Origin of the sequence: Paenibacillus aurantiacus (assembly GCF_042431225.1) — a bacterium.
Classification (GTDB): Bacteria; Bacillota; Bacilli; order Paenibacillales; family Paenibacillaceae; genus Paenibacillus_Z; species Paenibacillus_Z aurantiacus.
In genome coordinates, this window is the sequence record NZ_JBHMDO010000042.1 from 1 (window position 1) to 115,343 (window position 115,343).

Annotated in this window: 95 protein-coding genes, 1 riboswitch and 2 other annotated features (1 of these 98 running past the window's edge); of the genes, 19 read left to right on the forward strand and 76 right to left on the reverse strand. The window is 59.5% G+C overall.

Translation table 11 applies throughout. The features are described from left to right. Nucleotides 1–126: 126 nt before the first annotated feature. From ACFFSY_RS25650 to ACFFSY_RS25710, 13 genes are all read right to left on the reverse strand, one after another. Nucleotides 127–1,053 carry a transporter substrate-binding domain-containing protein gene (locus ACFFSY_RS25650; RefSeq protein ID WP_377499519.1) on the reverse strand — a complete coding sequence of 309 codons (927 nt, stop codon included), beginning with the start codon at nt 1,051–1,053 and terminating at the stop codon, nt 127–129. After that, on the reverse strand, nt 1,050–1,817 hold the full coding sequence (locus ACFFSY_RS25655; RefSeq protein WP_377499521.1) for an amino acid ABC transporter ATP-binding protein: 768 nt from the start codon (nt 1,815–1,817) through the stop codon (nt 1,050–1,052). The genes ACFFSY_RS25650 and ACFFSY_RS25655 overlap by 4 nt, the downstream gene beginning before the upstream one ends. Before the next feature lie 36 nt (nt 1,818–1,853). Beyond that, a complete protein-coding gene (locus ACFFSY_RS25660) occupies nt 1,854–2,513 on the reverse strand; it encodes an amino acid ABC transporter permease (protein ID WP_377499523.1) in 660 nt (219 codons plus the stop codon). Then, nucleotides 2,494–3,159: an amino acid ABC transporter permease gene (locus tag ACFFSY_RS25665; RefSeq protein WP_377499525.1), complete on the reverse strand. Its 666-nt coding sequence runs from the start codon at nt 3,157–3,159 to the stop codon at nt 2,494–2,496. Before ACFFSY_RS25665 ends, ACFFSY_RS25660 begins: the two co-directional genes overlap by 20 nt. Beyond that, nucleotides 3,156–4,400, reverse strand: coding sequence for a threonine synthase (locus ACFFSY_RS25670; RefSeq protein ID WP_377499527.1), 1,245 nt, complete (start codon nt 4,398–4,400; stop codon nt 3,156–3,158). Before ACFFSY_RS25670 ends, ACFFSY_RS25665 begins: the two co-directional genes overlap by 4 nt. Before the next feature lie 214 nt (nt 4,401–4,614). After that, on the reverse strand, nt 4,615–5,070 hold the full coding sequence (locus tag ACFFSY_RS25675) for a NanQ anomerase/TabA/YiaL family protein (protein WP_377499529.1): 456 nt from the start codon (nt 5,068–5,070) through the stop codon (nt 4,615–4,617). A gap of 50 nt (nt 5,071–5,120) precedes the next feature. Continuing rightward, nucleotides 5,121–5,999: an ROK family protein gene (locus ACFFSY_RS25680; RefSeq protein WP_377499531.1), complete on the reverse strand. Its 879-nt coding sequence runs from the start codon at nt 5,997–5,999 to the stop codon at nt 5,121–5,123. 20 nt (nt 6,000–6,019) lie between these two features. Then, nucleotides 6,020–6,760, reverse strand: coding sequence for an N-acetylmannosamine-6-phosphate 2-epimerase (locus tag ACFFSY_RS25685; RefSeq protein WP_377499533.1), 741 nt, complete (start codon nt 6,758–6,760; stop codon nt 6,020–6,022). Nucleotides 6,761–6,764: 4 nt separating this feature from the next. Continuing rightward, complete coding sequence (locus tag ACFFSY_RS25690; protein WP_377499535.1) at nt 6,765–7,604, reverse strand: carbohydrate ABC transporter permease; 840 nt, start codon at nt 7,602–7,604, stop codon at nt 6,765–6,767. 13 nt (nt 7,605–7,617) lie between these two features. Beyond that, nucleotides 7,618–8,493: a carbohydrate ABC transporter permease gene (locus ACFFSY_RS25695; protein WP_377499537.1), complete on the reverse strand. Its 876-nt coding sequence runs from the start codon at nt 8,491–8,493 to the stop codon at nt 7,618–7,620. 246 nt (nt 8,494–8,739) lie between these two features. Beyond that, nucleotides 8,740–10,146 (reverse strand): ABC transporter substrate-binding protein, encoded by a 1,407-nt coding sequence (locus tag ACFFSY_RS25700; protein WP_377499539.1) that lies wholly within the window; start codon nt 10,144–10,146, stop codon nt 8,740–8,742. A 131-nt stretch (nt 10,147–10,277) separates the two neighbouring features. Next, entirely contained in the window at nt 10,278–11,192 is a 915-nt protein-coding gene (locus ACFFSY_RS25705) for a dihydrodipicolinate synthase family protein (RefSeq protein WP_377499542.1), read from the reverse strand. 306 nt (nt 11,193–11,498) lie between these two features. Then, the gene (locus ACFFSY_RS25710; protein ID WP_377499544.1) at nt 11,499–13,697 is read right to left on the reverse strand and encodes an exo-alpha-sialidase; all 2,199 of its coding nucleotides are present in this window, start codon (nt 13,695–13,697) and stop codon (nt 11,499–11,501) included. A gap of 110 nt (nt 13,698–13,807) precedes the next feature. On the opposite strand from ACFFSY_RS25710, the gene ACFFSY_RS25715 reads away from it, so the two are divergent. Then, nucleotides 13,808–14,188, forward strand: a complete 381-nt coding sequence (locus tag ACFFSY_RS25715; protein WP_377499546.1) for a hypothetical protein — start codon at nt 13,808–13,810, stop codon at nt 14,186–14,188. 76 nt (nt 14,189–14,264) lie between these two features. Here ACFFSY_RS25715 and ACFFSY_RS25720 read toward each other — a convergent pair whose 3' ends face one another. The 3 genes from ACFFSY_RS25720 to ACFFSY_RS25730 form a co-directional block, all read right to left on the reverse strand. Further along, nucleotides 14,265–15,152: a carbohydrate ABC transporter permease gene (locus ACFFSY_RS25720; RefSeq protein ID WP_377499548.1), complete on the reverse strand. Its 888-nt coding sequence runs from the start codon at nt 15,150–15,152 to the stop codon at nt 14,265–14,267. A 74-nt stretch (nt 15,153–15,226) separates the two neighbouring features. Further along, a complete protein-coding gene (locus ACFFSY_RS25725; protein ID WP_377499550.1) occupies nt 15,227–16,123 on the reverse strand; it encodes a carbohydrate ABC transporter permease in 897 nt (298 codons plus the stop codon). Nucleotides 16,124–16,301: 178 nt separating this feature from the next. Next, nucleotides 16,302–17,735 carry an extracellular solute-binding protein gene (locus tag ACFFSY_RS25730; RefSeq protein ID WP_377499552.1) on the reverse strand — a complete coding sequence of 478 codons (1,434 nt, stop codon included), beginning with the start codon at nt 17,733–17,735 and terminating at the stop codon, nt 16,302–16,304. Nucleotides 17,736–17,987: 252 nt separating this feature from the next. Between ACFFSY_RS25730 and ACFFSY_RS25735 the strand changes: the two genes are divergently transcribed. Both ACFFSY_RS25735 and ACFFSY_RS25740 read left to right on the forward strand, forming a co-directional pair. Continuing rightward, the gene (locus ACFFSY_RS25735; protein ID WP_377499554.1) at nt 17,988–19,682 is read left to right on the forward strand and encodes a response regulator transcription factor; all 1,695 of its coding nucleotides are present in this window, start codon (nt 17,988–17,990) and stop codon (nt 19,680–19,682) included. Then, on the forward strand, nt 19,679–21,490 hold the full coding sequence (locus tag ACFFSY_RS25740; protein WP_377499556.1) for a cache domain-containing sensor histidine kinase: 1,812 nt from the start codon (nt 19,679–19,681) through the stop codon (nt 21,488–21,490). Before ACFFSY_RS25735 ends, ACFFSY_RS25740 begins: the two co-directional genes overlap by 4 nt. A gap of 205 nt (nt 21,491–21,695) precedes the next feature. Here the strand turns inward: ACFFSY_RS25740 and ACFFSY_RS25745 are convergent, their stop codons facing one another. The 3 genes from ACFFSY_RS25745 to ACFFSY_RS25755 all read right to left on the reverse strand — a co-directional run bounded on the left by ACFFSY_RS25745 (nt 21,696) and on the right by ACFFSY_RS25755 (nt 23,524). Beyond that, nucleotides 21,696–22,334 carry a YdcF family protein gene (locus ACFFSY_RS25745; RefSeq protein WP_377499558.1) on the reverse strand — a complete coding sequence of 213 codons (639 nt, stop codon included), beginning with the start codon at nt 22,332–22,334 and terminating at the stop codon, nt 21,696–21,698. A gap of 136 nt (nt 22,335–22,470) precedes the next feature. Beyond that, nucleotides 22,471–23,163, reverse strand: a complete 693-nt coding sequence (locus ACFFSY_RS25750) for an LrgB family protein (protein WP_377499560.1) — start codon at nt 23,161–23,163, stop codon at nt 22,471–22,473. Further along, on the reverse strand, nt 23,150–23,524 hold the full coding sequence (locus ACFFSY_RS25755) for a CidA/LrgA family protein (protein ID WP_377499562.1): 375 nt from the start codon (nt 23,522–23,524) through the stop codon (nt 23,150–23,152). The genes ACFFSY_RS25750 and ACFFSY_RS25755 overlap by 14 nt, the downstream gene beginning before the upstream one ends. 206 nt (nt 23,525–23,730) lie before the next feature. Between ACFFSY_RS25755 and ACFFSY_RS25760 the strand changes: the two genes are divergently transcribed. Beyond that, nucleotides 23,731–24,099, forward strand: coding sequence for a winged helix-turn-helix transcriptional regulator (locus ACFFSY_RS25760; RefSeq protein WP_377499564.1), 369 nt, complete (start codon nt 23,731–23,733; stop codon nt 24,097–24,099). A 92-nt stretch (nt 24,100–24,191) separates the two neighbouring features. Next, complete coding sequence (locus ACFFSY_RS25765) at nt 24,192–24,728, forward strand: NAD(P)H-dependent oxidoreductase (protein ID WP_377499566.1); 537 nt, start codon at nt 24,192–24,194, stop codon at nt 24,726–24,728. 211 nt (nt 24,729–24,939) lie between these two features. On the opposite strand, the gene ACFFSY_RS25770 is transcribed toward ACFFSY_RS25765, so the two are convergent. The 7 genes from ACFFSY_RS25770 to ACFFSY_RS25800 all read right to left on the reverse strand — a co-directional run bounded on the left by ACFFSY_RS25770 (nt 24,940) and on the right by ACFFSY_RS25800 (nt 44,311). After that, nucleotides 24,940–25,701, reverse strand: coding sequence for an ABC transporter ATP-binding protein (locus ACFFSY_RS25770; RefSeq protein ID WP_377499568.1), 762 nt, complete (start codon nt 25,699–25,701; stop codon nt 24,940–24,942). Between the two features lie 91 nt (nt 25,702–25,792). Further along, nucleotides 25,793–27,637, reverse strand: coding sequence for an arginine--tRNA ligase (gene argS / locus ACFFSY_RS25775; protein ID WP_377499570.1), 1,845 nt, complete (start codon nt 27,635–27,637; stop codon nt 25,793–25,795). A gap of 47 nt (nt 27,638–27,684) precedes the next feature. Beyond that, nucleotides 27,685–27,915, reverse strand: a binding site (T-box leader). Between the two features lie 142 nt (nt 27,916–28,057). Next, complete coding sequence (locus ACFFSY_RS25780; RefSeq protein ID WP_377499572.1) at nt 28,058–29,053, reverse strand: ABC transporter permease; 996 nt, start codon at nt 29,051–29,053, stop codon at nt 28,058–28,060. Continuing rightward, complete coding sequence (locus ACFFSY_RS25785; protein ID WP_377499789.1) at nt 29,050–30,540, reverse strand: sugar ABC transporter ATP-binding protein; 1,491 nt, start codon at nt 30,538–30,540, stop codon at nt 29,050–29,052. The genes ACFFSY_RS25780 and ACFFSY_RS25785 overlap by 4 nt, the downstream gene beginning before the upstream one ends. A gap of 126 nt (nt 30,541–30,666) precedes the next feature. Then, on the reverse strand, nt 30,667–31,800 hold the full coding sequence (locus tag ACFFSY_RS25790; protein ID WP_377499574.1) for a sugar ABC transporter substrate-binding protein: 1,134 nt from the start codon (nt 31,798–31,800) through the stop codon (nt 30,667–30,669). A gap of 351 nt (nt 31,801–32,151) precedes the next feature. Beyond that, nucleotides 32,152–33,036: an ROK family protein gene (locus ACFFSY_RS25795; RefSeq protein WP_377499576.1), complete on the reverse strand. Its 885-nt coding sequence runs from the start codon at nt 33,034–33,036 to the stop codon at nt 32,152–32,154. A gap of 169 nt (nt 33,037–33,205) precedes the next feature. Further along, nucleotides 33,206–44,311, reverse strand: coding sequence for a fibronectin type III domain-containing protein (locus ACFFSY_RS25800; protein ID WP_377499578.1), 11,106 nt, complete (start codon nt 44,309–44,311; stop codon nt 33,206–33,208). A gap of 267 nt (nt 44,312–44,578) precedes the next feature. Here ACFFSY_RS25800 and ACFFSY_RS25805 point away from each other — a divergent pair, with 267 nt between their 5' ends. The 4 genes from ACFFSY_RS25805 (at nt 44,579) to ACFFSY_RS25820 (ending at nt 52,034) form a co-directional block, all read left to right on the forward strand. Further along, a complete protein-coding gene (locus ACFFSY_RS25805) occupies nt 44,579–45,961 on the forward strand; it encodes a cryptochrome/photolyase family protein (protein ID WP_377499580.1) in 1,383 nt (460 codons plus the stop codon). Nucleotides 45,962–46,254: 293 nt separating this feature from the next. After that, complete coding sequence (locus ACFFSY_RS25810; protein ID WP_377499582.1) at nt 46,255–46,989, forward strand: suppressor of fused domain protein; 735 nt, start codon at nt 46,255–46,257, stop codon at nt 46,987–46,989. A 266-nt stretch (nt 46,990–47,255) separates the two neighbouring features. Next, nucleotides 47,256–48,437 carry a serine hydrolase domain-containing protein gene (locus ACFFSY_RS25815; protein ID WP_377499584.1) on the forward strand — a complete coding sequence of 394 codons (1,182 nt, stop codon included), beginning with the start codon at nt 47,256–47,258 and terminating at the stop codon, nt 48,435–48,437. A gap of 666 nt (nt 48,438–49,103) precedes the next feature. Next, nucleotides 49,104–52,034: a hypothetical protein gene (locus ACFFSY_RS25820; protein WP_377499586.1), complete on the forward strand. Its 2,931-nt coding sequence runs from the start codon at nt 49,104–49,106 to the stop codon at nt 52,032–52,034. A 64-nt stretch (nt 52,035–52,098) separates the two neighbouring features. Here the strand turns inward: ACFFSY_RS25820 and ACFFSY_RS25825 are convergent, their stop codons facing one another. Further along, the gene (locus tag ACFFSY_RS25825) at nt 52,099–52,785 is read right to left on the reverse strand and encodes an MBL fold metallo-hydrolase (protein WP_377499588.1); all 687 of its coding nucleotides are present in this window, start codon (nt 52,783–52,785) and stop codon (nt 52,099–52,101) included. Between the two features lie 78 nt (nt 52,786–52,863). Beyond that, entirely contained in the window at nt 52,864–54,366 is a 1,503-nt protein-coding gene (locus tag ACFFSY_RS25830) for a diguanylate cyclase domain-containing protein (protein WP_377499590.1), read from the reverse strand. Nucleotides 54,367–54,433: 67 nt separating this feature from the next. Then, a riboswitch (cyclic di-GMP riboswitch) is annotated at nt 54,434–54,518 on the reverse strand. A 319-nt stretch (nt 54,519–54,837) separates the two neighbouring features. On the opposite strand from ACFFSY_RS25830, the gene ACFFSY_RS25835 reads away from it, so the two are divergent. Then, nucleotides 54,838–55,749: a helix-turn-helix domain-containing protein gene (locus tag ACFFSY_RS25835; RefSeq protein ID WP_377499592.1), complete on the forward strand. Its 912-nt coding sequence runs from the start codon at nt 54,838–54,840 to the stop codon at nt 55,747–55,749. Nucleotides 55,750–55,825: 76 nt separating this feature from the next. On the opposite strand, the gene ACFFSY_RS25840 is transcribed toward ACFFSY_RS25835, so the two are convergent. The 18 genes from ACFFSY_RS25840 to ACFFSY_RS25925 all read right to left on the reverse strand — a co-directional run bounded on the left by ACFFSY_RS25840 (nt 55,826) and on the right by ACFFSY_RS25925 (nt 72,261). Next, the gene (locus tag ACFFSY_RS25840; RefSeq protein WP_377499791.1) at nt 55,826–57,460 is read right to left on the reverse strand and encodes a DUF4091 domain-containing protein; all 1,635 of its coding nucleotides are present in this window, start codon (nt 57,458–57,460) and stop codon (nt 55,826–55,828) included. A gap of 327 nt (nt 57,461–57,787) precedes the next feature. Further along, nucleotides 57,788–58,186 carry a hypothetical protein gene (locus tag ACFFSY_RS25845; protein ID WP_377499594.1) on the reverse strand — a complete coding sequence of 133 codons (399 nt, stop codon included), beginning with the start codon at nt 58,184–58,186 and terminating at the stop codon, nt 57,788–57,790. A 42-nt stretch (nt 58,187–58,228) separates the two neighbouring features. Beyond that, on the reverse strand, nt 58,229–58,783 hold the full coding sequence (locus tag ACFFSY_RS25850; protein ID WP_377499596.1) for a hypothetical protein: 555 nt from the start codon (nt 58,781–58,783) through the stop codon (nt 58,229–58,231). Nucleotides 58,784–58,793: 10 nt separating this feature from the next. Next, nucleotides 58,794–59,792: an SMI1/KNR4 family protein gene (locus tag ACFFSY_RS25855; protein ID WP_377499598.1), complete on the reverse strand. Its 999-nt coding sequence runs from the start codon at nt 59,790–59,792 to the stop codon at nt 58,794–58,796. A 295-nt stretch (nt 59,793–60,087) separates the two neighbouring features. Continuing rightward, nucleotides 60,088–61,002 carry a DMT family transporter gene (locus ACFFSY_RS25860; protein WP_377499600.1) on the reverse strand — a complete coding sequence of 305 codons (915 nt, stop codon included), beginning with the start codon at nt 61,000–61,002 and terminating at the stop codon, nt 60,088–60,090. A 55-nt stretch (nt 61,003–61,057) separates the two neighbouring features. Beyond that, the gene (locus ACFFSY_RS25865) at nt 61,058–61,495 is read right to left on the reverse strand and encodes a MerR family transcriptional regulator (protein WP_377499602.1); all 438 of its coding nucleotides are present in this window, start codon (nt 61,493–61,495) and stop codon (nt 61,058–61,060) included. A gap of 165 nt (nt 61,496–61,660) precedes the next feature. Continuing rightward, nucleotides 61,661–62,998: an LLM class flavin-dependent oxidoreductase gene (locus ACFFSY_RS25870; RefSeq protein WP_377499604.1), complete on the reverse strand. Its 1,338-nt coding sequence runs from the start codon at nt 62,996–62,998 to the stop codon at nt 61,661–61,663. Further along, complete coding sequence (locus tag ACFFSY_RS25875) at nt 62,995–63,597, reverse strand: DinB family protein (RefSeq protein ID WP_377499606.1); 603 nt, start codon at nt 63,595–63,597, stop codon at nt 62,995–62,997. The genes ACFFSY_RS25870 and ACFFSY_RS25875 overlap by 4 nt, the downstream gene beginning before the upstream one ends. A 14-nt stretch (nt 63,598–63,611) precedes the next feature. Continuing rightward, entirely contained in the window at nt 63,612–64,805 is a 1,194-nt protein-coding gene (gene solA, locus ACFFSY_RS25880; RefSeq protein ID WP_377499608.1) for an N-methyl-L-tryptophan oxidase, read from the reverse strand. Next, the gene (locus ACFFSY_RS25885) at nt 64,802–65,989 is read right to left on the reverse strand and encodes an amidohydrolase (protein ID WP_377499610.1); all 1,188 of its coding nucleotides are present in this window, start codon (nt 65,987–65,989) and stop codon (nt 64,802–64,804) included. Before ACFFSY_RS25885 ends, solA begins: the two co-directional genes overlap by 4 nt. Before the next feature lie 17 nt (nt 65,990–66,006). Next, complete coding sequence (locus ACFFSY_RS25890; protein WP_377499612.1) at nt 66,007–67,017, reverse strand: LLM class flavin-dependent oxidoreductase; 1,011 nt, start codon at nt 67,015–67,017, stop codon at nt 66,007–66,009. An 11-nt stretch (nt 67,018–67,028) separates the two neighbouring features. Further along, entirely contained in the window at nt 67,029–67,781 is a 753-nt protein-coding gene (locus tag ACFFSY_RS25895; RefSeq protein WP_377499614.1) for an amino acid ABC transporter ATP-binding protein, read from the reverse strand. Further along, on the reverse strand, nt 67,778–68,488 hold the full coding sequence (locus ACFFSY_RS25900) for an amino acid ABC transporter permease (protein ID WP_377499616.1): 711 nt from the start codon (nt 68,486–68,488) through the stop codon (nt 67,778–67,780). Before ACFFSY_RS25900 ends, ACFFSY_RS25895 begins: the two co-directional genes overlap by 4 nt. Further along, nucleotides 68,478–69,272, reverse strand: a complete 795-nt coding sequence (locus ACFFSY_RS25905; RefSeq protein WP_377499618.1) for an amino acid ABC transporter permease — start codon at nt 69,270–69,272, stop codon at nt 68,478–68,480. Before ACFFSY_RS25905 ends, ACFFSY_RS25900 begins: the two co-directional genes overlap by 11 nt. Before the next feature lie 36 nt (nt 69,273–69,308). Beyond that, nucleotides 69,309–70,178 (reverse strand): transporter substrate-binding domain-containing protein, encoded by an 870-nt coding sequence (locus ACFFSY_RS25910; RefSeq protein WP_377499620.1) that lies wholly within the window; start codon nt 70,176–70,178, stop codon nt 69,309–69,311. 150 nt (nt 70,179–70,328) lie between these two features. Next, a complete protein-coding gene (locus tag ACFFSY_RS25915) occupies nt 70,329–70,868 on the reverse strand; it encodes a GNAT family N-acetyltransferase (protein WP_377499622.1) in 540 nt (179 codons plus the stop codon). Nucleotides 70,869–70,931: 63 nt separating this feature from the next. Next, nucleotides 70,932–71,372, reverse strand: a complete 441-nt coding sequence (locus ACFFSY_RS25920; RefSeq protein WP_377499624.1) for a hypothetical protein — start codon at nt 71,370–71,372, stop codon at nt 70,932–70,934. 10 nt (nt 71,373–71,382) lie between these two features. After that, nucleotides 71,383–72,261, reverse strand: coding sequence for a LysR family transcriptional regulator (locus ACFFSY_RS25925; RefSeq protein WP_377499626.1), 879 nt, complete (start codon nt 72,259–72,261; stop codon nt 71,383–71,385). A 134-nt stretch (nt 72,262–72,395) separates the two neighbouring features. On the opposite strand from ACFFSY_RS25925, the gene ACFFSY_RS25930 reads away from it, so the two are divergent. Next, nucleotides 72,396–72,926, forward strand: a complete 531-nt coding sequence (locus ACFFSY_RS25930) for a GNAT family N-acetyltransferase (RefSeq protein ID WP_377499628.1) — start codon at nt 72,396–72,398, stop codon at nt 72,924–72,926. Between the two features lie 99 nt (nt 72,927–73,025). Here the strand turns inward: ACFFSY_RS25930 and ACFFSY_RS25935 are convergent, their stop codons facing one another. The 8 genes from ACFFSY_RS25935 to ACFFSY_RS25970 all read right to left on the reverse strand — a co-directional run bounded on the left by ACFFSY_RS25935 (nt 73,026) and on the right by ACFFSY_RS25970 (nt 80,834). Continuing rightward, on the reverse strand, nt 73,026–74,024 hold the full coding sequence (locus tag ACFFSY_RS25935; protein ID WP_377499630.1) for a DUF3231 family protein: 999 nt from the start codon (nt 74,022–74,024) through the stop codon (nt 73,026–73,028). Nucleotides 74,025–74,088: 64 nt separating this feature from the next. Beyond that, a complete protein-coding gene (locus ACFFSY_RS25940; protein ID WP_377499793.1) occupies nt 74,089–75,090 on the reverse strand; it encodes a Gfo/Idh/MocA family protein in 1,002 nt (333 codons plus the stop codon). Between the two features lie 124 nt (nt 75,091–75,214). After that, entirely contained in the window at nt 75,215–76,111 is an 897-nt protein-coding gene (locus ACFFSY_RS25945; RefSeq protein WP_377499632.1) for a DMT family transporter, read from the reverse strand. 3 nt (nt 76,112–76,114) lie between these two features. After that, on the reverse strand, nt 76,115–76,963 hold the full coding sequence (locus ACFFSY_RS25950) for an NAD-dependent epimerase/dehydratase family protein (RefSeq protein ID WP_377499634.1): 849 nt from the start codon (nt 76,961–76,963) through the stop codon (nt 76,115–76,117). A 32-nt stretch (nt 76,964–76,995) separates the two neighbouring features. Continuing rightward, nucleotides 76,996–77,934: an aldo/keto reductase family protein gene (locus ACFFSY_RS25955; protein WP_377499636.1), complete on the reverse strand. Its 939-nt coding sequence runs from the start codon at nt 77,932–77,934 to the stop codon at nt 76,996–76,998. Nucleotides 77,935–78,250: 316 nt separating this feature from the next. Next, on the reverse strand, nt 78,251–79,174 hold the full coding sequence (locus ACFFSY_RS25960; RefSeq protein WP_377499638.1) for an aldo/keto reductase: 924 nt from the start codon (nt 79,172–79,174) through the stop codon (nt 78,251–78,253). A 242-nt stretch (nt 79,175–79,416) separates the two neighbouring features. Next, the gene (locus ACFFSY_RS25965) at nt 79,417–79,932 is read right to left on the reverse strand and encodes a CBO0543 family protein (protein ID WP_377499640.1); all 516 of its coding nucleotides are present in this window, start codon (nt 79,930–79,932) and stop codon (nt 79,417–79,419) included. Between the two features lie 143 nt (nt 79,933–80,075). Continuing rightward, nucleotides 80,076–80,834, reverse strand: coding sequence for an SDR family oxidoreductase (locus ACFFSY_RS25970; RefSeq protein WP_377499642.1), 759 nt, complete (start codon nt 80,832–80,834; stop codon nt 80,076–80,078). A gap of 220 nt (nt 80,835–81,054) precedes the next feature. Here ACFFSY_RS25970 and ACFFSY_RS25975 point away from each other — a divergent pair, with 220 nt between their 5' ends. Beyond that, the gene (locus ACFFSY_RS25975; protein ID WP_377499644.1) at nt 81,055–81,657 is read left to right on the forward strand and encodes a TetR/AcrR family transcriptional regulator; all 603 of its coding nucleotides are present in this window, start codon (nt 81,055–81,057) and stop codon (nt 81,655–81,657) included. 143 nt (nt 81,658–81,800) lie between these two features. On the opposite strand, the gene ACFFSY_RS25980 is transcribed toward ACFFSY_RS25975, so the two are convergent. Both ACFFSY_RS25980 and ACFFSY_RS25985 read right to left on the reverse strand, forming a co-directional pair. Continuing rightward, nucleotides 81,801–82,058: a hypothetical protein gene (locus ACFFSY_RS25980; RefSeq protein ID WP_377499646.1), complete on the reverse strand. Its 258-nt coding sequence runs from the start codon at nt 82,056–82,058 to the stop codon at nt 81,801–81,803. A gap of 35 nt (nt 82,059–82,093) precedes the next feature. Then, a complete protein-coding gene (locus ACFFSY_RS25985) occupies nt 82,094–83,989 on the reverse strand; it encodes a Calx-beta domain-containing protein (protein ID WP_377499648.1) in 1,896 nt (631 codons plus the stop codon). 764 nt (nt 83,990–84,753) lie between these two features. On the opposite strand from ACFFSY_RS25985, the gene ACFFSY_RS25990 reads away from it, so the two are divergent. Further along, nucleotides 84,754–85,032 carry a hypothetical protein gene (locus ACFFSY_RS25990; protein WP_377499650.1) on the forward strand — a complete coding sequence of 93 codons (279 nt, stop codon included), beginning with the start codon at nt 84,754–84,756 and terminating at the stop codon, nt 85,030–85,032. Between the two features lie 389 nt (nt 85,033–85,421). Here ACFFSY_RS25990 and ACFFSY_RS25995 read toward each other — a convergent pair whose 3' ends face one another. From ACFFSY_RS25995 to ACFFSY_RS26040, 10 genes are all read right to left on the reverse strand, one after another. Next, on the reverse strand, nt 85,422–86,105 hold the full coding sequence (locus ACFFSY_RS25995; protein ID WP_377499652.1) for a DUF5071 domain-containing protein: 684 nt from the start codon (nt 86,103–86,105) through the stop codon (nt 85,422–85,424). A gap of 21 nt (nt 86,106–86,126) precedes the next feature. Next, complete coding sequence (locus tag ACFFSY_RS26000) at nt 86,127–86,768, reverse strand: ThuA domain-containing protein (protein ID WP_377499654.1); 642 nt, start codon at nt 86,766–86,768, stop codon at nt 86,127–86,129. Between the two features lie 19 nt (nt 86,769–86,787). Beyond that, on the reverse strand, nt 86,788–87,516 hold the full coding sequence (locus tag ACFFSY_RS26005; RefSeq protein ID WP_377499656.1) for an SDR family oxidoreductase: 729 nt from the start codon (nt 87,514–87,516) through the stop codon (nt 86,788–86,790). A 47-nt stretch (nt 87,517–87,563) separates the two neighbouring features. Next, on the reverse strand, nt 87,564–88,406 hold the full coding sequence (locus tag ACFFSY_RS26010) for an NAD-dependent epimerase/dehydratase family protein (protein ID WP_377499658.1): 843 nt from the start codon (nt 88,404–88,406) through the stop codon (nt 87,564–87,566). Further along, complete coding sequence (locus ACFFSY_RS26015; RefSeq protein ID WP_377499660.1) at nt 88,403–89,461, reverse strand: mannonate dehydratase; 1,059 nt, start codon at nt 89,459–89,461, stop codon at nt 88,403–88,405. The genes ACFFSY_RS26010 and ACFFSY_RS26015 overlap by 4 nt, the downstream gene beginning before the upstream one ends. Further along, nucleotides 89,458–91,704 carry a discoidin domain-containing protein gene (locus ACFFSY_RS26020; RefSeq protein WP_377499662.1) on the reverse strand — a complete coding sequence of 749 codons (2,247 nt, stop codon included), beginning with the start codon at nt 91,702–91,704 and terminating at the stop codon, nt 89,458–89,460. Before ACFFSY_RS26020 ends, ACFFSY_RS26015 begins: the two co-directional genes overlap by 4 nt. Then, a complete protein-coding gene (locus tag ACFFSY_RS26025; protein WP_377499663.1) occupies nt 91,682–92,530 on the reverse strand; it encodes an alpha/beta hydrolase in 849 nt (282 codons plus the stop codon). Before ACFFSY_RS26025 ends, ACFFSY_RS26020 begins: the two co-directional genes overlap by 23 nt. A gap of 758 nt (nt 92,531–93,288) precedes the next feature. Then, entirely contained in the window at nt 93,289–94,164 is an 876-nt protein-coding gene (locus tag ACFFSY_RS26030) for a carbohydrate ABC transporter permease (protein WP_377499665.1), read from the reverse strand. 13 nt (nt 94,165–94,177) lie between these two features. Continuing rightward, a complete protein-coding gene (locus ACFFSY_RS26035) occupies nt 94,178–95,134 on the reverse strand; it encodes an ABC transporter permease (RefSeq protein ID WP_377499795.1) in 957 nt (318 codons plus the stop codon). A gap of 32 nt (nt 95,135–95,166) precedes the next feature. Then, nucleotides 95,167–96,813, reverse strand: a complete 1,647-nt coding sequence (locus ACFFSY_RS26040) for a type 2 periplasmic-binding domain-containing protein (RefSeq protein ID WP_377499667.1) — start codon at nt 96,811–96,813, stop codon at nt 95,167–95,169. Nucleotides 96,814–97,329: 516 nt separating this feature from the next. Between ACFFSY_RS26040 and ACFFSY_RS26045 the strand changes: the two genes are divergently transcribed. After that, nucleotides 97,330–97,476: a hypothetical protein gene (locus tag ACFFSY_RS26045; protein ID WP_377499669.1), complete on the forward strand. Its 147-nt coding sequence runs from the start codon at nt 97,330–97,332 to the stop codon at nt 97,474–97,476. Between the two features lie 150 nt (nt 97,477–97,626). Here ACFFSY_RS26045 and ACFFSY_RS26050 read toward each other — a convergent pair whose 3' ends face one another. Then, nucleotides 97,627–98,691, reverse strand: a complete 1,065-nt coding sequence (locus ACFFSY_RS26050) for a LacI family DNA-binding transcriptional regulator (RefSeq protein WP_377499671.1) — start codon at nt 98,689–98,691, stop codon at nt 97,627–97,629. 518 nt (nt 98,692–99,209) lie between these two features. Here ACFFSY_RS26050 and ACFFSY_RS26055 point away from each other — a divergent pair. Beyond that, a complete protein-coding gene (locus tag ACFFSY_RS26055; protein ID WP_377499673.1) occupies nt 99,210–101,033 on the forward strand; it encodes a galactose-binding domain-containing protein in 1,824 nt (607 codons plus the stop codon). Nucleotides 101,034–101,115: 82 nt separating this feature from the next. Here ACFFSY_RS26055 and ACFFSY_RS26060 read toward each other — a convergent pair whose 3' ends face one another. Further along, nucleotides 101,116–101,709, reverse strand: coding sequence for a TetR/AcrR family transcriptional regulator (locus tag ACFFSY_RS26060; RefSeq protein WP_377499675.1), 594 nt, complete (start codon nt 101,707–101,709; stop codon nt 101,116–101,118). 203 nt (nt 101,710–101,912) lie between these two features. Between ACFFSY_RS26060 and ACFFSY_RS26065 the strand changes: the two genes are divergently transcribed. Next, the gene (locus ACFFSY_RS26065) at nt 101,913–102,674 is read left to right on the forward strand and encodes an MBL fold metallo-hydrolase (protein WP_377499677.1); all 762 of its coding nucleotides are present in this window, start codon (nt 101,913–101,915) and stop codon (nt 102,672–102,674) included. Nucleotides 102,675–102,685: 11 nt separating this feature from the next. Here the strand turns inward: ACFFSY_RS26065 and ACFFSY_RS26070 are convergent, their stop codons facing one another. The 3 genes from ACFFSY_RS26070 to ACFFSY_RS26080 form a co-directional block, all read right to left on the reverse strand. Further along, a complete protein-coding gene (locus tag ACFFSY_RS26070; protein ID WP_377499679.1) occupies nt 102,686–103,258 on the reverse strand; it encodes a hypothetical protein in 573 nt (190 codons plus the stop codon). Next, nucleotides 103,252–103,893, reverse strand: coding sequence for an HAD-IA family hydrolase (locus ACFFSY_RS26075; protein WP_377499797.1), 642 nt, complete (start codon nt 103,891–103,893; stop codon nt 103,252–103,254). Before ACFFSY_RS26075 ends, ACFFSY_RS26070 begins: the two co-directional genes overlap by 7 nt. A 448-nt stretch (nt 103,894–104,341) precedes the next feature. Continuing rightward, entirely contained in the window at nt 104,342–104,983 is a 642-nt protein-coding gene (locus ACFFSY_RS26080; RefSeq protein WP_377499681.1) for a collagen-like protein, read from the reverse strand. A gap of 254 nt (nt 104,984–105,237) precedes the next feature. On the opposite strand from ACFFSY_RS26080, the gene ACFFSY_RS26085 reads away from it, so the two are divergent. Further along, entirely contained in the window at nt 105,238–106,272 is a 1,035-nt protein-coding gene (locus ACFFSY_RS26085; protein ID WP_377499683.1) for a YheC/YheD family endospore coat-associated protein, read from the forward strand. 226 nt (nt 106,273–106,498) lie between these two features. Then, the gene (locus tag ACFFSY_RS26090; protein ID WP_377499685.1) at nt 106,499–106,960 is read left to right on the forward strand and encodes an SRPBCC family protein; all 462 of its coding nucleotides are present in this window, start codon (nt 106,499–106,501) and stop codon (nt 106,958–106,960) included. 47 nt (nt 106,961–107,007) lie between these two features. Here the strand turns inward: ACFFSY_RS26090 and ACFFSY_RS26095 are convergent, their stop codons facing one another. Next, nucleotides 107,008–108,234 (reverse strand): MFS transporter, encoded by a 1,227-nt coding sequence (locus tag ACFFSY_RS26095; protein WP_377499799.1) that lies wholly within the window; start codon nt 108,232–108,234, stop codon nt 107,008–107,010. Between the two features lie 73 nt (nt 108,235–108,307). Then, nucleotides 108,308–108,570: a binding site (T-box leader), on the reverse strand. Between the two features lie 181 nt (nt 108,571–108,751). Between ACFFSY_RS26095 and ACFFSY_RS26100 the strand changes: the two genes are divergently transcribed. Continuing rightward, entirely contained in the window at nt 108,752–109,279 is a 528-nt protein-coding gene (locus ACFFSY_RS26100) for a GNAT family N-acetyltransferase (protein WP_377499687.1), read from the forward strand. A gap of 677 nt (nt 109,280–109,956) precedes the next feature. On the opposite strand, the gene ACFFSY_RS26105 is transcribed toward ACFFSY_RS26100, so the two are convergent. The 4 genes in view from ACFFSY_RS26105 to ACFFSY_RS26120 are tightly spaced (at most 44 nt apart) and all read right to left on the reverse strand, a layout consistent with a single transcriptional unit that may run on beyond the window. Further along, the gene (locus tag ACFFSY_RS26105; protein WP_377499689.1) at nt 109,957–111,243 is read right to left on the reverse strand and encodes a glycoside hydrolase 5 family protein; all 1,287 of its coding nucleotides are present in this window, start codon (nt 111,241–111,243) and stop codon (nt 109,957–109,959) included. A gap of 15 nt (nt 111,244–111,258) precedes the next feature. Continuing rightward, entirely contained in the window at nt 111,259–113,994 is a 2,736-nt protein-coding gene (locus ACFFSY_RS26110) for a glycoside hydrolase family 2 protein (protein WP_377499691.1), read from the reverse strand. Nucleotides 113,995–114,038: 44 nt separating this feature from the next. Beyond that, nucleotides 114,039–114,869 (reverse strand): carbohydrate ABC transporter permease, encoded by an 831-nt coding sequence (locus ACFFSY_RS26115; protein ID WP_377499693.1) that lies wholly within the window; start codon nt 114,867–114,869, stop codon nt 114,039–114,041. A gap of 2 nt (nt 114,870–114,871) precedes the next feature. Further along, nucleotides 114,872–115,343, reverse strand: the 3' portion of a protein-coding gene (locus ACFFSY_RS26120; RefSeq protein WP_377499695.1) for a carbohydrate ABC transporter permease. 416 nt of this gene lie beyond the right edge of the window; the window shows 472 of its 888 coding nt (coding positions 417–888); the start codon falls outside the window, past its right edge; the stop codon is at nt 114,872–114,874.

Below are 115,343 nucleotides of genomic sequence, written 5' to 3' on the forward strand. Positions count from 1 at the left end.
ATCTCTTAAGTGCTGCTTAATTCTTTTTTTCAAAGTGTCCTTGACTAAGGGTCCAGATTATCTTGCGAGTTACGCCCCTTACCTTTTAATGAAGACTTGCCGCATTGTCCGCTTCCTAGTGCCGCTCTACTCCAGCGTGCCGCCTTCCACGATAACGTCATACGGATCAACGTCCGGACCGAGCTCCGGCTTGACGTATTTGTCGTAGAGTCCCAGCAGGAACTTCTCCTTTGCCAGCAGCTCCAGCTCCTGATTGACCCAGTCTCGCAGCTCCGTGTTTCCTTTCTTCACGGCCGGCGCGATCGGCGCTTCCTTCTCCAGCTTCTCGGGAATGACCGTAAAGCCCGGGTTTTTCTTCGCCCATGCGAACAGGATGAAATTATCCTGCGCATAACCGTCGCCGCGCCCGTCCGCAAGCGCCTGCAGCGATTCCGTGTTTTTCTCGTATTTGACCAATTCGACGTCCGGGTAGTTCTCGGTCAAGTAAAGGTCGGCCGTCGTGCCTTTGGTCACGATGATTTTCTTCCCTTTCAAATCCGCCAGAGACTTGATGCCGCTCTTGTCGCTCACGATAACTTGAGTCGCTACCTTCAAATTCGGATTCGTGAAATCGACCGCCTGCTTCCGCTCCTCCGTCACCGTCATGTTGGCTACGATCAGATCCACCTTGTCGCTCTGCAGATACGGAATGCGGCTCGCCGGCTCCACGGTGACGAATTCGATCTTCGACTCGTCGCCCAGCAGATCCTTCGCGAAGCGTTTGGCCAGTTCGTTATCCAATCCGACGAAATCGCCTTTCTCGTCCACGTATCCGAACGGCGGCTTGTCGCTGAATACCCCGACGATCAGCTTCCCGCGTTCCTTGATTTTTTGGATCGCGCCGCCTTCCGCAGATGCCTTGCCCGCCGGCTCCGCGTTCTTCGTCTCCGCGTTATCCGTCTGCGCGGCAGCTCCCTTCGTTTCCTCGGCCGGCTGGTTGGCGTTATTCCCGCAACCAATCAGTAAACCCATGAATATAGTAAGAATTAGTGCTAAAAAAAACGGTTTTCTCATTGTATTCTCCTCCTTTGCCTATCGCCGATATCCCAAAATTGCCGCAAAAACCGCCGCGCCCGCTCCGTCTTCGGCTCTTCGAAGAACGAATGCGGCTCTCCGATCTCGCCTATTTGTCCTTCATCCATAAACACGATTCGGTCTGCCGCCGCCTTCGCGAACCCGATCTCGTGCGTCACGATGACCATCGTCATGCCCTGATCCGCCAGATCGAGCATGACCTCCAGCACTTCCTTCACCATCTCGGGATCCAGCGCGGCGGTCACCTCGTCGAACAGCATCACCTCGGGATTCATGCACAGCGCCCGCACGATCGCGATCCGCTGCTGCTGGCCGCCGGATAGTTGCCGCGGATAGGCGTCTTTCTTCTCCTCAAGCCCGACCCGGCCGAGCAGCCGCAGCGCCTGTGCCTCCGCCTCTGCTTTCGCGCGTTTTTGCGCTTTGACCGGTCCCAGCAGAATGTTCTCCAACACGGTCATGTGCGGGAACAAGTGATAGTGTTGGAACACCATCCCGACCCGCTGCCGGATCTGCCGCCAATCCGTCCCGCGGGCGCTCAACGCTTCGCCGCCGAACCGGATCGTTCCGCTCTCCGTCTCTTCCAAGCCGTTCATGCACCGCAGCAAGGTGCTCTTGCCGCAGCCGCTCGGCCCCAGAATCACGATGACCTCGCCTCTCTGTATGCGCAGGTCGATCTCCCGGAGAACGGGCTGGCCGCCGAACGACTTGCCGACTCGCTGCAGTTCCAGTATCGTTTCTTCCATGCGAATCTCCTCTCCGCCCAATCCGCCGGCCGTCGGCTAAGCTGCGTCCCATCGGCGCTCGAGCCGACGCGACACCGCAGATAACGGATAGCAGATCAGGAAATACAACAGGAACAACGTGCCATAAATGACGACCGACTCGCCCGTCCGTTCGATGATCTGCTGACCGCTCTTGATCATCTCCACGACGCCGATCATGACCGTCAGCGAGGTCGTCTTGATAATCCGCGTATAGACATTGATCGAAGGCGGGATCATCCGGCGCATCGCCTGCGGAATCAAGACGTGCACATACAGGTCCGCGGTGCCGAGCCCGATCGCCTTGCCCGCCTCCCGCTGCCCGCTCGGCAGCGATTGCAGCGCGCCTCTGGCCACCTCGCCGATCTCCGTTATTCCCCACAGCGACAAGACGAACACCGCGCACGGCACGCTCGGCAGATCGATGCCGAAGAAGATCGGCAGCCCGAAGAAAAAGAAGAACAGCCAGACGAGAATCGGGATCGAACGGAATAGCTCCAAATAGACGCGCGTCAGCACGCGCAGCACTAATCGGCGGGATGAACGCAAGATCCCGAACGGTATGCCGGCCACCGTGGAGATGACAATGCTGTAAGCGGCAATAAGGAGCGTCTGGAGCAGCCCCTTCCCAAGCTGCGGCAGCGCGCCGAGCAGCACGTCAAGTCCCGAACTGTCCATGCCGGTACCTCCTCTCGAGCGCGCTCAGAAGGGCGGAGAGCGGCAGAAACATGACCAGATAGATCCCGGTCATGACCGCGAGCATCTCGTACGTTTTGTAATACAACGCGATGTAGTTCGTGGTGGTGTACATGATTTCGGGGACCGACACGGCCGAGACGACCGTCGTCTCCTTCAGCAGGAACACGAAGGTCGCGAACAAAGCCGGCGTGCCGATGCGCATCGCCTGCGGCAGCACGATCTCCCGCAGCAGCTGCATCCGGGACAAGCCGAGCGCGAGCCCGGATTCGAGCTGACTCTTGGGGACGGCTTCCATCCCGGCGCGGAACACCTCCGTCATGTAGCCGCCCCCCAGGAACGTCATCGCCAATATGGCCGTCGTCATCCCGGATAACCGGATGCCGAGCGACGGCAGCGCGAAGTACAGGAAGAACAGCTGAATCAGCAGCGGCGTATTGCGGGCGAGCTCCACGTACAGCCGCACCAGGAACGCGAATCCTCTTAGCCTGAAAAAGAGAATGGCCGCATTCACCGATGCCACCAGCATCGAGGCGAGGATGGCAATGCCCGCGATCTTGAACGTCACGAGCGTCGCCTTCAGGAACTCCGGCAGCACGCGAAGCACGAATTCGGTATCGAAGGTCATCTCGCTTCCCCGCCTTCGCTTGCTCGCGGGCCGGCGGGCATTACGCCGCCAGGCGGCAAGATGGGCGGATCGGCCCGTACAGTGTCCGGGTATTTGATCCCCATCCCCGTATTGAGCGCGATGACCGTCTCCTCCTCCTTGATCCAGCCGCTCGCCCTTAATCGGCGCGCCGCCGCGAATACGGCGGCGCCTTCCGGGCAGACGAACGCGCCCTCCAGCGCGGCGACCTGGCGCTGCTCCGCGAGCAGCTCCTCGTCCCCGACCGCGACCGCGCAGCCCCCGGTGGCGTATACGGCCTCCAGGACTAGGAAGTCGCCGAGCGCTTTGGGCACGTTAATGCCGAAGGCGACGGTCGCCGACTCGCTCCAGAATGCCGACTCGGCGCGCCCTTCCTCCCAAGCCTTCACGATCGGCGCACAGCCCGACGCTTGAACGGCCACCAGTCGCGGGAGCTTGCCTTCAATCCAGCCGAGTTCCTTCAGCTCCAACAGCGCCTTGTAAATGCCGATCAGCCCGACGCCGCCCCCCGTCGGGTACAGAATGACGTCCGGCAGCCGCCACCCCAGCTGCTCGGCGATCTCGAGCCCCATCGTCTTCTTGCCTTCGATCCGATAGGGCTCCTTGAGCGTGGACGCGTCGTAGAGGCCTTCATCCCGCACCGCTTGGGCGACGATCTTGCCGGCATCGCTGATCAGGCCGTCCACGAGCGCAAGCCGGGCGCCCGAGATCGCGACTTCGGCGCGGGTGATGACCGGGGAGTCGATCGGCATGACGACCGCCGCTTCGATGCCGGCCCTCGCCGCGTACAGCGCCCAAGCCGCGCCTGCGTTGCCGTTGGTCGGCATCGCGAGCGAGCGCACGCCGAGCTCCTTCGCCTTCGAGATGCCGACGGCCGCGCCCCTGGCCTTGAACGAACCGGTCGGCACCAGCCCTTCATCCTTCATGTACAGCTTCGGAATGCCCATACCCGCCCCAGCGCGCGGCATCGGCAGCAGCGGGGTCATCCCTTCGCCGAGGGAGACGACGTTCGCCTCATGTTCGACCGGGAGCAGCTCGCGGTAACGCCACAAGCTGTTGTCGCGACCGGCCAGATCGGACTTGCTCCAGGCGCTGCGCAGCGCCTGGAGATTATAGCGAACCAGAAGCGGTGAACCGCACGCGCACAGCTGATGCCGTTCCCGGTGCGAATAGGACGCCGCGCATTTGGGGCATTCCAGATGCGATACATAGCTGAACAACATGGATGTTGGTCACCTCTTTCGTAAGATAGCGAATCGGACCGCCGCGGCGGCAATCCATAATTATTGGCTAAAACAACCAATATCACCCATACTAAATTATACTATTCCTGTATGTCAACTATGATTAAAGGCCGGAATTCAGGTCCATTTCACGATTTACTAGAAAAAAATACGAGAGCGCCTTCCATGGGAAGACGCTCTCGCAGAGTTTCCTTTAGTTATCGATTCTTAGCTTTACTACCGCCTTCCTGAGCGCGCCGCCTTCCCCGAGTCCCGGACGATGAAGATCCCAGGGATAGAACGCCGCGAACATGCCCGGCGACAGCTGCAGCATCACCTCGTCCGATGCGGGCGCGGCCAACAGGTAATCCGTCTCCTCGTCATAAGGCTTCACTAAGGGAATCGGCTCGCGCCGCGGCGACCAGCCGATCGTCTCCTCCCCCTCCAACAACAGGTGGACGTCAATATAACGCTCGTGCGCCTCCGCCGGCAGTCCGTCCGCTAATTTGCCCGTCGCTTTCATCACCGTCGCATACAGGCGATCGCCGTCGATGACGGTTTTGCCTTCCGGCCAATCATCCGCAGCGAGCGACTTCAGTGCCGCCAGCGCCTCTTCGATCCCGGCGTACTCGGTTCGTCCGCTCGCATCCGCCAACCATCCTAACATCATGCTGCCCGCCTCTCTTTCCTTTTCAAATCGCGAGAACCTTGAACGGCTGCCTACCCCGCAAACAGCGACGCAGCCCCCAACATACCCGCCTTATTGCCGAGCTCCGCCCGCAGGATACGCACGCCCTGGAAGCTGTCCATGATCAGCTCACGGGTTCGCCGCTCCACCATGCGCACGAGCTGCTCCTGCTCCATGACGCCGCCCCCGACGATGATCGCCGGCGGGTTGAAAATATGAACGAGCGACGCCAGCCCCGCCGCCGTCTCGGATACCCAAGCTTGCAGGACCGCCCCCATCCGTTCGTCCCCTTGGTTCACCCGATTGAAGAACGTCCTGCCGTCCGCGCACTGCGGGTCGATGCTGGCCGCGATGCGTACGAGCGCCGACGTCGAGGCGTAGGCTTCATAGAACGCCGCCGTCCCGGCATCGCCGCTCTCCCCGAGCCCGTGCGTGAACATATGGCCGAACTCGGCCGCGACGCCATCCGCGCCTCGATACAGCTGGCCGCTTAGCACGATCGCGCCGCCGATGCCCGTGCCGAAGGTGAGACAGAGAAAATCCCGATACCCGCGCGCCGCGCCGAAGCTGGCTTCGCCGAGGGCGGCCGCGTTCACGTCGTTCTCGACCCGGACGGGCTTGCCGAAGCGTGCCTCCAGCTCGTCTTTGATCCGCGTGCCCGCGTAGTTCGGAATGTTGCCGTTGGCGTACACAATCGTGCCCGAGGCCGCGTCCACCTGTCCCGCCGTGCTGATCGCGATCGCGTCATATTCCCCATACTCCGCTAAATTCGCGATGAGCCGCTCCATCAGATGCGGCCCGCCCTGCTTCGCCTCGGTGGCGTACTCCCGGTACTGCTCGACCTGTCCGTCCCGGTCGCACACTCCCATTTTCGTCGAGGTTCCCCCAATGTCCGCCGCCAGCACCTTCACGGCTCTCCCCCCTTATCGGTTCAGTCAAAAGCGCGGGTCGCGCGTACGAACCGCCGCGTAATCTCGAGCGGCCGCGTAATCGCCGACCCGACGACCGCCGCATGGACGCCGGCGCCGAATAGCGCCTTGAGCTCCTCCGGCGTCGAGATGCCGCCCTCGGCGATGACCGGCACGCGCACCGTCTTCACTAGTCGCTCCGCCATCTCAAGGTCGGGCAGCGCGCGTCCGCGGGTTGCCGCCGTATAGCCGCTGAGCGTCGTCGCCACGCAGTCGAAGCCGAGCTCGGCCGCGCGCGCCGCCTCCTCGAAGGTCGCGCAGTCCGCCATGAACAATTGCTCGCCGAACGCGCGGCGCAGCGCCGGGAACGCCTGCTCGATCGTCGTGCCGTCCGGCCGGATGCGATCGGTCGCGTCGAGGGCGATCACGTCCACGCCTTCTTGGAACAGCGCCTCGACCTCCTTGGCCGTCGGCGTAATGAACACGTCCGACCCGTCGTATACCTGCTTGATGATGCCGATGATCGGAAGGGTTACTTCTCGCTTGATTTCGCGGATGTCAGCCACGCTGTTCGCCCGGATGCCCGCCGCGCCGCCAAGCGCGGCCGCCCTTGCCATCCGGCCCATAATGAACGGGCTGTGCAGCGGCTCCTCCGGCAGCGCCTGACAGGAGACGATCAGCCTCCCGCTTAATGCCTCGAACAGTGTTGCGCCGTTAAATCGTCCCATGGACTGCTCTTCCTCCTTCGCGTTGGTTGTTGTCATTCAGTCATTCCTTGACCGCCCCTGCCGTCATCCCGTGCGTGAAATACCGCTGGAACAGCAGGAAAATGAGCAGCATCGGGATGGCCGCGACGGTCGCGCCCGCCATTTTGTACGCATAGTTCGGATTCAGATCCTGCATGAGCGTCGCGGTGCCGACCATGAGCGTCTTCATGTTCTTCTCCTGTCCGACGACCATCTGCCACAGGTAATCGTTCCACACTTGCACGAAGTTCAGGATAAACAGCGCCCCGATGCCGGGCTTTATGATCGGGAGCATGATTTGCGCGAATGTCCGCCACTCGCCCGCCCCGTCGATGCGCGAAGCTTCCCGCAGCGCGTCCGGCGTCGCGTCGAAGAACCCTTTCAACAGGAATACGCCGAACGCCGTCGCCACATTCGGCCAGATCATTCCGCCGAGCTCGTTCACCATCCCGAAATCCTGAATGATCCGGAACAGCGGCACGATCATGATTTCCTTCGGAATCATCAGGCTCGAGATGAAGATGACGAAAATGACATTGCGTCCCTTGAACGTCAGCTTCGAGAACGCGTAAGCGGCCATCGCACCCACGATAATGACGAGCACCGTGCTGACGCCCGAGACGAACAAGCTGTTGAACGTCCAGCGCAGCGCCGGCTGATTGCGAAACACGTCGATGTAGTTATCAAAGGTGATGGATGCTGGAAACCAGTCCGGCGGCATCTTCACCACGTCGGCGCTGTTCTTCAGCGAGCTCGTGATCAGCCAGTACAGCGGGAATAAGTTCAAGACGGCGAAGAACGCGACGAGAGCGTTCGATACGAGATCGTACGGCTCCCGCTTCTTGCTGATCGATTTCGGCATGCGTACCTCCTCCTTACGTCTGTTTGAGCATGCTTCTGAGCTGAGGTACGGATAGCAGCAGCGTGATCAGGAACATGATGACGCCGACAGCCGAAGCGGTGCCGAGCTGGTTGAATTTGAACGCGTTATTGTACAGGTAGTACATGAGCGTGACGGAGCCGTTGTTCGGCCCGCCGCCGGTTAGCAGCTGGATGACGACGAAAATTTTCAGCACGGCGATAATATTGATGATCGTGATGTACACCGTCGACGGCTGCACGGACGGAATGAGAATGTGGCGGATCGTCTGCCACCGGCTCGCTCCGTCCACCTCGGCCGCCTCGAACAGATCCTTCGGCACGCCGATCATCGCCGCGATGTACAGAATGATCGCCTGTCCGACGTTGGTCGCGAACGTGACGAAAATAATGACCGGCATGACCGTCTTGCTGCCGCCGAGCAAATTCACCTGCCCTGCTCCCGCTTCACGCGCCAAGTACGAGATGAGGCCGCTGGCCGGATTTAGGAGAAAGCTCCATACCATGCTCATGACGACCATCGACACCATGACCGGAATATAATAGCTGCCCCGGATGAACGAGACGTATTTGGCATTCTTGTCGAAGACGGCGGAGGCCGCGAACAACGAGAAGCCGACCGTCAGGAGGACGATGCAGACGACGAAGACGACGGTGTTCAGCAGCGCCTTGAAGAAGACCGGATCGCTGAACAACGCGGCGTAATTGTCCAGCCCGACGAACCGCTCGTCCTGATAATTGATTTGATACAAGCTAAGCCGAATGCCCTCGACGATCGGATAGACGAGGAAAAGCAGGAAGATCGCCATTTGCGGCAGAATGAACAGGTAACCGGTGAAGTTCGCTTGAAGCGCTTGTTTGCGTAATCGCATGTTGTCTTCCTTTCCCGGGGAGGACGGATGCCAGCGGCAATGAAATGCGTTGGCGTCAGCGGCTCCCCGCGTAGGATGGGGATGGCTAGATGTAGAGTTGAACCCGTGTACAACGAGCGGCAGGATCGGTTGCATCCTTCGTACCGCTCGCGCGATTGATGGGAGACGGAATGCGCACTTACCCCGCAGGCCATCCGCTAGCGTTCGGCTGCATGCAACCTGCAGCAAACCCGCTCTCCAATCGTGCTACTTGCTGCCGAAAATAACCGAGCTCGCCTTGTTCGTCTCGATCACTTTATTGCCCGCCGCCTGATAGTCCTTGATCGCCTGCTCCGGCGTCTTCGCCCCGGTGTACAGCGCCTGCAGCTCCGGATAGAGCACCTCGCGCAGCTGGCTGTAGCCCGGCACGTTGCCGGTAAAGTTGAACAAGTATTTCGCATTGGCATCATAGGCAACGAACAGCGGGTTCTCGCCCTTGAACGCCTCGGCGACCGAGCTGCGGACCGGAATGCCGTTCTTCGACGACTTCGTAAGCTCCGGATCGGTGGAGAAGAACTTGACGAAATCTTTCGCGACCTCGATCCGCTTCTCGTCCTTCGTCTGGAACACGCTCGCGCCGACGACGTACGTGAACGTCAGCGGATCGCCGCTCTCCGACGGGATGTTCGCCAGGCGCGCATCGAACTTCGGCGCCTTGCCGCTCGCCATGTCCGCCTTGGCATTCGCGTACAGCACCGGGTTCGTGAAGCTGATCGCCAGCTGCTGGTTCTGGAACATGCCGTTCGCGTCGTTCGACGAGACGGATTCCGGCCCCGGGTTCGTGTAGCCCGCGTCCTTGATCGACTTCAGCCACGCCGCCGCTTTCGCGCCGCTTGCGTCGTCCAGCGCGATGTTGCCCGCCTCGTCGAAGAACTTGCTGCCGAACATGCGCAAGTACGCGAGATTCCACGTATCGCCCTGGTTGTTCACCGCGTAGAGCGCCATCGGGTAAGCGCCGGCATAAGGCGTCTTCGGCAGCTTCTCTTTCAGCGTCTTCAGAATGCGCTCGTAGTCCGCCAGCGTCCACGTCTTGATCTCATTCTCGCCGCCAACGTCGCTCGCAAGGCCCGCCGCGCGGAACATGTCCGCGTTGTAGACGAGCGTGCCCGGATTGTTCTGGAACGGGTAGAAGTAAATATCGTCGCCGAACGTGACCGAGCTCCAGTAGTTGTCCGCGATGTCCTGCTTCGCGGCGTCGTCCACGATGTCCGTCAGCGGCACGAGCGCGCCGCGATGGACGTAGTCGCCCATGGCGAAGACGCTCTCGAAGAAGACGTCCGGCGGCGTCCCGCCGCTCAAGTTCACGTTCAGCAGCTGATCCCGCTGGTCGCCCGCGATGACCTCGACGTTCACCTTCGCGTCGTACTTGTCGTACTGCGCCGCGAACTTCTCCGCCGCATGCTTGAAGAAGCTGTCGTAATCGGCCCCCTCCTCCGACGCGTCGAGCACGCCCTTCCACTGCGGCGTCAGCCATACCTTGATCTCGACCTTCTCCTTACCGTCCGATGCTCCTCCGCCGTTGTCAGCAGCGGTGTTCGAGTCTCCTCCGTTCGAGCACCCCGCCAGCAATACCGTGAGTGCGGCCGCAACCGCGAGAATCCGTGTGCGCTTCATGTTCGTGTCCCCCTGGTCTGAAGTTCGATTGGTTGTGCACGCCTACTAAATGCCGGTCAATCGCCGCTCGGCCATGCCTGCTGGCGGTCGATGCGGGGAATGGCCCGGCACATCGATGCGATCGCGGCCAGTTAGGCTTCGCGATACCGAAGCGCAAGCGCATCGATCGCGGCGGCGATGCCGTCAATCCGCTCCGCGTCCGCCGGCGAGACATCTTCGAGCGGGGCCCGCACGCCGCCGATATTCACGCCACGGCGGCGAAGCACCTCCTTGATGGCCGCATACATCGAGCCGTCCTGCGAGCAGAGCGCGACAATGATGTCGTTAATTTCGCTCTGCAGCTTGCCCGCCTCTTCGAAGCGACCCTCGCGCACGAACTTGTCGGCTGCAAGGAACAGCTCCGGCATCGCCGCGTACGTGCCTCCGATCCCGGCGGCCGCGCCCATGATCCGGCCCGCGACGAACTGTTCGTCGGGACCGTTGAAGACGACGACCCGATCGCCGCCCGCCGATTTGAAGCGTTCGATGTCGAGCGCCGGCATGGAGGAATTTTTGACCCCGATGACTTTCGGATTGGCGAGCAGCTGCCGGAAGACGCCCGGCGTCAGCGTGTAGCCCGTGGTCTGCGGGATGTTATAAATGATGAAAGGCAGCTCGGTCGCCTCCATGATCGCCGTCCAGTACCCGATGACGGCCGAGTCCGGCAGCTTGAAATAAATCGGCGGAATCGCCGAAAGCGCGTCGTATCCAAGCTCCTCCGCATGCCGGGCCAGCTCGATGCTGTCTCTGGTCGAGGGTGCACCGACATGGGCGATGAGCGTCATTTTCCCTTTGAGATGGCGGGCTGCATAAGCGAGCGCCTGCTTGCGCTCCTCCAGGCTGTGGTAGATGCATTCGCCGGAGCTGCCTCCGACATAGACGCCCTGCACGCCCTTCGCATACAAGTAATCGGCCAGCGCAGCCGTGCGCGATTCCGAAATGTTCCCCTGATCGTCGTAACAGGCGTAGAACGCCGGAATGATGCCGTGAAATTTGGTCAAGTCCATGATGTAACCTCCGTTAGTGGGGTTGATGAAACAGTTGCTTGTTTTCGATAGATGAACATAAATGTCGGTTGCCGAAATGTTAAGTACTCGAAACGGTCGGATGGCCGGATCGCCGGATGGCCAGTATTGAGTGCGCCGAACGATTGGATGGCCGGATGCCCTATACTTATTGCGCCGAATAACCGGATGAGCGGTTGCCGTCATACAAGGGACGGCGAGCACGTCTTCCGTTCCACCATGCGCGAAACTAAGGACGCCTCGCTCTCCCCTTGCTCGATTAAACGTCTTGTTCGGTATGACCTCGCCTTACGGCGATTCGATCCACGCTTTGTTCAGACGGGCCAGCGCGATTTTGCTCGCGGCCGGTTTTTCGTAGAAGACGAATATCGTCTTGTCCGGGGCGACCGCGATATCGGAATACCCGTTATTCCCCGCGTAAATTTCCTTCGACCGATACCAGGTGGCACCGTCGTCGCTGCTCATCCGAATCGTCATGTTCGTGCGAGACGATACATGTGCGGGATTCGTGAACAGGATCGTGCTCGCATCGTAGCGCTGCAGGCTGGCCGCGACGATCGGATCGATAAGCGTCGTGTCGGAATACGGCGTCGACCACGCTCCGGTCGGACCGCTTGCGACCGAGACCGCCCGGTAGTCGCTGCCCGGATTGCGCATGTTCGCCATGAGCCGGCCGTCCGACAGCTCCACCATCATGTTCTCGTGGATTCTCGTATACCCGCTCGGGTTCGGCACGAGCGATCCGGCTTGCCACGTCGCGCCGCCGTCCGTGCTGTAGATCGTCGCCACCGTGCTGTTCGTCCAGTTGCTCGTCGTCAGGTAGATAGGCACGACCAGCGTTCCATTGGTCATTTGGAAGCCGTGCCCCGGCCCCATGCCCGCGCCGGATAGCCCGGCGAAGTAATAGGGACTGGCGGTATTTTTGTACGCGTTCAGCACGGAGGTGATGTCTCTCGCCGCGCCCCAAGTCAGCCCGTTATCCGTGCTCGTGCGAATGAAATATTGGCAATTGCCCCATACCCAACGCCCCCACAGCAGATGAACGGTATTGCCCGTATTCTCGGCGAGCAGCATCGGATTCATCTCCGCGTTGCCAAGCGATTTGCCGGGCGACAGGATGACCTGCTCGGAGAAGGTGACGCCGCCGTCGGTGCTGCGCTTCAAGACGAGATCCGTTGGCGTCTGGTCCCCGCCCGATCTGGCTTCCGCCACGGCCAGAATGGTGCCATTCGCCGTGGAGACGATGCTCGGAATCCGATACTGCGCATAGCCTTTGCCGTCGCTCGTATCGAAGAGGATCGTCTCCTCGAACATCGCGCTCAGCATGTTGATTTGGCTCGCATTCAGCGACGCCGGATACACCGCGACGTACGCCATGCTGCCGGTGTAGTACCATTGGCCGCCGCCGTTGTCGGCATTGCGCCCGATCCACAGCCCATTCAGCCCTTGAGCGGCGGCGAAGAACGCCGTCGAGGATGAGGATGCGCGCTGCTGTCCGTCGACGTAGATTTTCGTGCCGGACGCGTCGACGTTCAAGATGGCGGTGTGCCAGTTGTTATCGTTCATTTTGCCGGAGGCGCTCAGCTGCGTCGCGTAGTTGCCGTTCGTCCGATTCTCGAAGTACACGGTGCCGTTATTCATCGTCAGCGACACGTTGGTCGAAGGCGCCGACGTGTTCGAAGCGCTCAGGAACGTCTGCGCTTGACCGGTGCTCGGCGACTTGAATTTGACGACGATCGCGCCTTGCGTGAGAGCGGAGACGGAGGCGAGGTCAGCCGTCCGGTCGATGTATTCCGTCGTGCCGTCGAAGGCGCGATTCACCGAGGCGGACAGCGCCGCTTGAGGCAGCAAGCCGGCGGATTCCATCGCTTCGGCCTGCGACCAGGCGCGGTTGTAGACGTCCACGTACGCCAGATCGCCGGCGTAGTACCACTGACCGCCGCCATTGTCGGCATTGCGACCGGCCCACATCCCATTGAGACTCGTCACGTTCGCGAAGAATGCCGTAGACGATGTACTGCCCTTCAGCAAGCCGTCGACGTAGATGCGCGTGCCGGTAACGTCCACGGACAGCACTGCCGTATGCCACGCGCCGTCGTTGAACGTGCCTGCCGCGCTAAGCTGCGTCGCGTATACGCCGTTCTCGCGATTCTCGAAATACACTGTGCCGCCGTTCATCGTCAGCGACAGGTTGCTCGACGGATCGGCGGTGTGCGAGGCGCTGAAGAACGTCTTCGCCGCCGCCGTGCTCGTCGTCTTGAAGCGGACGACGATGGAGCCTTGCGTAAGCGGAGCGACCGCGGCGATATCCGCCGATTTGTCCACATAGTCGCTCGTGCCGTTGAAGGAACGGTTCAACGTATACTGGAGCACCCGGCCATCTGTCGGCGCGGCTTCCGATACGTAGGGCGTAAGCGATAATCCCGCGACGAATACGGTGAAACAAACGATCCAGCGAGCGGCATGCGTGAGTCTGCCAAACTTCATCCCAACATCTCTCCCTTACTCATCGTTTGATTGCTCGGACGTGCGCGAATACGAATACTCACCTCCTTTCGCCGCGGGTAAGGGAGGATGTGGGGAGGGTCGCGGCGGACTTGACGGATTTTAGCGCGCTGGAAGTCACTATTGCGGGCTGGCACTCCGCTTTCGCGGACGTTAGCACGCTGGAAGTCACTATTGCGGGCTGGCACTCCGCTTTCGCGGACGTTAGCGCGCTGGGAGTCACTATTGCGAGCTGGCACTCCGCTTTCGCGGACGTTAGCGCGCTGGGAGTCACTATTGCGGGCGGACTCGCCGCTATCGCGGACGTTAGCGCGCTTGGAGTCACTATCGCGGGCTGGCACTCCGCTTTCGCGGACGTTAGCGCGCTGGGAGTCACTATTGCGAGCTGGCACTCCGCTTTCGCGGACGTTAGCGCGCTGGGAGTCACTATTGCGGGCTTGCCGGCCACACTATCTCCAATAGTCAGTCCTTAGCCTACTATTGCGCGCCATTCCACCTCGGCCACCGGCAATAGTCGGCCACAGCCCACCGCGCGCCGCCTTACCGCCGCTACCCTTTGACCGCCCCCATCGTGATGCCCTGCGTGAATGCCTTCTGGAATAGCAGGAAGATCAGGATCATCGGCAGCGAAGCGAGCGCCGCGCCCGCCATCAGCACGCCGTATGGCGTCGTGTACTCGCCCTGCAAGGTCGCCAGCCCCAGCGGCAGCGTCATCATCGACGTCGACCGCGTAATGATCAGCTGGCTGAAGTAGTCGTTCCACGCGTTGATGAACGTGAAAATGGCGAGCGCCCCGAGCGCCGGCTTCAGCAGCGGCATAATGATGCCGTAGAACAGCCGCAGCTCCGAGCAGCCGTCGATCTTGGCCGCCTCGATCAGCTCGCCCGGAATCGTCTGCGCGAACTGCTTCATCAGAAACACCCCGAACGGCCAGCCGAGCGCCGGCAAAATCAGACCTTGATACGTATCGATCCAGCCGAAATCGGCCAACATCGTGAACAGCGGCACCAAGATGACCTGCTTGGGCAGCGCCATCGCCGAGACGAACAGAATAAAGATGAGTTTGCGTCCCGGGAACTGCTTCTTCGCCAGCACGTACCCCGCCATCGAGGCGGTGAGACAGACGCCAACCATCTCGCTGGTGGCCACGAAGAAGCTGTTGAAACCCCATTTCCACACCGGGTTGTTGAACAGCACCCGGAAATTATCCAGCGTCGGCTCGAGCGGAATCCACTCCGGCGGAATGGCGACCGCGACGTTCTGTACCTTGAAGGCGCCGGTAACGATCCAGTAGAACGGGAAGATGAACAGCAGCGCGCTGATGACGAGCAGTACATTGGCCGCGATTTTGCCGAAGCCAAGTTGACTTCGTTTTCGCCGCTCGGCCGCTGCTCCTTCCCGTTCCCCGCCATGCCGGACTTCCATTAATGCACTCATTGTGATGTCCCTCCTGACTTGCTGTCTGCTGCGCACGCGAGCGCGAACTTATCGCTTTAGCCGAATATCTGGAATCAATACTCCACGTCGCTGCCCAAATATTTGAACTGAATAACCGAGATGATGCCGATCACGATCGCCAGCACGACGCCCATCGCCGACGCGAGGCCGAAGCTGCCGAGCATGAACGCCTGCTCGTAGACGCCATACATGACCGTCGAGGTCGCGTACATCGGACCGCCGGAGGTAAGCAACTGGATGATCGCGAACACCTGGAACGTATTGATCGTCGTGATGACGATGATGTACAGGTTGGTGGGCATGAGCATCGGCCAGATGATTTTGCGGAAAATCTGCCCCGCGCTCGCCCGGTCGATCTGCGCCGCTTCGATGTACGAGGCCGGAATATTGCCCAGCGACGCGACGTACAGGATGATCGGCTGTCCGACCGAGGTCGTAATGAGCACGAGGATGATTGCCAGCAGCGCCGTGCGCGTATCCCCCAGCCAGCCGATCGGCTCCGCCCCGAACAAGCTCGTGATGTAGTTGAGAATGCCGTAATTCGGATGGTAGATGGACGCCCACACGACGGTGATGCTGACGACCGAGGAGACGGCCGGCAAGTAGAACACGCCCCGGAAAAACGACCGCTGCATCTCCGACTTCTTGTAGATCGTCATCGCCACGAAGATCGAGAACAGCACGACGGCGGGGACCGCGACGAGCACGATCAGCATCGTGTTCCACATCGATTTGGCGAACACGTCGTCATGCAGCAGGACGTTGAAATTGCGCAGGCCGACGAACTCGAAATCCCGCAGCGTGTAGTCGAAAAAGCTGATGTAGATGCCCTTGAGCATCGGGAACGCGACGAACAACAGGAAGAACCCCAGCGCCGGCAGCAAGAACAAATAACTCGTCAGCCATTCGCGCCAAATATACCGTTTTCGCCTGAGAACCGCTCCAGCCACGAAATTCCACCCCTTTTTGCGTATGACAAAGAGCAGCCCACCGCTTGGCGCGCTGCCCTATGCCTTGCTTATGATGTTTGATGAGCGCCGCTTGGGAAGCGAAGGGCGCTCGGCGGCTGGCGGGTAGCCAACCGCCGCGCCTTAGCTCGCCGCGGCAAGCCGGCTTCGCTTCCGCGTCTTACTTGGCGACGGATGCCTTCGCCTTGGCGATCGCGGCATTCGCCTTCTCGGCGAAGCCGTCCAGCGCTTCTTTGCCGGTCGCTTGACCGAGAATGGCGCGCTGCAATTCCGGGAACCAGAACGTGCGAATCTCCGCGTAGCCGTCCGCGATCGTCGGCGGATCGGTGATGAACTGGCGGGCCAGCTCGGAGTAGGCGTACTCCGGATCGTCGTATAAGCCGGTGATGGAGTTCCGGACGGACAAGCCGCCGGTCTGAATCAGGCTTTTCTTGCCCCACTCCGGATCGTTCGCGATGAAGTCGATCAACTTCTTAGAGGCCGCGATTTTGGCCTCGTCGTCGTTATTGAAGATGGCCATGCCGCCCAAGTACGGCTCCAGCTTCGGCTTCGAACCGTCGAGCGTCGGGAACGGCAGCAGCACGTCCTCGAACTGAGCTTTCTTCAGCGGCGCGTTCTGCGCGCGCAGCACTGCGGAATAGTTGATGCTGAAGGCGAGCTTGCCCTGGAGGAACAGGTCGTTCACGTCGCCAGCGGCAAGCGAGGCGGCGCCGCTTACGATGAGCTTCTCCTTCGACGCTTGCGCAAGCCAGTCCAGCGCCGCGGCCGCGTTGTCCGTGTTGATCGCGACCGCGCTGTTGTCCTCGTTCAGGAACCGGGAGACGCCGAGGTTCGCCAGATAGGCGCGCGTGCCTTGGTCGCCGGCTTGGCTCTTGGCGTAGAAGCCGGATGGAATGACGTCCGGCGCCTTGTCCTTCACCGCCTGGAGCGCCTTCTTGTATTCGTCGAACGTCCACGTGCGGTCCGGCCGATCAAGCGGCAGCAGATCCAGCGCGCCGATCTTCTCGAACACGGTTTTGTTAACGGCCATCATGAACGGCGCGGTGTTGATCGGATACATGTACGTCTTGCCGCCGACCATCGATTGCTTCCAGAACGCCTCCGCGATGTCGCCGCGCACTTCATCCGTCACCATGTCGTCCAGCGACGCCAGCAAATCCTTCTTCGCCCAGTCGATAATTCGGCCTGGCGCGTCATAGATAACGTCTGGCGCGGAGTTCGTCGCGATGGCGACGTTCAGCTTCTGCGGACCGCCGTCGAAGGTGATCATCTCCAGGTTGACCTTGATGTCGGGATATTTCGCGTTGAACGCCTCGATCAGCTGTTTCTCGTACTTGCCCACTTCGCCGTCCACCGGTTGGTAGGTCGGGAAATTCCACCACGTAATCTCCACCGGCTTCGCCTGCTCGGGCTCCGGCTTGCTCGCCTCGCCTGCCGTGTTAGCCGCATTGCCCGCCTTGTTGTTGCCTGCGGCGTTATCCTGCCCACCGGCGCCGTTGTTCGTGCCGCCATTGTTCGAACTGCAAGCCGCCATGACCATCGTCATGAGCGAGATGGCGATGAAAGACGCGATTCTTCTCTTTCTTGCTGCCACTGCTGATCCCCCCAGCGATTCATATGTCGAAATGATTGGCCATCTCATCTCTTGTACCTAATCTTAGATCAAAGTCGCCCTCCGATGAATCCCCGTCCTTTTACTTTGAAGGTCCATTTTTGACCTGTTGCCGATCTGAGGCGAAAAATAGCGATTGATCTACCATGATGGCAGATTGTCTCCGGTATAATAGTCGTAATAGACAGCGCTTCCGCTTCGGGAGCGCCAATCATTCAACTGGGGGCGCGCACCATGTACACACTGATGATTGTCGAAGACGAGCCGCTCATCCGCGAAGGCTTGAAGCATTACTTCCCATGGAGCGAGCTTGGCGTGACGCACATAATAGAGGCGGAGGACGGCGCGCAGGGCGAACGGCTCGCGCTGCGCGAGACGCCGGACCTCGTCATTACCGACATCCGCATGCCCGAGATGGACGGACTGACGATGATCGAACGGCTGCGGCCGCAGCTGCCTTCGGCGGTGTTCGTCATTTTGACGGGCTACAACGATTTCGAATATGCCCAAAAAGCGATCCGGCTCGGCAATATTCAGGCTTACCTGCTCAAGCCGCTTGAATACGAAGACAGCCTCGCCACCGTGAAGGCCGCCCTCGCCAAACTGCATCAGCGCCAAACGGAGGAGCTTCTAATTAAGGGAGCGGAACTGCTCCGGCTGGAACGGCGGCGCGCGCAGGAAAGTCTGGTCGTGAAGCGGCTGCTTGAGGAGCCCGGCTTCGATCCGACTCCGGCGCTGCTATCCATTGGTCTCCCCGACCCGGCAGACGGTCGTAGCCGACGGTATGCGACTCTTGTGGCGACCGCGCCGCCGCCGAGCGGCACATTGCCCTCACCTGATGACGAATGGACAGCCGCCGCCGAACGGTTCATCGCCGACCATGCCAACCGGCTGCTCGGTACGGCGGAAGGCGTTCAGTTCCTCGCTTACATCCGCGGGGGCAAGCTGTTCGTCCTGGCGTTATTCGATACGGAAGCCGAGACAGCCAACCTCGGCCGCCAGGATGCGAAGCATCCTAACTCCCCGAACCTTGCGTTCGCGGATGCGGCAGCGGCGCTAGCCTCGCTTAACCGCGTTCGCGCCGAAGCGGTCTACATCGCCGCAAGCGGCCTCGTCGCAACGACGGCGGAGCTTCTCCAATCGTTCGCGCAAACGGAGCTTGCGCTCTACAGGCGCTACTGGCAGCCTGACGTTTATCTGTTCCGCGCGACTTCGGCGGTTGCGCCGCCTTCGCCCGAGACGCAACCGACGCCGCTTGCTCCGCGGGACAAGGAGCTGCTGCAGGCGCATCTGCGCCAAGGAGACGCAGCAGCCGCGCGCGAGCTCCTCATGGGACTGGCGGAAGCCTCCAGGCAGCTGCCGGACAATACGTCGCCGGACCGCTGGCTTGCTTCGCTCCAAGAGTTGGTCAGCCTGACGCTTCGTCATGCCCACCAGCACGGCATCGCCGTAGAGCAGTTCGCCAGCGGCAAAATGCTGACGCTTGCGTTCGCGGACGATTTCGCCACAGCCAGGGATATGTTCGCCTGGCTCGCCGACTGGACGGACCGGCTGATCGCGGCGAACCCATCCGGGCCCGAAGCGCAAGCCGTCGGCGCGGACGCGCGCGTGTTCGCGCAGATCGAGCAGTTCGTCCGGCAGCATATCGACCGGGAGATCACGCTCCAGATGGTGGCCGACCGCTTCTTCTATAATCCGTCGTACCTCAGCCGCCTGTTCAAGACGAAGCTGAACAAGAATTACCTCGTCTTCGTCGCCGAGATCCGCATCCGTTACGCGCAGGAATGCCTCAAGGACCCGAACTTGTTCATTACCGACGTGTGCGCAATGTGCGGGTACAAGAGCTACAAGCATTTCGTGAAGACGTTCCGCGGTATTGCCGGCATGACGCCGACCGACTATCGGAAACAGCTGGGGATCGGGTCATGAGGGGGCTGCTCCAGCTGCTGCTCCGCCCGTTTCGGTTCAAGCGTGTCAACCGGCAAATTTTCGTGCTGACGATCGTCGTCATTACGCTCCCGCTTGCGCTCATGTCCGGCGTTATCTATCTGTTCACGCTGCAGGCGGTCAAGAGCGAGTACCAGAATAGCGCGACGCTCATTCTCAACAACCTCTCGTTCAACATCGACCAATATTTGCAGAGCATCGAGAAAGGCACGCTGACCGCCCAATTGGACAACCGGCTGCAAGACTCGCTCGAGAGCTGGCTGCTCCATCCGGAGGTCGACGTCAGCCAAAGTCTGCAGTACGGCGAAGTCATCGAGCAGTTCGTCAGCACGATCGAGATGACGATCAAGAACGTCGACAGCGTGCAAATTTATTCCGCCGGCCGGGTGTTCTACTCCGCCAACTTCGATCGCTCCAGCTACGAGGAGACGAATTTCACGAACGAAACCTGGTACAAGCAGACGCTCGCGGCCAAGGGGAGAATCGTCATTTTCGGCACGCATACGCCGTTCCGCCGCACCGCGGAAGATGAACGCCAACAGGTCATCTCCATCGCGCGCGTCATTAACAAGACCGGCACGAAGCAGCCGCTAGGCGTCATGCTCGTCGATATCCGGCTCGACTCCTTGCAGGAGATTCTCGCGCTGTCGGAGAACCGCAATCACAATTTCCTTATCGTAGACAACAAGGGCAGCTACGTGTATGCGTCGGGAACGGATAAGACGGGGGGAAGATACGCTGCGGACGCCACGATACTCGCGCAGGTGAAGGGAAGCGAGACCGGTAGCTTCTACGCGCCCTTCGGCGGCGAGCGTTCCTTCTTCAATTTCGTCACGTCGCCGTATTCCGGCTGGAGGGTTATTCAATACATCGAGGAGCGCGAGATGACCAAGGACGCGGAGCGGCTGCGGCTGATCCTGCTCGTCTTCGCGTTCTGCTCGCTCGGCGTCGCGCTGCTGTTCCTGTTCCTGCTGTCGGTGCGGGTGACCAAGCCGATCATCCTGCTCAGCCGTCAAGTCCGGGCAGTCGGCCTCGGCAATCTGGACGTCCAGCTGAAGACCGATCGCACGGACGAATTCGGCGTATTGTACAACGGCGTCCGCAAAATGACCGAGGACCTCAAGGCGCATATCGAGCGTTCGTCCATGACCTTGGCGCAGCAGCGGATGGCCCAGTACGGCGCGCTCAAAAGCCAGATCAACCCGCATTTTCTCGCCAATGCGCTCGAATCGATCCAGATGAAAGCGGTCATCGCCGGCCAGCGGGATATCGGCGAGATGGTCGGGCTGCTCGGCCGGCTGTTCCGCAGCCATATCCAGACCGGCAAGGAGGTCGTGCCGCTGAACGAGGAGCTGGCCACCATCCGGCTGTACATCAAGGTGCAGCAGATGCGTTTCGGCGACAAGCTCCGGTACGAGGAGGAGCTCGCCCCCGGGACGGAGCAGACGCCGGTGCTGCATTTTGCGCTGCAGCCGATCATCGAGAACGCGATCGTGCACGGATTGGAGCGACGCCGCGGCAGCGGACAGCTGACGGTATCGACTGAGGTCGAAGGCACGCTCATGCGCATCGTCGTCCGCGACGACGGAGCCGGGATGGACGAAGAGCGGCTGGCGGCGATTCGCAGCCGGCTGGCGGCCCCGTCCGATACGCTCGACATGGATCATATCGGGATCAAAAACGTGCATGACCGAATTCGCTACTATTTCGGAGAGCGGTACGGACTGGACATCTACAGCGCCCCCGGGGAAGGGACGCGCGTCGTCATTCGGGTGCCCGCGGGCGCGTAAGGGGGACCGCTGCATACCGTCGATCGTCCAACGTCTACCGTCAAAAACATCAGCAACAGGTTCCTCCTCTCGGAAAAAAACGAAAAACGCGCGTGCCGTTAAATCGGTACGCGCGTTTCTTATTTGGCGTTGTGAGGTCGCCGCACCTGGACAGTTGTTCCCATTAGTCTCGTTCACGCGCCGGAACAACCGCCTCGCTCCGATTTCATAGCCCGTCTCCCAGCGCTCGCCTAACCGGAAGCGTGATCCAGTAGCCGGTATAGTAGAACGTTTCGCGCAGCAGGAAGGGCAGCTTGCTCTTCGTCGTTCGGTAAGCCGACGTTTGCGTTGGCGAGGCGTACGCCTCTTCCATGCCCGCATGCTTGGCCATGACCATCGCGCGCTTCATATGCAGCGGATCGCTGACGATCGTCCACACGCGCACCCCTTCCTGAACGCCGATCTCGTACGCGTAGGACATATTTTGCTCCGTAATGGTCGACTTGGTCTCGATACGGATCGCCGACGAAGGGACTCCTTGCCCAATCGCGTAGCTGCGCGCCACTTCGGATTCCGCCTGATTGCCCGCATCCGCCCGACCGCCGGTCAAGATCAGCAGCTTCGCATAGCCTTCCTTGTACAGACGGACCGCATGGTTGACCCGCTCCCTGAGCACCGGTGACGGCTCGTCGCCCCACGCGGCAGCGCCAAGCACGACTGCCGCATCCGAACGGACCATTTGATTCTTTTCCCCATACGTCCAAATTGCGAATGCCGCATAGGTGGAGAAGCCGAGCAAGGCGACTACTGCGGCGATCACAAGCCGAAGCGACCATCTGAGCAGACGATTGTAAGGTTTCATCATATTCTTAATCTCCTTGCAAAGTCATGTACGGTCCGTCATAGCTGCATGTTCGTCGCACTCGTCTCGAAACGCGCGCCATCATCGGCTCCAGCCTGCCATTGCCCCTGCTCCCCCCTGCTCCTGCTTCCCGCGCCGCCTAGAAGAACCATAACGTCAGCGGCACCGACAGGAGCGTCAACACGACGCCCATCAGCCCCATCGCAAGGCCCGAATACGCGCCCTGCGTCTCGGAGTCCCGCATGACCTTGGCCGTGCCGATGCCGTGCGCCGCGGTGCCGACCGCAAGCCCGATCGCCTTGTCCCCGCGAATGCCGATGAGCCGGAGGAACGAGACGCCGACGAGACTGCCGAACAAGCCGGTCAGCACGGTGAATACCGCCCCCAGCTCGGGGACGCCTCCGTACAGCCGAACGAGCTCGATGGCGATCGGGGTCGTCGCCGATTTGGGCATCATCGCCGCGGCCAGCGCCCTATCGCCGCCCAGCAGGAAGACGATCCCTGCATTCGCTGCCAAGCTAACGACGGCGCCGAATACGACGCCGAAGAGCAGCATCTTCCACTCCGCCATAATGCGCTGCCAGTTGCGGTACAGCGGCAGCGCAAGCGCCACGGTCGCCGGTCCGAGCAGGAACGTAATCCATTGTCCGCCGTTATTGTAATCCTCGTACGGGATATCGAGCAGCGACAGGATCGCGATCAGCAGCGCGGAGCAGAGCAGCAGCGGATGAATGCGCCGGTATTTGCCGGACATATAATACGACAGCTCGAAAATGCCGATCGTCAGCGCCACGCCGAACACCGGCTTCGCCCATAATTCATGCCCCCACATGGTAATCCTCCTGCCGCGCCCGGTTCCGCCTGCGCGAGGTCATGACCGTCACCGCGCCGCCGGTAGCCGCCAGTACGCCGAGCGTGCCGAGGAGCACCGCGCCCGCTACGGGCAGCCAATGCGCCCGAATGATGGGGATATACATCATCACCCCGGCGATGACCGGGGCGAAGAACAGCATCATCCGCGAAAATAGCAAATCCGCCGCATCCTTGATCCAAGCCTCCTTCACCCAGCCGCGCAGCAGCGCGATCAAGAGCAGCAGCATGCCGACGACCTGCCCCGGCAGCGGCGCGCCCGTCGCGTACACGATGCCTTCCCCCGCCAGCCAAAAGCCGAGCAATATCGCAAAGCCTCTCATTCCCGTTTCCTCCCCAGCGGACAGCCCTCAGAAGCCTCATGTCTGAAGCCGCCTTCCACGTTATCCAACACACAGCCCCTATTATAGCGCGATTTACGCGATAGCCGGGATATTTTCGCGTACTGAGGCGGATTTACATTGCTTACCAAAGCGCCTATACTTCACCTAAAGCACGCTGCACCTCTTCGAAAAGGAAGTGAACGGACATGTCCGACCCGAACGCCCAATATGGCTTCAACGGCAAAACCTTCCCCTGCGCGACCGAGTTATCGATCGCGCTGTTATCCGGCCGGTGGAAGATGACGATCATTTGGAAGCTCAAGAACGGCAAGAAGCGATATGGCGAGCTGAAGGCGTCCATTCCGGGCATCACGCACAAAATGCTTGCCCAACAGCTGCGCGAGCTGGAGGAGATCGGCATCGTGCAGCGCTATGTGTATCCTGTCGTTCCGCCGAAGGTCGAATATGAACTGACTGGGCTGGGCGATGGGTTAGTCCCCATCTTGGAGCATTTGAACGAATGGGGCGAGCATTTTAGACTTCAGGAGCGCGAGGATATACTTTCCAATCGGTAAGTATTGCACCGATAAGTGCGTACTTACTTATTTTCAGCATCTATTGTATCGTAATAACAGAAAAACAAACCCGATACAGGAGATGATGCAAGATGAAAACATTAGTCGTGGTCGTTCACCCGAATTTGGCCGACTCCCGCATTAACCGTACCTGGACCGAAGCGCTCGAACAGCAGCCGATCAGCGTGACGGTGCATAAGCTGTACGAGGTTTATCCCGACCGGACGATCGATGTTGCCCGCGAACAACAGCTGCTGGAGGCGCACGACCGCATCGTCTTCCAATTCCCGCTCTACTGGTACAGCTCGCCGCCGCTCCTCAAGCAATGGCTCGACGAAGTGTTCCTCTACGGCTGGGCATACGGAACGGACGGCGGCAAGCTGAAAGGCAAGCAGTTCGGCGTGGCCGTCTCCACGCATGGACCGGCATCGGGTTATGCGGCAGACGGAGCGAACCGCTTCACGCTGCGCGAGCTGCTCCGCCCGTTCGAAGCGACCGCCCACTATGTCGGCGCCTCGTACTTGCCGATCTTCTCGCTTAGCGACGTGGACCACGTGACAGAAGCGGAGTTAGCGGGGAACGCGAAGGACTATGTCAAATTCGTGACGAACGAGCACGTTACGGTTTAACGAAAGGACCAAAGCTGCCTGCCCGCTTCATGCGGTTCGGCAGCTTTTGGCTTGTTGCGGATAACATCGCATGGCAGGCGGGCATGTCCTTGCTTGTATTGCATGCACTCCCCCGCCAAGCTGCACCGAAGCGCGATGCTGTCATACGTTATCGCCTCATCATCATGCTAGGCGGGTGGTTCCTTATAAAGTCGGCACGCGCCGTCTACGGCTATGTTTCTCCTGCTTCTTCATCCAGCGGCTTCCAAGGCTTCATATGCACGATACGGTCCGCGATTCCTGCCACATGTGCTTCGCTGCTCACCGGGATGAGGACCGATGCGCCAGCTTCACGCACAAGCTTCACGAATTTGCGATTATAAGGACTGAGCAAGTAATCGATGCCGTAGGATTCGATCCAAGGCGCGCAATAGAGTTTTTTCTGAAACGCATAGCCGATCGCAAGCGACGCTCGCCAGCGTTCCCCGCTGTTGAATTCCAGCGGACGATGGATGCGGCCATTGGCGGGATCGCGCATCTCGGCGCCAGACAGTTCGAACAACTCGGCGATGTCACGCAGCGTTAGGCTGCTTCCGCTTTGGGCCAGCCCGATCTCGATCTGATCCGCAACCGTCTTCACGCGCCTTAACAACCGCGTCAGCGCGTTCGGGTACGTCCGAAATTTACGGTAAGGAAATTCTGCCACGCCTTCGCCCATATAACACGACATGCGCTTTAAGATGGTATTGTCGGCTGGTGTTCCATTCACTTCTATTGTGCTATATGAGATGTTTAAATTCTCCGTCAACATAGGCTCGCGCCCGGCAAGCAGCCAACTGAGGAGCCATCCTCCTGAACCGATCGACCCGACGAGCCCGTATATTGTGCCCGGCACGATGGTCAGATTGAAGTCTCGTATGCTATCGATCATCTGAAAGTCATGAAACATTCGGGGCGTGCCATTGGTGTTCAAACTGCGAATTGGGATTTCCAAAGCTGTCTCCCCCCTTCCTCGATTGAAGCAGCGCTGCTAACTGATGCCCGTTCATTCTTCGCCGTTGGACGCTCTTCTCACCATTCGCCCCTTAAATCTTCTCCGGCGCCGCCAGACCGATCAACGACAACCCATTCCCCAGCGTGATCTTCACTGCCCGCACGAGCGCCAAGCGTGCGTTCCGCACCCCCTCCTCCTCCGCCATGATGCGGCATTCGTGATAGAAGCGGTTGAACGTTTGGGATAAGTCGATCAAATAACGCGCGACGATGGACGGCTCTAACTTGTGCATCGCCAGCTCCACCTTCTCGCCGAACAGCGACAGCTCCTTCACCAACCGCACGGTCGCGTCGTTCATCGGCAGTCCGGTCAACGCGGCATTGCTTACGATTCCATTAACTACGGTCCCGTTCAGCGAGGCTGTATCGGATGCTCGCCCGTCTTCGCGACCAATCACCACTACCTCACCCGCGGCATCCCCGCCTTCGCTGCCGATCGGCGCCGCTCCATCCGCGGCTTGCCCGCTCGCGAGCCCCGCGGCCTTCGCCTTCGCCAGCACGCTGCACGCACGCGCATGCGTATACTGCACGTAAGGACCGCTTTCGCCATCGAAATTGAGCACATCCTCCCATTTGAAATCGATGTCCTTGATCCGGCCGGAGCTAAGGTCGTTGAAAATAATGGCGCCCACGCCGACCTGCCGCGCGGCCGCGTCGAGGTCCTCGATCGGCTGCGGGCGGGATTCCATAATTTCGCGTGTCTTGGCGATCGCCTGATTCAGCACGTCCTCAAGCTTCAGCACATTGCCCCTGCGCGTGGACAAGCTCGCCCCTTCAAGGCTAACCCGTCCGAATGGTACGTGCACGAGGTCCTTCGCCCAGTCGCGGCCCATCAGCTCGACGACCTTGAACCATTGCGCGAAATGCAAGTTCTGCGCGTAATCGGTCACATAGATTGCTTTGCAGAAATCGTATACTTCTTTGCGGTACAGCGCTGCTGTAATGTCGCGCGTATGGTAGAGCGAGCTGCCGTCCTTCTTCAACATGAGCGCAGGCGGCATGTCGTACGCTTCCAGCCGGACAAGCCAAGCGCCCCCGTCCTCTTCCAGCAGCGCCTTCTCTCGCAGCTCAGCGACGACCGCTTCCATTCGGTCATTATAGAAACTCTCCCCCGCGTATGAATCGAAGAACACGCCGAGCAGCTCGTAGATCCGCCTGAACTCCGCCAGGCTGATGTCGACGAACCAGCGCCACAGCGCGAGCGCGTCCCCGTCGCCCTGCTCCATCCGAACGAACCAGCTCCTCGCCTCGTCTTCCAGCGATGGATTGCCGTCGGCCTCTTCATGAAACTTCACGTACAGGCGCAGCAGCTCGTCAATGCCGTCTTGCTCGACGGTCTGCGCATCGCCCCACAGACGATACGCCACGATCAGCTTGCCGAATTGAGTGCCCCAATCGCCAAGATGGTTGATGCCTACGCAATCGTAGCCGAGAAACTTATGGATCCGGTAAAGCGCATTGCCAATGACCGTCGAGCGCAGATGGGCGATATGGAATGGCTTGGCGATATTCGGCGACGAATAGTCGATAACGACTCTCGCGCCATCACCAATATTTCGCGAACCGTACCGCGTCCCCTGCGCCAGCGCTTCTCCGATGACGGACACCGCGAACCGCGCGCTGTCCAAGTAGAAGTTCAAATATCCGGAGACAGCCTCTATCCGTTCGACCTCGCCTAGATTGATCCGCGATTTCAGCTCCTCGGCGATCGCCTGCGGCGGCTTACGCAGCAGCTTGCTCAGCTTGAAGCATGGCAGCGACAGGTCCCCCATCTCCGGATTCGGCGGATATTCGATCAAACCCTCAATATTCGCCGCGTCAACGTTTTCGAGCAAATTCGTTATTTCCCGCGCAATAATGGCTTTGTACTTCCTCATGCTCCGCACTCCCCTTGTTCGATTAAACGCAAAAAAGGCCTCGTCTCCTAAGAGACGAGAGCCTGATGGATCCCGCGGTGCCACTCTAAGTGCCGTTCCCTATGGCACGGCCGCTCGATCGGGATAACGGCCCTTGACCGGATTCGCCTACGGCCGCGGCGCGGCGGTCGGCGAATCATCTCCCGGGTCCGCTTCCTCCTGGCGTGCGTACCGGCTTCCACCAACCCGGCTCGCTAAGACTGCACATCGCGGAGTACTCTCCCGTTCTTCAATGATACGGCTATCAACTTGGAGACTAAATTATCACAAAATTCACACATTAGCAATATGGATTTACTCCGTTAGGCTATCGCGCGATAGATCACGTACCCTTCCGCCGCATACGAAAGGCCGGCTGCTCCTCGGCAGCCGGCCCCTCCATCAAGCGTGCTTCCGCTTGTAATACGTAATGCCCAGCGCCAACGCCAGCACGGAACCCTTCACGATGTCCATCGCATAATACGGTACAGACAACATGACCAGTCCGTTCGATAGAATCCCGATGAGCACCGCGCCGACGAACGTGCCGAAGGCGTTCGGCTTGCCCGCCCCGAAGACGGAGAACCCGATGAACGCCGCCGCGACCGCATCCATCAGATAAGGCGCGCCCGCATTCACTTCCGCCGTCATAACCCGCGCCGCGAGCACGATGCCCCCAACGCCCGCGAACACCGCGGAGAGCAGATACGCAGCCAACCGATACCGTTTCACCGCGATGCCCGACAGCTTCGCCGCTTCCGGATTGCCGCCGATCATATACATGTAGCGGCCGTGCTTCGTGAAGTTCAAGAAGATATGCACCGCCACGACGACGACCAGCATGATAATGATGATCCACGGCACAGAACCGAGCTTCGAGAAGGCATCCGGAATGAGGCCTGTCGCGAAGTCGCCGCTTGGCATCACCATATTCTCCGAGATTGTCGCGCCCTTCGTATACGTCATCGCCACGCCTTGAATGACGAACATCGTCGCGAGCGTCATGAGCATGTCCTGAATGTTGAAGCTGGTCACCAAGAAGGCATTCAGAAGGCCGATCACGAGACAGACGACGATCGCGACCGCGATGCCGACGAACAGGTTCTGCCCGTGCCAGACGAACATCGAGATGACGACCGCGTTGGCCAGCGTCGCCGCGGAGCCGACCGACAGATCGAAGCCGCCGACGGCGAGCGAGACCGTCAGACCGATCGCGATAATCGTGACGATGGAGATGGAACGCAAAATATTGATAATATTAGACCCGTTCAGGAAGCCGTCCGCCATTGTGCCAAACACCGCCACCAGCACGAGGATCGTAAGGAGCGTCCCGTATTTGTATAACAACTCGACCGCGCCCAACGCGCGTTTTTCGCGAAGCCCATCCGCTGTTTTCATCTCGCCATGCCTCCCGTGCTGTAGAGCAAAATTTCTTCCTCGGTTGTATCCGTCGTCACCAGCTCCTTGCGGATGGCGCCGTCGTACATGACGTACATGCGATCCGTCAGTCCGAGCATCTCGGTCAGCTCGCTGGACGCGTACAGCACGCATTTGCCCTGTGCCGCAAGTCCCGCCACCAGCTCGTAGATGTCGCGTTTCGCCCCGACGTCCACCCCTTTGGTCGGCTCGTCGAATATGTACACGTCGGCATCTGCCAGCAGCCACTTGCCGATCGCCACCTTCTGCTGATTGCCGCCGGAGAGGTTGCGCACGAGCGCCCGCTCGCTCGGCGTCTTGATGCCCAGGCTGGCGATCATATCCGCCGACGCGGCCTTCTCCTTCTTACGGCTCAGCCATGTGCCGCCCGACGTCAATCGCGACAGCACCGCGGCCGTCAGATTGTTCCCGACCGATTCGCCGACGAAGACGCCTTCGCGCCGGCGTTCCTCCGGCACGAGTGCCAGCCCCCCGCGCACCGCATCATGAGGCGAACCGACCCGCAGCTTCCGTCCGCGCACGTAGATGTCGCCCGTCGCCGACGAAGACGCGCCGAACAGCGCTCGGCATAGCTCGGTCTTGCCCGCGCCGACAAGACCAGCCAGGCCGACGATTTCGCCCGATCGAACCGTTAGACTCACGCCGTTCACCTTACCCGGATCCGCGATATTCCTCGCTTCGAAGCCGACATCCCCGATCGCACGCGCCACCTGCGGGAACTGCCCGTCCATCTTCGCCCCGAGCATATGCTCGACGACCCGCTGCTGCGGAATATTGGCGATCTCATCGCGCACGACGAGCTTCCCGTCGCGCATGATCGTAATATCCTCGCAGATCTCGTACAGCTCCGGCAGCCGGTGGGAGATGAAAATGACGCCGACCCCCTCGGACTTCAACAACCTCACGAGCTTGAACAGCTGCGCGGTCTCGGCTTGGCTCAGCGGCGCGGTCGGCTCGTCCAGCACGAGGAAGCGGCATTCCAGCGTCATGGACCGGGCGATCAGCACCATCTGCTTCTCCGCAAGCGTCAGCTCCTGCACGAGCTTGCGTGTCGGCACCTGCACGTTCATCCGCTTAAGCACGGCCTCCGCCGACCGGTGCAGCTCGCCCCAGTTGATCCATTGGCGGCCCTTCATATCGTGGACTACGCGCTCGAGCATAATATTCTCCGCCACGGTCAAGTTGGGAATAAGGGCCGTATCCACCTCTTGATACACGATCTGGACGCCATGCCGCTTCGCGTCCTTCGGCTCGCGGATTGCCGCCTCCTCGCCATCTATCCGTATCGTGCCGGTATAATGCCCATAAGCGCCGGCAAGCACCTTCATTAGCGTCGATTTGCCGGCGCCGTTCGCCCCGATCAGGGCGTGAGCCCGGCCGCCATCGGCCGTGAAATCCACTTCGCTCAGCGCCTGCACCCCCGGGAAGGCGATCGAAATCCGTCTCATCTCAAGTCTTGCGGCCTGCTTCTTCACCTGTCTCGCCCTCCCCTATAAACAGGATAGAGCGCCCCTATCCATGAAGAATAGGAGCGCTTCTTAAGTTCAGTCCCGCTTCCGGGACCTATCGTTCAATTACTTGGCGTTCGCGTCTTTCAGCGCCTTCATCCAGTCTTCTTCGAAAGCTGTCGACTGGCCCCAGCCCGGAATAATGTCCGCCAGCGAGACCATGTTCACCGGCTCGGCGGATTCCGCAAGCTTCGCCTGCTCGATGTTCGCCGCTTCCAGGTCGTAAGTAGCCGGCGTCTCTTCGCCCGCGATCTTCTTCGCCAACAGGCGCAGGTCGACCGCGCCGATCATCTTCGGATCGACCGCCGCCGTGGACACCCACGGGCTGTTCTCTTCTTGCATCAGCTGCAGGTCGGCGTTGGAGACGTCGATGCCGTAAATTTTGATCTCCGTGCGTCCCGCTTCGACCAACGCGCGCGCCGCGCCGGTCGCGAAGGCGTCCCATGTCGCGAAAATGGCGTCGATCTCGCCTTTCGGGTGCTTCGCCAGCATCGCCGTGACGGCGTTCTGCGTCTCGACCGACGTGTTCGCCGTCGCTACGCCGAACCGCTCCACTTCTTTAATGCCCGGGTTCTTGGCGAGCACGTCCTGGTACACCGTATTGCGGCGCACCATCGGCGGGAAGCCGTCTACCCACAGGTAGACGATCTTCGCATCCGTGCCCTGCTCCTTCACCAGCTGGTCGAGCGCGAACTGCGCCAGCGCCTCGTCCTTCTGGCTCGTTAGCGTCACGCCTTCCACGTTCGCCAGATCGGCGTTCGAGTCGAATGCGACGACCTGCTTGCCTTTCTCGCGTAGCTTCTTCACCGCTTCGACCGTCGCCGGGTCGTCGCCGTGCGAGATGATGACGCCGTCATAGTCGCTGTCCGCCGCTTGCTCCAGCGCATCAAGGAATTTGGCCGTGTCGCCGTTCGCCGCGAACGTATCGACTTTAAAGCCGAGCGCCTCGCCCTCTTGCTTCGCGCCTGCCAGGAACTGCACCGTATGATCGTCTCCGCCGATTTTGCGAATGACTTTCACTTTAATCTCTTTATCTTTGATCGCAGCCGGCAAATTCGCGATTTCCGCCGTTGCTCCTGCCGCCGCCTCGCCTCTGCCGCCTTTATTGCCATTGTTGCCGCCGTTCTGCTGGCCGCAGCCGGAGATGACAATGACCGCCGCGAGCATAAGCCCGATCAGCCCCCGAAACTTCTTGTTCATACTAGAACCCTCCCATACCATTGCTTCTATGTAATACTAATACTAGTAATCCTATAGGATATATTTTAATGCGTCAATAACCTAAAGCTTTAATCGGCATGTCCGACGGCAAAGTTTAGAGAAATTACACAATTTCGAAAAATGACGATCATCAAACACCCGAAGACGCGCTCGGTCTCCCGTAGTGCGAAAGCGCGACAATGGCAGCTAGCTCGATGCGCGTAACGATCATGTCCAGACCATAATGCTGACTGTCCTCGCCTTTGACGTTCAACCAAAAAAAGAAGGGGTTGCCCCCTTCTAAACGGTCCTTCATTATGACGTCAGATGCTGATGTTGATATGCTCCAAGTTACCCGCGCGCCTCACTCAGCGCCTCAATCCCAAGCGCCAGCGAACCGCTCAAGCCCGCGTTGTTGCCGAGCCCTGGCGGTACAATGTAAGTATCGATCTGATCCAATATCGCGGCCGCGCTCACGTAACCGTTCAAGTTCCTTTTGACCTCGGCGCGGATAAGCGGGAATAGGTGCTGCTGCTGCATGACCCCGCCGCCTAGAATGACTTTCTTCGGCGACAATAGCAGAATCGTGCCGGTCACCGCCTGCGCGATATAGAACGCCTCGATTCCCCAAGCCGGATGGTCCGCTGGCAGCTCGTTACCTTTCGCCTTCCAGCGGCGCTCGATCGCCGGACCTGCCGCCATCCCTTCCAGACAATCGCCATGGTACGGGCAGCAGCCGGCGAAGTCGTCCTCGGGATGTCTGCGGGTGAGGACATGCCCGCCTTCCGGATGCACAAGCCCATGCACAAGTTTTCCTTCCGCATAGACGCCAACGCCAACGCCGGTTCCGACCGTGTAATAGACGCAGCTGTCCAGTCCCTTGGCCGCCCCCCATCTCGCTTCGCCGAGCGCCGCCGCGTTGACATCGGTATCCCAGCCGTATGGGACCGCGAACTCCCGCTTTAGCATCCCGACCAAATCAAAGCCCGACCAGCCCGGCTTGGGCGTCGTCGTGACATGTCCATAGGTCGGACTCGTCTTGTCGATATCGATCGGACCGAAGGAGCCAATGCCAATCGCCTCTACACCCTTGTCTCGAAAATATTCGATGACGTTCGCCATCGTAAGCTCTGGCCGCTCTGTCGGAAAACTTACGCGATCCTCGATCGTTCCATGTTCATCGCCAATGCCGCAGACGAATTTCGTGCCTCCCGCTTCTATCGCGCCAATACGCATTCCCATTGCCTCCTTTGTAGCCAGACCGCTCGATAGGGTTGTCCCGCGATCCATTGCTTCCTCTATATTACACGTCTTGGTCTCCATCTGGAATTGCAGCGTTTACCAATAGTTGCGACAAAAAAATCCCTCCGGACATTCAGTCCGAAGGGATCTTCATCGTGCGCGGCTAGCCGTTCACGAGCAGCGACTTGGATTCCATCGTCCGCAGCAGCATGACGGCCGCTTCGGCGCGGGAAGCAAGGCCGCCGCCGTTGAGGGCGTTCTGCGCGCCTTTCATCAAGCCGGTCTCCGCCGCATAGGCGACAGCCGTCCGTGCCCAACTAGGGATACGATCGCCATCCGCGAACCCGGCCAAGATCCGATCCGCCCGCCCTGCTGTCTGCGAGAGGTCGGCGCCGGTTGCGCGCGCGAACATGACCGCGAGTTCTTCGCGGGTAATCGAATCATTGGGCCTGAACTCGCCGCCGGCGCCTTCGATGATACCGAGCGCTTGCGCTTGGCGGACAGCGTCCGCATACCAGGCGTTCGCGTCGACATCGGAGAAGGTTGCAGCAGGATTCGCCGACAAGCGCCCCAAGGCATGCGCCAGCGTGACCATCATCTTGGCCGCTTCCGCGCGCGTGACTTGACGGTTCGGCTTAAATTCGCCCCCGCCGACGCCGTCCGTCATGCCGCGGCTCGCCAACACTTCGACATCCGCGCGGCTCCAATGTCCGTTCAGGTCGCTGAAACGAGGCTCGGCTGCCAGGACCGCGTAGGTACCCAGATTCGAGACGGTAACCGTTACGGTGCCGTTGTTCTTCCGAACAAGTCCGCCGATCAGCTTCCATTGTCCGTTCGGGAGCTGACCGTAAATGGCCAATTTCCGTGGATCAATACCGGCTGCCTGCTGCTTGTTGTACGAGAGCGTAATCTCGATCGGCTTGGAAGGCGCCGCCCCGGTCAGCTCGTAAGCCTCGGACGCTTGCTTCAGCACTGTTCCCGAGAGCGAGCCTACCGGCTTCTGCTTCGCGGCGATTGCCGACTCGGCGGAATAAGCGTAGGCCGGTACGCGAACGACGAGCTGCCCATCCAGCAGTTCATACGTTCCGCCGTTCGGTCCGGTCGAGATGGAGCCGGTTCCGGCATCCGGCTGTTGGCCATTGCCATTGCCGCCCGGTACGCCGCCGCCAGGAGTACCCCCTCCCGAGGTCCCGCCGCCACCGCCACCGCCAGATCCTCCGCCAGCGGACGTCGTTTGCTCCGTCACCTTCACGCCCGTCGAAGCATTGCCTTCGGAATCGACGGCGGTCAGCGTGATTTCATACTTCGTATTGCTCTTCAGGCCGGTAATCGCGTACGATTGCTTGCCTTTCTCCACCGTGGCCGAACCTTGCTGTTCCGCCGCGCCTTCCTCGCGCCATGTAATCCGAATATGCAGCAGATCGGCGAACGTTGGATCGGTCCACGTCAGCTTGAGTTTGTCGAGACCGGCTTCCGCTTTGACGTTCGTCGCTTCCGCAAGATTGCCTTGCGTCTGCGCCGTCGCCGTCACGCCATACGAGCCGTTATCCGCCTTGTCGAAGGCGGTCAGCGTGATTTCGTACGCCGTGCCGCTCTTCAAGCCGGCGATGGTGTGCGTCTGCATGCCTTTGGCAACCGTAACCGGTCCTTGGATCGCTTCCGTTCCTGCTTCGCGCCAGGTAATCTGTACGTTTGCCAGATCGGTCGCGGCCGGGTCGGTCCAGACCAGCGTAAGCGTATCGCGGCCCTGCGTCGTGCCGACGTTCGTCACGTCGAGCGGACCTACCGTGTCGGGAACGGTCTCCGCTGCGGCAAGCGTCGTCTTCATCATGACCGTCTCGGCCGTGTTGCCCGTCTCATCGACGGAACGGAAGGCGATCTCGTATTCCTTGCCCGTCTGGAGGCCGGACAGCCGCGCCCATTGCTGCCCTTTGGCAATTACGACGGTCTTGGCCGGCTCCTTGCTTCCTCTTGGCTTCCAAGCCAGCTCGATCTGTTTGAAGTCGATATCGGTCGGATCTTCCCATGCCAGCACGATCGCCCGTCGTTCCGCGAACGCCTCGGGATTCGTCACCGCCGCAGGTGCGGTCGTATCTACCGCTTCGACCGTCACCTGCTTCACGGTATCGACGCCGGAAGGGATATTGTTATAGCTCATCAGCGAACTGGAGGCCTTGATGGCATAGGTCGCGCCGGCCTGCATCATGGTCGACGGCGTGAACCGGATATGGCGAGCAACCTTCGCGCCTTGCCATTCGATCTCGTCGACCGCCGTGAACGTGCCTTCCACCAGTTTGCCTGCTTCGGTCCCCTCCGTTACGGCAACCCCGCCGGCTTCGACCGCATCCAGCCGCACGTGGCGGTCGAACATGAGGTCGATCGCGGAGCCGCCGGCTTTCGCATAAACGGTCGTTAGCGTGGAAGGCAAAACGGAGACAATCGGAATGTTAACATCGAAATGAGGCGGCGGTACCAGAAGCTCGTCGCTCTCCGCGGTCAGATAGCCTTCTTTCTCGTAGACGACCTTCCACAATCCTTGCGGCACATCCCAGCCATAGCGTCCCGCGGTATCGGTGATCTGCGGATTCACTTGGCCGAACCAATCGGCATCCCATACCGTCCATACTCCGGTCGTTGGATCCTTATGCATCACGGTCGCCTTCACGCCTTCTACGCGCTGCGCTTCCGTCACTTCGTACACATAGCCGCTCGGATCGTAAATCCAGACCGGATCGGCGACCTTCTCGGGATCATCGCGGTTATCGTCGCGGTCGTCGTTGTCGTCGTTGTCATCATTGTCGTCGTTATCATCGTCTTCCTCGTCATCGCGGCAGTCTTCGTCATTGGCCACGCGCGCCTTCAGATCGTCGACTTTCGCGCCGATATGCGCGTCCATCACTTTGCCGATGCCATTGGTCAGCATCCACAATCCGACCGTTCCCCACCCGAACGTAGCCGGGCCGGCGATCAGCGATCCGAGCATCATCGACCATTTGGCTGCCTCGTAAGCCATCGCCAGCTTGGCGATGTCGTTGGCTTCATCGGCGTACTGCTGCGCCACGCCGGGAGAACAATTGCCTCCGGCATCAAGCGCGATATCGCCGAGCTCCTTGAGCGAGTCGTTCACGCCCAGCCCGTCGAAGATCGAGTACGGCGTATCGATCGCCGTCCACACTTTGCCCGCGCCTTCCCACTTCATCGCGGATTGCACCGCGATTTTGATGGCAGCGCCAGCGCCGCTGAAAGCAGAGAACGAACGCTGCGCCTTCTCGTCCCCGGCCATGGCGGAAGACATTTTCGCAATCGCGCCCTCCACGCCAAGCGACGCAAACTCGGATTCCGGAATATACGCCGTCAAATTCACTTTCAACGTGTTGTTGCTCAGACTGTAGTTGAAATGCAGGCCGCGGACCGGTGAACCCGAGCTATCCGCTGGCGGCGGGGTGTAATTACCGATGCGCTCCAGCCGGTAATTCATGTCCATGCCGACCTTGCCGCCTTCAACCGGCACGGAACCCTTCATGGTGGCCGTATGGACCGTGTCGCTGGACGTATCCAGCTGAAGATCTTCCTTCACGAACGGCTTAAGCCCCGGAGGCAGCTGTTCCCGGTATTCGTCTTCCGATTCCGGCTGCGGCGGCACGGTGAACACGTCCTGCGCCTCGTAGTAGATCGAGATGCCGTCCGGATTAGTCGTTCTCACCGCGGCGGTGAACACGCCGTCTTCCCCGCGTTCCGCTGGCGCCGACGCGCTTCCGAAGAACACTTTCACGTTCGTGACCGCGTCCGGATTGTTGAAGGCGACTTTGACCACGATCGGCATGCTCGGCGCGTAGACATACGGGAATTTCGCCACGCCTTCGCTCGGATTGAACGTCACGACCCGTCCGTCCAACTGGCGCATCGTCACTTGCGTCATTTGCGGATAGGCCTTGCTTAAGCGAATCCGTTTCGTCTGGCTTGGCATTTTGACGCTGCCGTCATCCGATTCGGCGAATATGCGGTAGAACGCTTCCTCGCCGCGATCCGGCAAGTTCACCGGCAGCTTCCATGTGCCCGTCGCGGTTGCTTGCGTCTCGCCGAGCAGCAGCTCCCCTTCATACACCCGAACGACGCTGTCCGCTTTGGCGATGCCGCTAAGCTTCAAATCGCGGCGGCCGGTCACCTCCGGCGCATCCAGCGTTACGCTCTGCACCTCCGCGGTGACGCGGCCGAGGAATTCCTCCCGGTTCAAGCGGTTGGCCACGAAAAGCATTTGCGGCGTTAATACGACGGAGGCGGCATCCATGCGCTCGCCTATTTTCAGACGGAAGACGAGCACGCCCGTCGCGCCCTGAGCCAGCTGGCCCAACGAGAACTCCACGTAACCGTCCTTATCCGCGACGACCGCCGGCTGGCCGTTAAGCGCGCCGCTTCCCGCGACGTAGCCGACGCCTTGCGGCAGCGCAAAACGCATTTTGGTCTGATCCGTCACGCCATTGCCTTGGTTGCGGAACGTCGCGCGGACCTGGAACTCGCCGCCGAGCGGCACGCGCGCCGGCGTCAGCGTCAAGCCGTTGCCAGCCGGTCCGCCGAAGTAGGCGTTGGAAGGGAGGCTGATTTCGCCCAGATTCGTCGCGTTGCCGCGTCTGGACTCGAATGCCCGCTCGAAGATTCGTCCGCCAGCCTTGATTTGCGCGACATAGGAGCCTTCGCTCGGCAGCGCGAATTCGAAGGCTTGCGTTTTGATCGCGCTATCCAGCACGAGCTGCCGCTTGCCTTGCGCATCAAGCTTGAACACATTCATCGACGGCCAGCTATGGCCGGAATCCGGCGGTAATTTCTCCAGCAGCTTGCCTGTCAACCGCGTGCCCGAGTCTTCCATTCGAATCTCCACGGAAGCCTTCCGGTCATGGCCAACCACGGCCGTGCCGCATGCTTCCGGAAGCCCCGCCTCGATGCCGTTGGCGCATATCCGCACTTCTTCGCCCGGCGACGCCTTGACTATCATCGGATTGCCCGAAGACAACAGCGTGTGCGTCGGCACCGAGAAATGGAAATGCGCGATCGTGCGCCAATCGAGCTCGGTCGGACCGACCCAATCGCCGCCCAAATGCTTGGTGTACAAATTCACCTGCACGGCCGTCGGCTCGCCTTCACGGAATAGCAGGTCGACCTCTTCGGTCTTTCCGGCTTTGAGCTCCGCCGTCACGGGCAGCGTCCGTCCGGTCCTGACGATGGCGGCTTGAATGGTGGCGCTGCCCGCGTATACGGTCGCCGAATAATTGCCGCTAGCGTCGGTGTAAGCGGTATTCGTAAACTTCTCGCCTTCAATTTCTTGCACGATCGTAACCGTCGCTTGGGCGACCTTTCGGCCATCCTCGTAATGAACATTGCCCTTAACGGTCGATTTCGGTCTCTCCTCCATCTCGATAACCAGCTCGTTCGCGCCCGGCGACAGCCGGATGGAGGCTGATTGCTTGAAGTAACGCTGAGATGCGTCTCTTACTTCCACGGAGAGATTCTCATCCGACAGACGTCCCGTGAGGAGGCCGACTGTGCCTTGCATAGCCGTTTCGCCGGTTTGGACGACAGCTCCGTCTTCGTTCCACATCGTCATTTTCATCTTGGCGAGCGGATTGCCGTCCGGATCGATGACCCGGGTCAGCAGGCTGGACGTGAAGGCCGGCTCAAGCGTCTCTTCTTGCCGAACGCCCCAAGCGATGGTGTACCGTTTGTCGGCCAGCTTGGTGAACAGCTCCAATCCCGCTTCCGAGACGAGGCTGATCCGATAATCGCTTGCTTGCGGCAATCCGGCCAGCACGACTTCGTCCGCGCCGCTTAGCTTGATGCCGGCTCGCGCCTTCTGAACCGGACTATACACCGATAAATAGGCGCCTTTGAGCATGTCGCCGTGCGGCGTGTCGAGCTTCACCCGAAGCTCGCCGCCGATCTTGATCGAACCGACGAACGCTCCGCGGGACGCTTCTTCTCCGTCCTTGGCGAGCACGATTCGAAGGGCAACCAATTCCGACGCTCCTTCCGGCACGGCCAAGCCGCCTTCGTAGCTGCCTGGCGACCGCTGCGCGAGCTCGGCTTCCGCCGTCTTCGTCTCGTCGCCTTGCCGATAGGTGAGCACCGCCTTGGCTGCGGCGTCGGACGTGCCCGTCGCGCTCACGGAGATGCGTCCGCCGACCACGGCGTATTTGTTCAGAATAAGCGGCGTATGGTAGCTGACCGACTGGATCGTCAGCTCCGCGACCCGGACGATCCGGGTTTCGGAATACGGGCGCTTGACTCCCGCGCGGTCCACCGCGATGATCTGGTAGCTGTAGACGCCCATCGTGCCCGGCTGATCGATATAGCTGGTCTGGTCCGGTCCGAGCGTCGCCGCCGTCACCGGCATTTGATTGCTGCCCGTGCGGACGACTTCATAACCCGCGAAGTCTCCGCCCGCCCGCGAAGGCGCGGTCCACGTTAGCTTGACTTTGCCGCCTTCGAGCAGCTCGGCGGTCAACGCGGCCAGTTCGCCTTCGGTCGGCTGGTCATTGGTCTCCGTGACGAATAGATCGGCGCCGCTGAAGTCGCCGGTGACGAGATTCTCCGCCACCGAACGGAATGCGACGACTTTGCCGCCTTCGCTGACCGCCGCGTTATAGGAGGAGCCGCTGCCCTGCTCGCCGTTGTAAGCGCGGCTGACCAATTTGGCTTTGTTCTCCTGGAGGTCGTACAGGAACACGTCGGAATAACCATTCTTATCGTTTGCGACCACGTTCGGCAATTCCGAGCTGAACGCGACGTAGCGTCCGTCCGGACTGATTGCCGGCTGCTTGCTGTTGATGAAGTTCAGCTGTTCGTCCGGCTTCTCGGTAATCCGCCTGGTCGTCGGCGTTGCGCCGCTGCGGTCGTACACGTAGATATCGAACGCGCTGAATTCGTAGCCTTGGTAAGCGAACGCGATCCGTTTGCCATCCATGCTGACGGTCGGATGGCCGACCTCATTATAGTAGAACGGATTGTCGTTCTCGAAATGAGTCAGCGGCGTGAATGCTCCGGTCGTCGCATCGTAGGCGTAGACATCCTCCGACTCGTTCGTATCCGGCGCCAGGTTGGTCGCCTGCGTGCCGAAGACAATCGTCTTGCCGTCTCCGCTGACGTCCGGCTCGAACATCGAGCCGTTCGGCAGCTTGCCCTCGCGATTCAAGAGCAGCTTAAGCTTGCCTGCCGGGCTGCCGATATCGTAGATGTACAGCTGCTCCGTCCGGTCCGTCTCCACGTCGGACAGATTATCCGAGCGGGAGATAAAGACGATCGTCTTGCCGTCCGCGCTGATCGCCGGATTCTCGCTGTGACCGTTGCCGGGATCGCCCGCCCGGGACTCGCTGATCCGCTTGATCGCGACTTGACCAGGCTCGTCGAACTTCCCGTTGCCGTCCGCATCGCGGTCCATGACGAAAATTTGCGTGTCGCCCGAAGACACCGCGCCCATCAAATTGTGGGCATCGGATTGAAAGACGATGTAGCGTCCGTCGGCGCTAATATCCGGCTTCATGCTCTGGCCGTCGGCCGGCATGCCCAGCTCGTCGCGGCTGATCAGTTGTACGGTCCCGTACTCGTAATCGTATAGAAATACGTCCATTCCGCCGTTCGAATCGCCTTCCGCCAGCTTGGGCGAGGCGGATTCAAACACCGTGTAACGTCCGTCCCCGCTGATGCGAATGCCGCCGATGCCCGATATGTTGTCGCTGTCCGTATCGGAGTCCACGACGCGGGCGATGCGCGGTCCCGCGCCCATCGTGATCGAATCGGCCGAGTACACCCGCTTGTTCCCGTCTGCGTCATAGACGGCGAACGCGAACTGATACGCGGTGCCGTTCACGAGGTTCGTGATGAGCGCCTTTTGCTTACCCTTGGGCAGCATGCGCGTCGCGTTCGTCTTGTCGTCAGGCGCGCCAATTTTGCGCCAGAGCACTTGAATGAAAGTGAAATCCAGATCGGAGGGATCGGTCCAGCTTACGGCAACTTGCCCTGGCTGAACCGTAAATCTAGCGTCCACCGCACCGCTCGGCGCGTCCGTCTCCGCTTCAGCCAGCGTCGCAAGCGCCGTCGCGAGCGCCGCGTCCCCCCATTTATGGTCGACGCTGCCGGCCACGACTTTGAACGTGTAGCTCGCGCCTGGCTTCAAATTCATGACTAAGAAGGAAGGCTCCGTCGTTGAGCCGACAAGCTCGCCGTTGCTATAAATTCGGTATGCCGGCGGCGCGCCCGAACCCGACTTCGCCTGCGGCCATTGAAGAGCCGCATACGTGGCGCCGTATTGCGCAACCGCAAGCTCGGCGCCTTCTTCCCACGCCGGCACTTCATGATCCAGTTCGGCCGGGGACGACGCGTAATAAATCTCCGTATAGCCTTGGCCTTCCTCCTGCTCCGGCACAAGGTTCCAGGCCCGGGACTGGAAGACAAGGTGCTTGCCGTCGTCGCTTATGGCAGGGCGCTGCACGTCCGCGTTGGCGGAATCGCCCGCGACAGACTGACCCATCCAATAGGTCACGCCGCGCCGCATATCGCGAATGTAGACGCTACGGCCTTTAGCCGCCGGATCTAGACCATCGTCGGATTCGAAGGCGACGAACCGGCCGCTGCCGCTCAAGGAAGACAGCACGCTCTCGCCCCCGCTTGCCTGGCCGTCCACGGCGTAGTTCGCCAACTTCAGGCTGTGCGTCTTCCGATCGTAGACATAGACATCGTTCGTATAATCTTGATCTTCGTCGCTAATGTCGCCGGCGAACGATTCGAAGGCGACATAACGCCCGTCGTCGCTGATGGACGGGTTGCGGCTGCTGTGGCTGCCCGAGAATCCCTTCGGATTATGGCTGATGAGCTCATATTCGCCGAACAGGGTATCGTATACATATACGTCTTCATCGATGTTGATATCTTCCGGCAGCAAGCCGATTTGGTTAATGCTGAAGGTGACGTACCGTCCGTCAGGCGTGATATCCAGCTGGTTCGGGTTGAACAGATCGCGCAGTCGGTTTGTAAGCCGTGTCACGGCGTTCGTCGAGCGATCTTTCACGAATACGTCCCAGGTGTAGTTATAGTCGTTCGCCGTACCGTTATCCGAATAGGAAGCGAACGTAATAAAGCGTGCGCCATCGCTCATGGCGTAAGGACGAGCCGTATTGTAAATATAGCCTGCCGGCACGTTCTCGGCGACGCGCTCGATGTCGCCCGTCTTCAGATTCGCCAGATACAGATCTTCCGTCTTGCCCGCTTCCAGCCCCTTGACGAGGTTGGTCGCATGGGAAGTGAAGAGCGCATAGCTGCCGTCTCCGCTAATCAGCGGCGCATAGCTGCCGCCGTCCGATTGGCCGCCCGTCGAGGCTCGGCTGATCAGCCTGGTCGTCCCGGCGGCGCGGTCGCGAACGAAAATATCCGCCAACCCGTTGCCGTCGCCGGCGACAAGATTGCTCGCTTCCGACTCGAACGCGATTAGATTGCCGTCGTCGCTGACGGATGCGAACTCGCTGTCCCCGTCCGGGCTAGCTCCATCGATCGTCGCGGTAATGCGTTCCACAGGCGAGACCGCTTTCGTCTCGACCATGACGGTAAGCGGAACGCCGCGATTGCCCGAGCGGTCGACCGGCACAACCGTGAACGCGTAGGCCGTGCCCGGCTTCAATCCGCCGAACGTCTGACCAGGCAGGAAGTTCCCCGGCAATGGGACGCCGGTCTGGCTGACCTCGTAACGCACGCTCCCGCTCTCGTCCTGCGCGAGCGGCCAATCCAGGTTGACATTGGCGTAACCGATGCCGCTTGCAGTAAGCTGAGCATGATCCGGCCATGCCGGAGGCGTCTTGTCGTTCGGGTCCGGGAACGCCGTCTCGAGCGCGCGCTTCAGGCTCCATTTGCCGCTTAGCATACCGCCGGCGAGCGCTTCTGCCGCCGGCGTCTCGCTGTAAGCGCGGACGATGGCTGTCCCGGCCGCCGCCATGGCGGCGGCATATTCACTGCCATTATGCTCCGCGTATTCGCCTCCGATCGAAGCCGAGTACAATGCCTCTCCTGGCAGAAGCAGTGAAGCGCCAGTGTTGGCATTCGGCCTCCCTGACCGATCGTAGCCGCCGACAGCGATCACGTCAGGCAATGCCGCCGGATAGTACGATCCGATCTCCTCATCTTCCACGACGATCGGATTGCCATCGTTACCGGCAGGCGCAAGGATCGGAATGCCGGCTTGCTTGGCCGCTTCCGCCGCTTCAGACAGCTTGAACGGCAAGCCCGGATTGCGCTGTCCAAGGGAAATCAGAATAACGTCGACCTTCTCGCCGTCGCTGCCTTCCCACTGGACGGCCGCCCGAACGCCCGCCGCCAAACGATCCAACCGCTCTTCGCGGTCCTCGTCGCCTACCGCCACAGGGAGGATGCGAATCTGCGCCTGCGGCGCCGCAAGTTTAGCCAGCCCTGCCGCGAGCGCTGCTACGCTTGTTCCGTGTCCGGACTCGGAGGCATCGCCGGCATCGTCGCCTCCGCAGATGACTTCCCCTTCGCCCGTACAGGCGATACCCGGCAGCGCGGCGCCTTCGAGGAGCGGGTGGGACGTGTCGACGCCGGTATCGACGATCGCGAGGACTGCCGGTTTCGGCGTCTTCCCGGATGCCGTGAGTACGGCAGTCGCGGCTTCGGTCTCCATATGCACGAATGCCCATTGGTTCTTGAATTCCGTCAGCGAATCTGAATTATCGTCCGGAATTTCGCCATCTTCGCCGTCAATCGGCACTTTTTCGCCCGGCGCTTCCGTATCTTCGCCATCGGCATGCTCGTCAACGCTGCTATCATCGGAGGGCGGGTTGCCATTGTCGTTCGAACCGGAATTGCTTGAGCGGGAATCGGGTACATCATTGGAGTTGTCTTCGCTTGGGATTGGAGGATCGGATTCATTCGAATCGGATGTAGGTTGTTCATCTTGCGCGGGTTGCCCGGTCTCGCCGGATGATGAATCATCAGAGGGTTGTTCATGATCGATCGTTGCGATCTTGACGGTATTCGTTAAAGGTGTTTGAGAATCTGCGGTTAATGCATTGGGGGGTAAATCGGATGGATCAAAGGCATTGCGTTCAATCTGGGGGTTGTTCTGCAGAAATTGCTCGAAGAACTGCTGGATGGTCTGGGTCCCGCCGGCCGGGGATGCATGCGCAAACGGTGTTGTCAGTCCTAGGAGCAGGACGCCCGTCTGCACCATGGCGAATCGCCTGGTCCATCGTTTCCACTTATTCGGTTTTCGCTTCACGCTGTACGCTCCTTTGCACAATCAGATACGTGCCGTATCCACATGTTTGCGAGTATACCATTGGTTAATCTTCTCTGTCTATCCATAAATATCGAGTCAATGCTAAACTTTTAATAAAGAGAGGATTTAAAAAGTCGCCAATTGATCACGATGCAGCCCAAGGCGTAATTCGGCATCGAATCTTGCGTTCAGGCTTGAAGTCCGGCGCTCATTTAGGTTTTAAGAGAGGCGATTCCAAACTCTCACTTCAAGAAAGGAGGCGACCCTATGTATCTCTTCATGCACCGCAAAGATTTGCGCGGTTATGACCTGCGCGCCTTCGACGCGATCCGAAGACGGGGCGGCGAAGGCGTCCATCTGTTCGTCGTCGATCCTGCGCTCGCAAGTCTTGATCGTCTGGACAGCCACAGCGGACGAGCATTCCTGCGCGCGCTCGCCCGCCTTGTCGCCGATTACAGATCGGCCGACCGGAAGCTGCATCTGCTGTACGGAGATCCGGCAGAGATCGCCGAAGCGCTTCTGCTGGCGATGCCGATCGCGGGTCTGGTTGCACAGGCGGACTTCACGCCCTATGCGATGCGGCGCGACGCGCAGCTGCAAGCGATCTGCGAACGGCATGGCCGCGGGTATAAGACTTATGACGACGCGCCGCTGATCGACTTGGCGGAGTTCGGTGATTTTGCCAACCGGTCCGCGCCGTATAAAGTATTCACGCCTTTCTACCGCATGTGGCTCGGTTACATGCGTCATTGCTATGCCCCTTCCGGCACGGCGCGTCTTGCCGATCTGAGCACGATCCGCAAGCTGGACGACGGCATTGAGCGTCGGTACCGGCTGCCGGCGGAGATCGCCTCGCGCTTGGCGGCGGCCGCAAGAATGAATGCAGCCGCGGCAAGTCCGCTGGAGCAGTTGGCCGCCTTCGCTGAATCGGATATCGTCGATTACGCTGCACGGCGCGACGATTACGCCGTGGATGCCGGCAGCGGTCTTGCCCGCTGGCTGAACCAAGGCACGCTCTCGCCGCGTCTCGTCTACGAGACCGCGCATGGCCGCGACGGCGCGGAAGCTTGGATACGCCAGCTCGCTTGGCGGGATTTCTATCTCATGCAAGCCCGCCAAAATCCCGACTACTTCGCTTACGAGCACCGCTTGGATCTGAGCGGGCTGTCAGATGCGTATTTCGATGCCTGGGCCGAGGGCCGAACCGGCATCCCCGTCATCGACGCGGCGATGACGCAGCTGCGCGAGACGGGCGAACTGCCTAATCGGCTGCGCATGATCACGGCCATGTTCCTGACGAAGAACTTGCGCTGCCCGTTCCCCAAGGGCGAAGCGTACTTCCGTCACATGCTCGCCGATTACGACAATACGCTCAACCGCGGCGGCTGGCTGTGGAGCTCCTCGCTTGGCTACGATGCCGCGCCATACTTCCGGATCATGAACCCGGTCACGCAATCGATGACGCACAATCCGTCCGGCAGTTACATTCGCCGGTGGCTGCCCCATCTCGCTCATCTTTCGGACAAGGAGATTCACCAGCCGACGCCGGAGGCGATCGTCGATCTGAAGCGCTCGCGGGCGCTCGCCATCGAAGCGTACCGCGACATTCTCCGCACGCCCGGCGGACAGGCCGTGCCCGAAGAAGAATGACCCCCCTCTGCCTACGAACGCCAAGAAGCCGCTCCCTTTGTCTGCTAGACACGGGGAACGGCTATTGGCTTATCCGCTCAACTAATCGGCCATAATCGTCTCGAAGCCGAACACCGCAATGCCCGCATCCACCGCGAACACATGTCTCCTCTTTCCAGCTCCGCGACTAGACCCCACATCAACACAATTCGCCATCATTTTACCAAAAATGACATTATCCCGTTCACAAATCGACTGTCTCATCGTACAGTTAGAAGGACACGCCCAATTCGTCCAATTTTAAGGAGGCTGCCATGAGCAACCAAGAGACATCCCCATCCGGCATTCCCGTCTACCGCCACGAAGCGAAAGATCGTGAAATCGAATTCGCCACCGGAGACGATCAAGCGATTGCACGCATAACCGCCCATGTCGAGCAGCACATCGGCCCGGTCGCGAACGTGTTCCACGAGCTCGTCTCGGACTTGGTTCACCTCGATATTTTGTTCGTGCCGCCGACGCCGCAGCGCAATTACCACACCCTTGTGACCTGCGGCATGAGCAGTCGGCCGATGACCGTGCCCGAAGGCGCCGAGAACTTCCGCTACGCGGAGCTCATGCTCTGTCTGCCCCCTTCGTGGCCAATGTCGGAAGAAGCATTCCGGAACGAAGAGAATTACTGGCCGATCCGCATGCTGAAGACGCTCGCCCGCCTTCCCCACGAATATGGCACCTGGCTCTACCATGCGCACACGATACCGAACGGCGACCCGGCCGCGCCGTATGCCCGCAATACGAAGCTGGCCGGCATGCTTGTCGAGCTGCCGACCACCGTGGAGGATCCGCACGCGTTCTTCGCCTTGAACATGGAGCCAGACAAGGACGTTCATTTCTTCACGCTTGTCCCCCTCTACGCGGAAGAGATGAATCTCAAGCTGGCGCAAGGCACGGAAGCGCTGCTCGAGAAGCTCGCCCAAGCCGGGGTGAACGAAATCGTGCAGCTGAACCGGAAGAACGTCGCCAAGAAGAAGCTGTTCGGACTCTTTTAGGTCCCTCCTTCAACACCGCATGTAAATTGCCGTATAACGATAATGAGCCGTTTCTCCTCGTGGAGAAACGGCTTTTTGCGCAGCTTAACCTTGCCCTCACTCCGCTTCCAGCCGGATGCTGAACCCGGCCTCGGTCGGGGAGCAAGTCGCGCCTTCCGCAGGAGTTCCTTTCGCGCCGACGCTGGTAATCTATGGATAGATAACGAAAGCCGGCCAAACGGCGAAAGGTGGAGAGGAAGTTGAAGGAGAAACGGAGGAAGGGACGCATGTGGAAAATCATCGGCCTTTTGTTAGGCGCGGTGGTGCTGACGCTCGGCGTATTCGTTTTCGTACAGGTCGATTTCACGAGCCCGAAGGATCTGGACCGGTTCGTCGAGGCCAAAATGAACAAATCCGGCATGACCGGCGTATCCATAGCCCTCATTGAAGACAACAAGCTCGAACGCGTCATCAACTACGGAGAGGCCGATGCGGAGAAGGACAAACCGGTGACGGACGAGACGATGTTCCAGATCGCCTCCGTGTCCAAAACCGTGACGGCGACGGCCGTCATGCAGCTCGCGGAGCAAGGGCGCATCGGACTGGATGATGATATTAACAAGTACCTGCCATTCCACGTTGCGCACCCGAAGTTCCCGGATACGCCGATCACGTTTCGCATGCTGCTCGCCCACACCTCCGGCATCGACAATAATTGGGACGTCTACGAGAGCCTGTACACGCTCCATGAAGGCGGCGGCGATTCTCCTCTCTCGCTGGAGACGTTCCTAAGCGGGTTTCTCGTACCCGGCGGCAAATGGTACGACGAGGAGAAGAATTACACGAAGGATCGGCCCGGCACGACATTCGCCTACAGCAATATCGGCTACGGTCTGCTCGGCTATCTGGTCGAAGAAGTGTCCGGCATGCCGTTCCCGGCATATACGCAGCAATATATTTTCGAGCCGCTCGGCATGACGAGCACGAAGTGGCTTCATGCGGATGTAACGGACCGATCCCGGCTCGCGATCCCTTACACAGCGAAGAACAAACCGATCGTCCCGCATTCGTTCCCGACTTACCCCGACGGCGCGCTGAAGACGACGACCACTGATTTCGCCAAGTTTTATCTGGCCATCATGAACGGCGGGCGCGGCGGGCGCGGCGACCACGGCAGCATCCTGACCCCATCGTCGATCGCGGAGATGTTCAAACCGCAGGCGGACGAAGGCAACCAGGCGCTCGGCTGGTCCTACGACGTGCTGAATTCGATCTACCTGGGCGGCGCCGCCCAGGGCAAGACGCTCGGGCACAACGGGTCCGACCCTGGCGTGCTGGCGATAACGGCATTTAATCCGGACGCCAAATCAGGCGTCATCGTCTTCTTCAATCAGGAGCTGGACCTGAATTTACGGGCGCTCAATCTTCATGCGATGATAAAACGGCTGGTTGAGGAAGTAGGAATGTAATGTCCCTCCCCCTTCCCCCTCCGCTGAGTAGGCTCCAAGGGCCGAGCGAATGCTTCCGAAGCGAGTTTTCCACCGGAAAACTTTCACCTCTGGACACCCGGTTTCGTGCTGGCACGTAGGGTTGTGGTCGGCGGGTATTTTCGAGCTGCGCACGCTTTTGTCCTGGTGGACAAAGCTTACGTTAGTTCAGGCATGTAGGCGATATTCAGTTATACGTGATAGGCGTTCCCGATCCCTGCTAATCCAGTTGGTCATTCCGTCGGGCGAGGAGTTGGATTACGCGCAAATCGGCTATGCGGAGACCGATTTTTGGGAGAAGCAAATCCGGAAGGCGAAGAAACGCAGCGTTCGGCCATGAGTCGGAATGCCGCGTTTTTTCGTCCGTTCATCGATGGTGCCGAAGGTCCGGCGATCGCGATAGCGTAAGCCATTCTCAGCGCGCCATCACGCTGGATACCGCGTTAAGCTCTCCCATTATCCACGCTTCGGCCATGGCGGAGAAGTACCATTTTCGGGTGGTACCGACCAAAGGACCCAGCGCCTATTTTTGGGTATTTTCGCCTATCAACAAATGCGCCGCCCCGCTTATATAATCGTTCCTGTCGGGCAACGAGCCAACGCCAGAACGACTCCCCTAACTCCCCGCCCAAATAATCCATATTGGAGATGATCCCCATCGAAATCATCATCGGTCAATCCCCTATAGACTTGAACGAGCTGAAGCAGAACGTATTCATGACGCAAATACCGGCCGACGGCATCCTGGCTCCCGGCCAACCGCTCATCTACAGATTTTGCAAACCCGCCTTCCCCGTTCTTCCCCGCTCCGGACATGCCGGCGAATATTACTTCGGCGACAAATACGAATTTCCATACGAGCTGGAAATTCTGATCGGCGTCAAGAAAGGCACGGCGGATTTGATCCGGGGCAAAGACTACACCCTTACGGAAGAACGGAAGGCCGACTATACGGAAATCACGATCACCCCGCTCCTCAAAGTCGAGCAGCAATCGGATCTGACGATCCAAGCGACGGCGCAGATCGTGCTCAACGGATACGCGGTGACGCGCAGCTTCCCAGCCGATGCCGTCACGCTACTGCCGACCGCCTCCGATACCGTCTTCTCCTCCTTCCAAGCCGAATCGACCTCCACCAGCCTGCTCCGCAGCGGCGATTACCTCCATGCGAGCTTGTCCACCATCCTCCAATCGCTGCCGGAAGGCGCCTCGACCGATTCGTTCCCGATCAAGACGACGATGCCCGTTGGCGGCAAGCCGACGCTCGTCACCATCCATGCCATCCAGTGGGAAGCTTATAAAATACCTGTCGCCGCGGAAGGCATCGCCGCCGCTGCAGGCAGTCCGATCAAACTAAAAGAAGGCAAGGACTTCCAATCGCCAGACGGCTTGGACAAAATCAACGCCCGGTTTCTCTTCACCCCGCAGGCCGAGGATTACAAAGCGTATGCGACCGCAAAGGTGCTGACCGAAGTCAACGGTATCACCCTGACCCTATCGCTTACGACGCCCGCCACGGTCATCCAATCGGTCGGCTCCGCGCTCGCTGAAGTCATCGGCGGCTTCGATCTCATACCGGATTCGTTCCATACGCTGAAGCCCGGCCAACCGTTCGAGCTGAAAATCGTCCATAAGCTGCTCGATCTCGCGAAGCCGTTCGGCGAGCTGCTCGTCGGCGTGCTGCCGCTGCCATGGAAAATCGAAGGCATCGCCTGGGAATTGTCCCGCCTTACCCCAAGCGCCGTCGCAGCCCCCGTACCGCTTGCGCTCGGCAAAGATTTCTTCTTGCAGGATACCGGCGGCGCGTTCGAGCAGCAGCTGACGATCTTGCCGACGCTAGTCGATACGGACGCGCAAGCGCTCCCGCAGACGTACGAGCTGAAAGGCACCGTCTCCTATCTGATCAACGGAACGCTGCAGGCATCCAACCCGATCAAGCTGCTCATCAAGCAGCTGCCGCTCGTGAAAGATCATCTCCGCAAGCTGTTCCAAGTGAAAGCAAACAAGCTCGGTTCCGTGCGTCAAGGCGAGCCCGTACTGCTGAAGCTGACCACGCCGTTCGAGGGATTGCTCGGCGGCGCCGGCGCGGCAAGCTCGGCTAACGCGAGCGCGCTGCCGGACCTGCAGTGGTTCCCGGTGACAGGCGATCTGCCGATCGGTGGACTGACGCTTCCGTTCGAGATTCGCGAGGTCGCTTGGCAGGTGCTTGACGAGCATGATAACCCGCTGACCGAGGGCGAACATTTCCGCTCGGCGGAAGGGCTCGGCCAGCTGCAGACTTCCCTCGTCTTCCTGCCGCCGACCGTATGGGAAGGCAATGGCGCGGACGTCGCGCGGAAAGTACAGGCGTCGGTCACAGCGGCTATTAACGGCATTCCGATGACGCTCGAAGGCCTCAATTTGAACTTCCTGCTGAAGCCGCTCAACCTGCTGCCGTTCAAGGATAAAATTCTCGCCGGCATCATGAACACGCTGCAGGTGACCCGCAGCGCCGACACGCTCGAGCCTGGCACGCCGCTAATCGCCGAGCTGACATCGAGCTTGGCGAAGACGGGATCGCTCGGCGGGTTCGCCGCCCAAGCGGCCGGTCTCGCGGAAGATAACAGCAAGCTCTTCGCCGGCACGCTGCCGTTCATCGACGAGCTCATTCCGTTCGAGCTGCCGGTCGGCTTCTCGGTGAAGCTGGACTGGAAGCTGTACAAGAAACTCGTGAACGGCCAATTCCAAGCGCTCGGCGGAAGCGAGTTCCATATCCGCGGCGCGAACTTGTCGGATAGCTTGAATCCGTGGAAGGAATCCCGTCTCGACCTGCTGCTCACGCCGCAGATCAAGGGCTTCCACCAGCTGGCCGAGATCGATGTGCGCTATCTCGAGGCGGCGCTCGAGATTCAGATCGCGAACCTTGAGCCGATCGCGCTCACGCTGCCCAAAATCCCGATCGCCCAAGTGCCGATCGCGGTGCCTGAGCTGCTGCTTGCCGGCGAGCACCGTCTGAACGATCTCCAGCAGGAGGGCGACCGGCTCATTATTTTGCCGGAATCGACGACGGGCGGACTTCTCAGCTGGGATCTGCTCAAGCCCGTGCTCGAGAAGGTGACGACGCAGCTGAACGTCGTCTACAATCTGCTGGACGGCGTCCTCGACAAGGCCGAGTTCCTCGCCTCCCTGCTCGGTCTGAAAGACGCGCTCGAGATCGTCCTGCAGCCGATCGGCGCGAATACGATGTGGGTCGCGATCGCGCAGGGCGACGCGATTCCGAATCTGGAGGTACTGCCGAAGATCGACCACGAGCTGACCGACGACGACGAGTGGGACGACGAGATTTCCGGCTTCGTCGCCATCCTGCCGTCCAACCGCAAAATCACGGTATTCGAGGACGCCAACTACAAAGGCAAATCAATGGATATCGTGCCGTCGCTTGCCCGGACGCCGGAAGGCCATCCGTACGGCAACATCGTCTCCGTCCTGATTAATCTGAATGTCGACGAGGGCAAGCTCGCGCCGGTCCCGGCCGGCACGCTCGTTCGTCAAGTCGGCAACGATGCCATCGATTCGCTGCGTTTCTTGAATATTAGTTAATCCGCAAGATAAAAGCGGCCTCTCCCGGGTAATGGACGGGATGAGGCCGCTTTGCGCGTAACGATTAATTCACGACGTTCGTCGTCTCGACCAGCTCACGCAGCCGCTCGCGGATGCCGCCGGTCACGACGCCGCCGTGATAGGCGATGACCATCTCGATGTCCAGCTCGGTCAGCTTGGCGATACTCGCCAGCGCCGTGCCCGGATCGATCGTATGGCGCGGGTCGAAGGCATGCAGCACGCCGTCTGCCGCGGTCAGGGCGTCCCCGGCGATCAGCGTCTTGCTCGGCAGATGATACAGCGAGATGTGGTCGGGAGTATGGCCTGGCGTGTGCACGACCTGAAGGCCGCCTGCCACAGGCAGCACGTCTCCGTCCCGGAGCGCGCGGTCAACTTGGACCGGCACGGCGAGCATCTTGCTCTTGATCAGCGGAATATCGCCTGCCAAGTATGGCACGGCGATCTCGTGCGCCCATACTTGAACGGCACCTTCCGTCGCCTCGACAAGCTCCGGCAATCCGCCAATGTGGTCGCGGTCCTGATGGGTAATGATGATGGTCGACAGCTTCTCCAGCGGCACCGATGCCTCCTCCATCACCGAGCGGATCAGCTCGAGCTGGCCCGGGAACCCCGTGTCGACGAGAATCACGCCCTGCTCGTCCGCCAGCAAAGCGGTATGGACGACGAACGGATTGCCGTTCACGGTCATTTCGAATCGGATCGCTTGAAGCCCTTTGTCCGTTATTGCCATGTCCTCACTCCCTATTCTGGTTCCTATGGAGCCCGGTAGCGCTGCATCGGGTCTTACTTGCATCATGCCCGCTCCAGCTCACGGTGTCAACCGCCGCGATAGGTCGGGAGCAAAAACCGCCCGGCACCCACCGTCGCGCTTCGCCATGTACATCGCGGCATCCGCCAGCTGGATTAGCTCGGCCGGCAGCGCCGCATGGTCGGGATAGACAGCCACGCCGATGCTGGATGTGACGCTCAGCTCCAGCTCTTCGACACGGTACGGCTCTGACAAACGAGCTGCGATCGCAGCCGCCAGCTGACTTGCATGCTCACGCGTCGCCTTCTCCATCACGAGAGCGAATTCGTCTCCGCCCAGCCTCGCGAATGTGACGTTCTCCGCCCGCAGCTCCCGAAGCCGGTCCGCCACCGCCTGCAGCAGCAGGTCGCCCGCCCGGTGACCGTGGTGGTCGTTCACCGGCTTGAACCGGTCCAGGTCGAAGTAGCACACCGCAACTTGCTCTCCCGATCGAGCAGCCTCGTCGATCGACGCCTCCAGCTTCTCCAGGAACGATTTACGATTGAGCAGCCCGGTCAAGCCGTCATGACGCGCCACGAATTCGGTCATCTCGAGCGTTGACCTCAGCCGGTCATGCAGCCGCTCCCGCTCTGCCAAGAACAGCACCTGCCTGGAGATAATGAGCACGACGATGAGCAGCAGCGCGTACTGAATGAACGGATTAATTCGGTCGATAAGAATAATGAACGTTACGATCAACAGGCCCAAGTAAGGCACGCCGAACTTCACCATCTGAATAACTCGGTGCTGCTGCTGCGGGTCGTTCGACAACTTCGTCCCGCTATCCGCCTCATGAAGTCCGGCGAGCGCCAGCGCAAAGGCGCCCGTGCTCCAGCACGCATCCAAATAACCGCCGATATCCATTTCCCGGATATCCACGAATAACCAGTAAGCCGTATCGCCGGCGATATAGAGCAGGAAAGCAATAGCAACATGCAGCCTGGCTGCCCGGCTATATTGGCGATCGTTGTTCAGCGCCCAGATGAACAGAATAAACAGCATCAGCGCATCGGAAATCGGGTACAGCATGTTGACCGCGACCGACAGGTCGATCCCCTCGGTCCATGCGTCGGCATACGCCGGATGGATGACGAATTCCCAGCTGACCACCAGCAGGCTGACCAGAAGCGAAAGCGAGTCGGTGGCGAGTCGGAACCGTTCCTTGCCGCCAAGCACCAATTGCGCCATCGCTACCACGAGCAGTCCGGACTGCATCAGCCATAGCACGTCAGCGAGGCTTAACTCCGGCGTAGGCGTCTGCCAGATCCAGTCGCTGGCCGCCCATACGGATTGGGCGAGCATTTCGAGCGCCAGCGTATAGACGATCAGCCGCCAGAATCGGCGTTTCACGCCATGCAGCCGTTTCAGATTAGGGACTAGTACGCCGATAGCAAGCGCCGGAGCAACGATATTCGCGACGAGCAGCAGATCGCTATACCCGCCCGCACGGATCAATTCGAGGAACTGCAGAGATAGAAAAACAATAAAAAGAAAAAGAGCGTAGGGCCGCGATCGCGCATTCATAGTTGTTCCCCCGTGCATACTGGTAGTAAAAGGGCAAAAGGCATCCGCTTATCCGCGAATGCCTTAGGCAAGCGGTCTGGCAGCCGTGGCGCGTACGCGGTAGGCCCATGACTTTGCGTCCTTACCTTTCAGTAAGTTTGCCAAATGTATCATCGTAAAAAATCCTCATTCGCGGACACACAGTCGCCCGCCTAGATCGGTAATATGCCATGTTATCGTAATCTAGTTATACTTCGATTCGCGATAATTTTCCATGACCAATACTTGCAAGAACAGGATGCATGAAGGCATTCATGGCAGGGAATTGTCGATTTAGGCATAACAAGGTGCAAAAACCGCACCCATTCTTCATCCAACAAGCGAATCAAACGGCGAATTCCAACCAAGCGGCATGCGTTTCGCCCGTCCATGCCACCTCGCGCTGTGGTACACTTAGAACCAAATGCTGCCCTGCCGGAGGGGATGAATGCGATGGATTTTAGCGGGCGCGAGCTGTCGGAAACCTTGACGATTCGCAAATTGATTTCCTTTCATTATTTCGAATATGCCAAAGGGTTCACGTTCGACGGAGAGGCGCACGATTTCTGGGAGCTGTTGTACGTCGATAAAGGCGAGGTCGAGGTGCGCGCCGGCGAGCAGACGCATACGCTGCAGGCGGGTACGGTCATTTTCCATCAGCCGGGCGAATTCCACGCGGTTCGCGTCGGGGCCGCGCACAAACCGCCGAACCTGATCGTCATCGCCTGGGCTTGCGACTCTCCCCCCTTGCATGGCTTGGCGAACAAAATCATTCCGCTTGGCAATGCAGAGCGCAATTTGCTGTCGCTCCTGCTGCAGGAAGGGTTCCAGACGTACAATCCGCCGTTCGACGATCCGTACGCGCATGGCTTGTCGCTGAGGGAAGATGGGCCGTTCGCGGGCGAGCAGACGCTGAAGATGTATTTGAACCTGCTGCTCATCCAGCTTATCCGAAGCGAGCTGCGTGCCGGGGAAGCCGCCGCGGACAGACGCAAGCTCACATCCGCCCAACAAGAGAAAGCCGAACAACAAGTTGTCCGGCTAGCTATCGCGTATATGAAGGCGAATCTGACGGAAACGCTGACGCTGGACGATTTGTGCCGGGAAGTCCGACTCGGCAAGAGCCAGCTGAAACGGATCTTCCGTGCGCATATGTCGCAAGGCGCGCTCGACTGCTTCAAGCGGCTGAAGATCGAGGAGGCGAAGACGCTCATTCGCGAGCAGCTGTACAATTTTTCGGAGATTGCCGCCCGGCTTGGTTACGCGAGCTTGCATTATTTCTCCCGGGACTTCAAGCGCGTCGTCGGCATGTCGCCCACCGAATACGCCAAGTCCACGCAGGCCCGCATTGAGATTCGGCGGTGACCACATGCTGCCGTAACCATAGGTTACGTCAAACCAAGTTGTCGATGACCACATGCTGTCGTAACCATAGGTTACGTCAAACCAAGTTGTCGATTCTCCTATTAATTTTCTCTCTCACCTCGAGCAGCCATTCGGCGGAACGCGGGTATTCGCTGAACGTTATCGGCTGCTCCAGTCCTTCTTCAAGCAGCGCCACGACGGCCTCCTTCCCGATGCGCGACTCCAGCAGCTCCAGCGCCCTCAAATCCTGCAGCGCCTCGGTGAACACTTCCAGCCGGATCGATTCGATCGGTCCACTCTCGCCCGGATAGACGAGGAATGCATCGCCGGACGGGAAGCTCGCGTCGGCGTCCGTCACCCGGAACGGATCGATCGCCTTGCGCGAGTACTGCGAATACCAGAAGTTGAAGCCCCAATGCAGGAAGCCCTGCAGCCCGAATTTGTACAGCTGCAGTCCGATTACCCGGTTGCGGCTGGATGGCATGTGGAAGAACCGATTCGATACCTGCTGCCGTTGAGAGACGCAATAGTAGGTCCAGCGCGGCTCCACGTTATGCGCGAGGAACGGTTCGATATGGTCATTCGCCGGCACCGGGATGCCGACCAGCCCCAGCTCGTAGAAGGCGTAGTCCGACAGCGCGTCGATGATCGGGAATTCGCTCAGATGCTCGCGCAGCATCGCGCTAACCGTCCGATATTGCTCCAGATGCTCCCGCGACGGCTCGTCGGAGACGTGAAAATAACTGCGATCCCCAATTCCGTTCGTCTTAATGAACGCAACCAACTCAGGCAAGAACTGGCCCAGGAATTCACGATACGCATCGCCTGCCGCATCCGTCTCCCAGCCGAAAATCCGCCGCTGCTCCCCGTCCACGGTCGCCACGATCTTCGGCGCGTGTTTCGCCCCCCACTGCGTGAATAGATGAGAGAACTCGAAGTATTCGATCCCCTTCGCAAGACCAAGCTCCACCCACCGCTTCAAGCGGTCGAATCCGAAGGAATACCGCCCGTCCGCAACCGTCACGTCGACGAGCTGCACCGTTGGCCGTTCCCCGCCGACCGCCGTGTCCAGCGGCGGCGTGAAGAGCGGCGTCAGCAGCATATTGATGCCATGCGCGGCCGCAGTCCCGATGAACTGATCCAGCCGCAGCCAATGCTCTTCGCCGAATACCTCGCAGGCGTAGTGCGTGGCAATACAATCCGCATGGAACCATTCTGTATGGATTAAGCGCTGCTTCGGGAGCAGCTGTGGGATGACGGTCAGCGCGAACGTCTCCTCGCCCAACGTCTCCCCCGTCTCCTTCTCGAATACGATGCGGATTGGATAGTCCCCTCCGGCCGCCGACTCGGGGATCTCCACTGTCACCCACACCGCCCGCCACTGTCCAGGCAGCGCCAGCGGCGGCTGCGTATCCAGCGGGTACAGCGGATCGGGATACAACCCCGGCGTCTTACGTAAGCTGTCCGCGTCGGCATCTTCGAAGCACGGCAGCTCGGAAGGCGCCAAGCCGACGGTGCGGATTGCGACGGCGCCGGCCAGCGGCGATTCTGCCCGGACGGTCAGCGGCTTGATCATGTGAGTTGACCGGTACGCCACCTGGAAGGCGAAGGTTTCGCCCTGCAAGGCAGATGACTGGTTGAAGGGCTTCTCCCGTGGTTCTTCATCGACGAATACTTTCGCCAGGGAGCTTAAGAGTCTCGTTTCAAACATTTCGTTCACTTCGGTTCTTCCCCCTTCTCGATTCCGTGAGGCTTCGCTCGTTGTCGTCGCCTCTCCCTGCCCCTATTGTAGCGGCACCCGGCATGCGCGAATTTAGCAGAAAAGCCGCTTGGTTTGTACGATCGGAAGCAGTTAGGCTGGCGTAAAGGAAACCGCGGACGGCAGAGTGCCGCCGAGGGCGCGAGTCTGCACGCCGGTCAACCGATGTCGGCAATAGCTGCCCACACAAAAATCAGCCCCCGGTACCGTAGTTCGACGGTTCGAAGGCTGCTTAATCGCATATCCAGTATCGTTCCGACCACGCCCGACGAGATGAACTCAAGGAGCTGCGTCGGCCGGCATTTGACATAGAACGTAGCGTCCCGTCCACTGCCGCGTGGTGGCGATGACCTTGCGGTTATCCCGCTCGAAGAATAGGCCGGCACCCTCCTGATCCTTGAACGTCCAGCCCCGATCCGCGAACCATCGCTTAACTTTCGCGCTCGCGTCTCTCGTCTCCGTCAAGTACCAGTCGAAGCGTGCGTCCTCTGCCACCTTCACAAGCGCCCCCGATGGCGCCTGCCGGATGATCGCGAGCGCCTCCTTGCGGCTGACCGAATCGAAGGGGAGGGGCGGGTAATAGCTTTTGCTCCAGAAAATCACTCCCGCGATTGCACTCAGGCAAAGAGTAAGCAGGCCGCAAATATACACGAGACGACGTGCTAAAAGGTTCTTCATTCTTGTCCCCCCGGAGGTGGCAAGCTTCCATAAGCGCCGATGCTAGTTGGGCGGATTAAGAAGGCTGCCGGCTTCGTCGTAGTATTTGTAATCGAAACGGTAGGAATCTCCCTCGGTCTTCGGCAGCTCCAGCCAAGTAGCCTTTTTCTGCCCGACCGGGAATGTCTGCTCGATCGTCTCGTCATTGACGGACAGCTCCAGCTTGGCGACTTCGCTTCGTTCGTTGGATACGAACAGAAACTGCGGAGGGCTGCCGGCTTGTTTGTTCGGATGTATAAGAAAATCCGCAAAATCGTACGCTGCGGGTCCTTCGGAATCGATCATGCCATAATTTCCTTTGTTATTTCGCCTAAAATGAATATACGCCGGCTCGTTATTCGCCAAAAAAGCGACATACCGGTCATCCCCCATATCCCGGGTCTCCAACAGCTCGACCTCGGCATTACGATGGCTATCTATCGATTGAATGGCCTTGATCACCGATTCGTTGTCATTGCCGTAGAGCTGCTTATCCTTGCCCGACGTATAGATGATCAGGATCGCCAGCAGCACGACGGCAGCAAGGATGAATCCATTCGCTTTATACTTTCGGTTCATCATACGCCTCCTACTCGTCCGTCATCTCGGTCAAGCCGGCCATGAACGCCTCGTACGAAGCCGCGATCGGCATGGTCGTAACCCCGCTCATCAGAGCGCCGTCCGCGTACCTGCCTTCTTCCCACGATTCCACGACCTGCACGATCGGCGGATTGTCGCCCGCTTCTTCGCGATAATCGAAGAAATAATATTCACCGAACGGATCCCACGCGAACGGAACGAGCTTATCGGGGAAGCCCCGGCTCTCGACGAACATGCGGTGGTTGACGGGTAAATAATCGTCGCTTGTTCGATCAAAGTTCAAAAATCCGCTCAGCAGCAGCGTGCCTTCCCCGTCCGGCAGCACAACCTGCATGACCTTCCCCGGCTCCGCGCCCTCCTCCAGCATGTGGAGGAACGCCGGCGGATACGGGAACTCGCCGGGATCACCCGCAATCGCCGGCACGGGAGCCGGCGGCAGCAAGGGCGCTTCCCCATCCGTTCCGGCGGATTCGCCGGGCATCGACAACGTCGGCGTCATCGGGCCGTCCAACAACTCCGCATAAGGCATCGTGACCAAACTCATCACAGCCTCGGACGCATCCAGGCCGGCGCCTATCAGCTTATTCAATCCATCGTGCTCCGAATAAGGATTCGCCGCGACCAGCCCGAGCAGAAACAAAGCCCCGATCCCCCGGCGCCAGTAGCGAGGATGCCGCTTCGCCTTGTCGCGTCCATCCACTTCGGCCTCATCCCCCTCCTGCCCGGGCAGCTCCTCCCGCCAATCGGCCTCCGCCGACAAGGCGGCGAGCAGCTCATCCGCCTCCTCATAGCGGTCTGCGGGTACATGCAGCTCGATCGGGAACGGAGCGCTCCCCATAAACACGCGCATATAGCCGCCTGCTCCCGGCTCGCGGCGGAAATACGGAATATGTTCTGCCTGCAGCAATTGTTCGAAGAACATCGCCTCCAGCTCGCTGCAGTCGCGCAGTTTGACGTAATGGCGTCTGTCGGCCAGTTTGAACTCCACTGTACGTTCCTCCTCTATCTGAGCGATTACTCGGCATCAACCCGTGTGCAAGGAACCATATTGTACCATGAATACCAATATCGGAAACCTCTCTATTTTCTTAACGAGAACGCGCAATCAATAGTTGCTCCGGAATGCGGCTCCATGACAATCGGATATCCAAAGACGAGCCGCCGTCCTGGCCGCTCCCTTGCGCGCTGCTCTAATAAAAAACCTGCCCGCCGCGTTGCGCATACACGCAATCACGGCCAAGCAGGTTGTATCGGTCGTGACGGATGGGCCGACTCCGGAGCGGCTAAGCGCCTTTGACGCCGAAGTCCGTCTTCGGCTCACGCGGCAGCCGCCGCCTCATGTTCGTGATCGCAACGCCGGCGAGGATCAGCACACCGCCGCCGAGCTGCGCGAGCAGGATCGGATCGCCCAGGACGAAATGGCTGACGATGATCGCGATGAACGGCGGGATGTTCATGAACATGGCGCTCATAGACGCGCCCGCTACCGCAATCCCGGAGTTCCACCAGAAGCCCGCCAGCCCTTGGCCGATGACGGCGACGCAGACGAGCAGCACCCACGTGAGCACCCGATGGCTCGCATGCAGATCGCCGTTCATCGCTTCGACCGCGACGGCAGGCGACATAAGAATCGTGCCGATCACCGTAGCATAGATCGTCACCTCGTATGAACTCATCGCGCTCGTCAGCTTGCGGATGAACAGCAGGCTGACCGACATGCCCAGCATCGCGATCAGCAAGAAGACGTCCCCGTGCGAGATACCAAGCTCTTTGCCGCCGTACAGGACGATGCAGACGACGCCGATGAGCGCGACGATGGCGCCGGTCAGCTTTTGCCCGGTGATGGCTTCCTTCAGGAAGATACGAGACAGCAGCGTCGTCGCGATCGGGGAGAGCGCGACGATCAGCGCGGCATTGCCCGCCGTCGACTCCCGCAGACCGGTGAAATAGAACAGCTGGTTAATTAGCGTGCCGGTAATGCCTGCCATGAGCAGAAGTCCCCACTCGCGCGCCGTCGGCTTCCGCATCGACTTGTTGATGAGCGCCACCGAGATCAGGAAGAGCGACATGACGACCAGTCTGGCGAAAGATAGAAAGATCGGCGAGAAATCGCGCAGCATGTACGCGCTCGCCACGTAGTTGCCTCCCCATAGCAGGGAGACGCCCCATAATTTAAAGTATACCGTACGATCTGACATGAACCTGTTTCTCCTTGCATGTTAAGTGTAGGGACGACGCGGATTGTCGCTTCCGTTATCCGCGCGTCCGATGTTTAAGGGCGTTCGCCCGCGCAAGCCGCTCGGCGAATCCCTCCCGCAGCCCGCGCAGCTTCTCCATCTTCTCCTCGATATGGCCAATTATAGCTTCAAGCCGCAGCACGGCTTCATCCAGCAGCACATCGCGTTCCTCTTCCGTATGCAGCTCCTCATAGTAGGAGGCTTTGATCCGGTCCAACTCTTCCTCCGCCTGCAAAATATCGCGGATTTCCTGCAGCGAGGCGCCAAGCACCTGCTTCAGCTTCAAAATATGCCGGGTACGCGCCAGCATGTTCTCGCAGTAGAGCCGATGGCGGCCTTCCGTGCGCGAGACGTCCGGCAGCAGGCCAACCTCCTCGTAATAATGCAGCGTACGGGCGGTAATGCCGAGCTGTTGCGTTACTTCTTCCACCGTGTATTTGCGGGTTTCCGTCATCGGGCGGATGCAGCCTCCTTTCGTCAATGTTTCATGATCTTCCTACCATACCAGAATTCAAAGCTTACGTTAACGTTAGATTCTGGTTAACAGAAAAAAAACCTTTGCAGGCGACGGTTCATTCACCGCCCGCAAAGGTTCCTCTTACTTACAACATGTGCCGTCTTACACCCGCTCCGCCGTTCTCCCCGCTTCCGTGTAGCGATTCGCCGGTATCGCAAGCCCCAGATTCCCGCGCAGCGTGTCGCTCTCGTATTCGGTCCGGAACAAGCCCCTATCCTGCAGGATGGGCACGACGTGCGCAATGAAATCCTCCAGCCCGCGCGGCACCGAGGAGCCGACCATGAAGCCATCGGCGGCACCCGCTTCGAACCACTCCTGCACCTGGTCCGCGACCTGCTCCGCCGTGCCGATGAACGTCGGACGAGGCGTCGCGACGGACAAGGCGACCTGCCGCAGCGTGAGCCCTTTCTCCTTCGCCTGCGCCTTGATGCGGTCCGTACTGCTCTGGAAGCTATTGCGTCCAAGGTCGCCCAGCTCCGGGAACGGCGCGTCCAGCTCGTACTGAGAGAAATCGTGGTGCTCGAAGAACCGGCCCAGGTAGAGCAGCGCATTCTCCGGCGACACGAGATCGACGACCTCCTGGTATTTGCGCTCCGCTTCTTCTTCCGTCGCGCCGATGACCGGCCCGATGCCCGGGAAGATCAGTATCTCGTCCGGATTCCGGCCGAACCCGGCCGCGCGGCGCTTCACGTCCTGATAGAACGCGATCGCCTCCTCGATCGTCTCGTGCCCGGTGAAGATCGCGTCGGCTTCCTTGGCGGCATAGTTCTTCCCGACCTCCGAAGCGCCCGCCTGGAATATAACCGGGCGGCCCTGCTTGCTGCGCGCGATGTTCAGCGGGCCTTTCACCGAGAAGAACTCGCCCTCATGGTTCAGCGCGTGCATCTTCGCCGGATCGAAGAACACCCCCGACGCCTTGTCGCGCACGAACGCGTCGTCTTCCCACGAGTCCCACAGTCCGCGCGTCACCTCGAGATATTCCGTCGCGATCCGGTACCGCTTAGCATGGTCCGGATGCTCCTTCTTCCCGTAATTGAGCGCCGAACCTTCCAGCGGAGAAGTGACGACATTCCACCCCGCGCGGCCGCCGCTAATGACGTCGAGCGATCCGAATTGGCGCGCCACCGTGAATGGCTCGCTATAGGAGGTTGACAGCGTCCCGACAAGACCGATATGCGTGCTAACCGAAGCGAGCGCGCTCAAGATCGTAATCGGCTCGAACCGGTTCAGGAAGTGGGGAATCGATTTCTCGTTAATATAGAGACCGTCGGCGATGAAGGCCAGGTCGAATTTGCCGGCTTCCGCCTGTTCCACCCACCGTTTGTACACCTCGAAATTGACGCTCGCGTCAGACTGTACGTCCGGGTGACGCCAAAGCGATGTGCTGCTGCCGACACCGTGAAGCATTGCGCCGAGCTTTAGTTGTCTGCGTTTACTCATGCCGGCTCGCCTCCAATGCGTACCGAAGGCGCGGCGCCGGTGGACACAACTTCAGCCGGCAGGCTGCATGACGAAGCCCCGCCGGAATTTGAGTCCGCGGGCACCGCAGCCGCCTGCCCGGCTTTGCCGCCGAGCTGCGCCTCGTACGCCTGCTTGATCCGCTCGATCTGATTCAGATGCGTCTGAACATGCTTCGAGAAGCCGCGAATGATATCGCGGACGCGCACCGTCTCGCCTTTGAAATTGATGCCGCTCTTATCGAATTCCGCTTCGCCAAGCCGGCGGAACAGCTGGCCGTTATAGCGGAGCAGCCCCCAGAACGCGTCGAGAATCTCGTAGACGTCGCTATCGTTGGCATGCTGCCCGGACACCCACAAATCTTGGTTGAAGGCTGGCAGCTGCGCTTTCGTATCCGCGAGTATATCCCGGATACGGAAGGAGACGACGATGTTGTGGTCGGCCAGATGGGCCAGTACCTCGGCGACGCTCCATTTGGTCTCGGACTCTTTCCACTTCAGCTGCTCTTCGTTCAGGCCCGCAATGGCCCGGGTCAGCTGCAGATGCGTGTCCAGATAGGACTGGATATCGGTTTCGCTCATACGGTTCCCTCCGTTTAATGGTCGTGTACCGGCGCGGGCGCCGGGTTGAAGCGTGAGAGCGCGAACAGGTTGATTTCCGCCCCGTCGGCGGCCCCGTCGGCCATCTCGGCCAACAGCTCGCCGACCGCGCTCGCGAACTTAAAGCCGTGGCCGGAGAAGCCGCCCGCGATCAGCACGTGCGGGTGCTCCGGATGACGGTCGATGATGAAATGTTCGTCCGGGGTCATCGCGTATTTGCACGCCGAGCCGCGCAGCAGACGTCCGGCAGCGCCGGGCATGAAGGTGCCGAGCGCGCCGCGCAGATCGCCCTCGTCCTCGGCGTAACGGCCGAAGGGCGCAAGCGGCTCGCCCGGCCGCCATGGATGGCCGCCGTCGTGCCGGCCGATCTTCAGCCCCATTCCAGCGATATCCGGGAAGCCGTAATACACGCCACCCGCGGTCGCCATCGTGAATCCAGGTAACGTTCCTTCCCGGTAGTCGTCGCCGCTCGTCTCGAACCAGCCGACGACTTTGCGAAGGGGGCGGATCGGCAGCGGCAGGAAGTCGGCCAGACCGCCGAACCAGGCGCCGGCGCAGAGAACGGCCGCCCCGGCATGGTAATCGCCATGCGGCGTATGCACGCTCGCCCTCCCCGCGCGGGCCGTAACGCCGATGACTGGCGTACCGGTCAGCAGCTTCGCGCCATTGGCCAGCGCCAGCTTCCGATAAGCGGCTACGCATCGCTCGCTGAACAAATAACCGGCGTCCGGCTCGTACAGCGCCTCGAACCGATCGGGCAGCGCAAGCCCCGGCCAGCGCCGGCGGATGTCCGCCGCGTCCAGCATCTCGACGGACACGCCCAGCCGAACCGCGTCCCAATATCTGCCGCGATGGGAGTGCACGTCCGGGTCGGCGAGATTGAGCACGCCGGACTTCGCGAGCAATCGCTCGCCCGTCAGCGCCTCCGCCTCCTCCCACAATTGCTGGGCGCGCAGCGCAAGGCGAACGTACGCGTCGCCGCCGCTATAGGCGTGCCGGATCAGACGCGTCTCGCCGTGATGGCTGCCTTCGCCGTGCGGCGGGTCGAACGCGTCGAGCAGCAGCACCCGCGCTCCCCGCTTGGCCAGCTGATAGCCGGCGCTCATGCCCATGGAACCCGCGCCGACGACGATGACGTCGTAGACGCGCTCGCCGGCAGTGAACCCGTAGTCGCCGTCCGCTCGGCTCATTCAGCGAGATCCCTGCCTGCTCCGCCCGCGAAGCGCGTCAATGCCCGTACCGCCGTCCCGGCCAGAAAGTCCGCCGCGATCGGCAGCGCGCGTTCGTCCAGATCGAACGCCGGATGATGCCACTCGTGGGGCCCGGACGTGCCGAGGAAGACGAACAGCCCCGGCACGAGCTGCTGGTAGACCGCGAAGTCCTCGCCGGCCGGAGAAGGAACGGGCACGACCGGCAGCAAGCCGAGCTGCTCCGCCTCCTGCCAAGCCAGCGCGGCCAACGCCTCGTCGTTGCGTACCGGCGGCGGACCTTCGATCCACCGGAGCTTGGCGGTTGTGCCGTACGCGGCCGCAACGCCGTCCACGATCTGGGCGAAGCGCGTCAGCACGCGGCTGCGCACCTGCTCGTCGAACGTGCGGATCGTGCCCTCGAGCACCGCCTTCTCCGGGATGACGTTCCAGATCGTGCCGCCGTGCAGCTTCGTGACGCTGACGACCGCGCTGTCGAGCGAGCCGACGCTGCGGCTGACGATCGACTGCAGCGCCGTCACGATATGCGCCGCCGTCACGATCGGGTCGATGCCGGCTTCCGGCACCGCGGCGTGCGAGCCGAGGCCCGCCACCTCCACGACGAAGCCGTCGGCGGCCGCCATGATCGGACCGCCCTTAATGCCGATCGTGCCAACGGGCAGATCCGGCTTGTTATGCAGGCCGAATATAGCGACCACGCTGTCCAGCGCCCCGCTCTCGACTACCTTCCGGGCGCCGGACGCCTTCTCCTCCGCGGGCTGGAAGAAGAGACGCACCGTCCCGGTCAGCTCCGCTTCGCGCTCCTTGAGCAGTTGGGCGGCGCCGAGCAGAGCGGCCGTGTGGAAATCATGACCGCAGGCATGCATTTTGCCCGGATGCTCGGACGCGAACGGCAGCCCGGTCTCCTCCTGGATCGGCAGCGCGTCGATGTCCGCGCGCAGGGCGACGACCGGTCCTGGCCGCGCGCCCCCGATCTCGGCGACTACCCCCGTGCGCAGCGGATAATCCGCGATGCGGATGTCCGATGCGGCAAGCCATCTGCGAATCCGTGCCGTCGTCTCGAACTCCTCGTGGGACAGTTCGGGATAGCGATGCAGCTCCCGTCGAATTTCCGTTAAGCGCCCCGCCAGGGCCGCCGCGCTGCGAAGCGTCGTTTCCTTGCTCATATCGCCATCTCCTCGCTCTATGCCGTCACTTCGGCGAACGCCTCGCTCAGCAATTCATAGGAGCGCACCCGCTTCTCGAACGGCGCGATATTCGCCGTCACGATGAACTCGTCGACGCCCGTTGCTTCCTGCAGCGCCAGCAGCTTCGCGCGTACCGTCGCCTTGGAGCCTGCCGTGATGAGCGGCGCTTTCTCCTCGATCGTGTACGGCTCCCCGGACTGACGTCCGTATTCCTCCGCCTGCTCGAGCGTGCCAAGCGTCACTTTCCGCCCGCTAGCCAAGTACACTTTGACCAGTTTCTGGGGCGGGATGAGCTCGCGCGCCTCCTCGTCCGTGTCCGCCACGATCGCCGACAGCGCGAGGATCGCCTGCGGCGAGCTTCCGCTCGCGCCGCTGAATTCGGCCTTGTACTTTCGCACCGCCCGGATCGCGGCTTCCTCATCCCCGCCGATGAATAGCGAGAATACGTACGGCAAACCGAGGCTCGCCGCGAGCGCGGCGCTGTCTTCCGATGCGCCCAGCACGTGCAGCTCCGGCGGCGCGAGCGGAATCGGCGTCGCCGCAAGGCCCGCCAGCGGGTCGCCGTCCTCGAATTCGCCCGTCAGATGCCGGCGCAGTCCGATGATTTTGTCCGTGAGCGGCTCCGGATTGGCTACGCCCCGCTGCAGCGCCTGCGTGCTGCGCGGCAGCCCGCCCGGCGCGCGGCCGACGCCTAGATCGACGCGTCCCGGCGCGAGCGAGGCGAGCACGTTGAAGTTCTCCGCCACCTTGTACGGGCTGTAATGCTGCAGCATGATGCCGCCGGAGCCGACGCGGATGCGGTCCGTCTTCGCCAGCAGGTAGGCGATCAGCACTTCGGGCGACGAGCCTGCCAGATGCTCCGAATCGTGGTGCTCCGCGACCCAGTAGCGACGGTAGCCGAGCGACTCCGCCCGCTGAGCCAGCGCCACCGTCTTCGCCAGCGCGTCCTCGCCCGTTTCGCCCGGATAGATCGGGCTTTGATCCAATATGCTTAATGAGACGCTCATGCGCATTCCTCCTAAATCGTGTAGCTCGCCTCCGGCGTCAGCCGCTTCAGAAACTGCTTCGTCCGCTCTTCCTTCGGATTGCCGAACAGCTGCGCGGGCGGCCCCTCCTCGACGATGACCCCTTCGTCCATGAACACGACGCGATTGGCCACGTCCTGCGCGAAGCCCATCTCGTGCGTCACGATGATCATCGTGATGCCTTCCTTGGCGATGCGTCGGATGACGGCGAGCACTTCGCCGACGAGCTCCGGGTCAAGCGCCGAGGTCGGTTCGTCGAACAAGATGACCTCCGGCTCGAGCGCCAGCGCCCTGGCGATGCCGACGCGCTGCTGCTGTCCGCCGGAGAGGCGACTCGGATAGGCGTCCAGCTTCGCGCCAAGTCCGACCTTCTCCAGCAGGGCGATGCCGCGCTTGCGCGCTTCGTCCTTGCTCATTTTCTTCACGACCACAAGGCCTTCCATGACGTTCTCGAGCGCGGTCTTGTGGCTGAACAGATTGTATTGCTGGAACACCATCGCGGAGCGGCGGCGCAGCGCGTGGATATCCTTCTTCCCGGCTCGTCTGGCGTCGAGCGTCTGATCCCCGATGCGAATCTCGCCCTCGCCCGGCTTCTCCAAATAATTGATGCACCGCAGCAGCGTCGTTTTGCCCGAGCCGCTCGGTCCGAGAATCGCGACGACTTCCCCTTTCTCGACGTGCAGCTCGATGCCCTTCAGCACCTCGTGCCTTCCGAAGCTCTTGCGGATGCCCTTTAGACTGATCATGCTACCCCTCCTCTGCTGTACAGGCTGATCCGCCGCTCGATCGCCGCCGCGATCCGCTCGATGATGATCGTCAGCCCCCAGAAGATGATCGCGACCGCCAAATATGCCTCGAAATACTTCCAGTTCGTCGATGCGACGATCTGCGCCTTTGCGTTCAAATCGACGACCGATACCGTGAACGCAAGCGTCGACCCGTGCAGCATGCCGATGACGGAGTTGGTCAGGTTCGGCAGTGCGGCCGCGATCGCCTGCGGGAACACGATGCGCCGCAGCGCCTGCGGCACCGTCATGCCGACCGAGAGCGCCGCTTCCATCTGGCCGCGATCGATCGCAAGCAGCCCGGAGCGCACCACCTCGGACATGTAGGCGCCCGCCGTAATCGAGAAGGAGACGAACGCGAACGTGATCATCGGTACCTTGGCCGAGTTCCAGCCGAGGTCGAACTGCGCGGACAGCGCATCGATCGCAAGCGGCAGGCCGAAATAAATGAGCAGCAAATGCACGAGCATCGGCGTACCCCGGATGAACGTCACGTAGCTGCTCGCCAGCTGCGCGAGCACCGGGATGCGGTACATGCGCGCAAGCGCCGTCGCCGTGCCGATGAGGAAGCCGCACGTGACCGAGACGAGCGTCAAGATGAGCGTCGTCGGAATCGCCGGCAGCAGCCCGACGAACGCGGTCCAGATAAAAGATGGATCAAGCTTCATACCTCGGCACCTCCTTGCCGCTCAATTCCGGGGCGACTTGCGCGAGCGGCCTACGCCCGCGCCACCTTCGCCATCCGCGTTCCGTCTCCGCCGAGTCCCGCCGCATGTGCCGCTGCAGCCTGCGCTCGAAGAGCAGCAGGAGACGCTCAAGCGTGAAGCTGACCGCCAAATAAATGATCGCAAGCGCAATATACGTCTCCATGAAGTGGCGGGTCAGCGTGCCGAGCGTCTGCGCCTTGCCCGTCAGCTCCATGACGCCAAGCGCGAAGGCGAGCGAGGTCTCCTTCAGCATGGCGATGACCAAGTTCGTGAACACCGGCACCGCAATCGCCAGCGCTTGGGGGAGCACGATGCGGGTGAACGACTGATACCCCGTCATGCCGACCGAATAAGCGGCCTCCACCTGCCCCCGATCGACCGCCGTCACCGCCGCGCGGATGATCTCCGAGATATTCGCGCCGGCATGAAGGCCGAACGTGACGATGACGAAGAACAGCACCGGCGCCTTGGTCACGTCGATCTGCACGAGCTTCAGCAGCTCCGGCAGCCCGTAATAGAACAGGAACAGCTGAATGAGCATCGGCGTACCCCGGAAGAACGACGCGTACACTTGGGATAGCCGCTGCAGCACCGGCACCTTGTACAGCCTCGGGAGCGCCGCCAGCAAGCCGGCGACCAGCCCAAGTCCGATGGCGCCGGCCACGATCGCAAGCGTCAGGTGCAGCACCCGCAGCAGCTTGGGGATAAAATCAAATACGTAGGTGATATCGAAGCCATACTCCATCCGTCGCTCTCACCTTTCTCGTCTTAGTGCCTTGCGCTACTTGACCGTATCCCCCGTAAAGTCGCTGCCCAGCCACTCCTCGCTCAGCTTGCCGAGGGTGCCGTCGGCTTTGATCTCCGTCAGCGCGCCATCGATTGCATCCGACAGCTTCTGCGCTTCCGGTTCGTCCTTGCGGAAAATAAACAGGATGTCCGCCTCGGACAGCGGATCCCCGACCGTCTTCAGCTTCTTCTGCGGGTCTTCGAGCGCCAGCGCGAAGTCCGCCCCGATCGTCGCGTCGACGCGGCCGCTCGCGATCTGGTTGATCGAGTCGTTGGCCGCGGAGCCTTCATAGACGATCTCGATTTTCTTGTCGTGATCTTTGTTATAATTCTCGAGAATCTGGTTGCCCGCGCTCGTCGGGCTCGTAATCGCCTTCTTGCCGGCGAGATCGTCCAGCGTCTTGATCGTATCGTTGTCCTTCGCGACGATAATCCGGTTGCGCCAGTGCGCGTACGGCACCTTGTTGAACAGGTACTTCTGCTCGCGCTCCGGGTTCTTCTCCATCTCGTGCGCCACGAAGTCGATCTTCTTCGTCTCCAGGCTCAGCAAGAGGTTCGAGAATTCCATCGACTGGAATTCAAACTCGTATTCCGCCAGGCGTTCGTCGATCTCGCGTACCAGTTCTACGTCGAAGCCGGTTAGTTTACCGTTCTCGTCGATGAAGCAAATTTGCGGAAATTCCGTGCCCGTCCCGACGACGATCTTCGTGACCCCCGCGCCGGCCTTCGCGTTCCCGCCGGATGCTCCCGCGGACGCGTTCACCGCCTTGTTGTTCCCGCCTTCGTTATTGCTCGAGCCGCAGCCCGTGACCGCCAGCGTCAAGGATAGCGCAGCCGCAGCTGCCGTCAACATTCTTCTCTTCATCGTTCATGCCCCTCCATATTCGGGAGACGGCCGCGCCCATGTGCGGGTCGCCGTGCCGCCATCGCCATTTCTAGTTTGGTGGTATCAGGTCATTGGTTTGCGTTCACGGTCGCAAGACCGGGAATGCAGCATTGACCTTTGTCATTGGTTTTATTGTCCGGCAGCCTGCCGACGGTCTCCGTTCCGACGTGCGAACAGATCCGGGTCGATCACCTTGCGCAGCAGATGCATCGTGCCGTCCCCGTTACCCGGGTCGAACGCCCGGATGCTCTCGTAGCCCCGGCGAAGATACATCGGCAGTAGCCAAGGATGCCGCTCCGCGGTAGCGAGCGTCACCGCTGGCTCGCCGACCCGCTCGCGGATGACCTCGTATTCCACCCAGGTGAGCAGTCTGTCACCGTACCCTTTACCTTGATCGTTCGGATGCACCGCGAACCATTTGATGAACGGATGGTCCGTAAATTCCTTTACTTCGTTCCCCTTGGACAGCGTGACGGTGGCCTTAATGACGCCGTCCGCTTCCAGCACGTAGCATTCGTTCCGAATGATGTTATCCCTCACCAACGCGACGTCCGCATGGGCAGCCGGCCAGCTCAGCTTCAGTTCCCGGATGAGCGAATACGCCTCGTAGATGACTTCGCGCAGCCGCGCCGCATCATTCACGCCCGCCAGACGGAACACTTCCCCCATGACTTCACCCCTTCTATCTGGATAAACATAATTCCCATGTGTTTAATGGGATTTAGGATGTTATTACTGTATCATCGCCTCTTGAGGCCGCGCTAATAGAGATTCTCTATAGATTGATTGAAGAATGGAGAATTGGCTTGAGCACGGCAAATTGGTTTGAGCAGATATTAAGCTGCTCAGCATTTTGCCACGGCAAATTGGTTTGAGCATGGCAAATTGGTTTGCCCAGTTGATAAACTGGGCAGCATTTTGCCCCAGCGGATAAACTGAGCAGCATTTTGCCCCAGCGGATAAACTGAGCAGCATTTTGCCACAGATCGTAAGCTGCTCAGCATTTTGCCACGGCAAATTGGTTTGAGCATGGCAAATGGGTTTGCCCAGTTGATAAACTGGGCAGCATTTTGCCCCAGCGGATAAACTGAGCAGCATTTTGCCACAGATCGTAAACTGCTCAGCATTTTGCCCCGGCAAATTGGTTTGAGCAGATATTAATCTGCTCAGCATTTTGCCGTGCTCAAATACTGTACATGCTCTCCTTCGCCAAAATCGCGTGGATGAATTCTTCGTTCTCGCCGGTCAGAGCAATCAGGTTCGTATGCAGCGAGATGCCCTTCGTCTCCTCGATCTCGACCGGGATCAGACTTCCCAGCTGCTCTTCCTCCTTGGCGCACAAGCCCGGCAGGAAGCAGATGCCCGCCTTCTGAAGCACCAGCTTCTTGGCGGTCTCGGAGTTGTCGGCGTGGAACACGATATGCGGCTTATGCTCGAGATGCTCGAAGACGCGGTGCAGACGAAGCCAGTCGAGCGAGCCGCATTCGAAGAAGACAAGCGTCTGGTGACGAATCTCGCCGATCGTCACCCGGCGCGTTTCGGCGAATGGATGTCCTTCATAGACATATAGGCGGATCGGATCTTCGTAGAACGGATAGGATTGCAGCGAGGGATGGCTTAGCTTGCGCACGAACGCGATGTCGATCTCCCGGTCGAGCAGCTTTTTGACCAGCTCGTCGGATGGCGCGGTCGTCAGCTTGAACGCTAGTTCGGGGAACTGGCGGCGGAGCTGCGGCAGAATATCCGGGATCAAATAATTCGACACCGACACCGTGCTGCCTACGCGCAGCTCCTGAGGACGGACGACCCGGTCCTGCAGATGAAGCCGGCCTTTCTGTATAGTCTGGAGAATTTGCTGGGCGTAAGGAAGGAATTGCTTGCCTTTCTCTGTCAACATGATCTGCTTGCCCTGGCGATCGAACAGCTTGCAATCCAGCTCGCGCTCGAGCGTCTGAATGCGGGCGGTCACCGACGGCTGTGACAGGAACAACACTTCCGCTGCCTTGTTGAAGCTGCCGTAATGGTTGACGTAGACGAACGCTTCGATGTTCTCGATATTCATGCTTGGATCCCTCCTTGGAATGAATGGGCACGATAGAAGTTTTCAATTCCAGCATTGAAATTTACTTTATCATATAGGAATAGTTGGAATTTGGGAATATAGTTGGCGTATGAAAAATGTAAAGGGGGATGCGCATGCATAACGCCGTTATCGAAGTGAGAGATGCGAGAGAGGAGGATCGCGACGATTTCATCGCCGTGCTGCTGGACGCATACGGCCAATACGCGGATGGGCTGCCCGCCGGGCGTTGGGAGACGTACCAGGCTTCGCTGCGCGCTTCATTCGATGAAGGACGACCGATCGCCCGGATCGTCGCCGTGGCGGAAGGGCGCCTCATCGGCAGTCTGCAGCTGTTCGGCTCTTCGGAGGAAGCATACGGGATGCCGGAGCTAAACATCCGCAATCCTGTCTTTCGTTATCTAGCGGTCGCGCCGGAAGCAAGAGGCCAAGGCGTGGCGACGCTGCTCATTCGCGAGGCGATCCGCCGCGCCAAGGCGCTCGGCGCCGATCGCCTGAATCTGCACACGACCGATCTGATGCAGGACGCGATCCGGCTGTACGAGCGGCTAGGCTTCGAACGGGCGAGCGAGACGGATATGACGGGCGGCGAAGCGCTTGTGAAAGGGTATCGGCTTGCGCTGAACGAGGCGGCGCTGCGGATTTAGACTGGAGCATGCGGCGCGAAGGAGCGCAAACGAAAAAAGGCGTCCAACGTGACCGTTAGACGCCTTAAGTCGTTCCCCACCCCTCATAATTCCTATCGCTTATGTCTTCATCGCCAGCTTATGCCGGTCCGGCGTGTGAGGCGGTTGCTCCATCCAGCCATTCTCGATCATGAGATTGCCGCCGTCCTCGGCATAATTGCCTGTCTCGGCGAACAGCTTCGCGTAGATCACACCCAGGTCATGCCTTGGGCTGACGGCGATCGAGTCCCCGAAATTTCTCGCTTTGGCCGAGGAGAGGCTCGTCACGAGAAACAACATCAGCTTGTCCGAGAAGGGCGCTACCGTGCTCGTGGTGACCGTGTATTGCGAAGGGATCGTCGCGGGCAAATCCTCCTTCTCGAGCACGGTCAGCAGATCGCGGTCCTGCTTGTGATTGATATTTTTGCCGCGGATGAAATAATCGCGGATCTTCTGGGACTCCGCCACTTGGGCGAAACCGATCAGCAGCACGGCCTTCAGTGTATTGAACTGCAAGTTCGCGAAGATTTGCGAAATCTCGACGCCAAGCAGCGGCCTTTTGTCTCCGAACAATCCGTTGAAGAAGCTTTGCTTGTGCACGATCTCCGGCTCGGACGGCGGCATGTAGGGCGGGCGGATGTATAAGCCTTTGCGCTGCATCAGGTCCGTCATTTCATTGGCGAGCTCGACCGTCTCGAAGAGAAACTTCGTGATCGCTTTGCGCATATCGGGCCGCGAGGTGTTGGGGAGCGTGATCGCATAATAAATCGTGCCTACCTTCAGCATCATGTCCATGAATTCCAGGTAGAAATTGTCCGAGAATAAGCGGGGCACGCTCTTGTTGACATCCTTCTCCGTGAACCCGACAGGCAGCGGATATCGTTCGGACCGATACGTCTTCACGACGAATTCATAGATATCCACGGCCAGCTTGTCGCACTTGTTGAGAATACGCCCGGCCTCCTTATCCTCGACCGTCGCAAGAAAATGGCTCAGCAAGCAGTGCGACAGCGTATTGGCCATGTAGAAATTCCACAGATTCCCTACTTCTGCCGACGTAAGAGAAGTTTGATGACTCACGTTGTATGCCTCCCGATGCAGGTCGTTGTTCCATAAAATACCCCACGCCTGTAAAAAGCATACTTTATCGCGTTTTGCTTGCGACCTCATCGCCGTATTCCACCCGCACTGGCAGCCCGCTGCCTGCCGAGCGCAGCGCGGCATGCGTTACCGCCATCGTCCGCGCGGCGTCCGCATACGATGAACGAATGCTAGAGACATCGCCCGTGCGCACGGCGTGGATGAACGCCTCGTTCTCGCGCTCGTATGGATTGCCCGCGTTCCGGTGCTCGGTTAGAACGCCTTTCTCCGTCACGATCAGCTTATCTGGCCGCACCTCGACCTGACCTTGCGCCGTGTAGACGGTCAGCCCGACCTGCCCGCCATCAGGGAGGATACACGTATTGGAGATCGTGGCGACGGCGCCGCTCGCCAGCTTCATCGTCACGGTGCCTACATCGTGGACGGTTACCCCTTCGTATTGCTCATGCATCGCACGCTGCGCGAAGGCGGCATACACTTCATCCACCTCGCCGAGCAAATACCGGAGCAGGTCGACAATATGCGTCGTCTGCTCGATGAATTGGCCGCCGGAGCCTTCCTGCTTCCGCCACCAATACACCTGCGGCATATCGCCCATCCAATACCCGAGCGCCATGCCGGCCGTTCGGCCGCGCAGCAGATCCGCCGCTCTCGCGGCTGCGTCGGCGTACCGGAAATGATAGCCCACAGAGGTAACCAGTCCAGCTTGCTTCACAGCCTCCGCGATGGCCAGCGGCTCCTCCATATCGGTGCCAAGCGGCTTCTCGACAAGGAACGGTATGCCGCGCTCAACAAGCCGACGCTCGATGTCGCCGTGCGCGAACGGCGGCACGCATATATACACCGCGTCCGGCTTCGCCTGATCAAGCATCTGCTCGACGTTCTCGTAAGGCTTGGCCGGCGCGTAACGCAGCGCGGATTGCTCGGCCTTGGCTAGACTGGACCCCACGAACGCGTTAACGGCCACCCCGTCCATGCGGGACAAAATATCGGCGTGCACGTGACTGAACCAGCCGGTTCCTACGATACCTACGTTCAACGTCATCATTCACCATATCCTTTCACTTGTTCGTAAAGCATTAGCCTCCGGGACATGGCGTGCCGGAGGCTCGAATCCATTGCGTTATGTAAGCCCGCAAGCCGCCGCCCCGGGCTGCATCAGCCGCGACTTATGCGGTCAACTCGGCGCTCTCCTGCTTCGCACCCTTGCGCGGCACCGAGAAGTTGAGCAGCAGAAAGCCGGAGATGAAGACGACCGTCCCCAAGATGATGATCCATGTGATTGGCTCTTGGAAGAACAAATACGCCCACAGGATCGTGAACAGCACCGAGCTGTTGCCGACAATCGCCACGATCGCGAAGGGCACCTTCTTGATGGCTTCGGCGAACCATAGGAAGCTAAGGCCCGTGATGACGCCCAGCAGCACCAAGGCGATCCAGGCACCGGCCGTCGCTTCGCCGCTTATGCCCTCCGATTGGAATGGCAGCGGAATCGCGCACATCGCGGCGCTCCAGAGGAACACCGAAAAGTTCAAATTGCCCGCGTCCATCGTCCGCACGAGGACGCGCTGGCTCAAGATATGCACAGCCGCGCCGATGCCGGCGAGCGTGAACAGCAGCGTCGTGAGCGCGCCGCCGCCGAGCAGCTGCCCGATCGGCGTCCCGTTCCAGCCGACGATCAGCACCCCGGTCACGCACAATGCGGAAGCAACCCAGCCTCGCGGCGTAATTCGCTCGCCGAGCATGAAGCGCGCCGCCAATAGAAGCGTGATGGTCTGGGCCGGCTGCACGAGAATATCCCCATAGGCATAGCCGATCGCGATCGCAATATTCTCGAACAGGTAGTTCAGCGACTTGCCGATCGCGCCGATCCAGATCCAAGGAAGCGCAGCCCGAAGCGAGATTCTACCGTCCTTCGCAAGCAGGTAGACGCCAAGGAAGACAACGCCGAAGAAAAATCGCGCGAACGTGATGAGCCAGCTGTCCGCCATGCCCGAGGCGGTCTTGACGAGAATGCCGACGAAGCTCCAAGACAGCGTCGCCAGCAGGAGCAGCACATAGCTCACCGGTTAGCGGTCCAGCTGCTCGCGCCACTTATATTTCGGCTGCCACCCAAGCAGGCGCTTTGCCTTCTCGCTGCTGAGCAGCGACTCGTAACCGGACAGCTCGGCGCGGAAGTCGGTCACGCCCGGATAGCGCGCTGCCATCAGCTCCCGGCTCGGGATGTCCATGCTCGACTCGTCCGCCGCAAGATTAAGCGCGACCGAACCGAGTCCTTCCGCCTCGACCGCCAGCCGGCAAGCTTCCGCCGCGTCGCGCGTGTCGATATAACTCCACAGGATTCGCTCGCGCTCTTCCGGCTTGTGGATGAACGATGGGAACCGTTCGTACCATTCCGGCGGAATGACGTTGCCGAGCCGCAGCGATACGACCTGCATGCCTGTACGGCGGTGGAACATGTCCGCCGTTGCTTCGTTCACGATCTTGGACAGTCCATAGCTGTCCTGCGGCAGCTGAGGATGCGCCTCGTCCATCGGGACGTACTCCGGGCTTAGCGGATGGACCGCGAAGCAGATGCCGTAGGATGATTCGCTCGAGGCGATCACCGCCTTGCGGATGCCTAGACCGGCCGCCGCCTCCAGCACATTATAGGTCGTCATGACGTTATTGCGGAACGTCACCTCCGGCGAGGTCATGCCCGCTCTGGGGATCGCCGCCATATGGACGACCGCGTCCGCGCCCGCAAGCGCCCCGTACGTCTGGCCCAAATCCTCCAGATCGATCGTCAGCGAGGGGCAGACCGCTTCTTCGGGCGGACGATTGTCCACGCTCAGCACCTCATAGCCTTGTTCGACGAAATGCTTCACGACCCACCGGCCCAGCATTCCGCTTCCGCCCGTTACCACTACCTTTGCCATTGCAAGCTCTCCTTTGCCTGATCGGAATATGATTATGCCAAAATCTCGTTGATCCGCTTCAGCGTCTCCTCGTTCAGCTCAATACCGGACGCCTTCGCGTTCTCGGTTACTTGCTCCGGACGGCTCGCGCCGACGAGCGCGCTCGCCACGTTCGGCTGGCGGAGAATCCAGGCGAGCGCCAGGTTCCCGACAGTGAGTTCAAGCTCGGCCGCGATGCCCTCGAGCGCGCGCACCTTCGCGATCTTCTCCTCCGAGATGCCGTTGCGAACCCACTCTAGCCTTGCCGCGCGGCTGTCTTCCGGAATCGCGGAAGCCGATGTGTATTTACCGGTCAAGAGCCCCTGTGCCAGCGGCGAGAACACGACCTGTCCAATGCCGGCGCGTTCGCCGAGGGGGATGACTTCCTTCTCGATATAGCGCTCGAACATGTTGTAGATCGGCTGATTCACGACGATCCGGTCCAGCAGGTAGCGATCCGCGACGCCAAGCGCCTCCGCCATCTGCGAGGCCTGCCACTCGCTCACGCCGACGTACAGCACCTTGCCTTGGCGAACGAGATCGTCCAGCGCGCGCAGCGTCTCTTCGAGCCGAGTCTCCGGATCGTAGCGGTGGCAGTAGTAAATGTCCACGTAATCGTGCCCGAGCCGCTTAAGACTGGCGTCCGCTTGTTCGAGAATGTGCTTGCGGGATAGCCCGCGGTCGTTCGGACCGTCGCCCATCTGGCCGAACACCTTCGTCGCCAGCACGTAGGAATGCCGTGGATACGCTTTCAACGTTTCGCCGACCAGCACTTCCGCCGCGCCGCGCTCGTACACGTTGGCCGTGTCGAAGAAATTGATGCCCAGCTCGTAGGCCGTCTTGATCGCGTTCACCGCGTTCTCGCGCTCTACGTAGCCGCCGTATGTAAGCCAGCTACCCAAGCTGATTTCGCTAACCTTAATGCCGCTGCCGCCTAATTTCCGATACTTCATGAACAACGCCTCCTATTCATTCGTTACCAAAATCTAGCGTTACGAGATACATTCCCATTCTATCCTACTTCGATGACGATGGAAATAAGTTCCGCTCGTGAAATGGGATTTGGCAAGTTCTCTGTAAAATGACAGATTGGTTTGCGTGCAGCCGTGGCTGCGAGCAGCATTCTGTCAATGAGATTGGTTTGCGTGCAGCCGTGGCTGGGAGCAGCATTACGTCCGCCAAAAGACAGACAGTCCCCGGCCCAAATCGGACCGGGGACTGTCGTGCGTACAGAGGCGAGAAACACCCGCTCGCGAAGCTCTCTACCCTTTACGGCAGCACGTTGCCTGCCGCGCGGAAGATCGCGTACCATTCCTCGCGCGTCAGTTCGACGTGGCTCGCCTTGATGCAATCGGTCAGGCGTTCGATGTTCATCGTGCCCGTCACCGGCTGCATGCGCGCCGGATGCCGGAGCAGCCACGCCATTGCGATCGTCGTGGCGCTAACTTCGTATTTGGCCGCGAGTTCGTCGATAACCCGGTTCAATTCCGGGAACTTGTCGCTGCCGAGGAACACGCCTTCGAAGAAGCCGTATTGGAACGGCGACCACGGCTGAATCGTGATGTCGTGCAGGCGGCAGAAGTCCAGAATGCCGCCGTCTCGGTTCACCGCCGAATCGTTAGCCATGTTCACATTGAATCCGCTCGAAATCATCGTCGCGTTCGTGATGCTCAACTGCAGTTGGTTGGCGACCAGCGGCTGCTTCACGTATTTCTGCAACAGCTGGATCTGCGTCGGGTTCTGGTTGGACACGCCGAAATGACGCACCTTGCCCGAGCGTGCCAGCAGATCGAACGCTTCCGCCACTTCCTCCGGCTCGACAAGCGTATCCGGGCGGTGCAGCAGCAGGATATCCAAATAGTCGGTACGAAGCCGCGACAGGATGCCGTCGACGGAGGCGAGAATATGCTCCTTCGAGAAGTCGAACATCCCTTGCGCAGGGCGAATGCCGCATTTGGACTGCAGGATGATGTTCTCCCTCACGCTGTCATTCATATGTATCGCATCGGCGAAAATCTCTTCGCAGGCGCCCGCGCCGTAAATGTCCGCGTGGTCGAAGAAGTTCGCCCCTTGCTCCAACGAAGCTTGCACGAACCGTTCCGCTTCGTTCTTCTCCAGCGAGTTGATCCGCATGCAGCCAACCGCGATAACAGGTACATCCAATCCGCTCGTGCCAAGCTTGATCGTACGCATACCGTGTGTCCTCCTCTTTGTGTTCGCGCTCTAATCGAATCTTATCGTCATGAAGCCATGAGACCAATCGCATTGTCTCACATACGCGGGGCCATGAGCAAGGACGCATCCGGTCACTGCCGGGCTGTGTCGCTTGTCCCCCATTATTGTAACGAATCCGATGGCGCTGGCAAGGCCGAGAACCGCTATAACGATACTCGACCGGGCAAATGAACCAACCCCGTCGGGCGCCCGACGGGGTTTTACCAGCTGTAGCCTTTGCCGCTGTGACGGTACACCCACAGAAAATATACCCGCGACATAAAGTATGTCGTCAAGAGCGTTACCCAGGTATAGCACCAGTTCCAATGCACATAATGGATCAGTTCCGTGTTGCGCTCGATCTCGACTTCCAAGATCGTCATCGCGGTCGGAAAGGCAAGGAACCACGCCCACTTCTTCCACTTGGCGCCTGTCGGATAATGCAGATTGAAGATGACGCACAACGCTGGGTAGATGAAATATTCGAATGAGAAACTCGTCGCATTCGCTTTCACGAATTCGCGGATCGGGTATTCGATCAAGCCCCATTCCACGACGAGCAGGCCGAAGCTCCATGTCATCGTCTGCTTGAAGAGAAAGATGATCGTCGCTTCTCGAAGCTTGTCTTTGGACGTGAGCCGGATCAAGGCCAGAGCGGTTATGATGTCGATGGATATAAGGATCGTCCGATCCATGACCAATTCGGACACGCCGTTCACCTCCGCTTGGCGGTTCATTTACAAGTTCCCCATTATTTTGCATCATGCAAGCATTTGTATGCACATTTTACGTGAAAGCCCGCCACTCTCACCGCAAAAAAAGCGGCCAATCGGCATAAAGCCGTTGACCGCCTTGCTAGTCGCATATAGAGGTTCAATCCTTAGTATGCCGTCCAGCCTGCATCGGCCGTCACGACCGTACCGTTCACGAAGCTGGAATCGTCGGAAGCTAGGAACAGCGCGACCTTTGCAATTTCCTCCGGACCGCCTACGCGCGGGTTGACCTGCATGCCGACCATCGCCCGGCTCATGCCGAATTCGTTCGGTGCCGTCATCGACGTGCCGATGTTCGTCGCCACCCCGCCCGGCGCGATCGCGTTGCAGCGGATGCCCGAGGTTGCGTATTGGAAGCCGACATTCTTCGTGAAGCCGACCACCGCATGTTTCGCCGCCGTATAAGCCGCGCCTGCTCGGGAGCCGTACAAACCGCCTGCGGAAGCAACGTTAACGATGACGCCGCTTTTCTTCTCCAGGAAGATCGGCAGCACTTTGCGCGTCGCCCGCATCGGTCCTGTCGTATTGACCGCGAAGACGCGATCCCACAGCTCATCCGTTAACTCGCCCGCCGGTACGAAGTTGTCCATAATGCCCGCGTTATTGACCAGAATATCAACCGTGCCGTACTGCTCGACAGCCGTGTCGATCATGTGCTGGATATCCGCTTCGATGGCGACGTTCGCCACAACCGCGATTGCTTGTCCGCCCTTCCCTTCGATGCCTGTCACGACCTCTTGCGCGGATTCTAGCCGCAGATCGGCAACGACGACCTTCGCGCCTTCCGCTGCGTACAGTTCTGCGATCGCCTTGCCCATGCCCGATGCCGCGCCTGTGACGACGGCTACTTTATCCGTAAGCTTCATGTGAATGACCTCCTGAATGTTCTGCAGTATAGGATTCGGCAGCGTCATGAAGAAGATGCCGGCTGAAGGAGTAAACCAACAACTGTACAGTAGAGAACAGCTGTTAAGGCGAGTATAATAGAGATTTGGAAGGGGTTACAATCAGTAAAATCAGCGGTTTTGACCGCTAACGGACAAATCGCGCGATACTGTTCAATAACGCGAAGAGGGAATGAGTGGCATGTCCGATATGAAGAAAACCGACCGGCGGATTCTCCGAAGCCGTGCAGCCTTGCGCGAAGCGCTGCTCGCGCTCATGGCGCAGAAGCCGTTCACCGCGATCTCTATCACCGAGATCGTCCAGTTCGCCGATTATAACCGCGGCACGTTCTACGCGAATTACGAGAGCAAAGAAGCGCTGCTAGACGATGTGCTGGAGCAGTTGATCGAGCAGCTGCTTCAATCCTACCGGGCCCCTTACGAGAACGTTCAGGTGTTCGACATTCACGAACTGCAGGCCAATTCGGTCAAAATCTTCGAGCATTTTCACCAGCACGCCGACGTCTACACGACGCTGATGAAAAGCGACGTCCTTCCGCTGCTGAGGGAGAGACTGTTCGCCGCGCTCAAACGGATCACCCAAGAAGAGCTGGTGTACGATATGGACGGCCCCGATCGCGAGCTGCTCGCCATTTACTCCATCCACGCGCTGCTCGGCCTCGTCCTGCACTGGGTCGAGAGCGGGTTCGCACACTCCACATCGTACATGCAGGACCAGCTCGTGAAGATCATTAATTGGCGTCCGGCCGGAGCTCGGACGGTCGTACTGCGACCGAAGCGTTGACGAGGGCGGTAGATATTGCGGCGGCAGCACAAAGAAGGATCGCGCTCCGGCATGCCGGTAACTGCGATCCTTCTGTCGTTCTACGGCCAATGAAGCACCTTGCGGACCATTATAAGTACGGACCGTACGGCTCGACGTTATTTCTAGCTAGCCAACGCCAACGCGTAGCTTAGCCGCACGAAATCATAGCCGCCTTTGTCGTTCGGACGGCGATAGCCGAAGTATAGGGCGCCTCCAACCTCGCCGATGAATTGGATGTCTTCGCGGGTAATGGCGCCTTCTTTCACCTTCACCGGCACCAAATCCGCACCTTTCAGCAGCTTGCCGCACATCTCGGGATCGTGTTCCCGGAGGGTGCTGCCGTCTTTGGAGAAGAACGCGACTTTCCGTCCATCGCCCAACAAACGAACGGTGTTCCTTGTCCTGCTAGAGAAGTCTAGTAACGCGGCCACGTCGGAAGGGTGTATTTGTCGTTATCGTAAACATAGACAAACCCCGTTGAATAGGTCCCAAGCTCCGCGCCTGTCGGAGCGGACAGCAGGATCGAGAAATATTCGAACCATTCTTTGACGCTGTCGTCGTACATCGTGATCGTAATCGTCTTCGTCGTCTCGCCCGGCGCGAAGTTCAGCACGCCCGATTGCGCTGCGTAGTCTCTGCCCGCAAGCGCCGAATAATCCTTCGTGGCATAGTGCACCGAAGCGGAGCCGCTTGTATCACCGGTGCGGGCGACCGTCATCGTCACCTGCTTGTTCTCTTCATAGACGGTTGTCGTGAACGGACTGAACTGCAGCACGCCCGTCGGATCGTTGTCCTTGACCGTGACGGTGCTCAGATAGTTAGGACCGACGACCGCGCCGCCTGTCGCATCCAGCAGGCGAACTTGGAACTGCTCATCCGCCTCATGCACGCTGTCGTCCACAAGAGGGACCTCGATGAACTTCTCCGTCTCGCCGTCCGCGAATGTCAGCTGACCGCTGTTGCCCACGTAATCCGTGTTCTCCGCGGCCGTTCCGCCTAGAATCGCATACGTCAGCGTAGCTTCGCCGTCGTCGCCGTCCATCCGCGTCACCTGCAGCTTCGCCGATCCGCTATTCTCACCGACGGCATATTGGCTCGCGCCTAGCATGAACATGCCCGGATGCTGCTCCTCGTGCGGCTCGTTGTCCTCGATCGTATACGTTCGCGTTCCATACGTGCCGATGACTGCACCGTTCGTCGGATTGGACAGCGTGATCGTCAGCGTCTCGTTGCCCTCGGACAGCGCGTCGTCGAGAATCGGCAGCGGGATATACTGCAGCGTCTCATCCAACGGGAAAACAAGCGTGCCGTTCGTACCGGTAAAGTCTTTTCCTTCCTCGGCGGTGACTCCCGTGATGGTATAGTCGATGGCTGCTTCCACGTCCGCGCCATCCGTGCGAATGACGCCAATGTAATGCGTACCGGATGCTTCGCCCATCGGCGCGGTCGGATTTATCTCGAAGCTGCCCGCGCGCGGGGTCCACGGCTCGTTATCCAGAATGCGAACCTTTGTGACGAACGTATCGCCGAGCGTCGCGTCATTGGTCGGATTGCTCAGGGCCAGAGAGAAATATTCGTTCCCTTCGCCATCTCCATCGTCGTAGATCGTCACCGGTATCGTCTTGCTGCTCTCGCCCGGCTCGAACGTCAGCGTGCCGCCGACGCCTTCGAAGTCGGCCCCGTTGCTCGCCGTGCCACTGTCGATTTGATAATCGACCGAGACGTAGCCGTCCGTGCCTTCGGATCTCGTCACCGTCACGTAGACCGTCCCTTCCGGGTCGTTCTCGTCGATCTCGGTCAGCGCCGCCGAGAAAGCCAGCTTGCCCGGATTGTACGGCACGTCGGGATCGTTGTCGACGATGGTTACCGTCGTCGTGCCGCGATCGATCGTCGTCTCCCCGTCGCTGACGTTGAACAGCTCGACAGTGAACGATTCGTCCGGCTCGTGCTTGATGTCGTCCGTAATCGGAATTTCGATCGTGGCGAACGTCTCGCCCGGTCCGAAGGTAAGCTGTCCGCTTGCGGCCAAGTAATCCGCTCCCTCCGTCGCCGTCCCGCCATACGTGGCATAGTCGACCGTCAAGGAACTGGCCGCGCCCGTGCGGCTCACCCCGACATAGACGTAGCCGGCGCCTTCATCGACCGTCACCTGCGCCGCGTCGAACGCAATCGAGCTCGGCGGATCCGGAATCCAGTCGTCGCCTTCCTCCGCGAATGCGGCGCTTCCCGGCAGGATGAGCGAAGCCGCCAGCAGCGCAGCCCCAATTTTACGGCGAACCGTTGTCGTATTCAGCACAAACAAACCTTGCATAATTATAAAACCTCCGATATCAATTGATTTTCATTTGGAATAAAGGATGAATGGAAGAACGCGGGATGGACAAAGACATACGCGGGGCAGGACCGCACCCGAGGGATAACGAGCGGACAAGCTATGGCTTTCGTGGATGGCGCTTCTAATCGAGGAGTGGACAGTCAGTCATACGCGGGAATATCCATAGAGCCGCCTCTTAGATGCGGCATGCTTGTCGTCGATCGTTCCGTATGCCCTTCACCTCCTTTCAGAGCGTAAGGACAACGCAATAGTAGTGGGAGAAAATGAACTTGCTAAACCAAACAACAATCGAGGGAAAAAGAGAAAAGGTAGAAAACGTTGGGGAGAAAACAGATGGGCAAGATCGGAAAACACTTGCCGAATGAGGGGGATCTACCGAACTTGCAAGGGGTCATGCGGTGGTGTTCGATACGCTACGTATCTATATTGCCATAAAAATCAAATTTGGCAAGACCTTCTTCGAAAAATAGGCCGAGGCGATGCTTTGTGCCTAAAAAAGGGACGCGCCCTCCGGTACCAAAGTCTCTATGCCGTCAGGTTAAGAAGGGGCTCCGCCCCTTTGACCCCACTTTTGTTCCCCCCTCCGCCGCAATGCTGTCAGGTTAAGGAGAAACGTCCGGATGGAGTATGAGCGGCGTGCAGACAAGCAATAACGACCTAGGCGCCGTTATCGGGCGCAACGGCTGCCTGCAGACAAGTTATAGCGACATAGAAGTCATTATCGGGAGCACGGACGGCCTGTGGACAGCAATAGCGACATAGGCGTCGTTATCGGGTGCTCGGATAGCCTGTGGACGAGCAATAACGACATAGGCGTCGTTATCGGGAGCGCGGACGGCCTGTGGAAGAGCAATAGCGACATAGGCGTCGTTATCGGGTGCTCGGATAGCCTGTGGAAGAGCAATAGCGACATAGGCGTCGTTATCGAGAGCAACGGCTGCCTGTGGACGAGCAATAACGACATAGGCGTCGTTATCGGGTGCTCGGATAGCCTGTGGAAGAGCAATAGCGACAATTAGCATCGCTATCGAGGCATGGACGGCCTACAGACGAGCAAGCTCCTACCACGTCCCGGCGCTCTTAACCTGACAGCATTGCCCTCCGCCGAGGGGTACCAAAGGACTAAGCGTATGCTTCCGAAGCAGTTTTCCTCCGGAAAACTTTTACCTCTGGACTCCCTTCTTCGTGCGGACTCAATTGTTCGCGGACGGCGTGTTGCTTCGAGCTGGCACGCTTTTGTCCTGTCGGACAAAGCTTCAGTCGGTATTGAAGTTAATCCTAGTCATAAGCCTGTCAACTAAAGGCCATGGGGGGGATTCGACAACATTGGACAAAATCTCCACGACTATATGGCGGGCGGGACTCAGGAATGGATAAATGTACATGTCCGGCGTGGGGTAAAGCCTAATCATTTCGTTAATCTGGCCAATAGTTGACTTGCCGCGATATCCAATTCATATTCTTGCTCCGCGATGGTCGGTTGTAATACCAAGCGCTGCAGCTCCGATGTCAATTCGCCAATAACATCGTCCGGCAGTTCCTGAATGATCCACCCTAAACACGCGTATTGCCACATATCATCATGCGAGTTCAACACGCGCTTCAGCTCGGGTATAAGCAGCTTCCCGCATGGGATGAGCACCTTGGGCAGCTCCTGAGCTACAGGCCAATTGATATCCTGCATCCAAGTCAGCAATTCGGGCAGTATAGGCTGAAGCTGCAGCGGATGAACGTCTTGCAAGCGACGCACCGTCTCCGTATCCATCTTATCTCTGGGAAGGAGGTCCAGTATGGACGGAGACTGCGTAATGGAGCGGTGAATAAACGATGCCGCCCCATACGAATGCCCATAGTTCCGATGTACGAGAGCGCCGATAATCGCTTCGTCCAGCGTAGCGTAGAAACTTCCCGCCTCTTGATAATCGACGTAGGCGCTATACCTGACAGACTGTGCGCTACTTTTGCCATATGAGGTTTCGGTCTTGACGAATTGATAGCCGTCTAGCTCTAGCATTTCCGTCACGGTTGTCGTCGTTTCGTCGGAGTTATACTCGTGTCTGCTGCGCAACCAGGCCTGCTGCTCCGGATTCACAATCCTTTCCCCTTCCCAAAACTAACGCCGCAGCGCCCACAATCCCGCTTGCTTAATCAGCCGCCGGTAGGTCTCGCTCTTGAACGACGGGTTGTGGTGGCCCGGCATGAGATAGACGACGCGGCCGAGGCCGAAGTCGTGCGCCCATGCCGCGGGCCAGCGCGCGCCTTCATGCTCATATTCGAGCAGCAGCGTCGTCTGTCCGATCGGGTCCATGTCGAACCGGTACGGCTCTTCGTCCATCGTGAAGCCTTCGATGCCTGCCATGATCGGATGTCCCTCCGCGCCTGCCGCCGGGCGGAACCGCAGCTCCGTATATTCCGGATGCCCGGTGAACTTGGCCCCGATCAGCTGCGCCAGCTCCGGATCGCACTGCAGCGAGATGCCGTTGTGGATGACGAGCAGACCGCCTCCGCCGCTCACGTAGCCGAGCAGACCGGCGACCTCTTCGCGCTTCTTCTTGATCTGCCACGCGTCGGCGTAGGAGATGACCAGCTCGAACGGCGCCAGCTCCGACGCGCGCAGCCGGCCATAGTCCTCCGTCGCCGTCAGCGCAAGCACGCCTTGAAAAATATCCCGAACCTCGTCCATCGCCGCCTGCAGCGGGTGGTATTGCGGATTCGTCAAATCCCCGATAATCAGCGCATTCCTAAGTTCCGTCATTCGTATCGCCTCCCTGGTATTAGGTCCAGCTCATCTCGGCCCCGGTATAATCCCGGAACGCCGGATGCGCGCGGTCTTCCGTCTCCTCCGAATAAGCCGCGATGACGCCGGCGATGCCGACAGCCGCTTCCTCCGTCGAGATCGCGCCGTGTTCGCTAAGCGTGCCGCCCATATAGCTGCGCATCCAGCCGGGATGGATGACGAGCACCTTGCCGCCGTGCTTGCGCAGCTCGTTGTGCAGGATGTTGGATTGAATATTAAGCGCCGCCTTCGACATGCAGTAGCCGTACCAGCCTTCGCGCCATGTCTGGTTGATCTGGCCCGCCTCGGACGAAATGTTCACGACGAGCTTCCGCTCGCCAGCAAGGAGCAGACCGCTCAGCGCCTCCGCCATCCGCAGCGGCCCGACCGCGTTCACCTGGTACATTTTCTGCAGCCGTTCGTAATCCAGCCCGCCGTGAATGTTCCCTTCCTGATTGCCCGCGATGCCTGCATTGTTCACGAGCAAGTCGATCCGGTCCGTACGCGCCGCAATCCGCCCGGCAGCCTCGCGCACGCTCACTTCGTCCGACACGTCGAGCTCCAGCACGATCACCCGGTCGCGCGTCTCCTCCGGCAGCTCCGAGAGAGCGGGCCAATCTGACAAGAACTGTCCCGCGAACACCGTGTAACCCTCTTTCACGAGCTCCATCGTCAGCGCGAAGCCAAGCCCCCGATCCGCACCAGTAACCACCGCGTATTTACCCATGTACGATTCTCCTCCTTATCCTCCTCGAAGCTGTCTTGCCGCACTCGTTATTCATTGCCGGGCCGCGGCCAGCCATGAATGGGCTTCCACCCGAGCAACCGCTTCGCCTTCGCGTTGCTGGACCACGCCGCATGGCCGGATAGCCCGGCGTGACCGGCGAAACGCTCGGCCAAAGAAGGGTAGTACCGACTCAGCAGCTCGGCGTTGTCCAGCGGCGAACAGGTGTCGTCGGCCGTGACGTTCACCGCTTCGCAGCCGATGCCGTCCGTCTCCACCGCAAGGCGCGCCGCCCTCGCCGCGTCCCGCGCGTCCACGTAGCTCCACAAGAATCGCGATGCGCCTTCGTGGCGGGCCAGCCACTCGTATTCGTCCGGCAGCGGCACGTGGCCGTACCGGAGCGAGACGACCTGCATGCCGCATCTGCGATGGAACATGGCGGCTGTCTGCTCACAGACGATTTTGGATAGCCCGTATCCCTCCTGCGGGAGCAGCGGATGCGATTCATCGACGGGGAGCGCATGCGGCGAGAAGCGGTTCTCCGCATAACAATAGCCATAAATGGATTCGCTGGAAGCGATTGCAGTCTTGGCGATGCCAAGACCGGCCGCCGCCTCAAGTACATTATAGGTGGACATGACGTTGATTTGGAAAACTTTTTCGCTTGGATACGTTCCCGGCGCGTTGATGCCAGCCAGATGGATGACGGCCGCAGCGCCTTGCAGCGCGCCGTACACCTCGCCCAGGTCAAGCAGATCGACGATTCGGGTCCGGCACAGCCGCTTGCGCGGGTGCTGCCGGTCCAGATTGACCGGATCGTGTCCATGCGCGAGCAGTTCTTCGATCACGTAAGCGCCGATTCGGCCGCTCCCGCCGGTTACGGCGATTCTCATGGCGTATTCGCCTCCTTCCCGGCCGCGCGTTCGCTCGCTTCCTCCCGCTCGATCATGGTGATCGCAGCCCGCATATAACCGAGCGCGTACGCCATGCCTGCATGCCACGGCGCCGCGCATTGCGTCATCGGCGTATGGTCGGGAATGAGCACGCCGTCGAAGCCGGAGCGCTTGCACAGCCGAAGCGCCCGGATCATATCGATGTCGCCTTCGTCGAGGAATACCTCGTCGTAATGCGGCACCTTGCCTTTCACGTTGCGAAAATGGATATACCCGATATCCCGTCCGTAATCCGTTATCGCTTCGTACACGCTGCCCTCCGTCATTTCCGCCGTCGTCCCCATGCAGAACTCCAGCTTGTTCGACGGGCTGGGGTACAAGTCGAGAAGTCGACGATAATAGTCCGGCTTATAGACCAGCCGGGCCGTCCCGCGTACTGTGGGCAGCGGCGGGTCATCCGGGTGCGCGGCCATGATGACGCCCGCCTCCTCCGCCACCGGGATGATCTCCCGCAAAAACCTTTCGACCCGGTCCCACAGCTGTTCCTCGGCGATCGGGGCGACGTAGCTCTCGGGCGCTCCGGGGTCGTATACGAAGTTCCAGACGGTCCCTTGCGGGATTGGGGTCTGGTCTGGATTGTGGAACACCGCCGTCCTTGCCCGTCCGCGCGCCGCCGCTTCGTTCGTCAGCCCCCAGACGCCGGCAATGCTGAAGTTATAGCCGACCACCGGGATACCCGCGCGTCCAGCGCTTCGGACAATCGTCTTCAGCCGCTCCATCTGCTCGCCTCGTCTTGGCCCGTCGAGAAGCACGTCGTACCAATGGGCGGGGCAGAAGTTCTCGATGGCATGAAATGCGAGCCCTTCCGCAATCATCTGCTCCTTCAAGCGAAGCATTGATTCCAGCGTATACATCTCCTCATGCCGCGCCAGATCGATCACCGGCTCCGTGTAATCCGTCAAATGCGCCACGATATCCGTGCAGCCCATCTGCCGGGCGAAGCGGAAGTTATCCGGCGTCAGCATGCGCTGTCCGAGTCCAAGTCCGAGCCTCATTGCGATGCCTCCTCTTGCGACCAGGCGTCGCCGACGCCTCCGATCTCATCCGAACCCTGTCGACCTTCCGATGGCAACGGTGCGGTTGTTTTCGAACTGACGACACTTTCCTCATTGGGACGCACAGAATTAGTCTCGTTCGCACCCTGTCGTCCTTTGGATGGCAGCGGTGCGGTTGTTTTCGAACTGACGACACTTTCCTCATTGGGACGCACAGAATTAGTCTCGTTCGCACCCTGTCGTCCTTTGGATGGCAGCGGTGCGGTTGTCTTCGAGCCGACGATTCGCTCCGCATCGGGACGCGCCGCAGCTACCGCCCGCGCTCCTTCGTCTTCGCTTCCAGCGAGTTCGCCGTACACCGCCAGCTCCCGAATCGCGTACCCGAGCGTCGTGCCCGCTTCCGTCATATTCACGCGGATATACCGCGCGACAAGGCGCTCCGGCCACACTTGCTCCGGCTCGCCCGCCCCGTGCGTCTGCCAGACGATCGTCGTCCACCGTTCGCCGTCTATTGAGGCGTCCAAGTCGAACGTTCGCGCATACCCTTCGCCCCACAGCAGCTTGATCCGCTCTACGAGATAAGCAGCCTGCAGATCGACGGTCAGCCACTGACTGCCCCGGCGTTTGGATACCCAAGCCGTCTCCCGTCTGCCATCCACCGCGCATTCGCCGCCCAGCTCGCTCGTATATTGGCAGGAGCTGACGGCAACCGGCCGGAGCCGCGCGATATTACGCGATTCCCTCAGTCGAAGGCCGTCCGCTCCAGACTCCATCGTCGTCAGCAGCAGCGCGCTTCGTCCCGGCAGCCGCACCTCCAAGCCTGCCGCCAGATCCGCAGCTTCAATCCGGAACGCCGGAGCAGGGAATCCGGCATCATCCGCCGCCCGCGCGTCCTCGCGGTATTGATACGCCCGCAAGGCCGTCCGCTCTGCCGCATCCGGAACAACCAACCGCACCGTCTGCTCCTCATCCCGATGATTGACCGCCACCAGCGACAGATGCTCGCGTCCATCCGTTCCCGGGAGCGTGGCCGCCGCCGCACGCACGCCTGGTATGCCGCACTCGCTCGCGTACACGATCCGGCTTCCTCTCGGGAAATACCGCGACATCAGCGCCATCGGGTCATACCACGGACGCAGCTGGCGATCAGTCGCGTCGCCGACCGTGTTCCAGAATCCCCATGTCTTCAACTGGCCGGAGCCAGCCGGATAGCCGGGGGCGCGGTGCATCGAATCGTCCAGCATCCAGGCGACAACGCCCGCCTGCCCGCCACGGATCGTCTGGATCGCGAAGTCCGCCATCAGCAGGCCATATTCGAACGTCTTCACGCGGCTCTGCTGGTCGTGCGCTTCGTCCTTCCCTTCCACGATGCCCGCCTCGGTCATCAGATAAGGCTTCGCTGCGCCGAAGGAATCGTAACGGTCGATAAAATCCCGCTTCGCCCGCACCATCCGCTCCATGCCGCCGCTGACGATATCCAGGTCATTCACGTAGCGGTGCACGTCGTAAGCAGCCACGACATCGTCCAGCGCATAGACGGTCAGATCAACCCAGTCGTCTTCATTCGAGGAGTCCGGGCCGATCAGCCCGATGCGTTCCGTCAAGCCTCGCTCCTCCATCATCCGGCGCACATGCAGCATGCCGCGCCGCCAGAGCGCGAACCGGTTGCCGTCCTCCGTCGCCCAAGAGCCATTCGGCTCGTTGATGAAATTGTAGTACATCAGGATGGTGTAACCTCTCACATCCAGCATATGGACGAGGAAGTCTCCGATCAGCTCCGCCCACGCCGCATCGTCCGAAGCCGTCAGGCCGATCTCCGGGCTGCGGCTCCATTCGCCGATGATCACCTTGATGTCATGGCGCTCGCAATAATCCAGAATGCGATAAGCCCGCTTCATCATCGGCGTATTCCAATCGTAGATCGGATCCCCGTCCGCGTCCCAACCCGTCGTGTAGGCGTTCGCCCGCAGCATGAGTCGGATCAGCGGCACCCTAGTGAACGCCACCCGCTCGACAATCATTGCCCATTGTTCTTCCGTATACTCATAATCGTCGGATGGGTCCCACTCGAAGCCGACGCCCATGTAGCGCTCGACCAGCACATGATCGGTGTCGACGATGATCGTGCCGGCATCAACCTGTCTTCTCCTTCCGTCTTGCCCCTCCACGTTCGGGGACACGCTCGTGCGCAAGCTATTCTCCTGCTCCTCCCGCATGGCCCTATTCGCCCCTCTCGTCTCCATTACTATCGTGTTCTCCGTCCGCGCTAGCCCGCCGAATCGGCAGCCAATCCAGTACGTCTTGGATCGCGGTATCCCAATAGTGCCATTCGTGCCCCGCATCCGTCGTCTCGAGATAGGTCAGATCGACACGACCTGCGAACTGCCGGTGAAAGTTACGATTGATGTCCAGATTGAAATCGGCCGTCCCGCACGCTTGATAAAACTTCGGCAGCCGCGCGCCTTCCTTGATCCTTCCTTCCAGCACATGCGCCAAATCATGTTCGCTCCCGTCATACGCCTCCGCAGAGCCGAACGTCAGTCTCGCCATCTCGAACAGAATCGGATTGTGAAAGCCCGCGTTCGGGTCCGTGACGATCCGGCTTCGCTGACTGAGACTGCCCGACAAGCTCGCGACCGCCGCGAACCGCTCCGGCTGCCGGATGCCGAGCTTGAACGCGCCGTAGCCGCCCATCGACAGCCCCGCCGCGAACGTATCCTCCCGCTGGTCCGACACAGGGAAGAACGCGCGCACGATTTCGGGCAGCTCTTCGGTTAGATACGTCCAGTACGGGAAGCCCTGCTTCATATCGGAGTAGAAGCTGTACTGGACGGCGGGCATGACGACGACCAACCCTTTGTCCGCGGCATACCGCTCGATCGAGCTGAACCGCTGCCAGCAGGTGTGATTGTCGGACGCACCGTGCAGCAGATAGAGCACCGGATACGGCGGACTGACATCCGCCGATTCCAGCCCTACCCTTCTGCGCGACCGTTCAGGCAAAATTACGTCGATCGAGCTTTGCAGCCCGAGCGTCTCCGCGAAAAATTCCACATGCGCAAGCGCCATCTTTTCCCTCCCCTTTCCCCTCCGCCGAGGGGAACCAAAGGGCTTCGCCCTCTGGACTCCGTCTTCGTGCCAATATAATTGTTCGCGGTCGGCTGGTGGGTTCGAGCTCGGCACGCTTTTGTCCTTGCGGACAAAGCTCCAAGCGCGCGCTTCCCCACGCCCCTTCCCCTTCGCCGAGGGGAACCAAAGGGCTTCGCCCTCTGGCCTCCGTCTTCGTGCCAATACATTTGTTCGCGGTGGGCGGGTGGTTCGAGCTTGGCACGCTTTTGTCCTAGCGGACAAAGCTCCAAGCGCGCGCTTCCCCTCGCCCCTTCCCCCTCGCCGAGGGGAACCAAAGGGCTTCGCCCTCTGGACTCCGTCTTCGTGCCAATATAATTGTTTGCGGTGGGCGGGTGGTTCGAGCTCGGCACGCTTTTGTCCTTGCGGACAAAGCTCCAGGCACGTGTCGGTTTCCGCCCTACTCCCGCCGTAGGCAAAGCTGGCAGGTCAAGCAAGCGGGTGAAAAAGCCGCCGGAGAGGTGGTGTGGAGATGGAACAGCGGCAGCGGTCGCCTTTGTCTTCGGATTTCTTCCTCTCACCAATCCAATTCGTGGAAATCCGAAGACAACAGCGAGTGAAAGCCCACACCAACCGCAGGCTGCGAATTCTTCACCCGTATGATTTTCACTTTTCCTGACAGCATTGCCGCCGCGGGAGCGAGAGTTCCTAATCAATGACAAAGCCCCCGTTGCCAGGGGCCTTGCTGGTTTGAAAGATTGCTAGCCTTTCACCGAGCCGATCAACGCGCCCTTGACGAAATGCTTTTGCAGGAACGGATAGACGGCGAGGATCGGCAGGCTCGACACGATGATCGACGCCATTTTGACCGTGAACGGGTTGACCTGCTGCTGCACCGCCACCGAGATGCCCGCCTGCGAGATCGCCGCGGACGTGTTGCTGATCAAATCTTTGAGCACCATCTGCAGCTGCCACATATCCTTCTCCGTCGCATAGAGCACCGAGGAGAAGAAGTCGTTCCAATAGCCGACGGCGATGAACAGCCCGACCGTGGCGAGCACCGGCTTCGAGAGCGGCAGGACGACCCGGAAGAAAATCGTCAGATCGTTCGCACCGTCGATGCGCGCCGCCTCCTCCAGCTCGTCGGGAATACCGCGGAAGAAGCCGACCATGACGAAAATGTTCCACGCCCCCATCGTTCCCGGCAAAATAAGCGCCCAATACGTGTCGATCATATGCAGCGACTTGACGAGCAGGTAAGTCGGGATCAGACCGCCGCTGAACAGCATCGTGAACAGGATGAGCAGCGAGAACAGCTTCCCGCCGCGCAGCCGCTTTCGCGAAATCGCATACGCCGTCGTCGCCGAGAAGAACGTACCGATCGCCGTGCCGCAAACTGTCGTAATGAGCGTCACTTTGAAGCCGGATAGAATCGAGACGTTCTGAAACACCGCCGCGTACGCCGTCAGCGAGAAGCCAGCCGGAATCAGGAACAGCCCGCCTTCCGCCGTCCGGTCGGACTCGCTGAGCGAGCCCATGATCATATACCAGAACGGGTAAATCATAATCAGCATCAGCACGATGAAGAACAGCCCGTTCGCCACCGAGAATAGTTTTTCGCCTCGCGTAAGTCCCATGCCGCTCGCTCCTTTACCACAGGCCTTCCTGGCCGCTCTTCTTCACGATCGTATTGACGCTTAGGATCAGCACCATCGCTACCGCCGATTTGAACAAACCCGCCGCCGTGGCGTAGCTGTAGTTCGCTTCTTGGATACCGACGCGGTACACGTACGTATCGATGATGTCCGCCACATCGTAGACGAGCGCGTTATACAGCAGGAAGATCTGCTGGAAGCCCGCCTCGAGAATGTTCGCCAGGCTAAGAATGATCAGGATGACGATGACCGGCCGGATCGCGGGCAGCGTCACATGCCACATTTGACGCAGCTTGGTCGCCCCGTCGATGCGCGCCGCCTCGTACAGATCCGCGTTCACCCCGGCGATGGCGGCCAAATAGATGATCGTGCCCCAGCCGACCTCCTTATACGCGTCCGAGATGACGAGCATTGGGCGGAAATACCGCACGTCGCCCAGGAAGTCGATCGGCGTACCGCCGAACTGCTGGATCAGGACGTTGACCATGCCGTCGACCGGGTTCAGGAACGTGATGATGATGCCGGAGAAAATGACCCAGCTGACAAAGTGCGGCAAGTAGATCACCGATTGGGCGAACCGCTTGAAGATGACGCTGCGCAGCTCGTTCAGCAGCAGCGCCAGAATGATCGGGATTGTGAAGGACGCCGCCAGTTTGTATAAGCTGATGATGATCGTATTGCTTAAGATTTCGATGAAATCCGGCGAGTTGAACAATCGCGTGAACTGGTCGAAGCCGACCCACTCGCTGCCCGAGATGCCCTTATAGATGTTGTAGTCCTGGAACGCGATCACTACGCCGTACATCGGACCGTAGCGGAACAAGAGGATGAGCAGCAGGCCCGGCAGCAGCAGCAGGTACAAATACCGGTCCCGGATCAGGTCCTTCCACAACGGCCGCCTCGCGTCGGCGCCCAAGTCCGCCTTTCCGCCCCGGCGCGCCGCTCCATTCATCACTGCCATGCGCTTCTCCTCCTTATCGCCCTCTATTTGTAAGGCGTAATATTCGCTTCATACCATTTGTCGTACTCGGCGCGCTCGGCCTGCTCCTTGTCGAACAGCCCTGCCGCTTCCTCGTCGATCTTCTTGCCGCCCAGCTTCTCGTACGTCTTGGCGAAGCCGTCGAATGCGTCGATCGGCGTCTTGCCGGTGATGATGCCCCAGAACAGCTCGTCGCGCGCCTTCTTCACGTCCGCGGAATAGCGGTCCCACTCCGGCCGGTCGATCGCCTTGAACACGACGATCTTGTCGCGCATCGGCTGCGAGGTCGCAAGCTTCTGCTCGAACATGGCCGTCACTTCCGGCGTGTTCTTGATGTTGGCCGCGTCCTTGCGCTGGATGTACCAGCCGAAGTTGCCCAGGCCAAGCTTGCTGCCTTCCTCCGGCTGAATCGTCGGCGTGAAGATGCCGTTCTCCATCTTGTAATGCTCGCCCTCCCGGCCGAACGTGACGAGCTTGAACACCTCCGGCGTCGCCATCGTGTTGAGCACCTGCACCGCATCTTCCGTCTTAGCCGCGTCCGTCACGATCAAATAGCACCAGCCGATGCGCGGATCTGGCAAGTCGGAGCTGAACCCATCCGGACCTTGGATCGGGTCGACCGAGATGTATTCGCCTTGCGGGTTGAGCTTCTTGAACGACATGGCGACCGAGTTGCCCGGATTGAAGTAGTCGACCCACCGGTAGAACGAACCGACCTTGCCGGAGGCGTAGATATCGTTCACCTTCGTATCGTCGTTGTTCGCGCTCGTCGTCATGCGAGGATCAAGCACGCCTTCCTTGTACAGATCCGCAAGCAGGGCCAGCACCGTCTTCACCTTCGGATCGAGCGCGCCGAATTGGATGGAGCCGTCCGGCTGCTTCACGAAATTCTCCACGTCGAGGCCGTACGCGTAGAAGAATGGCGCCAAACTCCGATAATAGTTGTCGCCCGAGAGACCGAACGTGTCCTTCTTGCCGTTGCCGTCCGGATCGTTGTTCGCGAAGGCGCGCAGCACGTTCACATATTCGTCAAGCGTCTTCGGCACTTGCAGGCCAAGCTTGTCGAGCCAGTCTTTGCGCAGAATCGTTGTCATGTAGCTGGCTTCCGGCACGTCGCCCGGGATGCGGAACATTTTGCCGCTCTTGTCCCAGTGGTAGAACAGCGTGTCTTTGGAGTAGTAGTTGATGATTTCTTTGCCGTATTTCTGCAGGGACGGGGTCAAATCTTGCGCGATGCCCGCATCCACCCACTTCGTGAATTCCTTCGTGTCGCCCGTCCACAGAATGCCGGGCCGCGTGTCCTTCGCGCTCATCAGCAGATTGATCTTCGTGTTCAGCTCCGACCAGTCCGGGAGAAAAACCGGCTTCACGTCGACCTTGCGCCCCATCGTCTTGGCCAGCTCTTCTTCCAGCGTCTTCTCCGCCCAGGAATCCGGCGTCTTGGAGCCCGCCATTAGCGCCATGCTAATCGTCAGCGGTTCGGTCGATGGGGCATTACCGCCCTCTTGGTTCGCCGTTTCTTCCCCGTTCCCCGTTCCGTTCGCGCCGGATCCGCCATTCCCATTCCCGCTGCCGTCGTTACCGCCCGAGCATGCGGCGACGAACATCATCGATGCCAGCGATACAGCCAGAAGCACTCTCGTCCGTTTCATTCACAATCCCCCCATTATGAATTGTTGCGTTTAGGCGCGCCTCGAAATGTACGCGCTTACAAATACACGTTGATTATATCCCCGCCGTCAAATTCTGTAAACAAAATTATTTTATTTTAATTAATTTAATTCAATCTGTTTAATTTAGTTTCTCGAACACAGTCGAAAGCACTACGGCTAAAGGAGGGTCTTGGCGAAAAGGGGCGGATTAAGAAATTTCATGAAGCGGTGAAGGAGATCTGCTAAACTCCTGGATTTTCTGAATTCGACGACAACATGCCGACTCCGTTTTCGCGCCATGATTTGCGAACCTCCTATCCACTCACTATTCGATTCTTGTTGAAATAGTTGAATTTTCGATTCCGGAAATGGCCCCTTCGCCTAAAAGTAAACCCGCTTTCTGTCGGCAGGATCGACGATCGCGGTCCGTACGCTCAGCCGATGTCCCCCAAAAGGGTAATACCTTCTTCGCGCCGCTTATGGTAGGATTGCGGTATTAACCTTGGAGGTGCCGTCATGACCGAAGATCAGAAATCATTAGAACAAGAAAAGGCGCAAAACGAACCTGAAGCGGAATTGAACGATCTCGAGCAAGAGCTGACCGTAGAGCAGCAAAGCGAGATCCAGGGAGGCATAGGAAGAAGGCGTCGCCGGGGCGCATAGCCCACATTGGAGCGGACCCTTCGTCCTTTAACGGCGCGTGGTAGCCGGCGATAGACAAGCGGATGTCCCGAGACCTATAAATTCCTGTATGGAACGACAACAAAGCCGGCCGCGTACGATTCACGTACGCGGCCGGCTTTGTTGCTGTCCTTACGATTGTTCTTGGCGTTGCCCCTTATATTCGCTTACCGAAGCTCGTTCCACCAACTCGGTCGACAGCAGCACATGCTCCGCCGTCGCTTCCGGCTCGTTGATGCGGCGCAGAATCAGCTGGGCCGCGCGGCTGCCGATGTCCGACTTCGGCACGCGGACCGTCGTCAGCTTCGGATGCATGATCTCGGTCAGCGTCAGATCGTCGAAGCCGACGACCGAGACGTCCGCCGGACAGCGCACGCCTCCCTCTGCCAGGAAACGCAGCGCCTCGAAGGCAGTCAAGTCATTCGCGCAGAACAGTCCCGTCACCGGCTGTTCGCCGCCGGCCTGTGCCCGAAGATCGGACGCGAACTGAGGCAATACGTACATGCCGGTGCCGCTTACCCCTACGCCCGCGATGAACTCGTACATGACTTCAATGCCGGTACGGCGGTTGTAGTCGCGGATCGCCTCAATGAAGCCGCGGTTGCGCTCCCGGAAGCTCCATGATGTATGCTCGTCGCCGACGAAGGCGACTTTACGGTGCCCGGCTTCAAGCAAGTACGTCGTCGCTTGGTAGGCGCCGAGGAAGTTGTTAGCCAGCACATGGTCGATGGATGGGTCCAGCAAATTCGCGTCCACCATCATGAAAGGGAAGGCGTTCGCCTTGAGCGAGTTGATGTAGCTATCGGGCAGATGGCCCATGACGATCGCCCCGTCCACCTTGCGCTCGTGGATGCTCGACGGAAGCCCGTCCTTCGGGGACAGTGAAATATCGATGCTGGAGAGAATCATGCTGAAGTTATGATTTTGCAGCTCGTTCTCGATGCCGTGGAGCACCTTGCCCCAATATTCCATATCGTCCAGGTAGGCGCGAGGCATGAGCACGGCCAAGTTGCCGGTCTTCGCCGCCGGAATCGTCTTCCGGGACATTTTGAAGCGGTAGCCCATCTCCTCCGCCGTCTTCCAGATCGTTTCCTTCGTCCCGTCGTTGACGGCCGGATCGTTGGACAATGCCTTAGATACGAGCGCCTTCGAGACTTGCAAATGATCCGCGATCATCTGCAGCGTTACTTTCTTCACGGATTTCGATCCCCCTTGCTGTTGCGTATATAGCTTAAGCATAATGGTAAGTTCAACAAATTTCAACTATCAAACAATTATTAGCAGGTTTGTTAGGCAAATAAATTAGCTTTCAACGTGAGATCCGAGTATTCCATGATCGTAATCACCTCACCTGCTCTATCCCGAGTACATTACTCCCGTCTAATTCCATCGGTAATTCGCCGCCTTCCCCGCACCTCGCTTGGGTTCTCCGCCATCGTTGGCTTCCCTATGCCAGCCAGTCGCTTTCAATGACACCCCGCTTTAAAAAATTCAACTTTATCCAACGGTATTGCAAATTTGTTTATTTAACTTTATTATATCGTTGAATTGATGAAAGTGCTTACAACAAATTGAGGGAGGTGAGGCCGCAAAGCAATCCGTAAGCTCGTGGCAAGACGGCATGATTCGCGTCGTATGTTCGGTTTCATCCGGACGGCCTGCTGCAATCACTTCGGCCCTTCGGCCCATTTCATCCCCTTGAGGAGGTAAGTTTCATGATATTCCGCACTCGCGCCATCTGGCTCGCTGCGTTATCAGCGCTCCTGCTGCTCGCCTGCGTCGCCGCCCTTGCGACCGCCCCCGCCCGAGCGGCGACGGTCAATCTCGCTCGTGGCAAAACCGTTACCGTCTCCTCCACAGAGAGCGCCCAATACGGCGGCGCCAATGCGGTGGACGGCAGCACCGCCACCCGCTGGTCGTCAAACACGAACGATCAGCAGTATATCATCGTCGATCTGGGCGCAGCCCGTTCCATCTCGAGCGTTGTCTTGAAGTGGGAAGCCGCTTACGCCAAAGGTTTCCAGATCCAGACGTCGAACGATAATGCGACCTGGACGACCGTTTATTCCAATTATAACGGCACCGGCGGCACCAATACGATCACGTTCGGCGCCAACGCCCGTTATGTCAAAATGTACGCATTCCAGCGCGCGACCACGTACGGCTACTCCCTGTACGAGTTCGAGATTTACGGCGATGACGGGGCAGGATCGGGAAGCGGCAATCTGGCGCTCGGCAAGTCCGTGACCGCATCCACAACCGAGGATGCGACCAAGGCTGCTTCCTATGCGGTGGACGGCAGCACGGCAACCCGCTGGAGCTCGGCTTACGCCGATCAGCAGTACATTACCGTCGATCTCGGCGCGCAGCAGACGTTGGCCAAAGTCGTCCTGCGCTGGGAACTCGCTTATGCGAAGCAGTTCCAGGTGCAGACCTCCGCGGATAACGTCACCTGGACGACCGTCTACTCCAATTACAACGGCACCGGCGGCGTCAACACGATCAACTTCTCGCCCGTGACGGCTCGCTACGTAAAGGTCTACCTCATTCAACGCGCGACGACCTACGGCTTCTCCCTCTACGAGCTTGAAGCTTATTCCAGCGCAAGCGGCGGCACCGGCGGCGTCGCGGCCGTCAAGCAGCGCGTCCTGAATTATTTGTACGATATCTCCGGCAACCATACCATCGTCGGCATCGAGAACAAGAATGCCGGCACGCCGACAAGCGACAGCAATACCGTCGCTTCCATCGCCGGACGCACACCTTCGCTATGGGGCGGGGATTTCGGCTTCGGCAGCTCCGCCGTCGACAACCGCTGGAACATGATCAACGAAGCGAAGAACCAGTTCAACAAAGGCGCGCTCGTGACACTCATGTACCACCCGTGCGCGCCGACGCGCGACGAATACTGCTCGTGGGACGACATCGGCGCCGGCAACGCCGCCAAGCTGACGGACGCCCAATTCACCCAACTCACGACGCCGGGCACCAGCTTGTACAACGCCTGGATGGGACGTCTCGATACGCTGGCGACCTACCTGCAGGATCTGGAGAACAACAACGTCGTCGTGCTGTTCCGTCCGTTCCACGAGATGAACCAATGCGTCTTCTGGTGGGCCTGCCACAAGGGGGCGAACGGCACCGCGAAGCTGTACCAGATCACACATGATTACCTCACCAATACCAAGGGGCTCGAGAATCTAATCTGGGTGTGGAACGTGCAGGACTTCTCGAACTTGAGCACGGAGATCGACGCGTACAATCCGGGCGCGGCCTACTTCGACATCGCGTCGCTCGACGTATATAACACCGGCTACACCCAGACCAACTACAACACGATGCTCCGGGTATCGGGCGGCAAGCCGATCGCCATCGGCGAATGCCAATTCATGCCGTCCGCTTCGCTGCTCGCCAGCCAGAACAAATGGATCTATGCGATGCTGTGGCCCGACTTCATCGAAGATAACCGCAGTGCGCTGCCTGGCATCTATGGCGCATCCAACGTGCTGACGCTGGACGAAATGCCGGGATGGAATTAACGCGACTTAGTCGAAGATAGATCGCCAAACAGCCCGTCATCCTCGCTGGATGACGGGCTTCTTCGTTGCCGGATGGGCGGATCTATTTCACGGCGTACCCATCCAGCAGCTGGCGCACCTGCCGCATCATGAACCCCACGTGCTTGGCATCCCGGGTCAAACCGCTCGCCATGACGCTGCCTTCGAGGGCGGATACGATAAAGGACGCCATCGATTCCGAATCCAGCTCATTCCGAAATTCGCCGCTGGCTATTCCCTCTTCCAAGATCCGCCGAACAAGTCCGACCATCAATTCATACGCGGTCAATGCCTTGTCGCGCAGCTCGGGGAACGTATCGTCGCTCTCGACGGCCGCGTTCAACAGCGGGCAGCCCCCCTTAAGCGGGGGATTGTCCACCGGGTCCGCGTGGACGCCGCAGATCGCCATGATTTTATCGATCGCTGTCGGGGCTTCGCCGATCGCCGCCTTTAATTGCGCGAGCAGCAGCTCGCCCGCATAATCGAACGCTTCCAGCGCGATCTCGTCCTTGTTCGCGAAACGCCGGTAGAGCCCGCCTTTCGTAAGTCCCGTCGTATCCATGATGTCTTGGATCGACGAGGCGGCATACCCTTTTTGATTGAATAACTCGGCGGCCTTCATCACGATTTGTCGCCGCTCCTGCTCGTCTTTGCGCATCCTGCAAGCCTCCATGCTTCCTAAATTGCTTTGGCGCTATTGTAACACTGATCTTGGGCCGCGTCACAGACGGATCTCGAACCGCATCGCAAATTGTTCTTGAACTGCGTGGCGAATTCGACTATGATAATCCCGAACCGAACCGTTCGGTTCGGTATTTTTCACGAAAGTATTCTAGCCCTTACCCAGAGAGGAGCATCCGAATGAACGTATTCAAAATCGTCCGCATTCCCATTCTTCCCCTTCAGATGGTCAACGCCCACCTGATTATCGGACCGGGCGGCTGCATTCTGGTCGATGCAGGCATACCGGGAGCCGAGACGAAGATCGAAAGAACCCTTGCCCAAGAGGGGCTGACCTTCAAGGATATCAAGCTCATCGTCATCACGCATGCGCATATCGACCACGCCGGCAGCGCAGCCATCGTCCGCGAGCGGTCAGGCGCGCCCATCGTCGCCCATGAAGGCGACGAGAAGCATTTTAGCCAGGAAGTCCCGATGACGTTCTGCCCGACCGGCTGGTTCGCCAGGCTTTACATAAAGACGCCGGTCATGTTCAGGCCATATCGCGCCTTTGCGCCGGACATCTTGCTTCGCGGGCAAGAGACGATCGATTTGGGCCGGTACGGCATACCGGGCCTAATCAAATCCACGCCGGGACATACGGCCGGTTCCATCTCGATCGAACTGGACAGCCGGGAGGCGCTGGTCGGCGACCTGATCGCCTCCGGCATCCTGCTCGGCGGCATCGCCCGAACCGGCCGCGCCAGACGCCCGCCCTTCGAAGACGACCCGCACGCCGTGGCCCGCGAGCTCAACCGGCTGCTCGCTTCCGGCGTCGAAACCTTCTACATCGGGCACGGCGGTCCCTTGAAGGCGGCCGAGGTCGAGCGTCACGCCAGCTCGCTCCTGCTGCTTCCGCCGGCACTCGAGCATAAGCGCTGCGGCGGCGATCAACCGCAGTAACTACTTACGGGTTATTCCGCGAAGTAGATTTCTTTGTAGCCCGCCCAGGACGGGTCGTCTTTCAGTTCTTCCGCGATTAGCATGTTCGGCGGCAAAGAGAATGCGATTCGGTCGTCATCAACCAAACGTCCGTTCAGATAGAACCCCGGCGTCGCGCTCGGATAGCGGACATCCTGCTCCACGAGCGGTTCCCGCTGCCTGTATTCCAGAATCAGCTCCGTCTTCCTGCGGATGCTGTTTTCCGCATATGCCACGAGCGATGCTAGAGGCCTCTGATGATACGTATAACCTTCGACCTGTTCGATGAACCAATACCGGTACAAATTCTGCCCGAACTCCAACGTGGGCTCGTAATCATTATGCCACTCCCGGTCATCGACCAGGGAATTCGTCCACATCGTCACGAACGCCTCCAGACGGCTTCGGTACTGCGACTTGTCCGTCCGGTAGATTTGCATGTAATTCTCGTATTCTCTGAACGTGTAGAATATAGCCGAGGCGATCGTCATACTTCGGTAATTCACGATAAACGACTGAATGTCATCGGCTAGCTCGGCATGCCGTATCAGCGAATCTTTCAGCATGGGAAACCGCCTTCGAAGCGATCGTTCAACAGAAATTCCCGCAGCTGCTCCGGGTGCTCCGCCACGAATACCGGATCGCTCTGCCGAAGCAGTCCGCTCGAATCGTAGCCCCACGCGGCCCCGATGCTCTTAATACCCAACCGCTTGCCCGCGGCTAAGTCACGCCGTTCGTCGCCCACGTACAGCAACCGCGACTTCTCCATGCCGCTTGCCTTGACGAACCGAGCCAAGTCTCTTGTCTTGGAGAATGGATGCGCCGCATAACACTCGTCATCGAACAGCTCCATCCCGTTGTGCCGCAAGAATGCGCGCGACGCCTCCTTGGAGTTGGAGGTCACGAAGCCGATCCGGATGCCGCGCGATTTCAAATCGGCCAACAGTTTCGGCATGCCTTCGATGGCCGGCAATCCGGGAAGCGCTTCCTGATACCGTCGTTTGATCGCCATCCCGATGACCGGCATCCGGTGCAGCGGCACGCCAAGCAACCTGCAGCGCTCCCGGATCGGCAACCCGCCGAGCGCTTCCGCTTCGTCCGGGGCAATCGGCCGGTATCCTTTCTCATGAGCGATCTCGTTGAAGTGTGCCACGGCCAGCGACCTGGTACGGACCAGTACTCCGTTAAAATTAAACAACACGCAAGCCAAGGCAGTCCTCTCCCATTCTTCCTGTCCCGCCAACGCGCTGCGACCGGCTTAAGACCAATTGGAAAATAATCTCATGCCATCATACCAAATGGAAGCTTCCTCCGCTATTGCAAAAACCAAAAAGCCCGCCACCCTGAATGATGGCAAGCTGTCGCCTTACTTTGACGCCGCGCTCCCTTTGCGGACTAAACTCAGGACCAGCAGCGCGATCAATACGAGGACGGGCAGCACTCGGTTACGCACGCTCATGCCTGCTCCTTCGTTGCCCGAATCCGACTAAACAGCTTGAGGAACGGCAATCGTCTAAGGAAGGGTATACATGATAGCCGGCGATGACGCCGATCTGTTCAGCGTCTCTCGCCAACGACAAAGAGAGCCCCCCGCAAGATCCTCGCAGACCTCGCCGGGCAGCCCCCGTCTTATCTTTGCATACCCAGGATTAGGCTAATTTCTGAATAACGATCGATGCGCTAACCACTGGCGTGCCTCCGCCAATCGCCGCTTGCAAGGTCTGCGCGCCCGTATTATCGATCCGGTTTAACGTCAATACGCCTCCGGCTGTTAATTGAGCGATGACTTGACCTGGATAGGGGTTGTTGCCTGCGCCTGAACCGTAGTTGCTGCAAGGAACCAGGGTAGCTGGGAGCGGGCCGGCAGCATCCGGATCAAAGAACAAACCAAATGCGGAGTTCCCCGCAGTAGGGAAGACTTCCCAGGTAATTTGATAGAACCCGCTCTCCAAAATATTAATCGTCGACGGAGATGTGAATGTTAACGCGGTTGAGTTGATGACGGAGTTATTAAAGGTTACGGCTCCGCCTTGACCGCCCGGAGACGGTGCCGCGGCAACCGTTTGATCCACCGTGCTGCACAGAAACGCAAATGATGCTACTGCGGCTGGACCGACTGGACCTTGAGGACCGACTGGACCTTGAGGACCGACTGGCCCGGCAGGACCGACAAGCCCTTGAGGACCGGCAGGACCGACAGGACCGACAGGTCCCTGAGGACCGGCAGGACCTTGCGGACCTTGTGGACCTTGCGGTCCCGGAGGTCCTGGAGGACCGACTAATTTACCCATTCCTTGTTTCACGCCCCTTAACCTTTTTTTTCGTGAAGCGGCAGTCTTGAGACGCGCAGACGAGCCGGGACTGCTGGTTGCCCGCTGCGCCCTCAAGCACATTTGTTACGGGATACTATATGCCTGTTAAGGCCGCTTCGTGAAAATAGCGGGGCAAAAATATTATTCGTGCGGTTGTATTGTTGTCTATACCATTCTATCTCCCCTACATACGTTGTACTATGATGATTGTTATTACATGACGGAGGCGGATCATGAACAACTCTAAAACCGGATTAGTGGGGATTTTGGTTGCGAATCAACACCAAAGGAAGCGCGTTCTCGGACAATATCTCCGGCATAATACGGGGAATATGAAGTTATTCAGTTTTACGTCTTCATCGATAGACTGGAAGAAGAACACCGTGCTTGGTCTACATCGTTCTAACCGTAAATGGGCAGTCGGAAGATTCCCGCTCCCCCATGTCGTGTACAACCGGTGTTACGGCACGGATCACGAGATCATCGATCGTCTCGGGAAAGCGATCGGGAGCGATAAAATCTTCAATCATCTCAATCAATTCAACAAACTTGAAATCTACCATCGATTGGGCAGATGGCTGGGCGACAATCTACCGGAAACCGTCGCCTATGACCCGAACATCGCCATTCACATGCTAGATAAGCATAAAATAATTTATTTTAAACCCGTTTACGGACACCAGGGCAAAGGCGTCTACCGCGCCGAATTGAAGCCTTCCGGCGAAATCCACATTGGCCACCACTATTTCTCGCCTCAGAGCATCATCGGCGACTTCGCGCAATTTCAGGCTAGCATGCAGGAACTTCTCGGCTCCGTACCTTATATCATTCAACAAGGGATCGAGATACGAAAATGGAACGATCACACTTTCGATATACGCGCGCTCGTTCAAAAAAACGAGAGGGGCACATGGTCGGTTACGAATCTGGTCAGTCGGATTGCCTCTAAAGGCAGCTATAATACAAGCATCTACGATAAGGCTTGTTTGTCGCAAGAAGTACTCCACCAGTTATATCCGCTCGACAATATGAATGGAATTGTTACTTCCATTTACGATCTTAGCTTACGCTCAGCCGAAATCATCGACACCGAAACCGATTATCACATGGGCGAATTCAGCGTTGACATCGCGTTGGACAACAACGCGCATGCTTGGATCATCGAGCTCAACGGGAAGCCGCAAAAAGATCTCTATCGCGGTATCCGCAAACAAACTGCAGTCTACAAGCGACCCATGCAATACGCCCAATATTTGTGCAAACGCTAATCTGTTCTGGTTATTACTATATGGGTGATGGCTTGGCAAGGTTACGCGTCTATATTAACTTCGTCGCAATGAATAGCCGTATTACACGCACGGAGCGTCCCCCGTCCACAGAAGTCGGCGGGGGATTTATCACCTGGCGGTTGTCCTCCGATTGCGCTTCTCCCTACAAGTTGTGGTAAGCTCTTGGCAGTGGACAAGCACTACACGCCGAAGGAGCGAACCGACCATGACAATCTTCAATCACGAACCGATCGTCCAAGCCGAAATGCTCATCCGAAAGCCAGCGGAACAAGTGTACGAAGCTTTCGTCGATCCGGTCGTCACGACCAAATTCTGGTTCACGAAGAGCAGCGGCAGATTGGAAGTGGGCCGTCATGTCACTTGGGAATGGGAAATGTACGGTGCGTCCGATCAAATCTACGTGGAGGAACTCGAGCCGAACAAGCGGATCCGCATCGCCTCGTCGGACGGCACCAAGGTCGAGTGGACCTTCACAGCGCGCGCCGAGGACCAGACGTATGTCGTCATCACGCATACCGGATTTGCGGGGAGCGCCGACGAGATTGTCCGGCATGCCATCGATTCCATGGGCGGCTATACGATGGTGCTCTGCGGCTTGAAGGCGCTGCTGGAGCATAACGTCGCGCTCAACCTGGTGGCCGACAAAGCGCCGGATTACCACGTTTAGCCGACATCGCGTCACTTCCCACGGGCAAGCAGCTTGCGTCGCTCTCGTCAGGCCGCTTCGGTGGCTTGCCCGCCCCTCTTCGGCCATAGCAAATAAGCGCTCAAGCTTCCCCCTAATAGAGTCATGAAGATCACGCCGGCAAGGACGACGCTCTGCATCGACGCCGCTTCGGCTGCCGCTCCGATCAGGATTGTCGCCGCCATGACGAGCAGCGATTCGACGAAGCCGTTCACGCTCCCGATTCTCCCCATCATGTCGACCGGGATATGGTTCTGATAGAATGTCGCATACCCCGTATTGGCGAAAGCCAGGAAGAACGCCAGGATGAAAAACCCGGCCGCCCCGCCCATGAACTCGGTCGAACACGCGTAGATCAAATACCCGACGCACACGCCGGGCGTTCCGAGTCCGATCAAGCGGATTGCCGGCACCCGTGCGGCAAGCAGCGCATTGACGCTCGCCCCTGCGATGATGCCCGCTCCCGCCACGCTGACCAGCAGGCCATAGTCCCGCTCGGACAAGCCCAGCACCACTTTGGCGAATGCCGCTTCCAGCGAATCTACAGCCGAAGCCATCACGACCATGACGGCGCTGAACAGCATGATGACCGCCAGCACATGCTTCGACCGCGCGTAGAAGCCGATCACTTCGCGCCAGTCCTGCCGGATCATCGCCCAGCTCATCCGCTCTTGCATGACGCTGCCCTTATCGTCCTCCAGATTAGGCATGAACAGGGTGAGAACGCCAGAGACGAGCAGCGCCGCGGCATTGATATAAATTGCTGTAGACGGCGAACCGGCCATGAACAGCATGCCGGCGATCGCCGGACCAATCAGGAACGCGCCAGAGCCAATCAAGGCATTGAGCGAATTGAACCGTTGCCTTCGATCCGGCGGAATCAGCTTCGTGACATAAGTGCCCGATGCCGGACCGAAGACGGCACCCGCCATTTGAATGACGAATACCATCAGATAGAGGTACCAGGTCGCGTCATACAGCGGGAGCAGCGCGATGAGACCAGCACGCGCGAGATCCAGGGTAATCATTAGCGTACGCTTATTCAGGCGATCGATCAGGCTGCCGGACCAGGCGCCCGTGCATAACGAGGCCAGCGTCCGGACGACGTATAGCCCGGATACGGCAAGCGCGGAGCCTGTCGCCTTCAGGACGATCAGATTCAAGGCGATGAAATAAATCCACCCGCTAATGTTGGCGATGCCGATGCCAAACAGCAGGATTGCCGGGTATTTCCACGTTTCTATCAAGTTTCTCATTGTCATGCCGGACGGCTCCTTCCGCGAACGTTTCGTTAAAATAACAAAAAAATCCCACCCCCAAGACCCAGGTCTTGGGGGCGAGATCGATCGTCGCGGTGCCACCCCAATTTGCGAAAGCCGTTGCCGGATCCGCCTCGTCAGGTACGGCATGACATGGCATGCGTATACCCCAGCTCTATAACGGAAGCTCCCGTTCCGCCATCCCCGGATGTTACCGGTTCCATCGGACTGCTCAGAGACTTGTTTCAATAAAGCGTTCTTTGCTCCTTTCCAGCTGCCGGAGCTCTCTGGCGAAAGACCGCGTTTATCTACTCTTCTCGTCATCGCGTTTGAGCCATCTTAGCAGATACGATATTTGGTTGTAAATTCCTATTTTTTCAGGTAGCCAACCTCACGCCCTGTACCGGCACAAAATCGATATAATCATTTTGCCTGTTGCCAAGGCTATTGCTGACCCTCTAATGATCACATAGACTGTAACATATGACATTCATGCATATTAGGAGGGACACACATGATTACCATTAAACCCATGGGACTCGAAGATGCCCCGCGCATCCGCGATATCGACCGCTCGGAGACGATCGGGAGCGTCTATACGTGCGCGAACGGCGTGATGGAGGAGACGAAGGCCGGTCATGAATGCCCGAACTGGCAGGAAGACGATTACACCGCGATCATGTCGCGATTCGAACGAGAGCTTCGCAGCGGAGGTACGGCTTACGGCGCGTACGACGGCGAGACGCTGGTCGGGTTCGGCGTGCTGGCGAGTACATTCCGCGGCAAAGAGCAGGACCAGCTTCAACTCGATCTGATGTACGTGACACGGGCGTACCGCAGGCAAGGCATCGGCAGCCGGATTATGGACGCGCTGAGCGAGACGGCAATTGCCAAAGGGGCCAAGTCGTTATATATCTCCTCGACGGAGACCGAGTCGGCCGTCAAGTTCTACGCGAGCCGCGGATCGGCGCCGACCGACGAAGTGGACGAAGAGCTCTTCGCGATGGAGCCGCTCGATATTCATATGGTCAAGCGGCTGTGATGCTCGTGTCAGGCGAGTCTCCCTCGCCCCTTCCCCCTCCATCAATGCTGTCAGGTTAAGAAGGGACTCCGCCCCTTGGGCCCCACTTTTGTTGCTCCCTCCCCCTTCCCCCTCCGCTGAGGGGAACCATAGGACTTTGCCCTCTGGACTCCCCATTTCGTGCTGGCTCGTTTGTTCGCGGTCGGCGGGTTGCTTCGAGCTGGCACGCTTTTGTCCTCGCGGACAAAGCTTCAGTCGGTTTTGAAGTTCTAAGACAAAAGACTGTCAACTATAGGCCATGGGTCGCTTCACCGGACGTTTTTCCTTAACCTGACAGCATTGCCCCCTCCATTAGAGGGGAACCAGAAGGTTAGCACATCTGGACTCTGCTAATGAGCGTGACTCCGTTCGCGGCCGTCTTCGATCTGTCCTTTCGTGCGTAGCCCGCTCTTGTCCAGCCCGGACAAAGCTTTTTTTCGAACTTCGTTCGATACGTTGAGCCTTGAGGCGGAATTCTGATCGTTCGACTCTTTCCGCTACTATGTGCTGACCTTCGCTTTCGTTCGCTTTTGCAGAGACGCTTTACTTTATCCAATAGGTTGAATCTAACATAATTCTAAACATAAAAATCTACCGGTATCCGGTAGATTTTTATGTTTTCTTGCAGATTCCGAGAAACCTCCGCTCAACATACCCCTTTACTTAAACGGAACCGAATGAAACACGTCCGAATACGCGCCTTCCACATTCGAGGCGTTCGCCGCCTTGATTCGGTAGTAGGCTTGCGCGGACTGAACGCGGGTCGGGTCAATCCACGGCATGGCGTGGTCCGCCGGCCGCTTGTCGTAGACGATCTGCCAGCTGCCGCTCTCGCCGGAGAGCGACTTCTCCACCGTATAGCTAGCCGCGCCGACGACGCCGCGGAATGCGATGCGTCCGCACTCCGCGTCGACGATAAGCGGCTTGCCCGGCACCGCCTCCTCCAACACGTCCCGCCCGCTCATCGCGAAGGCATGCTCTCGCAGCGCCAACACCCGCGTACGGATGTCTTCATTGACCCCAGCGCCCGGATAATGAACGGCGAACCCGTCGAAGTGCTGCACGTATCCGCCTCGATCGTGGTGGCCGAAGAGCGACCAGAACAACGTTCCCGACACCGCCGCATTCGACTCCGCCTCGCGCAGGAAGGCGGCTAGGTCGCAGTTGGGCCAGCCGAATTCGCCAGCGATGTACACTTTGCCCGCCGCTTGGACGGCTTCGGCATCCTGCCGCAGTTCTTCCGCGTCGGCCGGATAATAATGGACGTCGAGAATGTCGAGCGATTCGATGGCGAGCTTGTCGGCGTCCAATTGGAACTGCTTGCCGTGCGCGACGAGATGTTTCGCATCGATCGCCTTCACATATTCACATATGCGCTCGACCCAGGAGGGCGGCGCGTCGTTCAGCTCGTTGCCCAGCTCCCACGCCATGATCGTCGGATCATCCTTATAGGCAATGCCGGTATAGCTGTTCACCCGGTTCAGCAGCAGCGCGATATACGCCTCGAAGTCCGCGATGACGCCCTCGTCCGCATAGAACAGGTTCTGATCGTCCAACCCGCGCCAGCTCGTGAACGTGCGTCGTCCGCCGTGATAATAGTGCCAGTTGCAGACGAACGGAATGATGAGCTTAAGCCCTCTGTTGCCCGCTTCCTTAATCGCGAAATCCACCCGGCGAAACGCTTCTTCGTTCGTATCGCCCGGTGCCGGCATCAGCGCCTTCTCGCAGCCGTGCGAAGCGCCGAGCGTATGCGAGCGGACGACTGTCGCGCCCATCTCAACCGCTGTATCGAGCGCATTCGTCACCCGGAATGGCGTCGGCCAATCGACGCCGTCCACATTCTCGTCCAAGCCGAGCCAGTATATATTCGGTCCTGCAAACCGGAACGGCTGCCCGCCAAGCATTAAGCGAGCGCCTTCCCGGGTTACAAATTCATTCTGCTCCATCGCAAGTTCCCGCCTTTATGGATACGTATTCGCCGCCGCAGCCGCGTTGAAATAGTGAAAATCGATATGAGGCCGCTCCTGCGCATCTAGCGCGTGCGCGTCATCGCTCGACGCGTCCGCGAACAGCTCGCCTGTTCGTTTCCTGCAGGTGACGCGCACGACCCGCTCCTCCCCTGGGAACAGCGAGAAATAGGCATCGCTCGCCATCGTCCAGTAGAGGTCCGTGCGCTCCGTCGGATAGACGTGGAGAAGAACGCGATCGCCCGTGTTCTTGACGACATACTCGCGTGTCAGCACGGAATCATCCGCGATGTCATCATTGCCGGTCTCGGGTACCCACTCGCCCAAAGCTTCCGCCTCGAGTTTGCCGCCGGCAATCGCCAGCGCCGGAGCAAAAATCGGATCCGGTCGCGTCGAGAAAATATATGGCGCACTCGGTCCGGACGCCTCTTCGCCGTTCACCGCGAGTGTAAGCCGAACGTAGAACAGCCCGTCAGCCGTCTCTGGCGCCTGGAAGGATAAGCTGCCCAGCAGCAGCGTCTTGTCCGCTGACGTGCATCCTTGGAACGCTTGGCCATGCAGAATCGCGCCCGCGCTGTCCACCACCTCGGCGCAGACAAGACAATCCGCGGACTCGCCGTCCGTAGCGGCATAGACCGGCAGACTTATCGTCTCGCCTGCCGACCAATCGAGCCGGGCGTAATCCAGGCTCGCCCGTCTGCTTTGGAACGCTTCGCGCACCCAGTAATACGCCATCTTCGGCTCCATGTAGTAATCGACCAAGTTCGTGCACGTCACGTTCGGCCAAGGCTCGTTCAGCTGCCAGATGATGCTGCCGCTATTATTGAACTTCCGCCGCCGATTGGCGTCCAGAATATAACGAAGCCCCTCTGCCTGAATCCATTGGCTGCAATCGGCGAACTGCGCGAGCGCCGTCATCGGTCCGAACAACGACGTATCGCGGTCGAATGTATCCCACCACTCGCCGTGATGCCGCCAGACGAGGCTATCTTTCATCGGCACGGGCTTCCGGTGCGCCTCCCCGATGAACTTCCGGATGCTCTTCACCCCGCTCAGCCCGTCGACGCCGAATTCGCTGTGGAACAGATGATCGGCTTGGCCATAGATCCGGTAGTGATCCGGGTTGCCCATGTACTTCCAATGGCCATGGACATCATGGCTGACGCCGCGCTCCTCCGTAATATACTGGACTGGCCCCGATGCTGACGTCGGCAAGAACAACCGCCCCGAATCATGCAGCCGCACGAGCTCGCGCAGCATCGCCAGGTTCTCGTCAGCGAACGTGGATGGCACGTTCGGCGCGCTCATCAGCTCGTTGCCGCCGCTCCATACGGTCAGACTCACATGGTTGCGGCGGTCCTTCAGCGCTGCCGCCGCATTGCACGCCAGCAGCGGCAGAAATTCAGGACGCTTGGAAGGCTCGTTGTCGATGCCGGAGCTGGACTGAATAAACTCCTGCCAGACCAGAATGCCGAGCTCGTCGCACAAGTCGTACAGCGCCTTCTTCTCGATAATGCCGCCGCCCCAGATCCGCAGCAGATTCAAGTTCCCCGCTTGCGCCAGCCGGACCATCCAGTCGTATCGCTCGCCCGCCACGTTCCCGTAAAGGTGATCGAGCGGCGTCAAGTTCGCGCCTTTGACGTAAATCTTCCGTCCGTTCACGACAAAGGTGTACGGCAGCGCATCAACCGGACTCTCTTCGTTCTGGATGTATTCGAGCCTGCGGATGCCTGTTCGCAGCGAGCGCGAATCATATTCGCCGGCGTCATCCGCCATGATCAGCTCCACCCGGTAGAGCGGCTGATCGCCATAACCGCTCGGATACCACAGCCGCGGCGATTCAACCTCGAGCGTGCAGGCCGCAAGCCCCGCGTCATTCGGTGCAATCCGTTTCGTTTGCGCGAGCCTGCCATCCGGATCGTACAGCTTCACGATGAGCACGATGGAGCCGGCTTCCGTATCGCTCTGCTTGGCCCCGCTGCCGGCGGCATCGCGCGGAGTCTCGCTGCGCGTCTCCTCCGTGCCGACCGCAGAACCAATGCCGCGATTCCCGTTCCTCTCGATTGCCGCTTCCACCCGGATTAAGCCCGCCCCGTCGCGAACATCGGTCGTCACCGACAGCTCGCCCAGCGAATACGCTCCTTTGGCCGCGAGCACGATATCGTCCCAGATGCCCACGTTCACTAGACGCGTCGAGAAATCCCATTTATAGTTGAACCGGCTCTTCTGCGTGAACGTCTCGCTCGTCCGGCCAATTTGGCCCATTTCATCCGGTGCTTGTTTGAAGACGACGAGCAGCTCGACATCCTCTTCGGCCCGGTAATGGTCCGTCACATCGAAGGCGGCCGCTTCATACATCCCTTTGTGCTCGCCGAGCAGAACGCCGTTCCAATACACCATCGCCTCGTAATCCAGTCCGCGGCAGATCAGCTGCATTGTTACGCCTGCGTGCACCGGCGCTTGGAACCTTTTGCGGTACACCCACCAGCGGTTCTCCACCCATTCGGCGTGCAGACTGTTCAGGTCCCGATATGGATTCGCCAGCAAGCCAGCCCGGTACAGATCGTGGTGGACGCCGCCTGGCACCGTCGCCGGCATCCAGTCGGTCACGCCCATCAGCTCGTTGCCGATCTCCATGCTCGTGCCCTTCAAGGGCACCCAGGGCCAGAAGCCTTTCAGCTCCCAGCCGTCTCCGCCAAGATTCCATTCCATGGCGTTCATCGTTGTCATCCTAACCGCTCCTTCTTCCGCGTTATCTCAAGATAGCCAGCAGTCTATCCTTTGACCGCGCCGCTCGTCACGCCGGAGAAAATATACTTCTGCAGGAACAAATACATGACGACCGTCGGAATCATGATGAGCAGGATCGCCGCGCAAATATTGCCCCATTGCGCCTGATTGTTGCCCGCGAAGCGCATGATCGAGGTCGAGACGACGACCAGCTCGGTCTTCGGCATATACAGGAATGGGATGTACAGCTCGTTGTAGATGTTGATCGTCTTCAGAATGACGAGCGTCGCCGTCGCCGGGCCGAGCAGCGGGAAGATGACCGTCCGATAGATGCGGAACAGGCTCGCGCCGTCCATCATCGCGCTTTCGTCCAGCTCCTCCGGGATATTCTTGATGAATTGCAGGTAGATGTAGATCTGCACGACGTCGGCGCCGACGAACAGCAGAATCGGCGCGCCGAGCGTGTTGTACAGCCCCAAATCCTGCAGCAGGGAAAAGACGACGACCTGCGTCGTAATCGTCGGGATAAGCGTCGCGAACAGGAACGCGCCGAGAATGACACCCTTCCCTCGGAATTCGATCCGACCGAGCGCGAACGCAACCATCGTACCCAGGATGATGTTGCCGATCAGGGAGGCGATAATGATGACGAGCGTGTTCAGGAACGCATGCCCAAGGTCGGCGCGTTCGAACACGGTGCGGAAATTATCCATATTCAAGAAGCTGGCCGGCAGGGCGAACGGGCTGCCGCCCTCGTCCTCCCGCTTGAACGCGTTCACCAGCACCACGTAGGGCGGGAACAGCACGACGAAGGCGCCGAGCAGCAGGAACAAGTACTTGATCGTTTGGACCGGATCGTAACGTTTGGTCGTCATGGTTACTCCCCTCCTCTGCGGTTGATGACCGCATTCTGGATACCGAGCACGACGATCGTCAGCAGCAGCAGGACGACGCTCATCGCGGACGCCAGTCCGAAGTTGTTGAACTGGAAGGCCGTCTCGATCGTCTTGAGCAGGAACGTCTCGCTCGCGCCGGCCGGGCCGCCTTTCGTCAGGACGAACGGCAGGTCGAACACGGCAAGCGCGCCGCTGATCGTCAAGAACATATTGAGCTGAATGATCTTCGTCAGGTTCGGCAGCGTCATGTACCACAGCGTCTGGAACCGGCCTGCGCCGTCGATCCTGGCCGCCTCGTACATATCGCCCGGAATCGCCTGGAGCGCCGCCAAATAGATGACCATGTTATACCCCATAAACCGCCAGAATCCGATGGAAGCCAGCGAGTAGTTGACTAGAGAAGCGTTGCCGAGCCAGCTTTGCTGCAAGGACGAGAGGCCGAGCGCCCCGAGC

Excerpts from the sequence above, each read along its gene's own strand:
- ACFFSY_RS25650 (WP_377499519.1), bottom strand. The coding sequence starts at position 1,053 with ATGAGAAAACCGTTTTTTTTAGCACTAATTCTTACTATATTCATGGGT.
- ACFFSY_RS25655 (WP_377499521.1), bottom strand. The coding sequence starts at position 1,817 with ATGGAAGAAACGATACTGGAACTGCAGCGAGTCGGCAAGTCGTTCGGC.
- ACFFSY_RS25660 (WP_377499523.1), bottom strand. The coding sequence starts at position 2,513 with ATGGACAGTTCGGGACTTGACGTGCTGCTCGGCGCGCTGCCGCAGCTT.
- ACFFSY_RS25665 (WP_377499525.1), bottom strand. The coding sequence starts at position 3,159 with ATGACCTTCGATACCGAATTCGTGCTTCGCGTGCTGCCGGAGTTCCTG.
- ACFFSY_RS25670 (WP_377499527.1), bottom strand. The coding sequence starts at position 4,400 with ATGTTGTTCAGCTATGTATCGCATCTGGAATGCCCCAAATGCGCGGCG.
- ACFFSY_RS25675 (WP_377499529.1), bottom strand. The coding sequence starts at position 5,070 with ATGATGTTAGGATGGTTGGCGGATGCGAGCGGACGAACCGAGTACGCC.
- ACFFSY_RS25685 (WP_377499533.1), bottom strand. The coding sequence starts at position 6,760 with ATGACAACAACCAACGCGAAGGAGGAAGAGCAGTCCATGGGACGATTT.
- ACFFSY_RS25690 (WP_377499535.1), bottom strand. The coding sequence starts at position 7,604 with ATGCCGAAATCGATCAGCAAGAAGCGGGAGCCGTACGATCTCGTATCG.
- ACFFSY_RS25695 (WP_377499537.1), bottom strand. The coding sequence starts at position 8,493 with ATGCGATTACGCAAACAAGCGCTTCAAGCGAACTTCACCGGTTACCTG.
- ACFFSY_RS25700 (WP_377499539.1), bottom strand. The coding sequence starts at position 10,146 with ATGAAGCGCACACGGATTCTCGCGGTTGCGGCCGCACTCACGGTATTG.
- ACFFSY_RS25705 (WP_377499542.1), bottom strand. The coding sequence starts at position 11,192 with ATGGACTTGACCAAATTTCACGGCATCATTCCGGCGTTCTACGCCTGT.
- ACFFSY_RS25710 (WP_377499544.1), bottom strand. The coding sequence starts at position 13,697 with ATGAAGTTTGGCAGACTCACGCATGCCGCTCGCTGGATCGTTTGTTTC.
- ACFFSY_RS25720 (WP_377499548.1), bottom strand. The coding sequence starts at position 15,152 with ATGAGTGCATTAATGGAAGTCCGGCATGGCGGGGAACGGGAAGGAGCA.
- ACFFSY_RS25735 (WP_377499554.1), top strand. The coding sequence starts at position 17,988 with ATGTACACACTGATGATTGTCGAAGACGAGCCGCTCATCCGCGAAGGC.
- ACFFSY_RS25740 (WP_377499556.1), top strand. The coding sequence starts at position 19,679 with ATGAGGGGGCTGCTCCAGCTGCTGCTCCGCCCGTTTCGGTTCAAGCGT.
- ACFFSY_RS25745 (WP_377499558.1), bottom strand. The coding sequence starts at position 22,334 with ATGATGAAACCTTACAATCGTCTGCTCAGATGGTCGCTTCGGCTTGTG.
- ACFFSY_RS25750 (WP_377499560.1), bottom strand. The coding sequence starts at position 23,163 with ATGTGGGGGCATGAATTATGGGCGAAGCCGGTGTTCGGCGTGGCGCTG.
- ACFFSY_RS25755 (WP_377499562.1), bottom strand. The coding sequence starts at position 23,524 with ATGAGAGGCTTTGCGATATTGCTCGGCTTTTGGCTGGCGGGGGAAGGC.
- ACFFSY_RS25760 (WP_377499564.1), top strand. The coding sequence starts at position 23,731 with ATGTCCGACCCGAACGCCCAATATGGCTTCAACGGCAAAACCTTCCCC.
- ACFFSY_RS25765 (WP_377499566.1), top strand. The coding sequence starts at position 24,192 with ATGAAAACATTAGTCGTGGTCGTTCACCCGAATTTGGCCGACTCCCGC.
- argS (WP_377499570.1), bottom strand. The coding sequence starts at position 27,637 with ATGAGGAAGTACAAAGCCATTATTGCGCGGGAAATAACGAATTTGCTC.
- ACFFSY_RS25780 (WP_377499572.1), bottom strand. The coding sequence starts at position 29,053 with ATGAAAACAGCGGATGGGCTTCGCGAAAAACGCGCGTTGGGCGCGGTC.
- ACFFSY_RS25785 (WP_377499789.1), bottom strand. The coding sequence starts at position 30,540 with ATGAGACGGATTTCGATCGCCTTCCCGGGGGTGCAGGCGCTGAGCGAA.
- ACFFSY_RS25790 (WP_377499574.1), bottom strand. The coding sequence starts at position 31,800 with ATGAACAAGAAGTTTCGGGGGCTGATCGGGCTTATGCTCGCGGCGGTC.
- ACFFSY_RS25795 (WP_377499576.1), bottom strand. The coding sequence starts at position 33,036 with ATGCGTATTGGCGCGATAGAAGCGGGAGGCACGAAATTCGTCTGCGGC.
- ACFFSY_RS25805 (WP_377499580.1), top strand. The coding sequence starts at position 44,579 with ATGTATCTCTTCATGCACCGCAAAGATTTGCGCGGTTATGACCTGCGC.
- ACFFSY_RS25810 (WP_377499582.1), top strand. The coding sequence starts at position 46,255 with ATGAGCAACCAAGAGACATCCCCATCCGGCATTCCCGTCTACCGCCAC.
- ACFFSY_RS25815 (WP_377499584.1), top strand. The coding sequence starts at position 47,256 with ATGTGGAAAATCATCGGCCTTTTGTTAGGCGCGGTGGTGCTGACGCTC.
- ACFFSY_RS25820 (WP_377499586.1), top strand. The coding sequence starts at position 49,104 with ATGATCCCCATCGAAATCATCATCGGTCAATCCCCTATAGACTTGAAC.
- ACFFSY_RS25825 (WP_377499588.1), bottom strand. The coding sequence starts at position 52,785 with ATGGCAATAACGGACAAAGGGCTTCAAGCGATCCGATTCGAAATGACC.
- ACFFSY_RS25830 (WP_377499590.1), bottom strand. The coding sequence starts at position 54,366 with ATGAATGCGCGATCGCGGCCCTACGCTCTTTTTCTTTTTATTGTTTTT.
- ACFFSY_RS25835 (WP_377499592.1), top strand. The coding sequence starts at position 54,838 with ATGGATTTTAGCGGGCGCGAGCTGTCGGAAACCTTGACGATTCGCAAA.
- ACFFSY_RS25840 (WP_377499791.1), bottom strand. The coding sequence starts at position 57,460 with ATGTTTGAAACGAGACTCTTAAGCTCCCTGGCGAAAGTATTCGTCGAT.
- ACFFSY_RS25845 (WP_377499594.1), bottom strand. The coding sequence starts at position 58,186 with ATGAAGAACCTTTTAGCACGTCGTCTCGTGTATATTTGCGGCCTGCTT.
- ACFFSY_RS25850 (WP_377499596.1), bottom strand. The coding sequence starts at position 58,783 with ATGAACCGAAAGTATAAAGCGAATGGATTCATCCTTGCTGCCGTCGTG.
- ACFFSY_RS25860 (WP_377499600.1), bottom strand. The coding sequence starts at position 61,002 with ATGTCAGATCGTACGGTATACTTTAAATTATGGGGCGTCTCCCTGCTA.
- ACFFSY_RS25865 (WP_377499602.1), bottom strand. The coding sequence starts at position 61,495 with ATGACGGAAACCCGCAAATACACGGTGGAAGAAGTAACGCAACAGCTC.
- ACFFSY_RS25870 (WP_377499604.1), bottom strand. The coding sequence starts at position 62,998 with ATGAGTAAACGCAGACAACTAAAGCTCGGCGCAATGCTTCACGGTGTC.
- ACFFSY_RS25875 (WP_377499606.1), bottom strand. The coding sequence starts at position 63,597 with ATGAGCGAAACCGATATCCAGTCCTATCTGGACACGCATCTGCAGCTG.
- solA (WP_377499608.1), bottom strand. The coding sequence starts at position 64,805 with ATGAGCCGAGCGGACGGCGACTACGGGTTCACTGCCGGCGAGCGCGTC.
- ACFFSY_RS25885 (WP_377499610.1), bottom strand. The coding sequence starts at position 65,989 with ATGAGCAAGGAAACGACGCTTCGCAGCGCGGCGGCCCTGGCGGGGCGC.
- ACFFSY_RS25890 (WP_377499612.1), bottom strand. The coding sequence starts at position 67,017 with ATGAGCGTCTCATTAAGCATATTGGATCAAAGCCCGATCTATCCGGGC.
- ACFFSY_RS25895 (WP_377499614.1), bottom strand. The coding sequence starts at position 67,781 with ATGATCAGTCTAAAGGGCATCCGCAAGAGCTTCGGAAGGCACGAGGTG.
- ACFFSY_RS25900 (WP_377499616.1), bottom strand. The coding sequence starts at position 68,488 with ATGAAGCTTGATCCATCTTTTATCTGGACCGCGTTCGTCGGGCTGCTG.
- ACFFSY_RS25905 (WP_377499618.1), bottom strand. The coding sequence starts at position 69,272 with ATGGAGTATGGCTTCGATATCACCTACGTATTTGATTTTATCCCCAAG.
- ACFFSY_RS25910 (WP_377499620.1), bottom strand. The coding sequence starts at position 70,178 with ATGAAGAGAAGAATGTTGACGGCAGCTGCGGCTGCGCTATCCTTGACG.
- ACFFSY_RS25915 (WP_377499622.1), bottom strand. The coding sequence starts at position 70,868 with ATGGGGGAAGTGTTCCGTCTGGCGGGCGTGAATGATGCGGCGCGGCTG.
- ACFFSY_RS25920 (WP_377499624.1), bottom strand. The coding sequence starts at position 71,372 with ATGCTGAGCAGATTAATATCTGCTCAAACCAATTTGCCGGGGCAAAAT.
- ACFFSY_RS25925 (WP_377499626.1), bottom strand. The coding sequence starts at position 72,261 with ATGAATATCGAGAACATCGAAGCGTTCGTCTACGTCAACCATTACGGC.
- ACFFSY_RS25930 (WP_377499628.1), top strand. The coding sequence starts at position 72,396 with ATGCATAACGCCGTTATCGAAGTGAGAGATGCGAGAGAGGAGGATCGC.
- ACFFSY_RS25940 (WP_377499793.1), bottom strand. The coding sequence starts at position 75,090 with ATGACGTTGAACGTAGGTATCGTAGGAACCGGCTGGTTCAGTCACGTG.
- ACFFSY_RS25950 (WP_377499634.1), bottom strand. The coding sequence starts at position 76,963 with ATGGCAAAGGTAGTGGTAACGGGCGGAAGCGGAATGCTGGGCCGGTGG.
- ACFFSY_RS25955 (WP_377499636.1), bottom strand. The coding sequence starts at position 77,934 with ATGAAGTATCGGAAATTAGGCGGCAGCGGCATTAAGGTTAGCGAAATC.
- ACFFSY_RS25960 (WP_377499638.1), bottom strand. The coding sequence starts at position 79,174 with ATGCGTACGATCAAGCTTGGCACGAGCGGATTGGATGTACCTGTTATC.
- ACFFSY_RS25965 (WP_377499640.1), bottom strand. The coding sequence starts at position 79,932 with ATGAACCGCCAAGCGGAGGTGAACGGCGTGTCCGAATTGGTCATGGAT.
- ACFFSY_RS25970 (WP_377499642.1), bottom strand. The coding sequence starts at position 80,834 with ATGAAGCTTACGGATAAAGTAGCCGTCGTCACAGGCGCGGCATCGGGC.
- ACFFSY_RS25975 (WP_377499644.1), top strand. The coding sequence starts at position 81,055 with ATGTCCGATATGAAGAAAACCGACCGGCGGATTCTCCGAAGCCGTGCA.
- ACFFSY_RS25985 (WP_377499648.1), bottom strand. The coding sequence starts at position 83,989 with ATGCAAGGTTTGTTTGTGCTGAATACGACAACGGTTCGCCGTAAAATT.
- ACFFSY_RS26000 (WP_377499654.1), bottom strand. The coding sequence starts at position 86,768 with ATGACGGAACTTAGGAATGCGCTGATTATCGGGGATTTGACGAATCCG.
- ACFFSY_RS26005 (WP_377499656.1), bottom strand. The coding sequence starts at position 87,516 with ATGGGTAAATACGCGGTGGTTACTGGTGCGGATCGGGGGCTTGGCTTC.
- ACFFSY_RS26010 (WP_377499658.1), bottom strand. The coding sequence starts at position 88,406 with ATGAGAATCGCCGTAACCGGCGGGAGCGGCCGAATCGGCGCTTACGTG.
- ACFFSY_RS26015 (WP_377499660.1), bottom strand. The coding sequence starts at position 89,461 with ATGAGGCTCGGACTTGGACTCGGACAGCGCATGCTGACGCCGGATAAC.
- ACFFSY_RS26020 (WP_377499662.1), bottom strand. The coding sequence starts at position 91,704 with ATGGAGACGAGAGGGGCGAATAGGGCCATGCGGGAGGAGCAGGAGAAT.
- ACFFSY_RS26025 (WP_377499663.1), bottom strand. The coding sequence starts at position 92,530 with ATGGCGCTTGCGCATGTGGAATTTTTCGCGGAGACGCTCGGGCTGCAA.
- ACFFSY_RS26030 (WP_377499665.1), bottom strand. The coding sequence starts at position 94,164 with ATGGGACTTACGCGAGGCGAAAAACTATTCTCGGTGGCGAACGGGCTG.
- ACFFSY_RS26035 (WP_377499795.1), bottom strand. The coding sequence starts at position 95,134 with ATGAATGGAGCGGCGCGCCGGGGCGGAAAGGCGGACTTGGGCGCCGAC.
- ACFFSY_RS26040 (WP_377499667.1), bottom strand. The coding sequence starts at position 96,813 with ATGAAACGGACGAGAGTGCTTCTGGCTGTATCGCTGGCATCGATGATG.
- ACFFSY_RS26045 (WP_377499669.1), top strand. The coding sequence starts at position 97,330 with ATGACCGAAGATCAGAAATCATTAGAACAAGAAAAGGCGCAAAACGAA.
- ACFFSY_RS26055 (WP_377499673.1), top strand. The coding sequence starts at position 99,210 with ATGATATTCCGCACTCGCGCCATCTGGCTCGCTGCGTTATCAGCGCTC.
- ACFFSY_RS26060 (WP_377499675.1), bottom strand. The coding sequence starts at position 101,709 with ATGCGCAAAGACGAGCAGGAGCGGCGACAAATCGTGATGAAGGCCGCC.
- ACFFSY_RS26065 (WP_377499677.1), top strand. The coding sequence starts at position 101,913 with ATGAACGTATTCAAAATCGTCCGCATTCCCATTCTTCCCCTTCAGATG.
- ACFFSY_RS26070 (WP_377499679.1), bottom strand. The coding sequence starts at position 103,258 with ATGCTGAAAGATTCGCTGATACGGCATGCCGAGCTAGCCGATGACATT.
- ACFFSY_RS26080 (WP_377499681.1), bottom strand. The coding sequence starts at position 104,983 with ATGGGTAAATTAGTCGGTCCTCCAGGACCTCCGGGACCGCAAGGTCCA.
- ACFFSY_RS26085 (WP_377499683.1), top strand. The coding sequence starts at position 105,238 with ATGAACAACTCTAAAACCGGATTAGTGGGGATTTTGGTTGCGAATCAA.
- ACFFSY_RS26090 (WP_377499685.1), top strand. The coding sequence starts at position 106,499 with ATGACAATCTTCAATCACGAACCGATCGTCCAAGCCGAAATGCTCATC.
- ACFFSY_RS26095 (WP_377499799.1), bottom strand. The coding sequence starts at position 108,234 with ATGAGAAACTTGATAGAAACGTGGAAATACCCGGCAATCCTGCTGTTT.
- ACFFSY_RS26100 (WP_377499687.1), top strand. The coding sequence starts at position 108,752 with ATGATTACCATTAAACCCATGGGACTCGAAGATGCCCCGCGCATCCGC.
- ACFFSY_RS26105 (WP_377499689.1), bottom strand. The coding sequence starts at position 111,243 with ATGGAGCAGAATGAATTTGTAACCCGGGAAGGCGCTCGCTTAATGCTT.
- ACFFSY_RS26110 (WP_377499691.1), bottom strand. The coding sequence starts at position 113,994 with ATGACAACGATGAACGCCATGGAATGGAATCTTGGCGGAGACGGCTGG.
- ACFFSY_RS26115 (WP_377499693.1), bottom strand. The coding sequence starts at position 114,869 with ATGACGACCAAACGTTACGATCCGGTCCAAACGATCAAGTACTTGTTC.